The organism is Mesorhizobium sp. M0001 (genome assembly GCF_040324255.1).
Lineage (GTDB): Bacteria > Pseudomonadota > Alphaproteobacteria > Rhizobiales > Rhizobiaceae > Mesorhizobium.
Map to the genome: position 1 here is coordinate 1 of NZ_JAMYVS010000013.1, position 115,343 is coordinate 115,343.

The following is a 115,343-nucleotide window of genomic DNA, read 5'->3' on the forward strand; positions in this document are numbered from 1 at the left end:
ATGTCCTAATCATGCGCTTGCGCCGAAAGCTGGAGGCTGATGCGGCCAACCCTCGCCTGGTCAAAACATCCCGTGGCGCAGGGTACTTCTTCAACGCTGACGTAGATGTTAGCTACGGAGGCACGTTGGCCGCGTGAAAGTGAGCTATGCTGGAGATTGGGGTGACGAGGCTGATCAAGCCTTCCAACAGTACCAGCCTGATCAATTACGGCGAGAGCTACCGGTCCGGAGATCGCATCAGCCCCTCTGTCGTCAAGAGAGCTGTTCTGCTTGACCCCAGCCATGGGAGCTCAACGCCCCGCGTCGGAGCGCTCCCTGCTTCTGAAGGAAGCCATTAGGTCCGCTCGGGCTTGATCGGAGGCTTGGCTGATGGACGTCGTGGTTGCTTCGCTCAGTTGCCGCCCCATGGCGCGGCTTTGCGGATTATCAATCCTCTGCCTCTTCGCCGGTCTCAACAGCGCTGTGTAATGTTCATTGTTTATGATGACGCCCCCGCTGTTCACGAGGTTGCTCCTGTCAAGTGTACTCGTCAGTCCGTCCTGGGCCTCACGCTTGTTGCCCAAGTGCCGTTCAAACGGCGCTGGCGCGACTTGTTGAGCTCGAGAGATGGGTCCCTGCTCTCCTGCGTGGCCATGAGCTTGTGCCGCGGTCTGCGCAGCGGCGTCCCCAATGGCACGAGCCTCCATGCCGACTGCGTCTTCCGGACGAGCAGCAAGGGCAATTTCGCGCCCGAGTGCGAACTTCCGGACATGAGTTAGTGCACTGATGTCAGCGGTTTTCATATAGCGCTTGGCATCTTCATCCAGCGACCGCTCGTGAAGCCGATCCGCAATCCCCGGCTTTTTGTTTTCAACCAGGCATTGACTGAAACGTCTAAGAGCAGACCCATAGACCTCAACGGTACGGGGTTTCGGCCCCGTCGGCGCTGCCTCGTACGCTTTGATGAGAGCCGCTGTGTACTCTCTGATGAGCACGGCGTCGGCAGGGTGGGGATTCAGGGCAGGGCGGCCCACCACTGGCGCTCCGCCCGCCCACGTCTTGAGACGACCCAGTGACCCAGCCACGGCCGAGGGGCCGCCACCCCAGATCTCGTACTCCTTGCGATCCCGATCCAGCGACGAATCGTGAAGCCGATCCGCAATCCCCGGCTTGTTATTTTCAACGAGCCAATGACCAAAGCCGAAAAGAATATCTACATGGCGCTTGACCGTGATCTCCCCGACCTTACCGGCATAGAGTGCTGACCTCAGCCCTTCGACAAGGGTCGCATCGTTGGAATAAAGAGGACCCTTGTCGGGACCGGAGACCACTTTTGGGCGATCTGGCTGCACCGCCGCCGGCACAGAACGAGCATGGTCACGCAACTCGGACGGTGCGGGGGGATTCAGATCAACCACTGACGAATCCGGCGCATGATGATGGCGCGCCGTTGAGTGACCCGGCTGCAGCACCGAGGCACCCAGCATCGACCCACTGCCTCCGGCGTACGGCGCCGCGGCGTGTTCTTGTCCGCTCCCTTGCATCATGGGCTGCGCCTCCCATGGCAATGCACCCACTTGATGGGTGGGGGCCTGCATCAGCACGCGAGCGCCTGAATTGCCGATCTCGCTCAGCTGCGGCTCAGTGGAAACGTCCTGCAGACGACTGTTCGGGGTCCTTTGCCTCTTCGCTGGTCTCAACTCCGCTGTATCATGCTCACGGTTGATGAGGACCTCCTCGCTTGGTAGCTGGTTGCTCCTGTCCTGTGCAGCGATCCGCTCGTCCGGCGCGCGCTGGTCGCCGTCGCGCCAGCTCAGGGGACGAAAGGACCCTGCGGGATCCGAGGCTTGGTGATGGGGCCCAGTTGGCACGAAAGACGATGCCAGAACAGCGTCGTCTTCATTAGCTTTCCCAGGGGGGAGATACTCTGGCCAACTGTATTCCTCCTGCGGCCCGCTGCGCTGCGCAGCGGCGTCCCCCTTGCTCTCAAGACTTTGAAATTTAAATGGGTCCCCGGGAGCAACGTCTGGCGCTGACTGGCCGAGCCGCTTGATCTGCTGGTGAAACGTCCCAACGGGGCTTTCCTTAACCGCGTCTCGGGCCTGTCGGTCCATGAGTTCAAAGTTCGTAAGATTATTTGCCGTTCCGAATGTATTGTCACCCCTGAGGCGGGTTTGTAGTGCCTGCCGATTGACGACGAGGTTGTTGAGGTTCAGGTTATCTGGCTGCGATTGCAATCGCCCAACCAGCGCCCGCGTGCCGTCCACCACGTAGACTCCGCAATCCACCACGTTGCTCTGCTGGGCGATGCGGGATACGCCCACGCGGGTCTCCAGGCTGGCGCCCAGATTTTCTGCGAGCTCTTTTGCAAGCGTGTCATTGCATCCGTTGTAGGAGTCATAATGATAGGCAACCGGCCGTTCCCGGTCGCTGCGATCAACGAACAGCAGCGACCAATGGGTGCCGCGCTCCGCAAGAGTCTTACCGCCATCGCTCACTGGCACGAACAGGAAGTCGGCTGTGTCGTTACCGTTCTGATTATGGACGATGCGCTGGAATGCGCTTAGCTTGTCGCTCTCGGAGCCCAAGCGCAGATGATAATTGGCTACGAGGGGATCCACGAACCGCGTCCGGGCGGCGAGATCTGGATTGTTCCCCTGCAACTCCTGCTCCAGGAGTTGGTAATCCCTCTGGATATGTTCGTCGCCTAGCCATTCCAATGCGCCGAGCACCCGCCCGTCTTTAGCTTCCCCAGGGAGCTTCTCTGGCCGACCCAATGCCTCCTGCGTCCCGCTGCGCTGCGCAGCGGCGTCCCCAATGGCACGAGCCTCCATGCCGACTGCGTCTTCCGGACGAGCAGCAAGGGCAATTTCGCGCCCGGGTGCGAACTTCCGGAGATGAGCTAGTGCACTGATCCTCCGGTTACCACCGGAGTTCACATAGCGCTTGGCATCTTCATCCAGCGACCCCTCGTGAAGCCGATCCGCAATCCCCGGCTTTCTGTTTTCATGCAGGTATTCACTGAAACGTATAAGAGTAGATCCATAGACCTGAATGGTACCGCGATTCGGCCCGGTCGCAGGCGCTTCTTTGTACTCTTTGATGAGAGCCGCTGTGTAATCTCTGATGAGCGCGGCGTCGGCAGGGTAGGGATTCCGGACAGGGCGGTCGACCACTGGCGCTCCGCCCGCCAACGTCTTGAGACGACCCAGTGCTCTAGCCACGATCGAGGGGCCACCCCTGCTCTCGTACTCCGAGGGGCCACCCCTGCTCTCGTACTCCTTGCGATCCTGATCCAGCGACGATTCGTCAAGCCGAGCAGCAAATCCCGGCCTGTTATTGTCAAAGAGCCAACGACCAAAGCCGAGAAGAGAATTTACATGGCGCTTGACCGTGCTCTCCTTGACCTTACCCGCGTAAGCTGACCTCAGCCCTTCGACAACGGTCGCATCGTTGGAATAGAGGGGACCCTTGTCGGGACCGGAGACCACTTTTGGAGGATCTGGCTGCACCGCCGCCGGCACAGAACGAGCATGGTCACGCAACTCGGACGGTGCGGGGGGATTCAGATCAACCACTGACGAATCCGGCGCATGATGATGGCGCGCCGTTGAGTGACCCGGCTGCAGCACCGAGGCACCCAGCATCGACCCACTGCCTCCGGCATACGGCGCCGCGGCGTGTTCTTGTCCGCTCCCTTGCATCATGGGCTGCGCTTCCCATGGCAATGCACCCACTTGATGGGTGGGGGCCTGCATCAGCACGCGAGCGCCTGAATTGCCGATCTCGCTCAGCTGCGGCTCAGTGGCAACGTCCTGCAGACGACTGTTCAGGGGCCTTTGCCTCTTCGCTGGTCTCAACTCCGCTGTATCATGCTCACGGTTGATGAGGACCTCCTCGCTTGATAGCTGGTTGCTCCTGTCCTGTGCAGCGATCCGCTCGTCCGGCGCGCGCTGGTCGCCGTCGCGCCAGCTCAGGGGACGAAAGGACCCTGCGGGATCCGAGGCTTGGTGATGGGGCCCAGTTGGCACGAAAGACGATGCCAGAACAGCGTCGTCTTCATTAGCTTTCCCAGGGAGCTCGCGCCCGAGTTCGGACTTCCGGAGATGAGCTAGTGCACTGATCCCACCGGAGTTGTTATAGCGCTTGGCATCTTCATCCAGCGACCCCTCGTGAAGCCGAGCCGCAATCCCCGGCTTTTTGTTTTCAACGAGGTATTCACTGAAACGTCTAGGAGCAGATCCATAGGTCTGAATGGTACCGGGATTCGGCCCGGTCGGCGCTGCCTTGTACTCTTTGATGGGAGCCGCTGTGTAATCTCTGATGAGCGCGGCGTCGGCAGGGTCGGGATTATTCAGGACAGCGGCGCGGTCCAGCACTGGCGCTCCGCCCGCCCACGTCTTGAGATGACCCACTGCTCTAGCCACGTCCGAGGAGCCACTCTTGCTCTCGTACTCCTTGAGATCCGGATCCAGCGACTCCTCGTGAAGCCGAGCAGCAAATCCCGGCCTGTTATTATCAAAGAGCCAACGACCAAAGCCGAGAAGAGAATTTACATGGCGCTTGACCGTGCTCTCCAATGCTGACCTCAGCCCTTCGACAATGGTCGCATCGTTGGAATAGAGAGGACCCTTGTCGCGACCGGAGACCCCTATTGGAGGATCTGGCTGCACCGCCGCCGGCACAGAACGAGCAGGGTCACGCAACTCGGACGGTGCGGGGGGATTCAGATCAGCCACTGACGAATCCGGCGCATCATGATGGCGCGCCGTTGAGTGACCCGGCTGCAGCACCGAGGCACCCAGCATCGACCCACTGCCTCCGGCGTAGGGCGCCGCGGCGTGTTCTTGTCCGCTCCCTTGCATGAGTTGCGCCTCCCATGGCGATGGTAGAAGGTCCGCGTGCGGAATCGAGTCGAAATATCCCGACAAATCAGCGTCGACCATCTGCTTTTGCGACCGAGCCAGCGTTTCGGCCACCGCGGCCTCGCCAACCGCGGAGGGCGTCTCCTCAGCCCCGGCGAACGCTGGCCCGGCAGGCGCCGCCGGCACAGAACGAGCATGGTCACGCAACTCGAACGGTGCGGGGGGATTCAGATCAACCACTGACGAATCGCGCGCCGTTGAGTGACCCGGCTGCAGCACCGAGGCACCCAGCATCGACCCACTGCCTCCGGCGTAGGGCGCCGCGGCGTGTTCTTGTCCGCTCCCTTGCGTCATGAGTTGCGCCTCCCATGGCGATCGTAGAAGGTCCGCGTGCGGAATCGAGTCGAAATATCCCGACAAATCAGCGTCGACCTTCTGCTTTTGCAACCGAGCCCACCTTTCGGCCAACGCGGCCTCGCCAACCGCGGAGGGCGTCTCCCCAGCCCTGGCGAACGCTGGCCCGGCAGGCGCCGCCGGCACAGAACGAGCAGGGTCACGCAACTCGGACGGTGAGGGGGGATTCAGATCAACCACTGACGAATCCGGCGCATGATGATGGCGCGCCGTTGAGTGATCCGGCTGCAGCACCGAGGCACCCAGCATCGACCCACTGCCTCCGGCGTAGGGCGCCGCGGCGTGTTCTTGTCCGCTCCCTTGCACCATGAGTTGCGCCTCCCATGGCGATGTATCCACTTGAGGGCCGGGATCATGCACTGGTTCGTCCATTTGCTTTTGCAACCGAGCCCACCTTTCGGCCACCGCGGCCTCGCCAACCGCGGAGGGCGTCTCCTCAGCCCTGGCGAACGCTGGCCCGGCAGGCGCCGCCGGCACAGAACGAGCATGGTCACGCAACTCGAACGGTGCGAGGGGATTCAGATCAACCACTGACGAATCCGGCGCATCATGATGGCGCGCCCTTGAGTGACCCGGCTGCAGCACCGAGGCACCCAGCATCGACCCACTGCCTCCGGTATGCGGTGCCAGGTGCTCGTCCCCCAGCATCATGGGCTGCGCCTCCCATGGCAATGCACCCACTTGATGGGTGGGGGCCTGCATCAGCACGCGAGCGCCTGAATTGCCGATCTCGCTCAGCTGCTTAGCTTTCCCAGGGAGCTTCTCTGGCCGACCCAATGCCTTCTGCGGCCCGCTGTGCTGCGCAGCGGCGTCCCCAATGGCACGAGCCTCCATGCCGACTGCGTCTTCCGGACGAGCAGCAAGGGCAATTTCGCGCCCGAGTGCGGCGTACGGCGGGAACTTCCGGAGATGAGCTAGTGCACTGATCCACCGGTTACCACTGGAGTCCAAATAACGCCTGGCATCTTCATCCAGCGACCCCTCGTAAAGCCGAGCCGCAATCCCCGGCCTGCTGTTTTCATGCAGGTATTGACTGAAACGTCTAAGAGTAGCCGCATAGTCCTGAGTGGTTTTGGGATTCGGCCCGGTCGCAGGCTCTGCCTCGTACTTTTTGATGAGAGCCGCTTTGTAATCTCTGATGAGCTCGGCGTCGACAGGGTCGGGATTCAGGGCAGCGCGGCCCACCATTGGCGCTCCGCCCGCCGACTCTTTGAGACGACCCAGTGCTCTAGCCACGTTCGAGGAGCCACTCTCGCGCTGGTACTCCTTGAGATCCTGATCCAGCAACGGATCGTCAAGCCGAGCAGCAAATCCCGGCTTGTTATTATCAAAGAGCCAACGACCAAAGCCGAGAAGAGAATTTACATGGTCCGTGACCGTGCGCTCCCCGACCTTACCGGCATAGAGTGCTGACCGCAGCCCTTCGACAACGGTCGCATCGTTGGAATAAAGAGGACGCTTGTCGCGACCGGAGACCACTACTGGAGGATCTGGCTGCACCGCCGCCGGCATAGAACGAGCATGGTCACGCAACTCGAACGGTGCGGGGGGATTCAGATCAACCACTGACGAATCCGGCGCATGATGATGGCGTGTTTCCCCGGGAACAACGTCCCGTACGAACACCGAGTCTGGGTTGCCTTGGTCCGGCGCGACTGGAGCCAGGGCTCTGTCGTGCAACGCTCGCGCTGACTGGCCGAGCCGCTTGATCCGCTGGTGAAACGTCCCAACGGGGCTTTCCTTAACCGCGTCTCGCGCCTGTCGGTCCATGAGTTCAAAGTTCGTGAGATAATTTGCCGTTCCAGATGTATCGTCACCCATGAGTCGGGTTTGTAGTGCCTGCCGATTGACGACGAGGTTGTTGAGGTTCAGGTCTGGCAGGTCTGGCAGGTCTGGCTGCCATCTTTGCAATCGCCCAACCAGCGCCCGCGTGCCGTCCACCACGTAGACTCCGCAATCCCACTCGTTGCTCTGCTGGGCGATGCGGGGTAAGTCCACGCGGGTCTCCAGGCTGGCGCCCAGCCTTTCTGCGAGGTGTTTTGCAAGCTTGTCATGCCATCCGCTGACGGAGTCATAATGATAGGCAACCGGCCGTTCCCGGTCGCTGCGATCAACGAACAGCAGCGACCAATGTTTGCCGCGCTCCGCAAGAGTCTTACCGCCATCGCTCACTGGCACGAACAGGAAGTCGGCTGTGTCGTTACCGTTCTGATTATGGACGATGCGCTGGAATGCGCTTAGCTTGTCGCTCTCGGAGCCCAAGCGCAGATGATAATTGGCTACGAGGGGATCCACGAACCGCGTCCGGGCGGCGAGTTCTGGATTGTTCCCCTGCAACTCCTGCTCCAGGAGCTGGTAATCCCTGTGGATATGTTCGTCGCCTAGCAATTGCAATGCGCCGAGCACCCGCCCGCTGGGGTCGCCGAAAACACCAAAAAACCCTTCGACCGCGGGGGACATCCCCTCAGGAAAGAGCTCTGGCGAGGCGGAATTCCCCGCCCGCAAGCTGGGCGGAGCGAATTCCGGTGGCCTCAGTGGCACCTCCTCGCTTGGTACCAGGTTGCTCCTGTCCTGTGCAGCGATCCGCTCGTCCGGCGCGCGCTGGTCGCCGTCGCGCCAGATCAGGGGACGAAAGGACTCTGCGGGATCCGAGGCTTGGTGATGGTGCCCAGTTGGTACGAAAGACGATGGCAGAACAGCGGCGTCTTCATTAGCTTCCCCAGGGAGCTTCTCTGGCCGACCCAATGCCTTCTGCGGCCCGCTGTGCTGCGCAGCGGCGTCCCCAATGGCACGAGCCACCATGCCGACTGCGTCTTCCGGACGAGCAGCAAGGGCAATTTCGCGCCCGAGTGCGGCGGACGGCAGGAACTTCCGGAGTTGAGCTAGTGCAATGATCCTCCGGTCACCACTGGAGTCCTTATAGCGCTTGGCATCTTCATCCAGCGACTCCTCGTGAAGCCGAGCCGCAATCCCCGGCTTGTTGTTTTCAACCAGGTATTCACTGAAACGTCTAAGAGTAGCTCCATAGTCGTGAATGGTTTGGCGATTCGGCCCGGTCGCAGGCGCTCCCTTGTACTCTTTGATGAGAGCCGCTTTGTACTCTTTGATGAGCACGGCGTCGGCAGGGTCGGGATTCAGGACAGCGCGGCCCACCATTGGCACTCCGCCCGCCGACTCTCTGAGACGACGCAGTGCCACAGCCACAGTCGAGGAGCCACCACTGCTCTCGTACTCCTTGAGATCTTCATCCAGCGACTCCTCGTGAAGCCGAGCAGCAAATCCCGGCTTGTTATTTTTAAAGAGCCAACGACCAAAGCCGTAAAGAGAATTTACATGGCGCTTGACCGTTTCCTCCTTGGCCTTACCCGCGTAGAGTGACCTCAGCCGTTCGACAACGGTCGCATCGTTGGAATAAAGAGGACGCTTGCAGCCGCGACCGTCGGAGACCACTACTGGAGGATCTGGCTGCACCGCCGCCGGCACGGGGGAACGAGCATGGTCACGCAACTCGAACGGTGCGGAAGGATTCAGATCACCCACTGACGAATCCGGCGCATGATGATGGCGCGCCGTTGAGTGACCCGGCTGCAGCACCGAGGCACCTAGCATCGACCCACTGCCTCCGGCGTACGGCGCCGCGGCGTGTTCTTGTCCGCTCCCTTGCATCATGGGCTGCGCTTCCCATGGGGCCGCGCCTTTGATGAGGCTCAGGTCTCCCTGAGACGGATGAGGATGGAACGGGTCTGGCAGAGCCGGAACGCCGGGGGCGGGAATTTGGGCAGCGGCTTGGCGCGCCTCGCCCGAGCGCTGCTCAAAGCCCTCTTGCCCGGCCTGTGCCGCTTGCTCTTGAGATGCCGGGGGCTGCACCTGCCGCCAACCTGTTACATTGGATAGGTCAAATTTGTGCCGGTTCACGCTAGCCTCACGTCCACAGATCAGCTGAGCAACCTACTCGGGCATACTTACGAGAAGCTGACGAGGTCCGCGGTCCCGGAGCGGGTAGGCCTAATTTTCTGCGCGCCGATTGCGCTAGCGCGACGTAGCCCGGCCTTTTGCCAGCTCGGCAGCTACGGCTCGCAAAGAGCGTCGTAAGGCTTGCGGAGCCGCCCCTCAGCTCCCGTCGAGGAGCAATCCACAATTCACATATTTGGAGATGGCTCGCTGGTTTACCGGTCTGCGAGCCCTGCAAGCCCATGCTTCAGATGCCGCCCGTGCAGAGGTATTTCATTTCGAGGTAGTCCTCGAGGCAATGGCGGGAACCCTGCGTCAGCGGGAGCGTCAGCTACATAGTCGATAACACGCGCTTTTTACCTCGGTCTCGGCTCGCAACGATGGATTGCTAACGGCGAACTCATGCTGGTCGGCAAGGCGATACTGGCTGGAGCATCAACTCGGCCGACGAGAGTGGCCACACCATCCTAGACAGGATCGGCCGATATGCCCGGCATCGCCGCTCTGCAAAAAGCACAGCGGGCATCCAGACGTTGCCGGGTTGACTATGGGTGTCCGAACCGCGAAAAGAGGCCGCTCTTTATGAGTGGCGTGCGCTGGCAGTCTAACCCCAAGCCCCCCGCCCGGGCTGCCGGCGCGCTTCTAGGAACATCGAGGTAGATGACGAGACTCCGAACTACATTTCCAAAGCTATCGGTGGATTCACATTTCAAGCCAAATCGATTTCCCACAGCCAGGCGCGAACGTTCGACTGGACCATTCAGAATTCACATCAAGGTGCACCGCTATTGCGTCCCGAACAGGTTCGGCTGCTCGATGACGACTACGAGATTGTTCTTATCAAAGGTCTGCCACCATTAAAATTGAGGAAGGTGCGTTATTTCTCGGATCGCATTCTGAAACGCATCTTTGAAAGCCAGACAGGCGCCCTCCCGGAGCCGGCGCCCTTGACGGGAGCAGAGGAGGCGCTCTCCGCAGAATCTCAACTCGATGACCCGCTGTGTGAATTGGCGCAGGACTTTGACGATACAGTTTGATGTGAGGCTAGTATGAACCGGCGAAATAGTAATCCATCCCGTTTAACAGCTTTGTCGCAGGTGCAGGACGCCGGCTTGGAAGACGGGCAAGCGGTCCAGGCCCGGCGAGTGGGCTTTGAGCAGCACGTGTCCGAGGCGCTCCGGCCACTGTTCGATGGTCGAGCTGACGAGCCGCCTACCGGTCCAGAGGAGCTTCTGCGACTGGAAAAAGGGTTTCGCGAGGTGCTTCAGCGAGGGCAGGATCATCAAGCCGCCTCGTCTTTTTTCAGCGATCCAAGGATGCCCGCTGGACGGGATGACCCCAAGGGAAGCGTGTCGGACGCTTTCGCAGCAGCCGGCTCTAGGCACGCCGGAGTTGAGGCCGCCGCCCCGCCAGTGTTAGCTGCCAGCCAACAGCAGATCCGGCCCTCGCCAGTTGCGTTTGACCGACCGGTATCATCCTCGGCTGCTGCAGGCGTGCGCTTGTATGCCCCTTCGATGATCTCTCGGAAGACCAGTTCCGAAAACTGCGATCAGTTGCCCGCCTTGTGCTGCCGCCTCGCCGTCGAGGTCGAAACGCCAGCGAATCAATGGAAGGTCAGCGGGCCATGGGGGCAGAGTGCAACGGCGTCTACACCGCCTATTTGAGGGGAGAGGTACACTTGGCTTTCCTGTTCCAGCAGCATCCGGCCGCACACCGACGCGATGGGGAGCTAGAATTCAAATCGGACCTTCGCAAGGCACGCACCGCGGATCAAACGCCGTTCGTTTGGGAAAAATGGCTCAGTACCGACAAAGCTTCTGTAATGGCCCTAGTGGCCTCGGTCGCGCTCTTGGTCGCGATACAGTGGCAAGACCCCCAGATCAACGAGGCGGTCCTAAGCGAACTGCGGACGATTCAGATCAACTACGCATTGCTCCAGCGAGACGTCGCCCGCGCAGACATGGTATTGGACTTCCGTTCCGTTGCTTCTACCGGGCAAGCATTAAAAAGGAACCTTCAAAACTACCAACGCCTTGTTGGGATCTCGCCCAATGAGAGCTCCGGGGTGCACTCCAGGTTGGTTGCACAGCTCAAAAATTCCCTCGAAAACACAGAAGCTGCCATCTCGGCCTCGGCCGCGCAAAATGAGCTTCTGCAAAGCTCTCTGGTACGCTTTGCTCGCTCGGCTAATCGCCTTCGGGGGGGAGTGTCGAACAGGCCTGAATTTTCCAATCTGATCCTTCAATTTTCGGCCAGACCGGGATTCAGCCTCGCATTACAAATCGATCAGTCTCTCCGCCGACTTCCTCCTAGCCAGGACCAAGTCACGGAGGATGTTGCCCGCGAGGGCCGCGCTATCCTGTCCTCAATGTTGAGGTTGGACCGCGCTGTCAATCGGATCCCATCCTTCGACACGTTCGCCAAGGCTGCCGAATTGGAGCGAGAACATCTGAAAGCCTACAGCTTCGCCAGCGCGCAAGCGCAGCGTACACGACTTTTCTTTGGCTTGGTGTCCATATGCCTCTGCTTGTTTGCGACCATTCGAGCCTCCACGCTGCATGTGCGGACGAACCGGTTGGAAAGGCGGTTAGAGCTTGAAGCGGCGATGAGTGAGATCGAAGCTTGTTTCATCGACAGTCAAGCAACGAAGGCTTCGCGGCGCTTCTCCACCGAAGCAGCGCTTAGACTCATTCAATGCGTTTTCGATGCCGATCAATGCGCGCTTGCTCTGGTGGATCCGAGTATCAGCAGGAATACCGAGTACTTTGTCGCGAACAAGCGCATGCGCGTCTGGAACGCCACGCTAATCCATGAAGTCGTCTCACTTGTACACCCGGAACAGCCAGTGTTTCGCGTCGTTCCGGCGTCGGAAGTGGTTCGGACTGCCGTAGGCACTACCGGTGTTTGTCAAATTGTTGGTTGCAGGGCCTCCGATCAGCAGGCTGCGGTTTGTATCCTTGTTTTTGAAGGAGATCGCTCACCACCCTCCACAGACGACCTCCTGGTTCTGGCGAGCGCTACTGTGCGTTTAGGCAACCATCTTGAAATGCAACGTGTACACACGGAACGTAACCTTTTTGAGAGTCGATGGGAGCATGCGGAAAGGCTGACGGCTGTCGGCACAATCGCAAGCGGCGTTACACATGAATTCAATAATGTTCTAGGAGCAATAGTCGGCTACGCAGAGATGGCTAAAGGTCTTGTGCGCCGCCCCTCGAGAATTCGGGGCCACATCGGCCAAATTATCTTGGCCAGCAACCGAGCCAAGCTGATTATTGATCAAATTTTGTCACTAAGCCGAACTCGGAAGCGCGTGACGATGCCTTTCGACGTCTCGGAGAGTGTAATGGATCTCGCGCCATTGCTGCGGGTTACACTTCGTGCGGATGTTCAGTTGAACTTCAAGATCAACGAGTGGCAAACGGTGATCGAGGGCAGCCCGACCGAGATACAGCAAATCCTTATGAATCTATGCAAGAACGCGTCGGAGGCTCTCTTGAATGAGGGCCGTGTCGAGATTAGCGTTTCTCGCGCTCACGTCTGTCAAACGAAGCCCGTGGCTAAGGGCACCTTGAAACCGGGAGATTACGTTCTCCTCTCCATCAGCGACGATGGCCAAGGAATCGCAAGTTCGGTGCTTCCGCACATCTTTGAGCCCTTTTTTACCACGCGCTCTCGCGTCGGCGGGACCGGACTGGGTCTTGCTGCGGTGGACCGCCATGTGAGCGCGCTCGCAGGATGCCTTGACGTCACCTCGGCTGTTGGCCGAGGTACACGCTTCGATCTCTACTTACCGGCCTGCGCTGAGGAGCAGGTCAGAGCTGATAGCGCTTCCGGTCCATACGATGGATCACTTGGCAATGGAGAAATCATTGCAGTCGTGGAGTCCGATCCAGCAGCGTTGGAGATCTACAACGATAAGATCGCCGCGCTTGGTTATAAGCCTGTCGGCTTCGCGACCTTCGAAAGTCTTTGCGACTGGATCGAGAGCGGGAAGGCAGCCGACCTCCTTATTTTTGATCAAGCGACTTTCCTCGGGCCAGGACAGCCCGAAGCCGTACGTACCACCCTGATGACGGTGCCCATCATCGTCGTTGGTGGAAGCGACCCCATGCCGATCACATCTGGTAATCAGACCTTCGTCCTTTGGCTAGCCAAACCGGTCTCGTCCAGGACGATGGAGCATGCAATCCGTAGGATGATAATGGCATGACGCGCTCAGGCTACCGAGCTACCGAGGCAATCGGAGGCGGAGCCGGCTGGGATCCAGCAAATACAAGAGCGTCGGACGATCTCTGCGCACCCGGCTCATGGCGAGTTCCCCTCGAACACTGTCGTCGGCTTCCGCCCAAGGAAGGGCTCCCCGACCACAGCAAACCTGCCGCCGTGCTCGTGACCGTCAAGGACAAGTCGCCGCGCGATGGGGTCTGCGGGCCTCCATCCTTGACAAGTCACTGCGCGCTGGCGGCGACAGGCGACGGGTAATATAGGGTCGGGACGAGGAGATGGTCGCCAATCGGTCATGCAAGATGGTTGACGAAAAGCAAAGCTTGACAATCATCGCCCCATTCACGCCAGACTTCTCCTGTGCGCTTATCACTCGGCTACGGCTCCTCGCCTGCCCCGACAAGGCTATCGCCGCCCGGCCGGGCAAGCGATGTCCCAGGTTCCGACGTGTTCCTTTCATGCTTGATGGACCTAGGCCCCGGCAGGGCGGGAGCATGAGGCTGGGTTCTCGGTCGCGGATCTGGGAGGCAAGCACGGGGTAAGCGAAGGCTCGACCCACCATTGGGGAGGCCGGCTTCGGCACGGAGGTGCGGCCTCGGCGTTGAGAGGCATCGGATCGGGTGTAGCAGGACTTTCGAACTAACTGCCGACAACACACTGGATAGGCTGTTCTCGTCGTTCGGTCCAGTTCACCTCGCCTATGTCGAGATTTTACGGCGCTTCACTAACCGGGCACCGCACGATGGCAACTCGTTCTCTCCGGCAAAAGATACTCCCTGTGTTAGCTTCCGTGTTGTGTGCTTGCCCTCACCTGCGGGATACGTAAGGCCATCTCTAAAAGCATCGAATGCGGCAGCGACAGCGCGAACTCCAAAGCGATGCTCCCGCCGTACGCGGACAAAACCGTTTTCGAAGTCCACTATTCCGTCCTTGGCCAGCATCGCCAAACGCTCATCTGAACCGCGAAGACGGATCGGATCAGATCCGTGGGCGACACAGATTGCCGGCACGTCAGCCTCGAAATCGCACATTAATCGCTCGATGATTGCGGCTCGCAGGCGGTCGTCGTCTGTGAGGCGATGGCCCTTCGATATCGCCAGTCGGCCAGCTGCGATGTGCCGGATGTAGAAATCCCGTGTAACTTCGTTTTGAACGTACCCCTGGCCGATGCGGCCGATAGCCGACGCGCCGAAACCGATCAGGGTTCTGCAGGTATCGGCAGAGTAGCCCAACGAGTTACGTCGCAAGCGACCTGTTTCCTGTGCCAGCGCGAGCTCGTCGTGCGGCAAGGCGAAATGGTCGAGCCCGATCTCTCGGTAGCCGGCGGCAACCAGCGTCACGGCGACAGCCGCATGCTGTTCAGCGCGGGCAGCGCTGTGGGGAAGAAATTCCGCCTCGATGAGGCGCTGGTTCTTTATTTGGGATGGGATATGCGAGTAGCCGAACAAGGCAAGCCGGTCGGGGCGCATGGCGACCGCTGCCCTCGCCGTCTCGACGCACGACTCCACCGTTTGACGCGGCAGGCCGTAGATGAGGTCGAAGTTGATCCGGTTTACTCCATGCCGTCGCAGCATTTCCACGGCAGCCGACGTCTGGGCCTCGCTCTGGATTCGGTTGATCGCTTTTTGAACAATGTGATCGAAGCTCTGTACGCCCAGGCTCGCGCGGTTCACGCCGGCCGCTCCCAAGCCTTCCGCCATCTCGGGCGTGAGCGTGCGTGGATCGATCTCGATGGCGACCGTAGCTGTTTTCGAGATGGCGAAGCGGCATCGCAGGAACTCCATCAGAGCGAGGAACTCGGCTGGTCCGATGAGAGACGGCGTTCCGCCGCCGAAATGTATGTCGCTCACGGGCAGCGTCTTCGGCACTCGCTCGCAAACCAGACGGATCTCGTCACGCAGCGCCGCCAGATAGTTGAGGATGGGCGCATCATGGCGGGTGATGGTGGTTGGGAAGCCGCAATACCAGCAGGCTGATCGGCAGAACGGAACGTGCAGATAGAGTGACACCGGATCCTCAGCCGGCAGGTTCCTGAGCCATGCCTCATAAGCCTCGGCGCCGACCGCCCCGGAGAACTCCGACACAGCCGGATAGATAGTGTACCAAGGCAGCCGGGCCTCTCGAAATTTCGTGGTCTGCAAAGGCACAATCCCATACTGATAACAACCAACCCTACCCACCGCGCCCGTCTGGGTCCTTGCGCTATGTCAGTCCGTTCCGTTTGGGCTCGAATCTAGATCTTTTTAGCAATGGGCGCCGTTCAGTCTTAGGCTGGACAGCGATGGTCTGAGCACCTGGTCACCGACTGATGATGGTGATCCGTCAGACCCTCACGCGCCCCTTTTGTTCGACTATCCCATCCCTTCCCTTCACCTGCGCCTCGGAGATTCTACTGAGCGCAGCTGCCGCAATGGGCGAGACATACGGGCTTGGGACCAGATTTTGCTCGCCAGATAGTGCCGGCCCCCTTAGTGAACTCTGCCATGTCGATGAGCTCGTTGTTTGAATTGCTGGCAAGATGCATTAGCTGTGGCGCGCCGCTTTCAGGACGAGAACCTGCTCGGCGCGACAGTCCTGTCCGCCGCAATGCCAAGGCAGGCGCCCTACTGGCTTTGATGCAAAGCTGCAGCGCGTGGTTGTCGACCATCATCTCGCCAAAATGACGGCGTCGTGCCGAGCGGTCCCGCCGCATGATGCCTCAACGTCGGGCTCACCACAAACAATGCTCTCCCCATGAACGAAACTGTCGCGAAGCGAACAGTCGAACCGTAGCCGAAACGTTTTCCGTTCGTGCTTGGGTGGATCCGCAAGGCAAAAACAAGGAAGTGCGAACCAAGGTCCGCCCGCACAATTGAGCTTCAAGCCGCAGCTGGTCGTCAGGCTGGCACGTCATTTGCGGTCGAATGCAGGACCGTTTGTGACGCCTACCTCTACCAGCTGAGTTGACTGTGATGATTGTACAAAACTTTGCAAACCTCCATTTCGGCGATAATTACGTTATCGGCAGCTAAAAGCAATATTTTACGACAATGACCAGAGTACATTCTAGTCCTTCCTTCAGGGCTTAGCTGACGGCCCAGCACAACTGCGCGCGATTCAAATTTGTTCACAGAATCACTCGTGTCCATCACTTTATTAATAAAGCGGAGATCGACAATGACCATTAGGAGCCTCCTCCTCGGCTCAACTGCGGCACTGATTGCCGTTTCCAACGCTCGCGCCGTCACCACCGCCGCCGAGCCTGACCCGACTGAGAACGTCAAGATCTGCAACGTCTACGGCTCGGGCTACGTCTACATTTCAGGCACCGAGACCTGCCTGCGAATCGGCGGCTCTGTCCGTGACAACGTCGGATTGTTTGACCACTCAAGAACCTCGGATGTGAGGACTGGTGAGCATCGGGGCGCGTGGCAAAACAACACACGCTTCACATTGAAAACCTGGACCGGCCAGGAGACCGAACGCGGGACGTTGAAGACCTACACCGAAACCCGCGTGAACTTCGGAAGCCACCAGACATCGGTTTCGGACAGTTCTCGGTCCTATGCCTTGAACGGAGGCAGCAGCCTGACTATCGCCTGGATTCAGCTTGGTGGCCTTCGAGTTGGTAAGGACCGGTCGGCTTTCGACATGTTTATTGGCTGCGCGGGTGATGTACTGAACCAGACGCCGGCTCCGTACGCCGCTTTCGATACCAATGTGGTTCAGTACTACTTGGACGCAGGGAACGGCCTTTCGGCCGTGGTTTCGCTGGAACAAGGCTCGGACGTGGTCGGCACAATCGACAGCTACGCTCCCCACATAGTAGGCGGCTTGAAATATGCACATGGCTGGGGAGCGATCACCGGCGTTGCAGCTTATGATAGCAACTACGAATCGGTGGCCGCCAAGGTCCGTGTCGACATCAATGTCACCAACGAACTGTTGCTATCCGGAATGTTCGGCTACGGTTCCCATGGCCAGCTCAACTACGGCTCGACGAATTCGGTAGACGCTCATGGTCGCGGTTTCTATAAACCTTGGGGCGGGAACTGGGCTTTCTGGGGTGGCGCCGCTTACGAGCTCACCGAGTCAGCTTCGTTCAACCTTCAGCTCTCGGGTGATCAGCTCAAGAACTATGGTGTCGCTGTGAACGTCGCCTATGCGTTTCTTCCAGATTTCACAGTTACCGCTGAACTCGACTACGGAGGCTCCGCCGTCGGAAAGGTGAAAGCTTCCGAAGTGAACTGGACCAATGCCAACAAGAAGAGCAGTGTCGGCGGTATCCTCCGTTTCGAACGTTCATTCTAATGCGATGAAGCGTTGAGCTCCGAGGTCCAGTTGATGCGCGGACATTCCCCCTACATTCCGTTGATTGTGGATGCACCGCTCGGACGGCCCTACGCGGCGACCGTCATGGAGCTCGGGTTTGACGCCGTGCTCCTGAACAGGGCGGTCCCGAGGCGGCCGATCCGGTCGGCATGGCGCGTGCGTTCGGCAAAGCGGTGGATGCCGGTCGTGAAGCTTTCAGCTCGGGAATGCTCGAACCGCGCTACCCACCGACGATCGGCAGGGCCGTCTTCTCATGAAGTCGTGGACGTGCCGGCTCGATTGACGGCTGGTGCCGCTCGGCGTGAGTCTGGTGCAGCTCCGGATAAAGGATATGGACGAGAAAGGACTGCAGACGGAAATCCGCCGCGCGAACGACGCCTGCGCGGTCCATGGTTGCCAAGTGAGTCAACGACAAATAGCGCACGGCAATCGAGGAAGGCTGCGACTTCGTCCATCTTGGTCAAAAGGATTTGGCTGCCGCCGATGCCTGACGATGAAATACGTCCGATTGAAGCTCGGCCAGTCGATCCACGATCACACCGAACTGGAGCCAGTGGCCGAACCGGAGTATGTGGCGCTCGGCCCAGTGTATCCAACAGCCTCAAGAAGATGAATGGGCGTCGCAAGGACTCGAGCGGATCAGCGAGTGGAAGCACCAGGTCGCGCCGATCCCATTGGTCTGCATCGGCGGCCTCAACCTGACCGTTTCGAAGGCGTTTTTCGAGGCTGGCGCGCGGAAAGCGCAGCCGTGGTCACCGACTTTGCGCTGAACGACGCCCCAGAAGCGCGCACGCGAGAATGGATCGAAAGACAGAGCAATGGCGCTGAGGCGAGAACCGCATGTGCTCGTTGCTGTCGGGTCAGACTCCAGCGGTGGGGGCTGTTACCCGCGAGATCGAGACGATCGCTTCCAGTGGCGTGCGCACCTGCCTTGCTGTCAGCGCGCTGACGGTGCAAACCCATGAACACGCCGGGAAATCCAAGTTACGCAACCCGTCTGGTGCCGGATCAGATGCGCGCTACGCTTCAGCCTAACAGAGTGGCCGCTACCAAGATCGGCATGCTCGCAACGGCTGAGATCGATCGTCGCTGCGGTTGCCGCTGTGCTGCGCGAATATCCGCGCATACCGACAATCCAGATCCGGTGCTGGCTTCCACGTCAGGCCGAGTGGTTCTTGAAGCAAGCGCCATCCCGCATCATGAAGTAGCATCTGATGCCGCTTTGCCGTGTCGACACCCAATGGCATTGAACTGGCGCTTCTTGCCGGCTCAGTGCTACCGGTGAATGAGGCCGGCGCGCTTCAACAAGGACCCCAAGCCACCCCGTCTGCTGGACTCCTCCCAATTCGAAACACAGATGGTTCCTATCCAGACAATTGATTTTATCAATCTGCGGCAATACCGCATAGCGGCGCCGGCGGAATGATCACCGGTAGCAAGACGAGCTGCTTTCAGTGGCCTGCAGGACGCGCACCGCGACCGAGGTACAAGCCAGCCCGTCTGCGGCCATGTTCGGATCGGCCGCATCGGTGCGCCGAATGAGATTTACGGCGGAACGTTCTATTCGTGCAGCCGTGACGGCAGTCATCTCACTCGCGCCATCCTGCCGATGGATGGCCGGCAGTCGGTGCAGCATGGGCTGACACTGTTCACGGAATGAAGCCGCTCGCGCTTCGGACGGTTGAAATGGAGGACATTAGCGTGGAACCGATCAGTCTCGACGAACTTCTGGCCAGCGTCGGCAAGGAAGTCGGCGTGTCGCCGTGGCGGGTGGTCTCGCAGCGGATGATCGACCAGTTCGCCGAGGCCACCGATGACCACCAGTTCATCCACTGCGATCCGGAGCGCGCCAAGCGCGAGACGCCGTTCGGCGGCACCATCGCACATGGCTTCCTGTCGCTTTCGCTTTTGTCGGCGATGACTTTCGAGACCATGCGGCCGCTCGAAAACTGCAAGATGGGTGTCAACTATGGCTTCGAATCGCTGCGCTTCCTGGCGCCGGTGAAAACCGGATCTCGCATCCGCACCCGTTTCGTACTGGCCGACGTCAAGGTCAGGCCGTCGGGCTGGGTGCAGACGGCGCTGGGCGTGACGATTGAGATCGAGGGCTCGAAAAAGCCGGCGCTGACCGCGCGCTGGTTGACGCTGACGCTGATCAAACGCCAGCCGGAGGCGGCCTGAATTGCTCAACGAGCGTCAGCAGAGACGATCTTCACGTGCCGGGGGCGATGTAGGCGACCAGTGCGCACCGATCGGCAACGCGCCCGCGGGGGTCGGCTAGATAGAGTGGCAGGAATGCCTGATCGGTGCGGTCTCGGAGGGGCTCGATGTATTGGAAGCGCGTCGCCTTTCGGCGCCGCCTTCCTTCTTCACGAAGGTCCATGGAGGATTGCCGACCACGGGGTCGAAAGATCGGCTTGTGATCGGAGTGGGCAGATCCTCCCCGACTGAACCTGCCTCAAATAGGGTGTTATCGATCAACCGGGCCCAACTTGACGTCGCGGTGTCGCTGATGGACCCGCGCCTGGTCGAGTTGGTCCGCCTGCTCGCCCGCCGTGCCGCGCCGTGGCGTTCGAGGAGCAAACGAAGGAACGCCGCACCCGCGCTCCTGGATGTCACAGGAGAGTGCATTGTAAAGGTTGCGATCTAAGCCCGCTATTCATCCGACAATCTGCGCGACGCTTCCATCGCCGACCAGCCTCCGCGTCTGCCCTCGTCATGCCGAGAACCAGGGCTGGCAGGTTGTCGAGGAATGCACCGATCACCTGATGTCCGGCGTCTCTCCTCCGTCCCGATAACCCAGGGACTGATCTCGGATGCGACCCGCGGCCGTTCCGTATGTCCTGGCCGAAGCTATGGACCGCCTCTCGCGCGATCAGAAGGATACCGCCGGCCTTTTCAAGCGCATGGCTGAAGTGGTTCTGTCACGGCAAGGACCTCACCAAGCCACCGAAGAAATCGGGAGCGACGTGAGCCGGAGACAAAAGCCATGCGCAGCGAGAGCCTCTGATATTCGCGCATCCGCGCGACACGTGTCCTGGTCAAGACTATTTCGGGCGTTCGCTTCGTAGATCGGCTACCGCGATAAGCGAGTAATAGCTTCAAACCGACAAGCTCTTTCAGCTGATAATGGATCTCGGCGCGAAATCCGCCGCGTCCCTGCTGAAATAGGACGTGGTCAGCGTCATAGCTCCGTGACACGCTCATGCTGAGCCACCCCGTACAGCGCGCGGACGACACCAACGTCGACGGGGTTGTCTGGCGCGTAACGCTTGCACTCGACAATATACAGGAACGACCCGAAGCTGTCCGCCTTAGCCAGATAGAATCCTTGCCGCCATCCCGGGTTTGCGGCGTGATCGTGAACTTGTAGCCCTCTCGTTGGAACAACTCGGCCGCCAACTCGTCGAACTCACGCGGCGGCAGTGCATGGACCAGATCCGGCTCCTGACCCACCGCTCTAAGCAATGCCTCGCTCACCAGGCGGACGTCCAAGATAATGGTCTTTTCTTCGTGGCTGCCCCGCGATAGCGGCCGTCCATGAGGTTACGTGCGCGCGCTCGCTCGATCACGTGGCCGACGCGAATTGCTTTCCAACTGCCTGTTCCAGGACCGGTTGCGCAGCTTTCATGTCTTGAAACATCACCGCGAGGGCTGCGCCGAGGGTTTCCATATCCTGCTTTTTCTGCATCAGCTGGACGTGCTTCTTCACCTCATTTATCGAGGTCTGGAGCTTTTTCACGGGAAGTTCTTGCTCCGGCGGGAGGTTGACCGTGAACGCGCCGAGACCGCTATAGAGACGGACCAGGCTTGCCGAAATCTCTTTGCGTTTTGCCGGGTCGACGGCGCCGCTCGTCCCTACCTCTTCGGTGAACGCGCTCAGCAATTCCTCGAACTTCTTGTTCTCTGCGACGAGGCCCTGAAACTCCTGGACCTTCATCTCTTCGATCCGGTTTACGCGAGCCTCGTAAAGCGACCAATAAACGCCTGCACCGCCAGCGGCGCCGGCTGTAAGCGACGCCACTACGGTCCCAAGAATGTGCGCGCGAGCAAATTCTGTGATCGCCTTCAGCACTGTCTGCGCTCCTCAAAGCGGCACACAAACGTTACCGCGCCCCATTATATACATATTCGTGGCCGAATTTTTAATTTTCAGCCGAGGGGACTTCTTTCTTTATCGTTACGTCCGTCTTAAGGCCAACGGTATCTTTGGTAGCCTCGCGCTTCGGGCAGACCTCGTTCTCCCACAGATGAATGTTGGCGTACATCTCCATGGTCTGGCGTATATCCGTTTCGAGCTCCATGTCGCAGATTGAAGTCACGGCATTGGCAGAGTTCAACACTTTCGTGTAAGCCGCCTCTTGCGCCGTCACGCCCGATCCTGACAAGGCCAGCATCGCCGACACGTACCCGGCCATGGCAGCCTTCTTCATAGGGCGCCCGAAGTATCCCGGCGAGTGTATTTCGACATTTACGCCACCAAAATAGGTTTTATCATAGTACTTGTCGATGGCTTCGTGAAATCCCATCGCAAGAAACAATTCAAGTTCGCCCTTCTTCAGAGCAAGGTATTGAGATGCGAAGAAATTGGTGAGATCTACAGCCTTATTTAGATCGTTTAGATCGATATCATCTTTTGTGACGCGAATGAGATTGCCGGACGACTCTTTCCACACATAGTCGCCGTACGCGTGGGTATATATCTCTCGCCGGTCGTCTTCTCGCGTGACCTGGATGATGGCTTGTCGATTCTGCATGAGCCGGATCAGCCGCCGGTTAAACTGCTGTTTGGACAGATTCACCGGCAGCCACTTCACCTTGCGGGCAGGGATGGTCTCATCGGGATAGCGGTGGCTTGTGACCGTGAAATCCGGGTCGAAATCATTCATCACCTCGCCGAAAAAGACGGTCGAGCCATACCCCTTTCCCGGGACGATGACCAAATCCCCAGCTTTCGCCTCTGTGTAGAGATCGTGAACTTCGTGCACAAATCTGGGTGCGTCGACCGTGACTGTAGTTACTGCGTAATCGTCTGCATTTCGGCTCGGTTTGTCGTCCGGATTTGATCCGCGCCGCCTCCAGATCCCGATCCGTCTCGCCATCCGAAGCTTGTTACGGAGGCTCGTGTCGTTCAGGTCGGGCGCTGTGGGGAACGAAATGCCAGGAAGGTCGAGAAACACCGATTCCGAAGCTTGAAAGTCGCCGTAGAACCGCTTTCCTTCACCGGGATGCAGCACGAAAATACGATGATTATCCGGCAGAATGCGAATTGCCGGATCCACAATTATTGACATTTCACCCCCGCGAATCGGTCGCCAAGCACATCTAGCCTAGAACTTTGGGCTTGTCAGTTCACTGCCCAAATCTTCCACCGGTTTGAAACATTAGACAAGCTCTAGTGCTCGCGCCAAAATCTACTATTCTAGTAGTCGCCGGAACCGCGCGAACTCGGGCACCTGCACCAGCCGCTTCGGATCCCACCGGGGCTAACGTCAACGGACTTCCAACAAGCATCTCAAATCTGAGCGCGGAGCCTTGCTCGAGCGCCGCGATGCGATGTGGAAGCGACGTTCTGGTGCACCCGAATGCCAAATCCCAAAAACCGGTGATCGATTTGAGCTACATCTAAACGCCATACGGTTCGCAGCTTGACAAAGAGACCTGGTGGAGCTCGTGCACAGCATCCACGAGACGATCGATGCGCTGGCTGACGTGCGCCGCGCCGACGGCGCGCTGCCGAACGAAAAGGTCACGGTCGACGGCCTCTCCCCGACCGTCCTGGCGCTGCTGGGCGGCGACGGTCCGACTGGTCCCACAGGGCCGACCGGCCCGGAGGACGGCCTGGACCGTCGCCGCTTTCCTTGGCCGGTTGCCGGAGCAGATCCTGCCGCCGCCGTGGATCGTGTTCGCCACTTTGTTGGAAGGCATCCAGGACGGCGCGCTGCTTTCCAGCACGGTGTTGAGCCTTGAGCGCGTTTCGGAGGGATTTCCTGCCGGTGCACTCGTAGGCCTCGTCTTCGGCAAACGGCGGTTGGCTTGTCGAAGACCCTTCGCGAATTCGTCGATCCGCTGTTCCTCGCCCTCAGTCAGGTCCCAACCCTCGGCTGGATGCCGATTGTCATTCTCATCGTCGGCATCGACGAGGGTCTGAAGATCATCGTCATCGGCTGGTCGGCCTTCATTCTGGTCGTACTGAACACGTCCCAAGGCGTGCGCGACGTTCCAGCAGCTTATGTGGAGCTTGGCCGTGTCCTTTCGTTCAGCCGCTGGTCGAAACTCACGATGATCGTGCTGCCTTCCGCCGTGCCGTCGATCTTTACCGGGCTGCGAGAAGGCCTTGCCAACGGCTGGCAGACCCTGGTTGCGGTGGAACTCATCGCATCGTTCGAAGGGCTCGGATACCTGATGGCCTAGACATTGGCGTAGTCTGAATAGGCCTGCTGAAACTGGATGTACCAGCCGAGGCCATAGTCTGGCGCCGAGCATCTCGGCGACGACCAACACAGCGAAGGAATAATAGAGACCCATGAACAGGCCGACGAATACGTGCGGCAGCGATTCTGGGATGGCGATCTTGAGGACAAGGAAACGAATATCGGCTCCAAGTGTGCGCGCCACGTCGTAATACGCTCTGTTGACCGGAGGGACGCCGGATGCCGTCAGGATCGCCACCGAATGCCGGCCGAGAGCGCAACGATAAAGATCGAGGCGTCAAAATTTGTCGGGAAGAAATAGAAGGCGGCGTGAATCCAGGCCGTTGCCGGCACCGGGCCGATCAACTTCAAGATCGGCATGCCCCAATAGTTGAAGCGCGCCGACCAGCCGAGAGCGACGCCCAGCGCGAAGCCGACAGGAATGCCCGAGAAGAAGCCGAGCGACCCAAAGCCGCAGAGTATAGAGGATGCAGACAAGCAGCCTCGGTCCGTCAACGACATAGACATTCAGAAGGCCGTGCGGCGGTGAGAAGAAGGGCTTCGGCAGCCAGCCGAATTTCGCGGTCGTGAATTCCCAGATAGGAACCAGAGACCGAGCGCCAGGAACGACGGTCCGTAATACACGAGCGTGCGGCCGACCCGCCCGAGCAGCCGACCGAGAAGGCAAGCACGGCGAAGATCGCCGCGCCAACAGCGGTCAGGATGGCGAAGAGATCAGCGGTGCCCCATGGCCCCACATCCGGCAGCGCGACCGTGATGACGGCCGTTGCCGCCCATGCAGCGGCCGCGTACAGGCCAAACTTCCAAACTCCGCCGAAGGTCGCCGACCGAGCTTCAACCCCGCCGGAATCGAGGGCCTGTATTGCATCGCTCATAAGAGGGCCTCAGGCGAGCAGTTGACCGTGATCCGCTCGGCGAAGGCCTTCGGATCGGTGGTCGCGTCAAGGACCTTGACGAGCCTCAAATCCTCCGAAGCCCGCTGGATCTGGGCGACCAGTTCCGGCCCGATCGGGTGGTTGTGCGTGACCAATCCGCCGATGATCGCCTCGAGGTCTTCCAGGCTCAGGCCCGCCTGGTTCAGCGCTTCCAGATACCATTTCGCCACCTCACCGGGATGGCTTGCGACATATTCGTGTATCTCGATATTTGCCTCGGCCAGACCGGCGGAGCGCGTCGCGGTTGGCCTCCAAGGACAGGCCGTTGGCGCCGAGCACGCAGCACGTCGCTCTCTCATAGATGCCAGTCTGGGTATCGGCGATCTTGGTGAAGTTGAACTTCTTCTCGATCGAATAGGCCCAGGGATCAAGATGCGCCGCCAGATCGGCCTCGCCACGATCGACCGTCTCGCCGACGAGATCGAACGGCACCGGCTTCCACGTCACGTCGGTCACGGGATCGATCCCGTTCTTGGCGAGCGTCACCTGGAAAGCGACCTGCGGCCGCGCGCCGATGCCATAGGTGGCAATCGTCTTGCCCCTCACGCCGGCGATATCTTTGATACCGGAAGCGCTGGAAGCAAGCAGGCGCTGGCAATCGTCATGCGACCCGACGACGAGCTTCACGTCGAAGCCCTGCTCCAGCGGCTTCAACCAGTCGCCGATCAGGCCGGCGCCGGCGTCGGCCTTGCCGGAGGCGAGCGCCTGGATAAACGTCTGTCCGCTCGCGCCCTGACAGAACAACGCGACGTCGAGATTGTGCCTTGCATAAAAACCCTTGGCGAGGCCCAAGCCGAGCGGCGAATGGCAGGCCGTGACTTCCGTCCAGGCGAGCCGGACCTTGGCGCATTCTGGCGATCGCATAACGGACCGTGCGGCTGCCGACTATACTAACCGCCGCAGCGGCCCGCCGGCGATGCCGACCGATTTCAAGATCGTGCGTCGCGAGACGCCCTTGCCGCCAACTTTCGAATTCGCCTTGTCCGTGCTCACAATTGAACCCATTAAACAATCTAATTGGGTTGCGAAAGCTACGCGCCCTTACGAACAGAGCGCGAAGTGTCTCCAGTTCCACCGAATCACCGACCGACCGTCTTTATTCTAACGTTGTGACACTTCAAACTATTTTACAGAACCTTTACGACCGGAAACCGCTGACAATGGTACGTTCGCCACGACGTCAGAGGTTCGTTGCGGCCAAAACTGATGCCCGTTTACGCTCAGATCGCCGCACAGCATGCAGCCTCGGGGTCACAAGAGCCAGTGGCAAGACGAGCGCTTATCCTGTTTGAAGGCCATGCGATGGATGCCGGGCTGTTGTACGTCCAAGCGGCCCATCGTCTTGGCCTTCATCCAATTGTCGTATCGGCTGAGTCAACGCAGTGCAATTGTCTCGCGCCTGAAGGAATTGAGACATAGCCACTGCTCGCCCTGACCACGCATCAACTGTAATACTCTTTGATTAAAACATCACAAAGGGCGGATGGGCATGCAAGCAGCGGATTATAACATAATAAAGTACTTCTACAGCCGCACTCACGACTGCTATGACGGGACATATAGAGTGATATTCATCGGACGATGGTCTGGTCCGGCGCAGAGGGTCAATCAACTGGCAGGATGATTTCACGTTAGCCGATTTTGTTTCTGCAACGATGGTGATCGTCTGGCGTTAGGACTGCGAAGTTTTGCTCCGCAGCCCCGGAACCCGGTCCCTCAACCAGTTCAGAACAACCCTATTTTAGTTGCCGGCTCCTCGGAAGTTTGAAGAGAAAGCGGTTGCCGCTGACCTCGACACTTCGGCGATGCGGAGGGCCTAGACTTAAGAGTGGACGACGAGTGAGACGTTCTCAGCCAGAAAACTTGCGCTTGAGCGAAGGAGGAAATATATGCAGCATATACTGGAGCGCTTTGCCGCCAAGATAAAGCAAGCCGACATTGGTCAGCAGTCTTCAGGAACGTCATGTATCGAACAAACGTTTGAACCTGACATTTATGGCGAGATAGCTCCGCGTCTTCCAGAAGACGACGTCTATGAGGACGTCTATCGGTTTATCGGCCACCCTGATGCAATGTTTCCAGACGGGGGCAGTTTAACGGAAAAGATCACCAAATGGCAAAAACCGGAGGATCGCCTGCTCTTGAGCGACCTGCGGGACACCGACCATAATGCACGGATAACGGCGGAGGACATTCCAAAGGTTCTGGACGAATTTGGAGATTCCCTAAAGGTACTCTCACTTGACTGTTTCGATACGTTGCTATGGCGCAAGACAGCGACACCTAGAGACGTTTTTGCCGTGCTAGCCGATACTCCAATCGCGCGAAGGCTAGGGGTTACTCCTCACCAACGAATTAGTGCTGCTGCGCGTGCCCGTCGAGCGAAGCCTTTAGAGAACGGATCCAGGGAAATCGACATCTGTGACATTTATCGGTCTTTTACGTCGCTCTCCAGTGAAGAACAGGAGCTACTGGCCGAGTTAGAAATTCGGACCGAAATGAGTGTTTGCTTTGCATTCTCACCGTACGTGGAACTGATCAGGCTGGCGCACGCCCGTGGTATCAAAATTATCGTCGTGAGCGATACGTATTTGCGCGAAGGCGAGTTAAGGCGTCTTTTGGCTCGGCATTTGCCTGCGGACGTTATGCAGTCAATCAGCAAGCTGTACTGCTCAGTCGATTATGGGACCTCCAAGAGCGATGCTCTTTTTCCCATTGTGATCAAAGAGTGTGGGGTGGCGGCATCGCAACTACTTCACATCGGAGACAATGATGTAGCCGATGCGCAAGCGCCTCGGAAATTGGGCGTACGTGCGCTGCATTTTCTGCCGTTTGATCGTGAGGTTACAGATTTCTTGCGCCTCCAGTACGCAGCATCCTCGTTGATTGTACTCGAACAGGCAGCACCTGAAGCAGTTATTCAGCCATGCTGGAGTCCGTTTCGCCCAGTTTTTTCTGTAGCAAATCTGCGTCCGTACACGCCTGAGACATTGATAGGGTACATGTCGTTTGGGCCGGCGCTATACGCCTATGCCCGCTTTCTGATGGACGAGGTAGAGGCACTACAACGACAAGGTAAGCGAGTAAAAGTCTTTTTTCTATTGCGTGATGCCTATCTTCTTTCAGCGGTGTGTGAAGCCTATGCGCGCAAGCCCGTGGGCAAGCTGGTACGTATCCGAAAATTCCATGCTATCGCCGCCTCTTTCAAAACTCGCGCTGATATCGATTATTACATCAGCGGGATTGAGCCCGAATTCGACACCCTTCATGCCCTCGCAAAGCAGCTTTTGCTTCCGCCTGAAGTGATGGAATTGTTAATACGGGTCGCTCATCAATCTGACGATCCCAAAACGGCTTTTCATCAGTTGTTGCACGACGACGATGTCGTGGAGTTGATCCTCAAAAATTCCTTTTCTTTACGTGCCCGCTTGATGCGCTATTTGTCGAAGGAATTGGAACTGGAAGAAGGCGATACCATTATATTGGCGGACACGGGCTATAACGGCAGAACGCAGGAGCATTTGTCTCGCACGTTCAAGCGCGAATTGAATATCGAAATACTCGGCCGCTATGTGTTTGCTTCCGACGAACCTTATCGTGCGGCTAACAGCAAAGCCCTTATTGCATCGCAATGGGCTAATTACACCTTATTCGAGCAATGCTGTACTGTAAAGGAAGGAGCGGTAGTGGACTATGATTTTGCCGGAAAGCCAGTTCTGAAGGAAATTAAGCTTAGTAACAAGCAGTATGAGAAGGTCGCCAACGTTCAAGCTGAATGCTTGCGGTTCATCGATGATGCGAGGACGTTTTTTACGAGGTCTGGTATGACACATGAGTACTCTATTTTGCAGCGGGCCGCCCACGCAGCGCTTTTCCGTAATGCCTACATGCCTATTGAAGCTGAGCTGGAATATTTCAAGGACTTCCAGCACGACAAGTTTATGGGGCCAGATCGCAAGAAGACGATCTATCATTTAGAAAGTGCCTGGAAGAATGTGAGGCGCCTGCCCTCGCCCTATCGGCTGGGCGCATATGAAACGCGCGGCTTGGGGCTTGACTTCACATTCAGCGGTTTGGTGCAAAGAAGATTTCAACTTGAGCTAGGTCCAGAAGATATGAATGTGCGCATTTCACCTCTGAGAGTCTCGATCGGTAGTATACATGAGTCCAATGTCTTCTTGCTCCGGGCACGCCACCTGCATGACGGATATTTCTCCATTATGCTGCCATATGTAAGCGGCACGCGTGTGAAAATGCTCTTAGGGGAGCACTACGAATGGTTGCAGATCGCGGATATCCAACTATTTAATAGTGCAGGATGCGTGTGTAGGAATTTGTCAATTTCTCTCGATCTGGAAGAAATGAACCGAGAGGGGGAGATTTACCAGTGCCTGTCACAAACGAGTGTCGCGTCAATACATCCCATTCATTTGCAGCAGGTCAAAACGCCTCATTACTATCATGTGTTCTTTCGCCCATTGGTTTCGAGGGCATCCGATCTGCCGCGGAGGCCAGGCGCCTCGCAATAAAAAGCGGAAAATTCATGCCGCCTTCGCATCGCTTACCTGCAGCACGCCAGCGTTCAAGAGGAAGGTTCCGGCCTTATGGCCGTGGGTGGCGCGCAGCTGATGGACCTCCCGCAGGGTCGGCCAGAAGGTGGAACACGGCAGCCGGCCGTGAGGCCTGCGGCGGGGCAGTCAACGTGACAGTGCGTCTCTCCCTGATTGGCGCTCTATAGAGGCCCATGGCGCGCTCAACCGGGCGAGGTGGCAGAGGGAGCAAACTCATCAAGCAGGGTAGAGAATCGGGGTTTGCGGTTTTACCGGATCGCGGCCATGTCGAGCAGGCTTTGCCGACGATGAAGCGCTGCCTGAGGGAATAGGTCGAGAGACGATCGGGGGCGGCAGGACGAGAAACACCGTAAGACCTTATGTCCTTTTCTGGTTGCCGGCCGTGAGGTGGTTCGCCCTACACTGGCAGTGTTGAAACGAGGATTGCTCGTCGAGCCTATCCTCATGCCCAGTGCCGGGTCGCCGCAATCCAGGGTGAGCGTGACCCTATTGGGCAGCGCCCGCCCTCACACGCGCCCGCAGCGATCGCGTCGTCTCCTGGACAGGCTTGACGCGCGCCTCACCCTGGATCGACAGCGCTAGCCCCAGCAGATGCCGCCGATCCCGAAGCGGCCTCGATAACCGGAACAAGGCCGTCGGTTCGTCCACCTGCGTCACCGGTCGCTTCTGGGTAAGCGGGTAGCTGATGCCGTTCAGCGATGGTAGGTTCAAGGCATAAGCACCTCGATATCGCTGTTTGGCCAGCCATTGGCGATACGCTCGCGGGTCTGGGTGAGCCAGGCGTGCGGATAGACCTGGTTCATCTTGGCGGTGGTCAGCAGCGTGGCTTTCTGGGCCTCTCAGCGCCGCAGCGCAGTACCCATCCGGTAAAGCTTTCGATTGCCCACATCGTCGGCACGGAGGCGTCACGGATGCGGGACAAGACCAGCAGCAGCGAAGCCGCTTGGCAGGAGAGCTTCGCGCGGCGCCCTTCCCGACAAGCGTCTGGTCCGCCGGCTGCAGCCGGTTGCTGGATCAGCTGTCAGCAGCGCCGGGCAAGCCGATCCCGGCAGCCTGTGGCGACTGGGCAGCGGCGTCGGCGGCCTAGCGCTTCTTTGACAACCCACGTGTGACCGAACACAGCGTTCTCGCCGGCCATTTCGCCGCTACGGCGGCGCGCGTTGCGCCAAGCGAAGGTCCGATCCTTATTCTGCAGGACACGACCGAATTTATCTACAGCCGCGCGCAGCCTAGTAAAATCGGCTTCACCAAGACCGTCAACGCCGGGCGCCACAAGGCTGGGGAGCCCACTGTGCGGGGTGCTGATGCATTCGAGCGTGGCCGTCACCCTCACCGGCACACCCCTCGGTCTGACAGCAGTGAAGTTCTGGACCCGAACGAAATTCAAGGGAACGCTCGCGCTCAAGCGGCAGATCAATCCCGCGCGCGTGCCGACCGAGACGAAGGAGAGCTACCGCTGGCTGGAGAACTTGCGGCAGTCCATCGCACTCGTGGGCGCGCTCGAGCGCTGTGTGCATGTGGGTGACCGGGAGAGCGACATCTACGAGCTCTATTGCACGGCGCAAGACCTTGGTACGAGCTTCATCGTGCGGGTGCAGACGAACAGGCTGGCCGAGCGGCCTGCCGATGCTGCCCCACACGATCCTGCTCATCGCGTCTTTGCCCAACTTGCGGCGACGTCATCGCATTACGGTCGATCAGAACGAGACGACCCGGCTGCAGGTGAAGTTCGCCGCTATCGACAAATTACCGCCGGCAGGTTCTGACCTACATCCATGCCCCCGAAGCGAATCCGCCGGCCAATCGCTCGCCAATCGACTGGAAGCTGGGAACCACTTGCCGGTCGAAGATCTCTCCGTGGCGGTCGAGAAGCTCGGCTGGTAAGCCCTGCGCTGCAAGGCGGACGTTTTCCACAAGCAATGAAGTCCGGCTGCCGTGCCGAGGAGGCGAGGCTCGAAACCGCCTTGAGGCTGGCGAAGTTACTCGCTCTCATCGCGGTGGTCAGCTGGTGAATATTCTTCGTCACTATGTCGGCGCGCCAAGCCAGACGCCGGGCCCGACACGTTCTCACCTGCGCCGAGATCACTGCGTTAGACCAGATCAACGCGTCCCGAACGCGACCGCGCCTCCAACGGCCCACGCTCGCCGCCTACCTGCTGCAAATCGCCATGCGTGGAGGCTATCTCGCCGGCAAACATAATCCGCCTCCCGGCAACATGTCGCCCGGCGCGGCATGACCCTCTTGCACGACATCGCCTTCGGCATCTCCATTGAATCAAGCCGACGATGTGGGTAATCGAAAGCCGGTGAAGGCCTCGCCGGAGGCGTACGCAGCGCAATCCAGTTGCGCAACAGGTTCGCATTCACGCCGTACGCCAGCGCAAGCCCGCGACCGAAACCCCGGGGCTCAAGACACGCTTTGATCAGACGGGCCTCACGACCGGGTCAGACTGACGATTGCCGTCCTCAGCACCGTGATGACCGCAACCTTTCCACTGCCAGGTTCGTCCATCTCTTGCATTGATAATGGACACATCTCTGCGATCCTGCTCACAAAGGCCTAGGTGCAGAAATTGAACGCTTACCGACATTTCTGTCGGGTTTGTCGAGTCCGCCCGACCGGTTGCAAAGCCTTTTCATGTCCGGTCTCGGGAAAATAGCTGAACAGCAAGGAAACCTCTTGCTTCAGCTCGTGTCACCCTAATGGGCACAAATTTTGAATGTACTTCGTTGCCGAACCGGTACCGCCTGCCGCCATTCACACGGCAGGCGTTCGAAAGCATTAGATGATCTAGATCTGCGTCTAATTAAAAGGATCGCGTTATGCCGAATAAAAAGAAGAAATCCTATTCCCTATTGAAAGATGATGCTGTATGCGCAAGAATAATCAATGCACGCAACACGAAAATCGTCGATACAGGCAGCAACAGAGGACATGGCGTCTTCTCTGCTCGTCAATTCTTGCCCGGCGAGGTCGTTATGATTGGTCTAATCGACCGTTTGGAAGAAGTTAGGACGATATACACAATTCAAATGGATTGGAATGTTCATGCTCTGTTTGAGGAGCCAGCTATCCGCTCGAACCATTCTTGTAATCCCAATCTAGCGATCGCGCCTAACCGATTCGGAGCCTATGACTTTATCGCTATTCAGGAAATCTCTCGTGACGTCGAACTGACCTGGGATTATGCTACCTCAGAGAGCGAGAGTATCGCGGTACCAGTCTGTCTTTGTTCAGCGGCAAATTGCCGAAAATCCGCCGGAGGCTTCTTCACGTTGCCTCCTGATCATCCGATGCTCTCTGCAGGATTCTACGCTCCCTATCTCCAACGGAACTCTGGACGGTTTCCGAGGGGGATAGGAATGTTTGCAAAGTTGGTTGGCTCCTAGCACACCTCCGCTGAAGTTGCGACTCGTTGGGTTCTGGCGGCGCGCATTTGGTGACACACTTTGGGTGATTCGCAGCCTGAGGAGCACGCTATGTCGCGCCATTCTGCCCCGCTCACGCTCAGCGCCAAGGCTCAGCTCGCTGGACCGCTTGATCCGCCATTCGACACTCCAGCAACTGGCGCTTTGGGCGCGGGCGATCGTGCTGTCAGCCGATGGCGTCGGCGTTTGTGACGGCGCGGTTCCGATTAGCCACAGGAGCGCGAGCGATCTGGCGCGCGAGGCGGTACGACGCGGCAGTCACATTCATCTCGCCTCGGTCTATGGGGCGCTTTTAAAAGAGAATCTGACCTCAAGCCGCATCTGGTTCGCCCCTGGATCACGGCCAATCGCGATCCGGACTTTGAAGCCAGATGCATCGATGTGTGCAGCGTCTATCGCCGCGCATCGCAGCCCAAAAGACGACGAAAACGGTGTCGGCCGACGAGGATGACCGGCATCCAGGCGCTCGAACGGATCGCCCTTTCCTTGCCGATCAAGCCGGGCAAGGTCGAGCGATGCGAGTTCTAATATGTCCGCCACGGCACGCAAACGCTCATCGCCCACTTCGACGTTGTCACCGGCATGGTCGGCGGCTCTATCGTAAACACGCGCACCGAACCGGACTTCGTCAGCTTCCTCGATGGCCTGTTGCGCACGGGAGCCCCGGCCATGCGCTGGCGCATCATTCGCGACAATCTCGATGGCACCGTCAAGTCAACTGACGGCTGATGAGATGTGCGTACATGGGCTATGTCAGAAGTTGCTCGTGATCCGCTCTTTCTGTCGTCGCCACCGCTTTCCCGCCGAGATCATTGCGCACGCGGGATGGCTCTACTTTCGCGTTCCGCTCAGCCTGCGCATGGTTGAGGACGAGCCGGCGGCCCGCGGCATCGTCACGCATCAGACCATTCGAAGCTGGGCGGAGAAATTCGGACGGCGTTTCGCCCGGGAGATCAAGCGACGGTCAGCCGGCTGCCTGGGCGACAAATGGCATCTCGACGAATGTGTCGTGGCTATCAGTGGCAAGAAGCAGTGGCTCTGGCGTGCCGTCGATCAGGACGGCTTCGTTCTCGAAGTTCTGGTGCAATGCCGCCGAAATGCCAAGGCGGCAAAGCGTCTGATGCGCAAGTTGCTGAAGGCTCAAGGGCAGACACCACGGTCATGATCACCGACAAGCTCCGGTCCTATGATGGCGCCAGGCGCGACCTCATGCCCGGTGTCGAACACCGGTCGCACAAAGGCCTCAATAATCGAGCGGAAAATTCACACCAGCCGACCCGACGAAGGGAAAGGACCATGAAACCCTTCAAGTCGGCACGCCAGCTTCAGCGGTTCGTTTCCATCCGTGATCCGATGGCCGACCTGTTCCACTTTCCCCACAATACGCTGTCTCATCGGCTCAATATCGAGACCTGCGTAATGCCGCCATGCAAATCTGGAACAAATTGGGTGTGTCGCCCCGGCGCGACAGCCGTCCCAGCCAGCTATCGCTGCATCAATCCGCTGATAACTTACAGCGCTGAATAATCTCAAAGCTTCTTTATTGCGCGCGGGATGCCCTCCGCGAGCTGCCTCAAGACACTCCACCAGATGGGTCGAACCCGATTCATAAGTGCCTGGCCATCATACAAGCTGGGCTAGGCTTACGTATTGACCGCCATCGTGTTCTTTGCTGTCAGCCGTGTCAGCCAGTCTGGGTCCATTTCGGGGACAGAAGACAAGAGCAATCCCGTGTACGGATGATGCGGTGGCCGGAACATCTCGTCCTTGGGGCTTTTCTCAACGACCTTGCCTTCCTTCATGACCACTACCTCATCGGCGATCGCACGAACGGTCGCGAGGTCGTGGGTGATGAACATGTAGGTGAGGTCGCGTTCGCGCTGCAGTCGCACCAGGAGCTTCAGCACGCTCTCGGCGACAAGCTGGTCGAGCGAACTCGTCACCTCGTCGCAAATCACGAGCTGCGGGTCGGCGGCGAGTGCGCGAGCAATGCCGACGCGCTGCTTCTGGCCGCCCGACAGTTCCGACGGCAGACGGTCGATGTAGATGTCCGGATCGAGCTCCATGTCCTGCAAAAGCTGGCGCGTGCGCGCCTCCAACGCCTTGCCTTTTAGCCCGAGATAGAAACTAATCGGCCGTCCAACGATCTCACGCAACCGCTGGCGAGGATTGAGCGCGGTGTCGGCCATCTGGTAGATCATCTGCACCTGCCTGAGATCGGCCTTTGTACGCTCGCGGTAGCTGGGCGGCAGCGTCTTTCCGGCGAGCTCGACGCAGCCGGCCTTCGCCGGGAGCAGCCCCATGAGAACTTTGGCGAGCGTGGATTTCCCCGACCCGGATTCGCCGACAACTGCGACCGTTCGCCCCCTTGGCAGCACGAATGATACATCAGACAGCACTTGTACCGCTCCATAGGCGGCGTCCACGGATTCAATTCTGACCAGCGGCGGCGGCGGTTCCGCGTCGGGCCGCAAAGGCGCACGGAAGCTGCGCACCGCCCAAAGTGACTTGGTGTAGTCGTCCTGAGGGCTTGACAGCATAGTGCGCGTCGGCGCCTCCTCGACGGTTTCACCGTTGCGCAGCACCATGATCCTGTCGGCCATCTGTGCCACCACTGCAAGGTCGTGGCTAACATAAATGGCGGACGTGCCAAGCGATTGCACCGCGTCGCGGATCGCTGAGAGGACTTCAATCTGGGTGGTGACGTCGAGCGCCGTCGTCGGTTCGTCGAAGATGATCAGATCGGGTCGACAAGCCATTGCCATGGCCGTCATTGCCCTCTGCAACTGGCCGCCGGAAAGCTGGTGTGGGTAGCGGAAACCAATCTCGGCGGGATTTGGTAACTGAAGTTTCTGATAGAGCTCGATCGCATCGGCTTCAGCTTCAGCACGGGTCATCAGGCCCCGCAGGACAGGAAACTCGACATGCTGGTCTATCAGGCGGAATGCCGGGTTGAAGCTCGCGGCCGCTGACTGGGCAACATAGGCGATCCGCGATGAGCGCAGCCCGCGTCGCACCTTGCGCGGCGCGCCGATCAACTCGATGCCGTCGAACAGCACACTGCCGGCGGTAAATCGGCAGCCGTCGCGCACAAAGCCCATGGCGGCAAGCCCGATCGTGGATTTGCCCGCGCCCGACTCTCCGATCAGGCCGAATACCTCGCCGCGCTTCACCGTAAGGTCGACGTCCTTGACAATGGGCTTCCAGGCCTCATCAGCCTTGCCTTCGATGCGCAGGCCGCGGATCGTCAGAAGAGGATTGTTGGACGGATCCGGTCTCAACATTGCTCAGTCCTTTATCCCACTGACCTCGTGAAGAACCCAGTCGACTACGAAATTGACGGCGACCGCGAGCAGCGCGATTGCCGCGGCCGGCAGCAGCGGCGTGATGTCGCCGAAGGTGATCAGCGTCGCGTTTTCCCGCACCATCGAACCCCAGTCGGCTAGCGGCGGCTTGATGCCAAGGCCGAGGAAGGAGAGCGCAGCGATGGTCAGGAACACGAAGCAGAAGCGCATGCCAAATTCCGCCACCAGTGGCGCTGCAGCATTCGGCAATATCTCGCGGCGCATGATCCACAACAGCCCCTCGCCGCGCACCCGCGCTGCCTCGACGAAATCCATCGCAACGATGCCGAGCGCAACCGCCCGCGCCAGCCGGAACACGCGCGTGGAATCGGGGATTGCGATGACGGCGATCAGCGTGCCGATTCCGGTGCCGAAGATCGTCAGCAGCAACAGGATGAAGATCAGACCCGGCACGGCCATGATGATGTCGACAAGGCGCGACAGCACCTGGTCGACCAGGCCTCCCACCGTCGCCGCGAGGAGGCCAGCGACTGTCCCGATCACGAAAGCTAGCGCCGTCGCGAATAAGGCAATGGCGAGCGTATTGCGGGCACCAAAGATGAGCCGGGTCAGCATGTCGCGACCGAGATTATCGGTGCCAAGCCAATGCTCGGCCGACCATTGCAGGTATTGACCGCCGACAACCTCGCGTTCGCTGTAGGGCGCGAGCAGCGGCGCAAAGACAGCGACCAGTATGTAGATCGAGATGACAGCCACGCCGAACAGCGCCGTCGGCGGCATTCCTTTCACGGTGCGGATCAAAGACGCCATCGCGACCTCACTTCCCGTGCATAAGGCGAGGGTTGGACAAGATCGACACGATGTCGGCGAACAGGTTGAGCAAGATGTAGGTGACCGAGATGATCAGGCAAATGGCCTGCACCACCGGCACGTCGCGCTTCGACACTGAATCCACCAATAGCCGGCCGAAGCCGGGATAGACAAAAACGACCTCAACGATGACCACGCCGGTGATAAGATAGGCGAGATTCAGCACGACGACGTTGACGATTGGCGCCAGCGCATTGCGTAGCGCATGCACCATGACGACGCGCATCTGTGACGCGCCTTTAAGCCGGGCCATTTCGATGTAGGGTAGGCTGAACAGGTTGATGAGCGCAGCGCGCGTCATGCGCATGATATGCGCCGTGATCGCGAGCGTCAGCGCCAGCGCAGGCAGGAAGGAGCGGTAGACCCGTTCGGCGAAATCCGTGCTCGGCGTGATGTTGGAGATCGACGGGAAAAGCCCCAGCTTCACTGACAGGAACAGGATCAGGATATAGGCAACGAAGAATTCGGGAAACGAGATCGCGGTTAGCGTCAAGACGCTGGCCGCCCTGTCGAACAGGGAGTTGCGCAGAAGCGCCGCGAGGATGCCGAGTATCAGAGCCAGCGGAACGGCTATGGTGCCTGCGAACGCGGCCAGGAACAGCGTATTGCCAAGCCGCCCAGTGATCAGTTGCGAGACAGGCAGCCTGTTGGCGATCGACGTGCCGAAATCGCCGTGGGCAATGTCCTGCAGCCAGTGGGCATAGCGGGTCATGGGCGGCTGGTCGAGGCCGAGTTGGTGGCGGAGCGCGGCCACCGTCTCGGGCGTCGCCGACTGGCCGAGGATTTCCTGCGCGGCGTCGCCAGGCAGCAATTCCACAGACCAGAAGATCAAGATCGAGACGATCAGAAGTGTGACGAAGCCGAGCGCCAACCGGTGCAGGACGAGCCTAGCTATTTGCATCATAATCCTTTTGGCCCCATGAACGTCGCCTGGGCACGCACCACGGCCATGCCATCGCGCAGACATTCCAGGTCGAGTTCCACAGTCTGGCCCTCCTCACGCTCGCCGAAACCGCGAACCCGGCCAACATACGTCAGCACATCCCCCGGCCAGACGGTAGCCAGGAAGCGGGCGCGCATGGCTCTCACATTCTCCGGTCCCAGCCAGTGGGCGGCGTAGGCGCCCAGCACGCCGGCATGGTGCATACCGACGGAAATAAAATCCGGCAACCCCTCCTCTGCCTGTGCCGCGAACGTATCGTGGTGAGCTGGTGAGTCTTCTCCGGACGCACATTGATAGCGGATCATCTCGGTCATCGTCAGGCCCGAAACCGTAACTTCGCCGGGGCCGTCGCCAATTCCGAGAGTCGTCTTCACGGCGCGAACTTCATCGAGTTCGAGCCGGGATTCCCCCCGCCTGAGCCATGGGCGCTCGCGCACCGTTTTAGCGGGGGCGAACCCGGGACGGCGGTCCGGTCTAATGGAAGTTGGCATCCAGCGCGCCACCAAGCGCCCGTCTGTCGCATCGCGGAAGTCGGTCTTCATGACGAAGAATTCGAGCCTGCCGGATCGGCCCTCCTTGAAGAAATGATCGGCGACCTCGGTCGAGGCGATCAGGCTGTCGCCGGCGTGCGGCGGCGGACCAAAAAACTCGAAAGACTGCTCGCCGTCAGTCGTCCCGTACGCATCGATCCCGGCAAGGGCCGATCCGGCCGGCGGTCGCTCGAGAATGTAGCCCCAGTGATAGCCAGCCATGACCAGGAAGGTCGGGGGCACGACAGCGTCGCGTGCCTCCATCCAGGCGGGATGCGAGGAATAGAGGCTGCGTGCGAATTGCCTTATGGCACCGCGCTCGATCGGCACCTCAAAATCCGGGCCGCGCACGCCGATGATGCCTTCGTTGCTCATGCCGTTACCCTCCTCTCGATCAGAGCGTCGACGGCGACCGCCTCGCCATCGCGCGTAACGATTACCGGATTGATGTCCAGCGATACTAATTCACGCCGGTTTTCTACCGCATAGGCAGCGACTGCCTCGGCAATGTCGGCCAGCCGGCTCTTGGCTTGTTCAGTTAAGTTTTTGGTCGTTCTCAGGCCACCGATGGCCGCCTCTATCATGGCGCGCGTCGACGGCAAAAGCAGAGCCGTCGAATCCTTCATATGCTCGACATCGACGCCGCCGGCGCCGATCACTAGCGCATGACCGTAGATACGGCTTGCCTTGATCCCTACGATGATCTCGGCGGCGGCGCCCGAAACCATTTTCTCCACAAGGAAGCCGTCCGGCTTGATTCCCGCGGCGCAAAGGGCCTGTTCCATCCGGTCGAGGGCGCTAGCTAGGGCCGCCCCGTCCGCAAGGCCGACGGCTACGGCGCCTATCCTGTTCTTGTGCAGCAGCAGAGGTGATACCGCCTTCAGCACCACTGGGAAACCGATCGCGGCGGCGGCGGATGTCACCTCGCCTCGCGCCACCATGCGCCGGTCGGGGAAAGGCACGCCGGCCGCTTCCATCGCCGCCTTGGAGCCCCATTCGTCGATAATCTGCGACCCGCCGTCGGCTGCGACCGCCTCGGGAAGTCCAATATCGCCATCAGTAGCCGCCGCGACGCGCTGGCTGTGCCGGACCACCGCCGCGATCGCCGCGACGCCGTCCTCCACCCCGTGCAGTGCAGCGATGCCGTTCTCCCGGCAGATTCGATGGGCATTTTCGGAGATGTAGTCCGGCATGGTGGTGACCAGCGCCGAGGCAATGCCGGTGTCCCTCGCTGCACGCACCCATGCCTTGAGGCTCGGCGATTCGAGTCCGTCCCCACTGTCGGAGTTCATCACGCCGATGTCGTAGCCGCCCGCCAGCATGGTGCGGAAGCACTCGTAGAGCGCCGGCTCGTTTTCCAGCGAAAGCCCGACCATGCCGGTGTAGGCGGCATTGTGGTCAAGCGGATTGGAGACATGGGCGAAGTCGGGCAGTTGCTCGCGTAGCGAGGCCGCGGTCGCCGCCGAGGGCGCGGGCAGCGCCAATCCAGCATCCGCCGCCGCGTCGGCGAACAACGCGCGGGACGCTCCACTCGCCGTCAGCACCGTCATGCGGTTGCCTGGCAGGCGGCCGCGCCAAACGTTCATCGCCTTCAGCGTCTCCTGAAGCTGCGGCAGCGTGTGGACCCGGGTGAAGCCGAGCCGGTCGCATAAGGCGTCGAACAGATGGTCGTCGCCAGCCATCGAGCCGGTATGGGTGAGCGCCATCTCCGCGCCAAGCGCGCTGCGCCCGCTCTTCAGCACGACCACCGGCACGCCGCGCGCCCTGGTGACCTTGGCGGCTTCTGATAGCGCCGCCACGTCGCCAGGCCCTTCCAGGAAGATGCCAATGGTTGTGATGCGCGGATCCTCGCCCAGTACCGCCAGCCAATCGGCGACATCCAGCAGGGCCTGATTGCCGGTCGACGCCACGACGGCGGCCCGCACTTGGCGCCGGTCTCGCACGAACGCATAGGCGATGCCGCCGGACTGCGAGATGAAGGCGGCGCCGCTCTCGACCGCGTAGGGCTCATGGTCGTTCATGGGCCACAGCGCCACCCGGTCGAGGCGGTTGAGCAGGCCGTTGGAATTGGGGCCGACAATCGCCAAGTCACCGGCGGCGGCGACAAGCCGACTCTGCAGCGACTTGCCGTTCTCCCCCGTCTCGCCGAAGCCGGCGGCAAAGCACACCGCACCGCCGGTGTCCCGACGCGCCAACGCCGCAACGGCTTCGATCGTGAGATGTCTGTTGACGTTCAGGAAGGCGGCATCCGGCGCTTCCGGCAGGTCGTCGATAGTCGGCACGCATGCAATTCCACCGATCTCGGCATGCGACGGATTAACGATATCGATCCTACCCTCGAAGCCGGCGCGCCGTAAAATCTGGACCGATGGCGCAAGCGCGCGCCCGCCGATAAGGGCGACGGACCGCGGCTTCAGAAGACGGCGAAGGTTGAGCCGTCGTTTCTCGTTCATGAATAATACTCCATTCACGGCAAATACCTGCCGCCCGCTCTCGAGCTGCGGCCAGTTGGGTGACAGATTTTTTTGTCGAAGATCAGGTGTGAGGGCCAGTCCCAATCTGGCTGGCCTCACTATTCGTCACGCGAACCACCAGCGCTCGCCGCACTTCAATCCGTCGAGTTCGGATACGGAACTCAGGCTTGGGCCGTGCGCTACCTCTGCACGGCGGACCAACACATAGTTGGCATACATTGGTATGATGACACCGCCGTCGTCGGACACTAGCCTCTGCATCTCGCCGTACATTTCTTTGCGCTTCGCATCATCCAGCTCGCTGCGCGCTTCCATCAGCAGCTTGTTGAAGTGCGGGTTTTTCCAGTGCGTATCGTTCCACGGCGCTTCGGCGGCGTAGACTTGGCTGAACATCCAGTCCTCGGTGGGGCGGCCCTGCCAGAAACACATGACGAAGGGTTTTTTTGTCCAGACATTCGACCAGTAGCCGTCGTTCGGCTCTCGGACGACGTTGACGTTGATGCCGGCCTTCGAAGCCTGCTCGCTGAACAGCACAGCGGTGTCCAGCGCACCCTGGAACGCCGCGTCTGCGGCATGCAAATCCACCTTAAGGCCGTCGGCCCCCGCCTTCTTCAGATGAAATTTGGCCTTGTCGGGATCATAAGCTCGGGCCGGTAGGTCGGTGTTGAAGTAGCGGTTAGCCGGGGCGATCGGCTGATCGTTGGCGACTTTGCCATGCCCATTCAGGATCTTCTGGACCATCTCCTCGCGGTCGATCGCATATTTGAGCGCTAACCGCACATCGACATTGTTAAAGGGCGCGGTGTCGGTGAACATTGGCATGGTGAACTGCTGGGTGCCGGTCACCTCGTCCACAACAACGTCCGAGCGTGCCTTAAGCCGACCCACTGTCGCTATATCGGCGTTACTGATGACGTCAACCTCACCAGTAAGCACGGCGTTCATACGGGCCGCCACGTCGTCGATCCCAATGATCTCGACTTCGTCGAACCAGGCGGCGTTCGGCTTCCAATAGCCGTCGCGGCGTTTCAGCAGAAGCCGGTTGCCGACGTCATATTCGGCCAACGTATAGCCCCCGGTGCCGATATGGGCGCTCCAGTCGACCTTCCCATTGTCGGCTGGGCCGACGACAAGATGATAGTCACTCAACAGATAGCCGAAGTCGGCGTTGCCGCTGCTGAGCTCGATGACGACCGTGTTCGAGCCGTCGCTCTTGATATTAGCGATGCCGTCGACGATTGGCTTGGCCGACGACTTCGAGTCCGCTCCACGATGGTGATTGATCGAGGCCACCACGTCATCGGCCGTCAGGGTCTTGCCGTTGGAAAAGGTCACACCGGAGCGCAGCTTGAAGGTCCATGTCTTGGCGTCAGGCGCGGCCTCGTAGCTTTCGGCCAATTCCGGCTTGAGCACGCCATCAGAGCCGATCTCGACCAGATTGTTATAGATGCAGCCGAAGCCGCCAAGGCCCATGATGACGCTGACCCCCCAAGTGGCGGGGTCCCAGCTTTCCGAAGCATTGGTCCCGTTGGCGCCGATCCTCAGCCGCCCTCCGGTCTTCGGTTCAGCGCGAGCAACGCCGCCGACAAACGGCAACAGCGCAGCACCGGCGCCCAGCGCTGCCGCCATCCGCCCGAACTGGCGCCGTGAGATCGCGGCTTGGAAATTTTGAGTCATGGTCTTGTCCTCCCTTGGAACTGCCCAAGAAAAGCACATCTCACATATCTCGACTAATATGAAGTTAGATGTATGATATCAACATATGATATAGGTTGGCGATGCTCGGATTCCGTGAAATTGAGGCCTTTCGGGCCGTTATGACGAGCGGTTCAATCTCGGCCGCCGCCCGGATGCTCAATACCTCCCAGCCCAACGTCACGCGGCTAATCGCCGTGTTGCAACGCCGCGTTTCCTACCCGCTTTTCATCCGTCATGGCCGCGGCGTTTCGCCGACGCCGGAGGCCGAAATGCTGTTCGCAGAGGTCGACCGCTCGTTCAATGGCTTAACGGAAATCGAACGCGCCGCGCAGGAGATCGGTGAATACAAAGGCACCCAGATCACACTCGGAACCGTGCCGGCTGCCGTTTCGCAGGTGATACCGAAAGCGGTCAGCGCGTGGCAGAAAGCGTTTGGCGACATTTCGATCACTGTGGAATTGCGCGGCACGCAGCGCATCTTTCATTGGGTCCGCACTCGCCGTTTCGACCTCGGCCTGGTGAGCCCGCTCAGTGACATGCGCGACATCAATGTCGTGGCGCGGTGGCGATTGCCCTATGTCGCGCTGGGGGGCCCCCACCACACAGGCCTCGGCGACACCGGCAAGGTGTTCGACATCGCCAACAGCGGCGACACACCGCTAATCGTGCCCGGCATGGGATACATGCTTGCCTTATGCGAGGACACGCTGCTCGCCCGTTTGATTCAGGAGAAAAGCAGCGTCGACGGTCACATTTCTCTCACGGCGGCCCATCTGGCGATGGCGGGACTGGGCATCGCGCTGGTCGATCCCTTTACCGCTCACTATTTCGAGGACGCTTTTGATGCGGAGGTCAGGCCGTTGAAGAATGCTCCGTTCTTCGATCTGATGTTAATCGCGCCCCCCGAGCAAGCGCGCTCGCGTGCTTCGGTGCGTCTTGGTGAGATGCTTGTTTCCGCGATTGAGGACGTCATCAGCTCGTGCCCTTGGAATTCGGTAAGCAACCGGCAAACCGCATAAAGCAACTGACCTGCGGGGACCGAAGAACAAACATGACGTAATCTCGGGAGCGGGGGCCACCTCAGACGTGGCGGCGATGTTCGAACCTCTAGCCGGCTGGCTATCCCGATAGGATGAAGAACGGGCTCCGATTCGGGCCCAGGCATCGAACGGAGGACAGCCATGGAGCGGTATATCGGTCTCGACGGTGCGCCATGGCGGCGCCGGAGGTGAACATGGAATAGCCACCTCTCAAGCTTGCTGATTTTCGACCGGCGGCTGCAATGCCGCCCCGCCTGCAGGAGCGCGGGCGGAAGGGGGCCGAGAAGCTTGACCGGGCGTCGCCGGCTTGGTGTCAGAAGCAGATCGGCCTGAACTGTACCGGGTGCAGACCATCGACCGCAGGCCGGGCTACCACAGTGTCTATGGCGAGATAACGAAGCGAGCGCCGGAAGCGTCGGATTCAACCGTTGACGCCTCCAAATCGTGCTGTTGGCATGGGAGGTAAGAAGCGATCAGTCGCGGTCGGCTGGTCCCCTGCGGGGCGCGTCAAAAGCGCCCAAGACGGACGGGGGAGCGCTCATGGCCCTGTCTTCCGCATCGCCTGGGGTAAAGCTCACCGCCTACGGGCATCAAGGTCGGAAATCGGAACACGGGAACTTGGACTGTCTGCCCAGTATGGCACTGGGCTAGCCGCGACGGCCGGAGATAGACGGCACCAAGGGCGGAGCTTCCGTAGTAGTCGGAGCGCGGGAAAGCCGTGCACAGGGCGAAGCTTCTCACGACGAATTACAGGGGAGCATGAGGAACTGTGGGGCAGTCACGCTGCGGCAAAACGGGCACTTTCTGTGGCGCGGTTCCGGCCCGTTCAGAGAACCTCCGCCACCAACCGCCCCACAGTTCCTCATGCTCTCCAAGTGGCGACAGGTCATGGTCTGCTCGTAGCTTGAGATACTCGAATTGGTCGTAACCGGCAGGGTCGCTTGCCTGGCCTCGGCAAGCACAAGCTCCGCCGGCGCCCCCGCCGACAGCGCTCGGCCGAGGTGGGGAGGATTTTGGGGAGCTTGGGCGCCGCTAACCTCTGTTCGGCCGAGAGCCTGACATTGGGCGACGACATTGCTAGGCCGTCGGCTTGACGCACCGTCGGATTGCGACGATCTCGATTGGATGTCGAGATCGCGGACGAGCCGGCGAACGACGTGCAGTTGCTGGAAATGCTTCTCGCCGAAGAAGGCGAGATCGGCACGCGTCTGCAGAAAGAGCTTGACGACGACGGTTGCCACGCGTCGAAATGGCCGGGACAGAACGCGCCGCACAGGCCATCGCTCACCCCACCCGCCGACACCATGGTGGCGAACCCTTCCGGATAGACGTCCGCTGCATTTGGCGCGTAGAGCAGATGAGCGCCGAGCGGCGCGAGCTTGGCGGCATTGTCATGCTCAGTGCGCGGGTAGGCCGCGCGATCGGCCGCGCGGCCTTGGCGAGTGTGGCACGCATCAAGCTCAGATGGCCTTCATGCAAGGCACCCATAGTCGGCACGACAGCGACCTTCAGGCCATTCTGACGCCATCCGGCCACAGCTATGCGCAACTCGGCGACGGTTCGTGCGATCGGGATGCTCATGCGCCTTCTCCACGATTGACCGTCCTTCGCGCATCGCCGAACAGATGCTCGGCCGCTGGAAAGCGGTCAGTTCACTTAAACTGCAGGAGGGACCACGATGTTGGCACAGTCTTCCGTCCCCGCTTCGATCGAGCCGCCGCCATGATCATTTCCTCAACCGGCCCTCCTCGACATGGCCTGTCGTCGAGGCGCTAGATCGGCTGCAGGCTTAAGAAGCACGACATCCAGATGGAACGCCTGCGATCCGATGTCGGAGTTACGACGTTCTGTCCGGCACGCGACACATGCCAGACGGGATAGCCAAGACAAATCAGCACTGGACGTTTGGCACGCGTCTTGAACGCATCGCCTGGTCAATGATCAGCGCTATGGCTCGCTCCGTCAAATCTTCGTAACGACAGTGCTAGCCGATAATATTCGTTCCGTGTGGCGGTGGTGCAAAAAAGGGTGATTTCACAATGAGCGTTCCAAATTTGACGAAACTGGCCAATGCGCTCGGAACTGACAAGGGCGATGAGGTTTACCACGCCCATGGCTACACCAGCTTTTACTCGTTTCTGTTCGAGGAATTTCGGCGCGAACCTTTCACGATGGTCGAGATTGGACTGCAGCGCGGCTGTGCCGATCCCGAAGAACTGTTCACTCGCAAGGTCGAAGACATACCGTCGATCAAGATGTGGTTGGAGTTCTTTCCCAAAGCTAACATCATCGGCTGCGACATTTCAGATTTCAGTGCCTTCAAGATAGACCGCTTTCGTTTCGAGCGGCTGGACATGGGCGATCCGGCAGCCCTGGAACGCCTTGCGGGCTCACTGCCGCCCGTAAGGATCATCATCGACGATGCCTCGCACGCCGCTTACCATCAGCAACTTGCTCTAGCAAAGCTTTTTCCTATCGTCGAGCCTGGCGGCTTTTACATCATCGAGGATCTGCATGTCACGAACCTAACTGCCGCAAGATTGCCGTCTTGTAACCCAACCGCTGCGGTAGTCGAGAGGTTCAAGCACACGCGCGGGCTCGACATTGCCTTCCTGTCCCCGATCGAGCGCAGAAACCTCGAGACGTCGATCCGAAAGATGTTCATCCATCGCAACGACAAAGGCGGCGTCAGCTGCTGGGCCATGAAAATGGTCGGGTTTGAAAAGTTTTAGAGCGCCAATCACGCAGCTTCTGCTGGCTAGAGGTGATCATGAGGTATTGGTGGAAGCTTCAATCTTTGCATCAATCGATACGGCGTCAGTCCGCGGCGGGAGGCTGTACCGCATCGGGGCTCACCGCGAGCTTGCATAGTTGTGGCGGTTTTTGCGATATTCAACGTCCTTCACCTCGTCGCCAATAGCGCGGACTTGTACCAATGCTCCGCTTGAATTCGCGGCTAAAGTGATAGGCGTCAAAAAAACCGCATTGATCGGCGACGTCGCTAACGGTCAGATCGGTCTCAAGGAGCATCTTTTGCGCCATCATAATGCGCTCCTTGGAAAGCCACCGCCGGGGACTTATCTGCAGATGCTTTTGGAACAGCCGTCGAGTTTGAGCAGGACTGAGCCCAGATACCGCGGATAATTCTTCCGCACGCCAGGATCGTTGCGGTTCCTTGCGCATCCTGCCGACGATGTCGGCCAAGGCGGCAGGAAGCCTGGTTTTACCGAAAGTTGTCCGTGGCATTGCGATGCTGTGAACCAGCTCCCCAACGAAGCGGTTAAGTGCGAGGTCGATATCGTCCCGTCGAGCACGCAGTGCTTCAAACAGTGACCCGAACCAAGATTCGATTTCCTCCAGTGAAGCTAGAGTAACGCTCGTCGGTCCCGAACCAAAGACCTTCTTGCGAATCGCGGTGCAACTTGGTCCGTCGAGCCTTATAAACAGCACGGTCCAAGGATCGGTCCTATCCGGCCAATGGGCGTGGGGGAGTTCATTTGCAATCCAGACCAATTGATTGCGTTCGACATTCAATGTCCTACCCTCCGTCAGGACAAAGCCGCGACCTGATAGACAGACCATGACATCTTGACCCGGATAAGCGTCACGCTGAATAAAATGATCGACCGACGTAACGGCTTTGCCGGCTCGTACCACGGTGTAAGCGTGTTGAGTCCAGCCATCCTCCGGGACGTAGTAGTGACTCTCCGGAAACAGAGTGCGCTGCGGTATATTTGTCATGCGCGTCTGATACATGTCGGCGCGACATTTGTCCATTTCCAGCGCTATCTGGCCAGCTTATGGTGCTTTCGTGAATTGACGGCGGGCCTTCGGGTCGCTCCGGAGTATGCGCGTTTTGTACGCGTAGGTGATCCTAGGCACTGGGAGGAGAGAAATGAAGGTACTTTATGTCCGCTGTCCCCGACGCCTCATTCGGCATGGATCCATAAATCGAAACGGCTTCGAGGCGGCTGCCCGTTAGCTACAGAGGGAGGGATCTATGACTAAACCTAAAATCACGGTCGTCGGCAGTTTCGCTGTCGGCCTGACCATTCGGACTCCCGAAATCCCTGTTTTCGGCGTCACCCTGTTTGGCAGCAGCTTCGACATGGGGCCGGGCGGCAAGGGTTCTAACCAGGCCGTCGCTACTGCGCGTCTGGGAGCTGACTCTGCACTGGTGGCAATGATTGGGCAGGACAAGTTCGGCGAGATCGCTACCGACCTCTACAAATTCGAAGGCGTCCGAAGCGCTCATGTGCGGCAAGTGGCAGATAGCCCGACCGGAGTTGGTTTCATCATTCTCAACGAGAAAGGCGAAAACTTCGTCATCATTGACCACGGCGCCACAAGCCTCATGGACGCCACTTTCGTAGATGATGCCGAGAGCTGCATCCAGGACAGCGACGTTGTGATGGCGGTGCTAGAGGCGCCTGTATCCGCGGCAATGCGCGCGATGGTACTAGGCCGTAAACACGGCAAGATTACCATCCTGAACCCCGCGCCCGCGACGCCGCTCCCGGATGAGATATTCCAGTACGTGGATTATCTCACCCCTAATGAAAGCGAACTGAGGATCCTTCTCGGGCTCAAAGCCGACGATCCTCGCCCCTCTCGCGAACTGGTCGATATTCTTCGATCGCGCGGCGCGCGAAATGTGGTCGTCACGCTTGGTGAAAAGGGAGCTCTAATCGTGACGGATTCGATCGATGTGCAAATTCCCGCAGCCAAGATCGATGTCGTCGATACTACAGGCGCCGGCGACGCGTTCAACTCCGGCTTTGCTGTGGGACTAGCCGAGGGGCGTGGCGTCGTAGAGGCAGCACAGCTCGGCATCGCCTGTGGCGCTCTGGTGTGCACCAAGCTTGGGGTAATTCCAGGGATGGCAAGACGAGATGCAGTCGATGAGATGTACCGTTCACTGAACTTCTCCCAGAGCGCGCTGAACATGTGCCAGCGTAGCTAGGCCGGGAAAGCCCGGTGTCTGGTCCAGATCCGATGATGCGGTGGGCGGTGCTCCTGTTATGAGCGATGCAAAGCCATCGAATATACCCACCGCTTGAACTAGCTACCATGCCTCCCAAGGCCTCCTCGGTCGCGCACGTGTTGTGCGGCCGAGGTCAAGATCGCCCAAACGGCTCCGTGAGTTCACGGGAAGGAAAACCCAGCATGCAACGTATATTCGACTGGAGTGCCAAAGAGGCCGAACGTACGGTCACCGTTGCGGATCTCCGAGCCGCCCGGTCGCTTGGCAAACGGTACACGCAGGTCACTGCTAACACGGAAGAGGAAGCCGCGGCAGCCGAAGAGGCGGGCATAGAGATGGTTGTCGCTCGCGCCCGCAACGTCGAAACGGTTAGAAGAGGATCGCGCAGGATCTTCACAACGGCTGCCCTTGGGTTTGCCGAGGCAGTGACGCCCGACGAAATTCTGCGATCCGCGTTCAAGGCACTCACCGATGGAGCGGACGCCGTGATAACTGCCAGGGGGCTGTCCACGGTGTGCGCTCTGGCTGCGGAAGACATCCCGGTGATGGGTCACCTCGGACTGGTACCAAGAAAATCCACATGGGTGGGAAAGCTCCGCGCAGTCGGAAAAACCACGGACGAAGCCGTCCAGCTGTATCAGCGATTCCGGCGACTTGAGGATGCTGGCGCCTTCGCAGTCGAATGCGAAGTTATTCCTGCCAAAGTGATGTCAGAGATACGGCGACGTACCGGTCTTGTGACCGTGTCACTTGGTTCTGGTCCCGATGCCGACGCGCTCTTCCTTTTTACGGAAGACATATGTGGTGAGGCCGAGCGCCTGCCTCGACACGCCAAAGCCTACGGCAATCTGCATGAACTGAAGAAGCGTGTGCAGGAAGAGCGCGTCCGCGCGCTGCGGGCGTTTCGTGATGACGTCTGTATGAGGGCATTTCCCGGTGACCGGGAAATGTCGAAGATCAGCGACATGGAATTCGAAGCTTTCGTCTCTGCGCTCGATGCAAAAGGCCTGAGAGCTCACCGGCCCGTAACATCGAGAGCTCTGATTGCTCCCTACGGTCAAACCCGGCGCAAGTGACCGGTTCAGAATGCCGATTTACTGGAGAAAGGAAATGGACGACACCCTTTACGGAAAGCGCGATAAGCGCGGGAACTGGACGCCGAATAAGAAGCTACAACGCTCGCCTATCTTCGTTTGGCCAGCTCAGCCGTTGAAGTTCCTGCGTTGGTTTCTGGGATACCCCGGTTACCTCTGGCCTTGGAATGCCGGCTATTTCGCAGCTTCATTGATCGTATGGCTTTATCTTACTCCTTCGCTCGAGACCATGCGGGAGTTTCATGCGCAATGGATATCGCTGATCCTTGCCCGAAACGCTGCTTTGACGGTTGCTCTCTATGGAGGCTTTCACCTCATCTTCTATGTCATGCGGCGCCAGCAGACGAAGTTCAAGTATAATGCGAAGTGGCCCGACATCGATAACCCGACCTTCTTGTTCGGCAATCAGAACGCGGAGAACATCTTCTGGACGATGTGCAGTGCGGTTCCAATTTGGACAGCGGTCGAGGCCGCCACATGGTGGCTTTATGCCAACGGGTATCTCCCGTATGTCGCTTTCGCCAAGCACCCTGTCTACTTCGTAGCACTGCTCATCCTCGTGCCCGCCTGGCGCGAACTGCACTTCTACCTAATTCACCGCCTAATACATGTGGGCCCTTTATACCACTGGGTTCACAAACTTCACCACAATAATGTCAACCCGGGGCCGTGGTCGGGTCTTTCCATGCATCCCGTCGAGCACTTCCTGTACTTCACGGGCGTCGTGATACATTTCGTCGTACCCTCACATCCGCTTCATTCGATGTTCCAACTCATGCATGCAGGACTCTCTCCCGCCAAGTCGCATGTGGGATTCGACAAGATGGTCGTGGATGGAGACCACATGATCGATACCGACAACTACTATCACTATCTCCACCACAAGTATTTCGAAGTGAACTACGGAGAGAAGCGCATCCCGCTCGATGAATGGTTCGGCACCTTCCACGACGGCTCGCCAGAGTCCGACGAGGTGATGGCCAGGCGGATCAAGGCGAAGAAATACACCCGCGGTGGCTCCGCCTGATCAAGACACATCGCAATTTCCAGCGATCCAACATCAAAATCTCGGCCCTGTGACGGGGCCGACCTCTAGCAATGTCGGCGAGTATTCGAACCGACCCATGTTCAAGGAGCTCTTATGACAAGTGGAGAAAACTGGGTAGTCGCGTGCACCGTCGACGCACTCCAACCCGAGGAAGCCCTGAGGGTCGATGTCGGCTCCCGAACGTTTGTTGTCGTGCGGTCGCCCGACGGCAAGTTCTTCGCAATGGATGGCCACTGCTCGCACGAAAAGGTGCATCTCGCCGGTGGTATAGTCGACGGTAACATCATCGAGTGTCCCAAACATTTCGGCACCTTCGATTATCGATCTGGAGAGTCACGCGCCCTGCCGGCCTGTATCGACCTCAAAAGCTATCAAGTGAAGGTTGAAGCCGACTCCGTTTACATCAGGATGTGACCGAAAAGTCGATCGCGACCGGCGCAGCCAGAGGTTATTTCGCCTTTTTTATCGCGGCAACACACGCGAACTGGTCAGGAGGGACAAATGGAAAGCGAACGAGCCATGGTCGTCGTTGGCGCCGGCGAGGCTGGAGCAGCCGCGGTCACCGCTTTGCGCGAAGGTGGCTGGACTGGACCGTTGATCCTGATTGGCTCGGAAGATTCTTTGCCATATGAGCGGCCTCCCCTTTCCAAGGCGTTTCTGGTGGAAGAACCGCCGCCGGGCCCACGGCACATACTGACATCCGATCGTCTGAGGGAGCTCCGCGTAACGACGTTCTTCGGTCGATCGGCCTTATCGATCGACCGCTCGCGTCAAACGGTGAAAATCTCGGATGGACCGAACGTTCCTTACGAACGGCTCCTTCTTGCGACTGGAGCCGCTCCCCGTACACTCCCACCGAGGTACGGCAGCGCGCAGAATGTTCTCACCCTTCGGACACACGACGACGCAGTTCGCTTGAGGGCGGCCATTGGACCAGGCTCTAAAATCGTTGTCATTGGCGGGGGCTTTATCGGACTGGAGGTCGCCGCGAGTGCGGTCTCTCGCGGGGCATCGTGTGTCGTGCTTGAGGCCGGACCGCGTCTGTTGACCAGGGCGGTGCCTGAAGTCTTGGCCCGCTTGATTCAGGGTAGGCACGAGGAAGCTGGCGTTCAGATCGTTACAGCTGCGTCCATCACCAGGATAGAAAGGCGCGCCGAGCAGACGCTGATCATTCTTGACGACGCGAGAGTTTTTTACGCCAACAAAGTCGTCGTTGGGATCGGCGCCGTGCCCAACGTGAAGCTAGCAGAGGCAGCCGGTCTGTCCGTCGACAACGGCATAGTTGTTGATGAGACACTAGCGACCAGCGATCCCAACATTTTTGCTGCCGGGGACTGCTGCTCGTTTCCACACCCCCTTTATGAAAGGCGGCTGCGACTGGAGGCGTGGCAGAACGCCCGACGTCAGGGGATGACTGCGGCTGCCAACATGCTGGGGGCACACCAAATTTACGACGTCATTCCGTGGTTTTGGTCGGATCAATATGAAGAGACGCTTCAGATCGCGGGCATTTGCCCTGATCACTCTGCCGTGCACCGAGATCTTGGTCCAAAGGGCACGGTCCTATTCTACCTGGACCACGACAGCAAACTTGTTGCGGCGTGTGGCTTCGGTTCACTTGGCGTCATCGCAAAGGAGATCCGCTTCTCCGAGACCTTGATCGCGAGGCGCCTCAAGCTTTCGCCTGCAGCACTGGCCGACCCCACGATGAGTCTCAAGTCACTGCTTGTCAGCTAACCCGAAGCGCGGCGTCGGCATCCTCAACAACGAACTTCATATCGGCCGCCTCGTCTGGAACCGGCTCCGCTATCGAAAGACCCGGATACGGGAAAGCGCGCGTCGCGTCTCAATCCTGAGTCCGAGTGGATGATGCAGGAAGTGCCGGAGATGCGCATCTCGATCAGGACGTCTGGGACAATGTGAAGGCACGCCAGCAGACGCTCGCCTATGAGACGTCTGAGCCCGGTGAGAATGCGCTGAACAAGCGACGGCGTCCGAAGCACCTGTTTGCCGGCCTTGTGAAGTGTGGCTGCTGTGGCGGCGGCTACATGATGATCTCGAAGGATCTGCTGGGCTGCGCAACGTCACGGAATAAGGGCACCTGCGATAACCGGCTGAATATCCGGCGGGACGCGCTGGAAGCCTCGGTGCTCAGCGGCTTACGGACCAATCTGATGGAGCGCGAGCTATTCAAGGAATTCTGCGAGGAATTCACTCGTGAGGTGAATCGGCTGCGGATTGAGCGTAGCTCGGACGTCATCAGCCAGCGCAAAGAGTTGGAACGCGTCCGCCGAGACTTGGAGCGAGCGATTCAAGCCATACTGGATGGTGTGCCCGGGGCTCAGCTCAAGGACAAGATTGGCGACCTCGAAGCCCGCAAGGCGGAACTGACCGAGTTGCTGGCCAATGTCGACGAGCCGCCGCCGCTTCTGCATCTGAACCTGGCGGAGATATACCGCCAGCGTATTTCGACACTCTATGAGAGCCTACAGAGCGCGGACAGCAAGGCCGAGGCAGCGGAGGTTTTCCGGACGTTGGTCGATCAGGTCACCCTCGTGCCCGCCGAAGATGAGCTGGCGATCGTGCTTCGCGGCGACCTTGCCGCGATCCTGCGGGTTCGCGGCGAACAAGAAAAACCCCGACGTCCTTTCGGAGGCCGGGGTTTTGGGTGCCTTGCTTTCGCAAGAATCGTTGGTTGCGGGGACTGGATTTGAACCTGTGATCGTCAGGTCAGGAGACTACCACTACTTGGTCGGGAAGAAGATCGGATTGAAAGGGAACCTTCCTTCATCTTTGCATCACGGTCAGTCTGCTCGAGATTGATCGCTGCAAACCGGGAGCAGGCCAGCTCGACAACCGTTGCAACAGATCCTTCAAGGAAATTCATAGACTCTTAGCAACTCCGGCTCGCTGTGAATGGTAGGCTTATTGCAACGTCTGAGATCAGTGGTCAAACCTTGGCGCCGCTTATCCTCCGACTCGCCGAACTGCTTGCAATTTCGGCTAAAGGCAATGGCAAGAAGAGCGCCCATTAGTTTGTTCGACACAGCGATTTCGGCGGTCGGTCACGGCCACCGAGATTTGTCTGGTCGTTGGACAACCTTCGAAAGCTGCAACTTCTGTGGAGAACGGGAAATGAGAAATTCGGTAGAACTTGGGCCTGACCCATGATGGCACTGGTCAGTCGCCTGCGCACGGCAGCCCATTCTGATCGCCTTCGAATCCTGGGCCTTTGTGCGCATGCGGACCTAACTGTCTGCGAGCTAGCGGAGATTCTGGGCGTGTGTCGAGAGCGGGTTGCGCGACACGTCCGGCTACTCGCCAGAGCCGACTTGCTTTGCTGCAACGAACAGCCTCCGTGGCGCTCGTACCATCTCAAAGCAGAATCCAACGACGGCGGGCTGGTTCGATTACTGGTCGATCTCCTGCCCCATCGCGACGGCTATAATAAACAGGACCTGCAAAGGCTTGAAGCGGTACGAAACACGCGGCCGAAGGGGACCGCATGCCTGATAGTGAAGTAGGTCAATCCAATTGGAGTGCGAAGCTACCATGGACAACTCCGCCGACGGCGCGATCGCGCAGCCCGACACCTATGGGCGGTCTTCCTTGGCCGCGGTTGATTGCCGCGTTCACGAGCTGCTTCTGAGACAGGAGCAGCAGGAGCGGACGACCCTCAAGCTCATCGCCTCAGAGAACTTTGCGTCCTCGGCCGTGCTGGAAGCGAACGGCTCGATTTTCACGAACAAGTACGCCGAGGGGTACCCCGGTGCGCGCTACTACGCTGGAAACGAGATCGTTGATGAGCTTGAGAAGCTAGCCATTGAGCGCTTGAAAACACTATTTGGCAGCGAGCATGCCAACGTCCAGCCTTATTCCGGCTCGCCGGCCAACCAGGCTGTCTATCGTGCGCTTTTGAGTCCCGGTGACAAAGTCATGGGCTTGCCCCTTCCGGAAGGGGGCCATCTGACTCATGGTTGGGCCATCAATTTTTCCGGTACTGACTATCAACGCGTCCCCTATGGGTTGGATGAAACGACACAGCAGATTGACTATGACCGCTTGCGCGAGACAGCCAAGCGGGAACGGCCGCGGCTCATCTGGGTCGGCGGAACTGCTTACCCGCGTGTCTTTGACTACGCGGCAATGGCAGAAATCGCCCTGGAAGCGAACTCCTATCTCGTAGCCGACATTGCGCACATCAGCGGCCTGATTGCCGCGGGAGCGCACCCGAATCCCGTGGGCCATTGCGACGTGGTCAGCAGCACGTCCCATAAGTCGATCCGCGGTCCCCGCGGTGGCTTCATTTTGTCAAGGAACGAAGATCGCTATCAGGCCCTGTATCATACAAAGAGCAAATACAATCTCGCCAGACGAATAGACCGGGCGGTCTTCCCTCACCTGCAAGGCGGGCCTCACATGAATGCCATCGCTGCGCTAGCGGTTGCCTTGCACGAAGCCGCGAACCCGTCCTTCCGAAGCTACGGCCAACAGACGGTTAAGAATGCCAAGGCTCTGGCAGTTGCACTGCTTGAGCGAGGTTATGACCTGGTTACCGGGGGGACGGACAATCACATGCTGATCCTTGATCTTCGCAATCGGCCACTATCGGGCAAGGCCTATGCCGAGCGACTAGCAAAGGCAGGAATCATCACAAACTTTAACATGGTTCCTGGCGACCCGCGGGATCCGGCGGTCACAAGCGGAATTCGCCTGGGGGCGCCAGCAGTGACGTCAATGGGCATGCGCGATGTGGAAATGGAGCAAATTGCTGGCTTCATTGACTCCGTCCTCCAGCGGCCAGACGACGAAAATCTCCATGCCTGTGTGCGAAGAGACGTTGCCGACTTGTGCGCTGCGTTCGAGGTCCCGGGCATCTCCGACAAGTAAGGTGGGCCAAGCAAAATGCCCATACCACATCCAACATCCGAAGCGAGGTATTCATGGCTAGGCAGTTCGTGTTCTCTTCCGAATCGGTTGGCGCGGGGCACCCGGATAAGTTGGCTGACAACATCTCGGATGCCATCCTCGATGCCATCCTCCGCACAGATCCCAAGGCGCGCGTCGCCTGTGAAGCGTTGGTAAAATCAGGGATAGTCGTTCTGGCTGGCGAGATTACCAGCGATGCCCAGGTGGATTATAGCCAAGTTGCGCGTGATACGATTCTCGACATTGGATACGACGACGAGGCCGTCGGCTTTGACGGCCGGCGTTGCTCCGTCGTTCATGCCCTCACCGAGCAGTCGCCCGACATCAGCCAAGGCGTTGACGAGGGAAGAGGGCAAGACCTCCAGCAGGGAGCGGGAGATCAGGGCCTCATGTTCGGCTACGCATGCCGAGAAACCGATACCCTGATGCCTTTGCCGATCCAGCTCGCTCATCGCTTGACGAAACGGCAGGCGTATGTCCGGAAGGCACAACAGCTTGGCTGGTTGCGTCCTGACATGAAATCCCAAGTCTCAGTGCGCTATGAGGGGTTGCGCCCGGTCGCCCTGGATACCATCGTCGTGTCGACGCAACATGACGAGCAGGTCTCGCAAGAGACTGTCCGCGAGGGCGTCATTGAGGAAATCATAAAGCCTGTCCTGCCGACCCACCTGGAGACGGAAAGCATCAGAATTCTGGTCAACCCGACGGGGCGGTTCGTAGTCGGCGGGCCGCGCGGCGACTGCGGTCTCACTGGACGCAAGATCATCGTCGACTCCTATGGCGGGATGGGTCGTCATGGCGGCGGCGCCTTCTCGGGCAAGGACCCGTCCAAGGTTGACCGCTCAGCTGCCTATGCGGCCCGCTATGTCGCAAAGAACATCGTCGCTAGCGGACTCGCAGACGTGTGCGAGGTGCAGCTTGCTTACGCAATCGGCGTGGCCAGTCCGGTTTCCGTCATGGTCAACACGTTCGGGACAGCCAGGGTTGAGGAGAGCAGGATCGAGCGCCTCATTCCAGAGTTGTTCGATCTCAGACCGAAAGGCATTATCAAGATGCTTGATCTCTTACGCCCTATATACCGCAATACAGCGACCTATGGCCATTTCGGCCGTGAAGAGCCTGATTTCACCTGGGAGAAGACAGACAGGGCAGACGAATTGCGTCGCGAGGCAGGACTCGCCGCCCCGTGAGACCGGCGAACGGATTGGAAAAGCCCATTCCCACCGGGCAGACCCACGCCTGGCAGGCGTGGCGAGAAGCGGCTCGGGTTTTTTGGCGGAGACATTGATGCCCGATTATGACGTGCTTTGCATCGGCAATGCCATTGTCGACATCATCGCCCAGTGCGACGAGGAATTCCTCGAAACCAACGGCATCATCAAGGGTGCGATGAACCTCATCGACACCAGGCGCGCCGAGCTGCTCTACAGCCGCATGGGCCCGGCGATCGAGGCCTCCGGCGGCAGCGCGGGCAATACGGCGGCCGGCGTCGCCAGCTTCGGCGGCCGCGCCGCCTTCTTCGGCAAGGTGTCGAACGACCCGCTCGGCGAAATCTACGCCCACGACATCCATGCCCAGGGCGTTGCCTTCGACACCAGGCCGCTCGAGGGACAGCCGCCGACGGCGCGCTCGATGATCTTCGTCACCCCCGACGGCGAGCGTTCGATGAACACCTATCTCGGCGCCTGCGTCGAACTCGGCCCGGAAGACGTCGAGGCCGACAAGGCATCCGGCGCCAAGGTTACCTATTTCGAGGGCTATCTGTGGGATCCGCCGCGCGCCAAGGAGGCGATCCGGCAGACGGCGAAGCTGGCGCATGCCGCCGGGCGCGAAGTGTCGATGACGTTGTCGGATTCGTTCTGCGTCGACCGCTACCGGGACGAGTTCCTCGAGCTGATGCGCTCGGGCACTGTCGACATCGTCTTTGCCAACAGCCACGAGATCAAGTCGCTCTACCAGACAAAATCCTTCGACGAGGCGCTGGCTCAGATCCGCAAGGACTGCAAGATTGCCGCCGTCACCCGTTCCGAAAAAGGCTCGGTGATCGTGCGCGGCGACGAGACCGTGGTCATCGAGGCGACCGCCATCAAGGAGTTGGTCGACACCACCGGCGCCGGCGACCTCTACGCCGCCGGTTTCCTGCATGGCTACACGCAGGGCCGCAACCTCAAGACCTGCGGCGACCTTGGCTCGCTGGCGGCCGGCCTGGTGATCCAGCAGATCGGCCCAAGGCCAAGGCAGAATTTGCGCCGCGAGGCGGAAGGGGCTGGGTTTCTGTAGATGCGCCGGCAACTAACCAGCCGCCCTACTGACGCGATCATCGCGGTGGCGGAACTGTGTCAAAGCTCGCTGGGATCTTGTGCATTCTAACGACGTTGTCACGCACTTGAAGTCTCGTCCGAAATCCTTCATGGGCGACCTGCGAGGGATGTCGCAGCCCGACAGAAATCCATTAGTTGGACAATGGTGGCAGCTGAATATTTCACAATGTTAGACAAGCGTAAAAGCGCGATCGCATAACTACATAAACATTTCGTTATGCGTCATTGACAAGAGAGCGGATTGTTGTGATTGTCTGCGTGTCGTGGTTCTTCGCGTGCGGCACTGCCGCAGCGAAGCTAAGGGGGAAGCCGGTGCGATGCCGGCGCTGCCCCCGCAACTGTTAGCGGCGAGTCAACCCACTCATGTCACTGAGGCGAATACCCTCGGGAAGACGGGTAGAGGCTATGACCCCGCGAGCCAGGAGACCTGCCACGGCGAATTACGTCCACGGGCGGGGTGTCTCGGTGGCCGCTGCAACCCGGCGTTGGTGCCGGCCTGCTAGCGCCTTCCTTGTCACCGACGCCCCCAACCATCGGGGTATGACATGACTGTCTCTCAGCAAATTCCTGTAGCAACGCTCGGCGTGCCGCGCTTCGGTCGTCGGCGAGAACTGAAATTCGCCCTCGAAAGCTACTGGTCCGGAACATCGTCCGCTGGCGACCTTCTTGCGACGTCGAAGGCGCTCCGTGCCGCTAGCTGGGAAGAGCAGCGCGATCGCGGCGTGTCGAAAATCCCGTCGAACGACTTCTCGCTTTACGACCATGTGCTCGACACCGCAGCCATGGTCGGGGCCGTTCCATCCCGTTACGGCTGGAATAGCGGCGAGGTCCCACTTGACATCTACTTCGCAATGGCGCGCGGCAACCAGGGTCAGAAGGAGGATTGTGGACACGCTGGTTACCAGGAGGAGGCTCATGGACCTGGTGTAACCGCGATGGAAATGACCAAGTGGTTTGACACCAACTACCACTACATTGTGCCGGAACTCGATGATGATCAGACGTTCGCCCTCTCGTCATCGAAGCCGGTCGATTACTTCCTCGAGGCTAAAGCTCTCGGCATTCACACACGCCCAGTCATCCTTGGACCCATCACCTTCCTCAAGCTGGCGAAATCGCCTGCCGAGGGGTTCGGTCCCATCGCGCTCCTACCGCGGCTGCTGCCGGTTTACGAGCAGCTTCTGGAGAGGCTGAAGCTGTCGGGAGCCGACTGGGTGCAGATCGATGAGCCAGCGCTTGTCCTCGATCTGAACCCAAACGAACGAGCTGCGTTCGAATTCGCCTATGGCCAGCTGTCGAAAGCCGCGCCCGAGCTGAAGATCATGCTGGCTACGTATTTCGGGTCGCTGGGAGACAATCTCGAAACCGCGATTTCTCTGCCCCTGGCCGGCCTGCATATTGATCTCGTGCGCGCTCCCGAGCAGCTGGAAACGGTGGCTCGGCTCGCTCCGAAGGATCTGGTGCTCTCGCTTGGCTTGATCGATGGCCGCAACGTCTGGCGTGCGAACCTGCCCGCCATTCTCGACCGCATCAAACCGATCGTCGCCGGCTGGCCCTTGGACCGCGTCGAGATCGCGCCTTCTTGCTCGATGCTGCATGTGCCGATTGATCTGCGCATGGAGACGGAACTCGACGCGGACATCAGGTCGTGGCTCGCCTTCGCGGCCCAGAAGACCGACGAGCTGGTCTTGCTGGCCCGGGCCCTGTCCCAAGGCAGGGATGCGGTGGCAGGCTCGTTGAAAGCGTCTGCCGAGGCTGCCGCCACGCGCGTGACATCCACGAGGATCCATGACCCGCTTGTTCAGGGGCGGATCGCTAGCATTGAGGACAGCGCGAAGCGACGAGAGAGCGCTTTTGGCGAGCGCTCCAGAGTCCAGGCCGGCTCACTCGGGCTGCCGCCGTTCCCGACGACGACCATCGGGTCCTTCCCGCAGACGCCGCAGGTACGCAAGGCGCGGGCCGCTCATGCGAAGGGCCAGCTGAGCTATGTCGACTATGAGACGTTCCTGAAGAAGGAGATCGAGGCTGCAATTCGCTGGCAGGAAGAGATCGGGCTGGACGTGCTGGTGCATGGTGAGTTCGAGCGAAACGACATGGTACAGCATTTCGGCGAGCAGTTGTCCGGCTTCGCGCTCACCCAGCATGCCTGGGTACAAAGCTATGGGTCGCGCTACGTGCGTCCCCCCATCATTTTCGGCGACGTATCGAGGCGCAATCCGATGACAGTGCGCTGGTGGCAATTCGCCCAGTCGCTTACGGAAAAGCCCGTGAAGGGAATGCTCACAGGCCCAGTCACCATTCTCAACTGGTCTTTTGTTCGCGACGACGTACCCCGCTCCGAAGCCTGCCGCCAGATCGCGCTCGCCATCCGCGACGAAGTGACGGATCTCGAAAGATCCGGCGCAAGGATGGTCCAGATCGATGAGGCCGCGTTTCGCGAAGGATTGCCACTGCGCCAATCTGACTGGAAAGTCTATCTCGACTGGGCTGTCGAATGTTTCCGGATCGCTTCAACGGGTGTAAAGGACGCGACTCAAATTCATACCCACATGTGCTATTCGGAGTTCAACGAGATCATTCACGCGATCGCTGGAATGGATGCGGATGTCATTTCGATTGAGACGTCGCGCTCGAAGATGGAACTGTTGGACGTCTTCACGAGCTCCAAATATCCGAACGAAATCGGTCCTGGCGTCTATGATATTCACTCACCACGCGTCCCGGAAGTCGGCGAGATTTCGGGCTTAGTCATGCTTGCCCGCGAGCGACTGTCCGACGGCCAACTGTGGATAAACCCGGACTGTGGCCTCAAAACACGCAAATGGGAGGAGGTCCGCCCTGCCCTCATTAACATGGTCGCTGCAGCACGCGCGCTCCGGCAGAAAGTGCAGGCGTGAGGCTTCTCTTCCTCACCGTGTGGGGAGTTGCCGGCTGGCGGATGTCGGCCGGGAATATGCCAAACCGATCACACTCTTGGAAATGAGCCACTCGGCGCAAATGTGCATTTTCCCTACGGCACGTGTCTTAATCCCGCAGAAATATAAATGTGGGACTACGCTATAATATCGGTTCCTTGGGGACATACAGGCCCCGCGCCTCGAACAAATCGGACACGCGTCGTTTCTCAAAGTAGACTGCTTGGCGCGTTCGCTCAGGCAGCGACAATATATGGTGCTGCGTCTGTCCGCCCCCAGTTGATCGCGCAGACTACGGGCGAGGTGGCAGGGTCCGGGTATCGCTAGCGTCCCGCCAATTCGGAGATGGACGTCGCAATTCGTGTCGCCAAGTAAAAATCGCCAATCATTTTCGATTGCGAGTCCGCAGCCAGTTGGCGCTTATTTTCCTGAGATCTGCGTTACAGGCCGGGGCGTTGTCGCCGTTTCTGAGGGTAAGATGGGATAGGCGACGTCAGGTGCCTCTCCGGTCAGCGAGTTGAGGAAGGCAACAAGCAGGTCAACTTCTTCGTCCGCCAGTACTACGCCGAGCTGGGTGGTCCCCATAATGGCGACGGCCTGTTTCAGATCCCAAACCTTGCCCGTATGAAAGTATGGCGCGGTGAGTGCAACGTTGCGCAGCGGCGCCACGCGGAAGACATAGGAATCGTCGGCTGCATTGGTGACCTCAAATCGGCCCTTGTCTTTGTCCGGCAGGACTTCGGCGCTGGGCCGTTCCACGAGGCCGAATGGGTAATAGGCTTGCCCACCAACGTTGATGCCGGCATGGCAGGACGAGCAGCCTTTGTCCATGAAAAGCACCAGGCCCTGTTTCTGTTCGGAAGTCATGGCAACCTCATCACCATTCAGGAAGCTGTCGAACGGGGCAGGTGTGACCAGTGTCGCCTCGAAGGCTTCGATCGCCTTGGCGAAGTTGTCGAAGGTGACCCGATCGGCTTCAGCCGGAAAAGCTGCATCGAACCACTCGACATATTGCGGCATGGACTTGAGAGTGGCGATGAGTTGGCCCGGTGTATTGGCCATTTCGATCCCGGCTTGGACCGGTCCCTTCGCCTGAGCCTTCAGGTCTTCGGCACGACCATCCCAGAACTGGGCGATGTTGAAGACAGCGTTCAGTACAGTCGGCGCGTTGCGCTGTCCCTTCTGCCAACCATGGCCAATCGAGGTTTCGCGATTGTCGTCGCCGCCGGTGGCCAGGTTGTGGCATGAATTGCACGACAAGACGCCTGACGCCGAGACGCGAGGATCGAAGAACAGTGCCTTGCCGAGAGCGATCTTTTCCGGGGTGATCGGGTTGTTGGCGACTGTCGGCGTGGTGGATGGCAAAGCCGTGAAGGTGGCCAATGCCGTATCTCTGAGGTCGGTGGGGATCGAATCCGCAGCAAAGGCGGTGGGTGCCAGCAAGGTGACAGCCATCGTACTGAATAGGATTTTCATAATTGGTCTTCCTGCGTCGTCCACGCAGCCATTATGCGATCTGCGGCTCATGAACGCCCTGAGCTAGATCAGCTTGAGGGAGAGGACGGGGTCTCACACCTGTTTTCGCAGCTGAGCTGGGACCCTCTTGGAAGGATCGCTCTTCTCGATTGGACTTCAGGGAGGAGGGGTATCCCTGGTCGGCAACCGGTTGTATGCATCAAAGCACGCCCTGAGGGCGGCTTCGTAGATTCGGTCACTGCGATCTTCCAGCCAAGGTTGAGAAAGTCGACAGCATCCGCAAGACTGGCAATCTCTTGCACGATGTGCGCTGCACGCCTTGCGAAAAGTGAGCTTCTGAAACGTCAGGGTTCATTCGTTCCTCCTGACCTGCTGATTACGCAATCGGCCTTGTCGACACCCGCCGACTGCACATTGCGATGTCACCAGCGATGGCGGTTTCAACACCTAAGCAGCGACGGTCTATACGACAGTATGGATCTCGTATCGGAATAGGCGTTCCGCCTTGGTGGACCGTCACACCGGCATATAGCTCCGCTTCTACGAACATCCCATCACGCCAGGAAAGACATGGCCAACACGCGCAGTATCGCCAATCTAGCCCTTTGTGTCGACTGCGCCGCGCTTGAGCAGGTCCACCCGCTGTAACTGCCTCACCTTGATCCACAGATCCTAGGCGCCGACCACGTTGTCGTCATCATTTGACGGGCGGGGGGCATTGGCCCATAAGCGAGCCAACGCAAACTGTGCGGTTGCCAATGCGTACTGAAGTGAATTGCAATGATCTTCGGTTTGCGAAACACGCACTTCCGACGCAGCTTGCGTTGACAGAGGCGGTTTTAGGCGCAATAGCACTTCCGCTGGCCTATTTAGTGGAGTTCCATTGTGGTTCGGCCAAGGGCGCGGGGCGCCGGACCGGCCACTTGTAAACCTAATCAAAGAGAGAGAGACCCTGCATGGAAGAAATCTTACCGCGCATCGCCACTGGTGCCGGCATCGGCCCGGCTCTCGCAGAGAAGGCCGTTGGGTTAATGCTGGGTTTCCTGCGGAGCCACGCGGCCGACGGTCCCGGCGCGCGCATGATCGAGGCCATTCCGGGAGCTTCGGAATTAGTAGCGAAGTATCATGGCGACGACCCAGAGGGTGGCGGCCTTATGGGGCTCGGGCAGCAATTGATGGGTGAGGGTCTCAGCATGGCAAAGATCGCCGCCCTCGCCAACGAGACGATCGCCTGCGCCAAGGAACATGCCGGCGACGAACTCGTGGACGAGGTCCTCAATTCCGTTCCTGGCCTTCCCCAGTTCGTCTGATCAGCGGCAGCCGGGGGCGCATGACCTTGTGCGCCCGTGCCGGCCCGTCTGCGCAGCAGGCATTCTCCGCCGAGCGCTCCGCACCGATCTCGCCAGACCACCAACCGCCGGGCACGCGAAGCGAGCGTTGGATTAATTCATTCGTCTGTTGCAAAATCAACTTCAGGCGATTCGATGTGTATAATTTCTGGCGGTAAGGGTTTATCCTGAACGCTTTCGATGAAGCCCGCGAGATAAGCAAACGTATTGTATTTCTCGAGGACTAGCCGCTTCGCCTCTCTTATTGCGCCGCGACGTTCCTTCCAGAGGTCTGAGTTGATGATTTCTTGAATTTTTTGGGTTACGTTCTTGTCCTCTGGGTCAATCAGAACCATAGAGTCCGAAGGGAAGAACCTCGTGATTGCTGGGCTGCCGTAATAGATCGGCATTGTTTCAGCAACGAAGCAGTCCATAAGCTTCTCTGTAAAATAGTAGTCAGCACGAGTATTCTCGAACGCTATACTGTAACGGTAAGGTGCGAGTGCGTTCCATTTATCTCCAATCAGCCGAAAACCTCGGCCGAACAGGTCAAAATCGAGCTCCTTTCTCAGCCGTTCCAGAAACGCCAGCCGATATCGATGTCCTTTTAGCAGGGCGATGTTACTGGTAATCCATGAGAGCCGAAGCGGTTTATCCACCACTTCGCTGACCAGAAGTTGGTCATATGTCTTGTTTACAGACCAAGACCGAGTGATAGGCGGAGACAAAACGAATCGGCGCGCTGCATTCTGCCGAGCAGCCAGCTCTTCGTCAGACGTCAGGACGATAGTATTCTTCCCCTGCCCTTCATGAAATGCACGATGAGCTTTCGTCGGCGGTTCGCCGATTGCAAAGATTGTCCTGTTTGGGCTCGCCTCGATATCAACAGGGAGCCCAAAAAGAGAAGCAGAGTTAAAGACAATATGCCAATCGGGCACGAAGGATGTAGTGCGTACAAAAGCGACGTTGTTCCAGATTCCACTGCCCTTTGGAGTGAGATGGTGGATTGCATCATCCAAAACGCCCCAAGAATCTAGACATGTAGCAACAATGGGCGCCGGGCGTTCCGTCAACAATTTGGCCGACAAAGCAGTTCCACTCCCTTCAGTCGTGAAGGTACTCAATCGCCATTCAGGATTGCGGTAACATCGGGCAGCATAAACCTTCCGGGACCTGCTGTCGAGGCAATTGTCGCTTTGCACTTGACCAGGTTCTTCCTCGCTTCGTGTGGTGATCAGGCCGGCTGAGTGGCAGCATGCGTGCCTAAGGAGTTCGCAGCCGGCGCTGCCTAATGGTACGTTTGATCGTCTTCAGGCGGTTGATCAGCCCTTCCGCCTCGGCCGCTCTCCACGGCAGTTCAATGGCATCGCGAACGGAGTCAAGGTCACCGCGTAGGACCAGACCGAAACGCGTGTTGGCGATGAGCCGGGTGACGCCAAGTCGATCGAAGTGCCGAGCTTGCCCAACTCACAGGCCCCGCAAAATGCCGCGGAAGGGCATGGCAAGCCTGCGCATAGTGGCAAACTCATGTCATCCCTGCTTCAGGACGTCGACCTTTCTGGCCTGGTTGATCGTCAGCACATCACGAGGCTTCATGCAGAGGGCCTGGGCGACTACCGGCGAGATCACACGGCCGGTCGCGGCATTCTGTATGAGGACGCGTCGCTGGCTGGTTGATGCATATCATTGATGCAGGCGGCTCACTGTCCTTGCCCGGCTTCTCGGCGCGGCGCCAACTTGCGAGAAGCCGCTCCAGATTCGAGAAGCTGCCGGTCGCCGCGCTGTTTGATATCCTGGAACAGGTGTCATCCGCAGCCATTGCCGCCTCTCCAGGACCGGCTAAGAAACGCCTCGAAATACATTGATGTCCTAGGTTTATCAGCGGCGGTTCCCAGCCCCTTTGCAAGAGCGGCTCACCGGCGATGAACTTACATCACTTTGGCCATTGCCAATGAACGTTTGTTCCATCGTCCCTGACGCCCACCATCAAGCGACCACTATCGCTCGATTTCACAGTCCAAAGAAGCAAAGCGAGACAAAAACAGCGCGCTTAGCCTCGAGGCTACTAGCGACTTCGGCGCTAAGTTAGAGCGGCACGCGCCACGCACCTCGGCAGGGTCGCCAACAACGAGTGGCTCAGCGGTCACGCCGCGAAATATGGCGCATCGATGTCGCTTCTGGACGAGCATTGGCAATAACGCAGTCAGAGACATTGTTGCTTTCAGCGGCAACCGGCCCTATGAAGCGACGCTTCGCTGACTATGTTTCACCCCTGGAGAGTTTCATGACAGAAGAAGCCGGAAAAAACGTCGACACCCTCATTGAGCTTGCCGCCGACGTCGTGTCGGCCTACGTGTCCAACAATCCGATCCCGGTGGGGGATCTCCCTGCCCTCATCGGCCAAGTGCATGCGGCTCTGAGAGCGACGGCCGGAGGTATCTCTGCACAAGAGCCGGTTGCCCTTACGCCTGCAGTCCCGATCAGGAAGTCGGTGACACCGGACTACATCATCTCCCTTGAAGACGGGAAGAAATTCAAATCTTTAAAGCGCCATCTGTCGACCCACTATGGGCTGACGCCGGGTGAATATCGGGCCAAATGGGGCCTGCCGGTGGATTATCCCATGGTGGCGCCGAACTACGCCGCGAAGCGTTCGTCATTGGCCAAAACGATGGGGCTCGGCCGCAAACAGAAAGCGCCGAAAGAGCCGGAAGCGCCGGTGCCGACGAAGCGAACTCGCAAGAAGGTCGCGGCTTGATTTCGGTCGTTCTGGAGCGTTGCATCCATCGGCTTAATCTGCGCGTCATATAAAAAGGCGGGGACAACCCCGCCTTCCTTTTAAACAACTTGTTTCATGAGGAATTCGCGACGCCTGCAGCAATCTGTTGGCCTCAGTTTTTGCTCGGTCCCATCGAGCGGCCGTGAGGACCTACGTGCCTACTCTTGCCAAGACGCAGGAGATCAACCAGCTTTGCTGAGGCTGCCAGCGGAGGACTTGCCAGTGCGGCGATCCTGCTCGATCTCATAGTTGATCTTCTGGCCGTCAGCGAGGGTCGAGAGGCCCGCGCGTTCGACAGCGGAAATGTGGACGAAAACATCCGGACCGCCATTGTCGGGCTGGATAAATCCAAACCCCTTGGTGCTGTTGAACCACTTTACCGTTCCAGTCGTCATATACTTGTTCCTTCTTCTACAATGCACGTGGGCGGCCATTAGGCCTGTCCGAGTCATAGCCGAGAGTTGGGCGCAGCAAAAAGCGAAAAATTGTTAAGCCCCGATCAGCTGGCGCACTCCATTGTGGGCGTAGCCGCCAGCAAGCACTGTCCTACACTACCGCTCGAGCGTGGCCGGAAGCGCCCAATTTCTTCCAACGCTCCTCAGCGCCACGTCGATGGCTCGTGTTTGGAGGCCCGGGACGTAAGGCCGACCGCTGCTCGTGCCGCCAGGTCAAAAGGCCGGGTAGTTCACGGAGCTGCCTTCGTGCATAACACCTTGGGAGCGCCTTAAGGAGTTTCGAGTTGGATTGTTTCAAGAGGGTCGAGGGGTTGATCGATGCGACCAGCGTGGAAGCGATCGATAGCGCGCGCGTTTTGCTGGACCAGTTCAAGGGCAAGTCAGAAACAATCGCCCAAGCGATTGACGACTTCCTGCTTGATTTCATGACCTTGCTGTTTGTGGTAGAAGCCACCCGCGAGCAGTTCCACAATCCGGCGAGGCGGTTAGCGCGCATCAGATTGAGCAAGGTCAGGCTGTTACTCACGCGATGCTCTTGACCTAAGCGACCACTCCGCCAGGCATGCATTTGAAGCCGAGCGCACCAGGCGGGCATGAAATACGCGACCGCTAAATTCTGCTGTTTGGTTCCCAGGGACGACGGCAAGCGCGGACAGCTTCCGTGCTGCTTTCCTGCAGCGGCAAATGTGCTGCATGCCCCCATCCAAGGCGAGCTCGACGTTTGTTTCTTACGTTGACCAAAGTCCCGCGAAAACACTCCCCTTCCCGCAGCAACTCATCACGTTCAACGGCCTCGCGGCAGGCCATCACGCCAAAAGAGAGCAACGGCATCGTTTTTCCCGCCCAGTCCTACGACCTCGTTTTCCAGCGCCTCGCGAATGTCGCCACCCGCCGTTTTTTTTCAGGTCCGTCTTCGCGCGCGAGCTGGGTCCGCGCCCACTTAGCTACGCTGCTCACGCCCTACCCTTCAGCACCGCCCGGTCTGACTGTCGAGGACATCGGTCCGCTGGAGCGACAACATTTCAATTCTGACCGTCGGTGCAGCGGCCTTCGAAGCGCATCCTGTCCCCCTTCCCCAGCAGCGCGCCCAATCGTCTTCCAATTAAGAAGATATTCTCAGCCGTGCTCGCGTCGCCTTCAGCCCTGTTCGATGGCCCACAATGTCGGATGCACAACATGTCAGACTGACTTGTCCACATGCCTCGAATGTTTTCTGATCTGGCACGGTGCATGCGTGGTCGTCCGCAAGGCGTCGCGGATCAAGGAAAATCCCTCCAATGACCATCCCCCCAAGAACACCGCCGCCGGGTCTCCTGGGCTCATCCCAAGATGAGGCTCGAGTGAGCGTTGGCCGCATGATTCATCTGGCTCGGCCTGCCCGCCGATCCTCCCACGGGGATCGAAGACGCAGCCCGTTCAGGAAAATGAGGAACAAATCACTGCCTCGAAACTTGCCTTTCCAACCGGAGCCATCGATCGCCCCCTGGCTGCGCAAGGCATTCACTGCCACCGCCCTGGCCCTGGCGCAAGTATGTTCGAAGGCGTGCGCCCATATGATTTCTCCCGCCGCCATGGCTTCCTTGATCAGCGGAACGGCCGAGGCGCCGGCACCTGGGGTCGTGAACTGAATGCCGTTGTCGGTAAGCACTGTGTGGATCTTGTAAGGGACAGCATCAAGAAGATGGCGCAGGAAATCGGCGGAGACCGCTGTCGTTGCCTTCTCGTGCAGCTCGACGAAAGCGAACTTCGAGGTCCGATCTATGGCCACGAACATATGCAGCTTGCCCTGCTCGGTTCGGACCTCGGCGACGTCGATATGGAAGTAGCCGATTGGATAGGCCTTGAACTTCTTCCTTGCCGGCTTGTCGCCCTCGACATCCGGCAACCTGCCTATCCCGTGACGCTGCAGGCAGCGATGCAAGGATGACCGCGACAGATGCGGGATCATCGGTTGGAGAGCATAGAGGCAATCGTCCAGTGGCAGCAGCGTATAACGCCGAAAGGCGACGATGACCGCCTCTTCCTCAGTCGATAGCACTGTCGACTTCGGATCTCTGGGGCCAGTCGGAAGATCGGCGGCCGACGTCCGGTTCCTCCACTTCCTAACCGTCTTCTGATTGATGCCGTAGCGCTTCGCCAGCGCCCTCAGGCTCTCTTGACTATGCTGTATCGCTCGACGGATCGCCTCTGTCGTCGTGGCGCTCCCATGAAGAACCTGGCCCATAGCGCATCCTTTGATTCGGACGAAAAGTATGCGCCATCAAAGCCTGGGATCAAACAACTAGTAGAACGGTCTTGTAGCGAATTCAGATATTCTCCCTCCCACTTGTGTACCGTGGTCTGCTAGCTGTATGGCCGAGGCCCTATAAGGAACCTTTACGTCCGGAATACACACCCCACCGACTATATACACCTGCTGCGTTGAGGAGGAATCCGGTATTGCCCCTGTGCCCGCCGATGATCCGTCACCTGCGATCCCCTGACCTGTTTGGACCCATCGATCGCCTGCCTGCACTTGGCACGCGGATGGGCGAGCGGACACTTGAGGTTCTCAACCCGTCGACCGGCGAAGTGCTGGCAGAGCTACCCGATATGGGTGTCGAGGAGACATGCGCTGCGATCGACAAGGCCTATGTCGCGCAGCCTGGATGGGCAGGGTTTACCGCACGTGAGCGCAGCGACGTTCTATGGCGATGGCATCAGTTGATCATCGACCACGCCGACGATCTCGCTGCAATTCTCACTGCGGAGATGGGCAAGCCGCTTGCGGAAGCCAAATCGGAGATATCGCATGCTGCGGCGTATCTGCAATGGTATGCCGAGGAGGCAAATCGGGTCTATGGCGAGACGATCTCCGCACCATCGGCCGACCGCCGAATGTTGGTGATCAAGCAGCCCATCGGGGTCGTCGGCACGATAACGCCATGGAATTTCCCGGCCTCGATGGTGGCGCGCAAAATGTCCCCAGCCTTGGCGGCGGGCTGCACGATCGTCCTCAAGCCCGCTGAACAGACGCCGCTCGTGACTGGAGCAATGTTCGCCCTCGCCCATCAGGCAGGCTTTCCCGAAGGCGTCGTCAACCTGATCTACGCATCCGAAGCTGACGCGGTCGGCCGCGAACTTTGCACAAATCCCAAGGTCCGCAAGATCAGCTTCACCGGGTCTACTGAGATCGGGCGCCTACTCATGCGCCAGTGCTCGGCCCAGATCAAAAAAGTCAGCCTAGAGCTCGGCGGCAATGCACCTTTCATCGTCTTCGATGACGCCGACATCGATGCCGCGGTTGACGGTGCGATCCAGGCGAAGTACCGCAATGCCGGCCAGACCTGCGTTTCAGCGAACCGCCTTTACGTCCAGTCGGGCGTTCACGACGAGTTCGTCGAGAAATTCGTTGAACGGGCTCGCCAACTTCAAGTTGGTGACGGTTTTGCGCGCGGAGTGGACATAGGACCCCTCATCGACAAGAAGGCTTTGGCCAAGATTGAATCCCATATTGCCGATGCCGTAGCTAAAGGCGGCGCGATTCGATGCGGGGGCAAACGCATCGGCACGAATGGCACGTTTTTCCAACCAACGGTCCTGACCGGTGTCACCAGCGAGATGACCGTCGCGCGCGAAGAGACATTCGGGCCGCTCGCACCGATTATTCGCTTCAAAGATGCGGATCAGGTCGTGCGTGATGCCAATGAAACGATCTACGGCCTCGCGGCCTATTTTTATGCCTCCAACCTGAAGCGTGTTTGGCGTGTCGCCGAGTCCTTGGAATACGGAATGGTGGGGGTAAATACCGGCCGGATGTCTTCGGAAGCGGCGCCGTTCGGTGGGATAAAACAGTCCGGCATCGGGCGGGAGGGATCCCGCCATGGGCTCGAGGATTACCTCGAAATGAAATATCTCTGCATGGGCGGCATCTGAAGCATCGGCTTGCACAGGCGGGGTACCTAGCGAGCGATTTCCAAACATGTGAATTGTAGAATCGCTCCTCAATTAGGGCGGTCCCTACCCGAGCAAACACGCAATCCCGAGGAGTACCCTAATAATTTAGGGATCTATCTCTCCCGCGACAAGCGTCTGCATTTCGGCGAAGACCTCGTGAATGTTAAGGAGGATACGCTTGCGATTTGGCGGCCCTAGCCGAATAAGTTCAGACGAAGGGCTGTGCGTTGCGCGGGTCTGATTGGAAGCTTGTGCACCATGCCAGATCCTGAACGCTGGTTGTGAGCAATATCCGGTTTCGGACCCGAATTTGAACCTGCTACATTCCGATTGTCAGTAGCTCAGTTGTTCTTCGGCTGAATGCCGCGTCGGTACAGTCTCGGACAGAATAGAAGATAGCATCACGCAGGCATTCGCATTCACATTGGTTTCGGCGCACGTTCCAGGGCGCCAGGTTGACCAAGCGAGTCGAATCGCATGACAGCCTTGACCGGCTGGAGGACGGAATGCCGATGCCGCAGAGGTTGGTCAGCGCAGTCGAGCCCACACGGCATTGCGGCACGAACAGCAAGGGCTGGGAAGCGATCGGCCGAGCGGTCCTCGAAGGCGCGGGCCAGGGTTGTCGACGACGCGCTGGTTCAGGTCCGCTAATCTGGTCTCTACTGGTGCACCTTTGGGCTCATAGTGCTTCCTCCTCATCGAGATGAGGATTGCCGGACTTGGCGTAGAACACCAACACGGGTCTGAGATCAAAGCGCGTCCCGGGTGCAAGGCGCTGGACGGACCGGGGCCATGTTTCGGTTGAGACGCCATCGATGCCTCGCGCCAGCGTTCTGGCGAACCGGGGCATTAACGGAGCGAGTGTCGGTGCCAGGATCGCAGCGGCCGTCGTCTGAAGGGCTAGCGAAGTCCGATTGCGGGCGGGATAGAAACGTCGCGCCGCCGCAAAGTCTTGCGCCCCACGGTAGATCACGCAATCGCGCACGAATTCGCAGACCTGAGTGGCCGCGCGCCGGACCGAGAAGCCTTCGTCCGAATATGCCCGCTCCATCGCAGCGCGATAGATCTCTATGCGAGCAAAGAAGGCGCGGTCGACCGGGCTCCAGTCGCCTGCATCGGGTACACGGCCGGCAAAATCGTGCTTGATTTCCTGGTTCAACGCCTCAAGCCAGTTCAGCCAGATGCTTTGGAACACCTCGTTCTCGGTGCGGCGCAGCGCGTCCAGCGTGAAATCCGTCCGCTCCCCTTCCGGGCGTGTCAGGCCCAAATGGAGGCGCACGACGTCGACTGTCTTTGGGCTCAGAACGTCCTTGCCCCAGACCGCATGGCGGCAGCTGGTTGAGAACTTCTTGCCGTCGAGCAGGTAGAACTCGTTGACGTGATAGCGAATGCGTGGGGTCCAGTGGGAGAAGACCTCGGCGTAAAGAGCGGGGTAGAGCAGCGCGTGGTAGAACGAATTGTCGAAGCCGAAGAAATGGACAATCTGCCAGTCGTTGCCGGGCATCTCCGCCTTCCAGTCGCGACCCATCGAGCGGCCGAGCGCCTGGATGTTGTACAGAAAACCGAATGCCATCTCCGGCCACACCCAGATCACTTGCCCCGGGAACCCCTCGGCCGGCAGGCCCCAGTCCGAGGGGTGGGTAATGGGTAATGAAAATTCGCCGCGTTGGCGTAGGCGCGCGAAGAGATCCAAGATGCGTAGCGGGACGCCTGATGCCCTTAGATGCCGGTCGATATTGTCGTAGCAGCGTTCCAGGACAAGTTCCGGACGGCGGAGGGAGCCGACCAGCGGCGCTTCGGCAGACTGCCGTGACCGCGCTGCACCCAGGTCGTGGCAAAGGTTTGGGGCGCCGCATTCCTCGCAGATGTTGCCGGCGGCGGAGCCGCCGCAATCGGGGCAGAGGCCTCTAACATCCGGCTCATAAAGATAGTGGCCTGTCACAGCATCGAAAAGCGCAGGGCTCTGGCGCAGATCTACCGCCGTGCTGGTCAGAAGAGTTCGGAAACACGCGGCTTGAAATTCGCGGTAACCGTCATCGCCCATTGTGGCTTGGAAGCTGTGGACGTCACAATCGAGAAGTGCAAGCGTGGCGCGAATCTCGTCGGAGTAGTAGCGCGCCACGTTTGCAGGCGTGCATTGATCGGTAGCGGCGCGTGTCGCGACGTAGCTCTGGTAATCGTCGCTTCCGGTCAGGTGATACGCCTCGACTCCTTTCATGCGCAGGAAACGGGTATGGACGTCGGCGCCGAAATAGGGGCCAGAAAGATGCCCCAGATGCAGATCGCCATTTGGCGTTGGCGGCGCGGAGAAGACGAAGGTCGGCCCGCGTGGAGCCGTGGTCTTTGCAGCGGCATCAAGGGCGGCCTCGCCGTCTCGCCAGTAGACATCGACGAAATCCAGGTCTTTGTTCCCGTCGTTGCGCAGCACATGCGCTTCAAAAGGATGGAACAGAACGACGTCGCCGGCCTCGACCGAGATTTCCCCAAGGTCGGTGGTGACCTTGCCCGCACCGGACAGGACCACGAAGGCCTCGATTTCGTCGTGCCGGTGGGGCTCGGATGTGACCCCGGGTCCAACCTTTCCGAACGAAAACCCCGTGCGAGCGCTGCCCGTTCCAAGCGTGGCCGCGTCGATACCGAACGCTCGCGACAGCTCCGTTCGAGAAAACGTGTATTTGCGCATGACAACGAACCTAAGGTGTTGAAGAGTGGGCCGGACCTTCGGCTGCAACGAACAGCCTCAAGTGCACTTCATGGAGAGAAACGGCAGTCCGACCCGTTGGCGGCCCGGCCAGGATAGTGCAGCTCTGCGCCGGCAGGCGGGCGACCAAGGGGGGCGCTAGTCGGGCTGTAGGCACACAGAAGACCGCCTGCGACCACCTCCACAATCCACGTGGCCGAAGCGTCCGATGCTCCGCGAGACCGCAAATCAGACCGCCATACCGTCCGCGCATTTTTTGAGCGGTCGATCAGTTTAGTGTGCATGCCTCCGCCTAGCTGCGTGAGCTCAATCGCGATAGAAGATCCCATTTGGGGGCTTGAGATTGTCGAGATCGGCCACTTTGCCCTCGGGCGGGTTAAGGGCGCGCTTAAGCACGTTATATTCAGCGCGGGTCGGCCCACCGGTTGAGGCACGCTGGAACACCAAGTAGAGTGTCCGCCGAGAACGATTGCTTTTGTTCGGTCGTGAGTAGTGCGGTGCGTAATCGTCGAAGATGAAGATGTCGCCAGCCTTCCATACTACGGGTTCCCAGGAGAACGTTTCGGCTACTTGAGGATAGATCACCCCACCGGCATCCATGGGAAAGACCCCCTTTTTGTGGTTGCCGGGGCTGAAGAAAAGCCCGCCGTTTTCCGGGTCGGAATCGTCGATGGCTATGGCAACCACCGCATGGACCATCCGGTCGGGGAGTTTGTGTGGAATATGATAAATGTCCTGATGCGGGAGATAGCCGCCGCTGTCTGGGTAGTGGAAAATCAGCAACTCCTTGAGCCTGCGCGAATCTTCGCCAAGCAAATCCTCGACCGCTGACTTTATGCGCTGATCTTCTAAGAGCAAACGGCGCAATGGATCATGGAAATCGAGAAAATTCTCGATCTTGGAGATGATCTTTCGATTGTCCGTCGTCTTCTCGAACCACATGAGCCATTTATCATCGCTGACATCCCAGCGTGACATATCTTCGACAAAATTAGAGATATCTTCCTGAGCCGCTGGCGCAAAGAAGCTTTCGAGCCTGACGTATCCGTCTTTCTGCCACTTGTCTCTTTGTGTATCAGTCAACATGCGAAAAGCCTCCTGTTGGAAAGACAGATTGGTCGGACCCCAATTAGGGCAGTCGGGCGCTGGCAAGTTGCGGTCCACGGAGACGGTCCCACGCATGTGGGACGGCGATGCTAAGTGCGTTCCGCTCCGACGGATTTTGTCCGCAGAAGCTCGGCGCGAGACTGCCTATGTCAGGCTCAGCCGGGTCCAGGGCTTCGGTAAACTGGGCCGGATCAATCGGTTCACCCGGTCTAGCCGCTACAAGCATCGCTAAAGGCCGGCACCATCCGCTGACCGCCGACCCAGCCATGGCCGCCAAGACCACGGCGCTCTTTCGTGTGAGCGACCTGGTACGGTCGTGACAACCGTAGCCGAAATGCACGCCCCCAGAATAATGCGATGCGCCGCTTGGTCCAAGAACTTGTTCCGTCACGATGATTTCGGAGAAGCCTCCGGCCTTCGCCGCAGCGGACGCGGACGTCATTCCCAGGATCCCACCGCCGATGATCAGAAGTTTACGAGTCATATCCCGCTGCCCATTTCTTCGGCTACGGGGGCGGGCCAGCTCTCGATCGAGGTATGGCTGATGAAGCCAGGATGCTCGGGGTTCGCGCATGGCGCGCGCCCAAGAAGGCTATCGAGGATGCGGCGCGCGCGCCAGGCCAGCAGGCTTAGGTTCGGATCGGCCAGGCCGCGCTGCCCGAGGCTCGCGTTTTGTACGAAGATGCGTCTGTCACGCGGTCCGTCCCAGCTCACCGAAAAGTCCTCGCAAATAGCTAATTCATTGTCGATATGCTCCAGCCGGTGCGCGATGGGTTCCAAGAAGTCTGGCATCGCGTTCTCGTAACCGGTGGCCAGGATGACGATGTCAGCCGTGACTTCTTCGACCTCGACCATGCCGTGCTGCAGGGTCAGCCTGTGACCCGCGCCGGCGTTGATGCAGTGCGAGACGGTGCAGCCCGGCCGCAGTGTGATGTCGGATCGGTTTGGCTCGAAAAATGAGTGGCGGTAGAGCGCCTGATAGATCGCGCGCAACGTGCTTTCTGAAATGCCGTCCGAGGCAAGCACGAAACGCCGCAGGAGCAGCTTACGCTGCGACTCGCTCATGGCCGCGAAACGATCCGAAAAGCAGGGCATGAACAACTCGTTTGTGAACGGGCTGTTGTCCAGAGGCAGATAGTTTTCGCGCTGCGAGACCCAAGTGATCGAGGCAGGCCGCCGTTCTTTCGGCAGGCCGATAAGATGCAACATCACCTCGGCTCCCGATTGTCCTCCGCCGACCACGCAGACATGCTTTCTCCGCACCTCAGGGTGGATGTGCAGTAAAACAGATGAGTGGAACAGGTTGCGTCCAGTCCAGCCCTGGAACTGAGGCGGAATTTGCGCCTGCTTGCCAATGCCGACCACGACGTCTCTGGCGCCGAGAACCGCCTTATCCGTCCGCACCCGAAACTCGCCGTCAAAGCGGATTTCGCGCACTGTCTCACCGCCACGCACAAGTGGGTTCCTGTGGAAGACCCAGTTCAGGTATTGTTCGAACTCCACTCTGAGCACGGCTTCGAACTGTGCGTTCAGGAAGTGATACAGACGCCCGTTCTCGTGCAGGAAGTTTACGAAAGTGTAGGCTGATCTCGGATTCACTAGAGTGACCAGGTCCTTGAAGTGGCTGACCTGGAGCTCCGAGGAATCGAATGCACTGCCTGGATGCCAGCGGAAGTCGACCTGCCGATCCAGGAACACCGCCCCTTTCCCAACTTGCTCGTGTAGCTGACACGCAAGGCTCAAATTGGACGGGCCAGCACCGATCCCAACGCAAGATAACTCCACTGCTTCCTCCTATAGAGTCTTCCCACTAGGCGGCTTGTTCGCGGCGAATACCGGCCGCAGCCACTGGGCCCCCCTCGCGGACGTTCGGAGCACCGGTCCCGACCGGGTTTGCGAGCATTTGTCCAGCGCGTTCGCGTCGTCCAATGTAGACCGGAGCATTCCAGCGCGGTGAAATCGAGGGGTCATGCCGGCGACGTGGGGCAACGACGTATGTCTTTCCGTTCGTCTCGATGCCCGCGTCGCCGTCACGCGAGACGCTTTGCAGGCCCATTAAGGTGTTTGAAGCCGGCCCAATCGCCGGCCCGACCATGACGCGCAGGCCTTTCGGCGGCTTGATGGCAGGCGAGAGCGCAGTGTTCACTACGGCGACGGCATTTTCGGTGCGCATGATCATGGACGATGTCTCGCTGATGCGTTCGCAGGGTCCCATGCATGGGCCGTGCCAGAGAAGGAAACTTTATTAAACAACAGGTTGGCGGATTTGCGATCCTGTCCGACATCCGACATTGAGGGGGACTCTTCAGGGCGGCGCCCGATTTGCACTTCGGTGTCGCCTTTCTCCGAATAGCTAATCGGGCACCCTCTGCATCAGAATACTTCTCCTATGGGGACCAGCGCAGTCTTTATGAACGGACAGTGCAGAACCCTGCGTCTCTGTCGGACAGATCACGATATGCCGTGTCCATCGAGCTCAGCAGTTGCAACAGCTGCCAGATCGTTAGCCCTATCGTCCCGTTGCACTGGCTGGATCCCGACATCCTTGGAGGCCGCGATCATGAAGAGCGATGCAATCTCATGTCCGCCGCGAGGCCTCTCTCATGCGGAAGCAATTCTCTATGTTGGTGTCGGATCGATGCTCTTGACGGGACGCTTGCGGATGGGCGCATGCCCAGACCTAAGCGCATCAATGAGTGCGCGATATGGGACCGACACCCGGAAGAATTGCGTATGACCACTCTGCCGGTTCCAAAAGCACGTGCGCCATTCGGTCCCAGGCGGAGGGATAGGGCCGCAAAGCAGTCTTTTGCGCGCCGGCCGGTGGGCCAAGATGGAGCCATTGTAACTCAGTTATTGATCATCGCCGCCGCGGATTTCTCAGGCTGTGCGTCCGAAGCTCGGCCAGTCTCGCGGTGAGCTTCACTGCTTATTCCGCAGTGCCCACCGAGTTCGCACAGGAGTTCTTATCAGGCGGTCATGGCTGCACTCCTTGTCGGATCTTCGACGATGTCGGACATAAGACATAGCGCCATCAGGGGGATCACATTGTTATGAAACGATTTACTCATTTGGCACGACTCCTGCGATGCTCTCAGCAAAACGCGTTGCGGCAAGGACTGAGGAGAAATCATGCCATGATCAAGCTCACCGAACATGCGGTCGCAGCGGCAAAAAAACAAAGCTCTCCCGAGCCGAAGGAGAACCTTGAAATTGTTTTCCAGTCGAATGCCCCAGACGAGGATTCCTATCTTTGGCTCGAAGATCTGGAACGAGAACGGACACTTGCCTGGGCCGCCAGCCAGCCGGTTAGAACGATGGGGCACTTCGGTGGAACACAGTCGATCGCGAGGCGACGCCCTGATAGCGATCTCCGACTGTCCCGACAAGGTTCCCGTGTTCATGCGTCGCTGTCAGTACCTCTACAGTTCTGGCAAGACGGCCGGAAATCCGCGCGCACCGTGGGCCGGCACCACCATTGCCGCTACGCCGATCCTGCTCGCCACCACGAAGCGGGCCGAACGCGCCCACCCGGGCCAGGCGCGAAAGACGGCCGCGAAGCTGCAGGCCTTTGGTTATCCCGCTTACTTCTAAGTGAGTACAGCTCGATGATTGCGAGCACGGCGCAAATAGAGTGTGCGCGGTCCCACGCACACTGCGCATGAGCGCTCCGCCACAACTCGAGCAAGACTTGTCGTAGTTCAGTGCATCATTTCTGAAGAGCAAGGAGACGATATCATGGCGAGAAACAAAATCCGCATCGCGCGGGGAGTAACAGCGGCCGTTGTCCTCATCGTGATGGGACAGCAGGCCGTCGCGGCGGACCTTGCGCAAGCGGCTAGCGTCCCGAAGGCAGGAGCCTCGGTCACGGAAGCGCCAAGCCCTTGGCAGATCCGGCTGCGTGCGTTGGGGGTCATCACTGAGGATTGGGGTTACGTCAATGCGGTGCCCGGCTCTGGTCTTTCATATTCGGACACAGTGACGCCGGAACTCGATATCTCCTATTTCTTCACGGACAACATCGCTGCCGAGCTCATTCTCGGCACCACCTATGCAAACATCAACGGTCAAGGAACGATCGGAGGGCTTGGCGATATCGGCAAGGTTTGGCTGCTGCCGCCTACGCTCACATTGCAGTATCATTTTGCCGATCTCGGCGCTTTCAAGCCCTATGTTGGCGCCGGCGTGAACTACACGATTTTCTATAACCAGGATGCCGGCAGCGCCAACACTCTCAAGGTTAAGAACACGTTCGGCACAGCGCTGCAGGTCGGGTTCGACTACATGGTGGATCAGCACTGGGGCGTCAACTTCGACGTGAAGAAGCTTTTCCTGAAGCCAGACTTCGACGTCACGGTGGACGGCGCGAAGCTGACGGGCAAGGCCGAGCTCGATCCCTGGTTAATAGGCGCGGGTGTCACCTACCGGTTCTGATAGCGAAAGGCGAAGAAGGCTTGTTGAAGACCTGGACCACGAAGTAAGCGCCCCCTTGGGCAGCCGACCTGAAATGAAGGGCGCATCGTGCGAGCTTAGGCCGCGACGCTTAGGAAAGGTGGGATTGGAGGGCGTGTCTTCACATCTAGAGTAGTGCAGCAACATTGAACGGCAGCACCAACAAGCTCGATCCGATTGGCTTCGGCTCGCCGGCTGATGGTGAAGATCGGCTCAGCACTGATCGGCGATGCAGAAAACGGAGAGATGCACGGTCCTTGGCTTGAGACGCTGATAGAGGATGTCGTCCGATTTTCCGCACTCGGGCAGCAGATGATCATCGTCACCTCTGGTGCCGCCGCGGTCGGCTCAAGTCACTTCAACCATCTGGACAGATCTCTGCCAGTTGAGGAGAAACAAACGGCGGCCGCTATCCGTCAGGTTCAGCTCAGGCGTGCCTATGAACAGAGTTTTGACCCCGCGCGCGCCCGTTCCGCCCATTTGAGGCACGTTGGCTGCACTTGGTTGCGTGCCGATCTCTCGCGGCTTCGCTCTGAAGCCCATCCGCTCAGGTGAAGACGCTATGATCGTGGATTTGAGGCGTCCGGTTGTCAAAGTGTGGTGACTGCGCCGGATAGGGCTGCGATCGTGTCGGAAAGGTCCAGCCGATTACCATCAGCATGAAATTCCGACGAGTTTAAGCTCATTTTTGTCAAGCGATTGTGCTCAAACAATGAGAGAAATTATCTATATGTCTGCTTACCGCTTCGCAAATGTGACATAAATTCTATCTGATGACCAAGTATGATAGTCGCGTTAAGGTGTTATATCATTTCTTATTATGGGCTCGATTGCTTTAACGCTCAAGATCATTTACTACTCTATCGAACGTCGCTAATTATTTTATTCGGAATTGTCGTGCAACCGTTCGTTTGCCTCGAAGGAAGTTAAATGTCTGCTGTAGGCGGTGTAAGCAGCGTCCGCGCCGATCGTTCTCGCAACGTCGATCGCATTGGATTCATCGGTACCGGCATGATGGGCCGGCCGATGACCGCCAAGCTCCTGCAAGCCGGCTACTCGGTGAATGTCTACGACATCGATCCCGCGGCTGCGACAGACGTGCTGAAAAAGGGCGCCCGGTGGCATAATGCACCGCGCGACGCGGCCCGCGACTGCGGCATTGTCATTACCTGCCTGCCGCTGCCACGCGACGTCTTCGACAATATGGTGGGCGAGCGGGGCGCTTTGGCCGGAATGCCCCCGGAGAGCATTTGGATCGACACGTCCACCACCGACTACCACAACACGCTCGAGATCGCCCGCCTGGCGGCAGCAATTGGCGTGGATTCGCTAGAAGCGCCCGTAAGCAACCTGTCCCACATGGGGGTCGATTTTGCCAATGTCAGCTTTTTCGTCGGCGGGTCATCGGAGGCCTATGTGCGTTGCGAGGCGGTGTTGCAAACCATGGGAGCCGTCTCCTTCCATGTCGGAGACATCGGTCAAGGCCAATCAGTTAAATTACTGACGAATCTACTTTTCTACACTGCAGCCGTTGCGAGCGGCGACGCGCTCTGCCGAAGCGTGCGGGCCGGGGTTCCAGCGCAGCAGGCGTGGCGGAATTTTGCCGGTTCTTCGGCGAACTCCGTTGCAATCGAGCAATTCGCCCCGTTTCTCCTGGATGGCAGCTACGACCGCTCCTGCACCCTGGAGATCACGGTGAAGGATATGGGCTTGACCGTCCAGCTGGCCAACCAACTGCGCGTGGGACTGCCGCTCGGACGGGCGGTCGAAAAGCGTTTTAGCTTGGCGGGACGGAAGTTCGACCGATACGACAGCCACCTGAGGGTCATCGAACTGGCGGAGGTGGTCTTCGGCGTTCGACTGCAAGTGCCGGGTTATCGCGCGCCATCCAAGTACGGTGCCAACCCCGCGCATCCGCCAGACCAAGAATTCCTGACCGATCCCGTCGGACGGATCAAACCCAAGCTTGAGCATGTGTTTCCGCTCGACGACATCCCGCTCAGTGGCATCCAGATACGGTTGCTCAAGTCTCTGGTCGGTGAGCTCACCCACATCAATCGGCTGATTCTTGACGAGGCGTTTGATCTTGGGCGCGGAATGGGCCTGAGCGATGCCCTGATACACGAGGTTATCACCTGGAGCGTAGGCGCTTCCGCTTGGTCGGACAGCCAAAATGGGCAGTACGACAAGAAACATCTTGTATATCCAGCCGCGGCGCTTGCGAAGCCGACGACTAGACCGAATCTCATCTGTCCCTGTACGGAGGAACCTGTCATGAACACCCGCGATCAGCAGACGACACTGGAGCAAGCTGCGCGAAAACGCATCAAGGATTCCCATGACCTCGACGGCGACGTCGATCGCTTGACCCACTTCTATCGCGGATGGGCCAGTTCCTACGAGTTGGATGTTGGCCAGGACCGGTACTGCGGGCCGATGATCGTGGCGGAATTGGCGGGCACGGTTCAGACGGCCTATTTGGCCAATGAGCGAGCAGCCATCGCAATCCTGGACGCTGGCTGCGGAACGGGCCTCGTCGGCGTGGAACTGGAACGCCTTGGCTTCCGGTTGATCGATGGGATCGACCTCTCCGAGGCGATGGCCGAACAAGCCCGGCAAACGGGCGTCTACCGCGATGTCCAAGGCGATGTCGACCTTAACGTGCCGCTGCCCGAATACTCCAGTGCGACCTACGATATTACGGTCTGCTGCGGTGTCTTCACGCTCGGTCACATCCGACCGGACGCACTGCGCGAACTTGCTCGCGTCACGCGCCCCAACGGATTCGTCATCGTAAGCACCCGCAAGAGCTATGCGGAGGCCACATCCTTTGAAGATGAGGTGCGGCGTCTGCAGGATGCGGGCGTGCTTGTGACAGCACACTGTCTAAACGACGGCAGATACATCGCGGAGGAGGACGCACACTATTGGGTTTTCAAAGTGACCGACAAAGCTAACGCACCAACGGAGGAGCAGCTATGACCACACTACCGCAAATCTCACTGGCAAAACTGGCAGCTGATGCAACCCGACACGAAGAGCGCGAGCGCCTACGCCTGGCCTGCGAGGAGTACGGGTTCTTCTACCTTGAGCACGGAATCCCAAAGAAACAGATCGCAGAAGCGATCCAGGCTTCCCGGCGTTTCTTCACGTTGCCACAGTCGACAAAGGAACGTTACGGTCACGCCACCCAAGACGTATACCCTGCTACCGCCCGTGGGTACAGTCCGTTGTACGGCGAGGTGCTACATCCCGAGGCTGGCCCCGATCCGAAGGAAATGTTCGACCTAGGAATCGAGAAGGAAGGCGACCGGCGTCCATTTGCTGGTTGCACACGCCTTCCGGATGACGCGGTGGCTCCTGGTTTCGCTCGAAACCTGCTTGCTTTGCAGGCTACTGTGGTCGACGAGGTTGTGCCACAGCTTGGAATGGCACTGGCCGACCTGCTCGAATTGGAAGAGAGCTGGTTCCGACGTCATTTCAGCCCGCCGACGGTCCTGCAACGCGTGATCCGGTATCCATCTAGTGGCGGCACGGCCGGAAAGCATACCGACAATGGGTTCTTCACGCTGCTGCTGCAGGAGGAACTTCCCACGCGCTCCTTGCAGGTGTGGTTCGGGGAGCGCTGGGTGCCGGCGCCGAGCTTGCCCGACACTCTCGTGGTCAATCTGGGCGACATGCTTCAGGCTTTGAGCGATAACCGATTCAAGAGCACACCCCATCAGGTCGTGCATACCGGTCCGACTGACCGAATTTCCCTGCCCTTCTTTATCTATCCCGACATCGACGCTTGCCTGACTTCCAGGCAAGGAAAGCAGACCTTCAGTGTGGCGGAAGTGATGCTGCGCAACTTTGAGTCAATCTGGGAAACCCGGGATGGAGCCGGACGGGCGCGAGAGTTGCAATAGGTCGTTCGGTTTTGCCGAACTTTGCACCGCTCAAGTTCGGCAGGTACCCCGGCGTGGAACTATCTCGTTGTCCACGCCCATAGGCGCATCACCGTTCGGGATCATGGAGCGCTACGTATGTCGCAAACGTCGCGAAGCTCACACGTATGCGCAGCCGGCCAGTGGAAGATGGGCGACGCGCCGAAGGATTCATCGAAACTATGATCAAAGCGATCGCGGCTTTGGGGATCGAAATCACCCAAAGAGGTGCGCGACATTCAGAACGCTAAGGGAATGGTGAACGCCCAAAGAGCCAGTAGTGTGGCACAAGCGATGAGCGAAGCCGCGGCCGCCAAATCCGATAAGCCTTGCGCAGAAGCCGCGGGTTCTGGACTGCCCAATGCTAGTCTAGCCTAAGTTTTATGAGTTGCTGCGGAACAACCGATTTATAACATCTTGGATGATCCTCGCGCAGGGCGCCGTAAGCTGTGACCTGAGGGTTCATGAACTCAACTGCTCGAGCGGTCTGCAGCCACGGCGCTGGCCATCTTCTCGGCAACAGCGAGGTCCGTTCGGTTGAGAATGGCCGCAGATCGACTTAACCGTGTCGCAGACTGCTTGGTGCTTCACCGAAGTGATCACGAAAACATTTTGAAAAATGCGATGATGAGACAAACCCGCAAGCGATTGCCACCTGCAGCACGGACATATCGGTCAATTCGAGTAGTTGGCGCGCCCGCGCCATTCTGAGCAAAAGATAGTATCGCATCGGCGTCGCCTTGAGATGGTGAAGACAGAGGCGCTGGATTTGCCGGCAAGAAAGGCCCAGCTCTTGAGAAATAGCGCGAATCGTCAACGGCTCATCTACAGAATTTTCCATCATGCGGATGATGCGGATCAGCTTTTCGCTCGCGCCGCTAAAGCGAAGCCCAAGGGGAGCAGATTGACAGCTTTCCCCCTCGCGCCATCGATCGGCTGTGAGGAATCGGCAGACTGATCGCGCCACATCGGAACCACATCGGTGTTCTACTGAGCTGATCGCGAGATCAAATGCCGCAAATTCACCGGCGCAGGTGACGATTCCGTTCTGCTCGACGAATAGGGCGTCGGTCAGCTTGAGACCTTCGAATGACTCCGAGAAGGCTGCCATCGTGTCCCAGTGGATGGTACAGCGCGTGTCTGACAACAGACCGGCGGCAGCAAAGACCCATGCGCCGGTGCCGAGTCCGTAAAGCCTCACATTGCGACGCGCACAGAAGCGTAAAAGTGACAACAGTGGTGCTGAGGGATAATGTTCGATTCCCGCGCCCGCGCAAACCACGATGCCATCGGGCAAACGCTCCGATTTCAGAAGCTTGGCTTCCTTAAGACTTGCATCCACGCACACTCGGATTCCACTGGCACATATAACAGGGCTGCCGTCGTCGCTTATCAACCTCCATCGAAACCGCTCGCGTCCGGACAATCTGTTCGCATACCGCAATGGATCGATGAACGACGACATACACAGTTGTGAAAATCCCGGAACAAGGACTATCGAGAACTCCGTGACTCCATCAGCCAATGGCATGAAGGCCGTGGAATCTAAGTTTCCGCGACCCAATCTCCGCTCGCCAACAAGTCGGTTGTTTATTACGTTCATTCTGTCACCGCTTGACCAGAGGACGCCGTCTTATCCTCTAGCGAGAGGAACGACCGCTATCCTTTCCCGCTTCAGCCGCCTGCGAGCGCCTTTTCCAACTCCGGCAGGATGAGGAAGAGATCGCCGACCAGGCCGTAGTCGGCAACCTGGAAGATCGGCGCCTCCTCGTCCTTGTTGATGGCAACGATGACCTTCGAATCCTTCATGCCGGCAAGGTGCTGGATGGCGCCGGAGATGCCGACCGCGATGTAGAGATCGGGAGCGACGACCTTGCCGGTCTGGCCGACCTGCCAGTCGTTGGGCGCATAGCCGGCATCGACCGCGGCGCGCGAAGCACCAACCGCCGCGCCCAACTTATCGGCAACCGGCAGGATGACCTCCTGGAACTTCTCCGAGGAGCCCAGCGCACGGCCACCCGAAATGATGATCCTGGCCGAGGTCAGTTCCGGACGATCAGTTCCGGAAAGCTTGTTCTCGATAAAGGACGATACACCGGGGTCGGCTGCCGCCGAGATAATCTCGACAGCAGCCGCATTGCCTTGGGAGGCGACGGGAAATGAAGCAGTGCGCACGGTGATGACCTTCTTGGCGTCGCTCGACTGCACCGTCTGGATGGCGTTGCCGGCATAGATCGGCCGCTTGAACGTGTCTGGTGAAACCACTTCGATGATCTCGGAGACTTGCGCGACATCGAGCAGGGCCGCCACGCGCGGCGCGACATTCTTGCCCGAAGAGGTCGCCGGTGCGATTATGGTGTCGTAGGGGCCGGCCAGCGAGACAACGAGTGCCGCGGTCGGCTCGGCGAGGCGCTCGGCCAGTTCGTCGGCCTCGGCCAGCAGCACCTTGCTCACGCCCTCGAGCTTGGCAGCGGCGTCGGCCGCGCCCTTGGCGCCTTTGCCGGCGACCAGCACATGCACGTCCGAACCGATCTGCAGCGCCGCCGAGAGCGCCTTCGCGGTCTGGTCGGAAAGGCTGGCGTTGTCGTTTTCTGCGATGAGGAGAATGGTCATTTTATCTGTTCCTTCCAGTCTCAGAGCACGCCGGCTTCGTTCTTGAGCTTGTCGACCAGTTCGGCGACACTGTTGACCTTCACGCCTGCCTTGCGGCCGCTGGGCTCCTCGGTCTTGAGCACCTTCAGGCGCGGCCTGACGTCGGCGCCGTAATCGGCCGGGCTCTTTTCGTCGAGCGGCTTCTTCTTGGCCTTCATGATGTTGGGCAGCGAGGCATAGCGCGGCTGGTTGAGGCGAAGATCGGCGGTGATGATCGCCGGCATCTTCAGTTCCACCGTCTGCAGGCCGCCGTCGACTTCGCGCGTCACCTTGGCCTTGTCGCCGTCGATCACGACCTTGGAGGCGAAAGTGCCCTGTGCCCAGCCGAGCAGGGCGGCCAGCATCTGGCCGGTCTGGTTCGAGTCATCATCGATCGCCTGCTTGCCGAGGATCACGAGACCGGGCTGTTCGGCGTCAACGACGCCCTTCAGCACCTTGGCGACGCCGAGCGGCTCGGTCTGCTCGTCGGTCTTGACCAGGATGGCGCGGTCGGCGCCCATGGCGAGCGCGGTGCGGAGCGTTTCCTGCGCCTGCTGCGGGCCGACCGAAACGACGATGATCTCTTCGGCCTTGCCGGCTTCCTTCAGCCGGAGCGCCTCTTCCACCGCGATCTCGTCGAACGGGTTCATCGCCATCTTGACGTTGGCGAGTTCCACCGCCGAACCATCAGCCTTCACACGAACCTTGACGTTCGCATCCACAACCCGCTTCACGGGCACAAGCACTTTCATCGGATTTTCCTTTATTCACCCAGACGGCGCGGCGGCTGTGCGTGCGTACTGCATGAGGTTGAAGTCGGGTTTCAGGAGCAGTTCCCGCGGAAGCTCGACACGAGCTCCGAAGAGCCGGCGCGCTACCATGTGCGTTCTTGCATCATTCATCGTGTCAACGGCCACGGCCAAGCCATCGCGAAAGTACCAAAACGCTGAACAGCCCGGTTCCGCCGACACTGCGAGGATGTCATCGTAATCAAGCGCCAGACCAGCTGTTTGCAACTTGGTGTCGTATTGGTCGCTCCAAAACCATGGGACGGGCTCGTATGCCACCGGTCTTCCCAAAATGGCATTAGCGACGACACTGCCCTGCTCGATGGCGTTTTGTACCGATTCCAGGCGGATTGACCGGCTGCCAAAAGGAAAAGCGGCACAATCACCAGCCGCATAGATGTTGGGGTCGGAGGTCTGACCGAATTTGCCAACAACGATGCCATTTTCGACTATCAGGCCGGCTTGCGCGGCGAGCTCAACATTCGCCATGCCACCAATCGCAACCAGCACCAAATCGGCAGGGAGCATCCTCCCGCTTTGCAAAGATACGCTCGAGACTTTGCCGCTGTCGCCGGAAAATCCTTTCAGCTGCTCATTGGTTAGGATGGTCGCACCGTGGCGCACATGAAGTTCTTCGATCGCTTGAGCTGTTGGAGCGCCTGCGACGCGCTTGAGGACCCGGTCAGCCATTTCGACAATGGTGACCGCATTGCCCATTCGAACAGCAACCGAAGCAACTTCCAGCCCCACGTAACCGCCGCCAACGACGACGATGCGCTTTGCGCTTGCTAACGCGCTCCGAAGGCGATCGGCATCCGCGATGCTCCTCAGGGTCAGGATCCCGTCCAGGCCGTGCGTCGTCTCTTCTGGAAGGGCCCGCGCCCGTGATCCTGTGGCTAAAACGAGCTTGCTATAAGAATAACTTCTGCCGTCAAATGTCCTAACAGTTCGGGTGTTGCGATCGACGGTGCTAACGGAACTTCCTCGCTCGACCATAATTCCGGCCTTAGCGTAGAACTCCTGAGGACGAAATTCCAATCGCTCCGCTGTTGTCTCGCCCTTCAGGTAGGCCTTGGACAGCGGAGGCCTTTGGTAAGGCAGCCATGGCTCATCACCAAGCATGGTAACGGCGCCGTCGTAGCCGGAGTCGCGTAACTTTACGGCACACGAGAGCGCAGCCTGCCCGGTGCCGACAATGACAACATTGTCCTGCATATGTTCCTCAGGGGGTGCTTTTGCCCTATGCTGCCACTAGTCTAGTCGCAGCGTGATCGATTGCTTCTTTCGTCCAGGCCAGATCACTGTCGGTCAGGGCAAGGGATGGGTAGATCTTACCCGGAGACTTGAAGATCCCCTTCTCACGCAGGGCGGTATTAAATGTACCGGCCGCCGCGGAATTGCCTTTTGCGACGTCTTGATAAGATTTCACGGTTTGCTCGGTGAAGACCACGTCAAACAGCACTGGATCGCCGACGATCTGGTACGCGATACCGGTTTGGTCGAGCGCGTTGCTAAGCATTCCCATGACCGTTACGCCATATCCGCGAAGTCGGTCGTAGTTACTGGGTCGACGCAGGATCTCCAAGGTTTTGAGTCCGGCCACAGCGGCAAGAGGATTACCGCTTAGCGTCCCGATCTGAAGGGTGAACCCGTCCTTCCCAACAGCTGCTTTGTCGAAGTGGGCCATGATCTCCGTCTTCCCCGCAACCGATGCAAGCGGAAGGCCGCCTCCGATGATCTTGCCCAAGGTGCATAAATCGGGCACCACGCCGTATCGCTCCTGAGCGCCGCCGTAGGCCAGGCGGAATCCGGTGACAACTTCGTCGAAGATTAGAACAATGCCTCGCTTCGACGATTCCTCGCGCAATGTCTCCAGAAAACCTGGCGCCGGTGGGATCAAGCGCTGGAGCGGCTCTACGATGATTCCGGCGATCTTCGAGCCATGCTCAGCCAGGAATTGACGCACGAATTCTACGTCATTGAATGGCGCGACGAAGACGCCGTCACGGACTTGCTCGGGAATCCCGGCCGAGTCTGGAACGCCGTTGGGATAATTCTCAATTCGGTCCGGAAAAACACTGATCAGCGCTTCAGACGACATCCCGTGATAGCCGCCCTCAAACTTCAGTATTTTATCGCGACCAGTATGCGCTCGTGCGAGACGCATAGCGTACATATCCGCCTCGCCGCCTGTCGAAACATATCGAAGCTGTTCTGCACACGGCACCGCCTCGCAGATGACTTCCGCAAGTTCGATCGCATGCCTGTTACTGGCGAAAAAGGTGAGACCCCGTGTCGTTTGCTCGCGAATGGCCTCAATGACCTCGGCATTGTCATGACCTAGGATCATAGGTCCCGAGCCTATCAAAAAGTCGATATACTCCTTGCCATTCTCGTCCCAGACATGAGCGCCATGGCCTTCTCGTATGACGATGGAAGGATCAAAATTTCCAAATCCACCGCCGGGTAAGACCGCCTTCGCCCGGCTCACCCAGTCGCTTTGTTTGGCGCTAGCATTCACGACGGTGTCAAGCATGTGCTGCAACCTTCTTGGTCGGGCTTGAGCTTTCAGCATCAACCCGTGGATGTTCATTGTTGGGATCGAAGACGGCGTCGCCGAGAACTGTCGCCGCTCGAGGCTCGCCGAGCACCATGACCTGCAAATTCGTTCCGACCTGCGCAGCTTCGGGAGCGACATAGGCGAACGCGAGGATTTTCCCGGCAGTCGGGGAATAGGCAATGGAGCTGACGGACCCGACCTGCCGATCACCCAGCAAGACAGCTTCGCCGCCATTTCCGTCGGACACGCCGTCGGCTTCGATCGCAAGATAAGCGCAAATCCAACTCGGTCCTCTCTCCATTGCTTCCAACGTAGCCTGCCTTCCAGCAAATTGAGGCTTGTCCAACTTAACGAAACGCATGACGTCGGCCTCTGGAAGCGTCACTTCATTGGTCAATTCCCCTGCTCCCTTGAACATCTTTTCCAAGCGCATGACGTTCATTGCGAATGAGCCGTAGTCGACTAAGCCGAAGGCGCTGCCGGTGGCATGCAGGGCGTCGTAGATAGCCGGCAGGCTTTCTCTAGAGGTATGGAATTCCCAGCCCAGCTCGCCCGCATAGGACATGCGAAACGCCCAAACCTTCTGCCCGGCGACTTCGATTTCTTTAGCCGTCAGCCAGGGAAAAGCCGCGTTTGTAAGAGCAGCCTCGGTATTCGGTCCCAGAATGTCGCGTGACCGTGGCCCGTTAAGCGCAAGCGCGCCCCACCTGTCCGAGAGATTAGTGATGGTCAGGGACTCGGTCGCCGTACGCGCAAACGTCAGGTGGTCCAGGAGTCGCTGTTCGAAGAAGGCAGCGCAGGTGAAGTAGAAGCTGTCATCCGCCAAGCGAACGATGGTCGTTTCCAGCTCGATGCGCCCTCTATCGTTGAGCAAATGCGTAAGAGCAATTCGGCCGGTTTTCGATGGGAGGCGGTTCGGTATCAGTCGATCAACGAACCCGGCAGCATCCGGGCCCGACACCTGAACCTTCGAGAAGGCCGAGATATCCATCAGGCCGGCACACTCGCGCACCGCGCTGATTTCCTTCTGAACGAGCGGAAACCAGGCGGGTCGCCGAAACGAGTAATAGTCCTTCTGCTCAAGACCGTCCTTCGCGAACCAGCGGGGGCGTTCCCAACCATAGACCTCTTCGAACACAGCGCCGCGCTTCTGCAGGCGGTCGTAAAGTGCGCTTGGCTTGACCGGCCGCCCATCATGACGGTTGAGGTGCGGGAAGGGTATTTCATGGCGCAGAAGGTAATCTTCTTTTGCCTTGATGACCTGATAGTCTTGATCGGCAAACTTGCCAAAACGCCGGGGGTCGTAGTCGCGCATGTTGATGTCGGCGGCGCCGTGAACCATCCAACGGGCCAGTTCGCGCGTCAGCCCAGGCCCCCAACCGATACCAATCTGACAGCCGCAATTGAGCCAAAAGTTCTTAAGCCCAGGCGCTGGGCCGATGAGTGGGTTCCCGTCCGGGGGGTGTGAAATGGCGCCATGCACAGCCCGCTTGATGCCGAGCTGAGAAAGCACGGGCATCCGACCCATCGCATTTTCGAGCCAGGGCATAATGCGATCGTAATTGGGCTCGAACAACTCATGCTCGGCTTCCCACGGACAACCTTCGATCCAAACGGCATTGGGATTCGCCTTCTCGTAGATGCCGATCAAACCGGACTTCTGCTCCATCCGGACGTAGCCGGATACCAAACGATCATCCCGAACGACGGGAAGCTCCTTTTCTAGCATCATGAATTCCGGAACAGTGTCCGTTATCAGGTAATGGTGGGTCATGGAGGTGGTGGGGACATCGAGCCCAACCCATTTTCCAACCTGGCGCGCGTAAGTGCCGCCCGCGTTAACGACATGCTCGCAAACGATCTCGCCCTGTTCCGTAAAGACGCGCCATTCGCCATTGGGCTCTGGCTTTACGTGCATGACCCGACATTGCCGTACGATCTTGGCCCCGAGCTGACGTGCACCCTGCGCAAGTGCGAAGGTGGCGCCGGAAGGGTCAACATGGCCGTCATCCGGCGTGTACAGTGCCGCCTGTACCCCTTCGAGATCGTAAAAGGGATGAAGCTCTCTGATGCGCTCCAGATCTACCAATTCCATGGTGAAGCCCAGCGCCTTTCCGACGCTCAGGGTCTGACGGAGCCAGTCGAGTTCATCATCCGTGTAAGCCAGCCGCAAAGAGCCACAGCCGTGCCAGGTTACGGATTGTCCGGTCTCCTTTTCGAGCACCTTGGAATAGAGATCGATATTGTAGCCGACGCATTTTCCGAGCGAAAAACTCGACGTCGAATGCGTGATCTGCCCAGCGGCATGCCACGTCGATCCCGACGTTAACTCGGCCTTCTCCAACAAAACGATGTCGGTCCAGCCTTCATGCGCGAGGTGATAGACGAGGCCGCATCCCATGATGCCCCCGCCTATGATTACTACCCGCGCGTGAGATATGGTCATTGTCGTCTCTCCAAGAAAACTGCCTGTAGACAGGGCTACCGAACAAGTGTACGATTGTCAAGGATGAAACACATGACTGTACCAAAGGGAAAAACAGCCACAACGGTTCTCGACGATCTGACGAGCCGCCTATCTACATTCACTCCCGAGTTGCAAAAGGCAGCTGCCCACGTGCTCGAGAATTCGAACATGATCAGCATCACGTCGATCAGAAGCATGGCGCAAGGCGCAGACGTAAAGCCCAACACGCTGGTGCGAATGGCGCGCGCGCTTGGTTTTGAGGGCTACGAGGATTTTCGAAAACCCTTTCGCGAGCAAGTGATGCGCGGACGTGAGGACTTTCCCGACCGGGCCCGCTGGCTGCAGTCGCTATCCAAAGGCGGGAAACTAGCCAGCCTCTATAGCCAGATGGCATCGACGTCGATCGAAAATATCGAAGGTCTGTTTTCGGGAACAAGCGCATCCGAGATCAAGAAACTGGCGGATTCCATTGTAAAAGCGCGCACCACCTACGTCTTGGGCTTGGGTTTTGCGAGTTCGGTTGCGCGAAATTTCGCCTATCTGGCAAGCATGGCAGTGGACAGCGTCGTTGCGATTCCACGCGAGGGATCCCTTCCTGTGGACGGGTTGGTCCGCGCCGAGAAGGGCGATCTCTTGATAGCGATGACGTTCAAGCCGTACCGGCGCGAGGTTGTCGAGGCCGTAGAGTTGTCTCGCGCCTATGGCATCAAGGTCGTTGGCATCTCCGACAGTCCCGCGTCCCCTATCCTGGCCCGCGCCGACCAACGTTTCGTCCTCCCGACCGACACACCACAGTTTTTCCCGTCGACCGTTGCCTTGACGGCGCTTTTTGAAACGATCGTTGCTTTCGTGGTGGCTGAAGCGGCGGCCGATGCAGTCAATAATATCGAGCGGTTTCATAAGCGCCGCTACGAGCTTGGTGTCTATTGGAAAGAGGAACCACGATGAACGTTTCGTCCGAGCCGCCGAAACCCCTGCGATCGCTGGAAGCGCGCTACTATACCGATCCTACCATCTTCGCCAAGGAAGAAGACGGACTCCTGAGCCGGACGTGGCAATTCGCAGGCCACTCCTCTTTGGTGGAGAAACCTGGCGACTACTTCACCTTTGAGCTCGCAGGGCAGAGCCTGTTTTGCATTCGCGACAGAGATAGCCAGGTCCGCGCTTTTTACAATGTATGCCAGCATCGCGCGCACGAATTGGTAAGGGGAAGCGGGAACGCTCGGCTGCTGGTATGCCCCTACCACGCTTGGACCTATGAACTCACGGGCAAGCTGCGAGGCGGTCCCAACGTCAACGCCGTCCCGGGGTTCGATCGCAACGACATCTGTCTGACGAGCGTGAAAGTCGAACTGTTTTGCGGATTTGTTTTTGTCAATCTCGACCCGGACGCCAAACCGATGGACGAATGGTTCCCAAAGGTTCGGCAGGAGCTGACGGAATTTGTCCCTCACATCGACCAGCTGAAGCCTCTGGAATGGGTTGAGATTCCTGAAAGCTGCAACTGGAAGGTATCGATCGAGAACTACTCCGAATGCTACCACTGTGCTCTGAACCACAAGACCTTTGCTACCGGGGTTATAAAGCCCGAAACATATGACATCCAGCCTCAGGGCTATTGTCTGCGTCATACTACCGAATGCCAGAATCTCGACCGAATGAGTTATCCCATTGACCTCAACGCCAATGCGCGCGCTGGAGAATATTCGTCCTGGTTTCTTTGGCCGACATTTTCCTTTCAGGTTTATCCCGGCAATATTCTCAACACCTACAACTGGCGTATCAAGAATGTCGACGAAGTCGTCGTCTGGCGTGGTTGGTATACGATCGACGGAGCCGATTCCGACATCATCCGAAAATTGGCGATCCAAGACAGGGCAACAACCGTCGAAGAGGATATCCATATCGTCGAGGCCGTCCAGCGTGGCTTGCACAGTCGCGGATACAGGCCGGGTCCGCTCGTTATCGATCCGAACTGCGGTGTGAACTCCGAGCACTCGGTACGAATGTTGCAGCAGTGGATGCGTGAAGGTGTCGATGTCTGAGATCAAGGCCTATTGGCAGAACTATATAGATGGCGAGTGGGTCGACGGCGGTGCGGGCAATCTCACCGTGGATGATCCTGCAACTGGAGATGCGCTTGCGCAGCAGGCCCTGGCGAGCGCGCAGGACGTTGATCGCGCCGTGAAGGCCGCCAAGGCCTGTCATGAGTCCGGCGCGTTGACAGAAATGCGCCCCGTCAAGCGGGGGCGAATGGTGCGAGCGATGGGTACCTATCTGCTCGATCATATCGATGAGATTGCCTATGTCCTATGCCGCGAAGCGGGCAAACCGCTTTGGGAGGCCCGCATCGAGGTCGAAGGGGCGGCTCGATATTTCGAGTACTACGGCAATCAGTGCGAAACGATCGAAGGTCGTTCCATACCTCTCGGAGACGGCTACTACGATTTCACGGTCTATGAACCGTTCGGCGTATCCGCGCATGTCGTCCCCTGGAACTATCCACTTGAGATGACCGCACGCTCGTTGTCGGCGGCTCTGACAGCAGGCAACGCGTGCGTCGTAAAGACGCCTGAACTCGACCCTCTGACCAATTCGTTCATCGCAAGCGCCGCCGAGTACGCGGGGCTGCCGCGGGGGGCGGTGAACATTCTCTGCGGCTTGGGCCGCGAGGCGGGCGGGACCCTCGTCAGCCACCCCGACGTAAATCAGATCGTCTTCACCGGCTCGGTTCCGACAGGGGTCAGTATCGCATCGGCCGCTGCAAAAAATGTCGTTCCATGTGTGCTTGAATTGGGCGGTAAGTCCGCCGCGATCGCTTGGCCGGACGCGAACCTGGACCACCTCGTGTCGAATGTTCGTTGGGGGATTTTCTTCAACGCGGGCCAGGTGTGTTCGGCTATGTCTCGGCTGATCGTGCATGAGGACGTGCACGACGAAGTTGTTGAGCGGGTTGCGGACATGGCGCGCTCCATTTCAGCAGGTCCTGGCGTGGATAGGCCAGAATTCGGTCCCAACATGGGTGCCATGATTTCGGACTCGCAGCGAAATCGAGCTGAATCCATGTGCCAGCAAGCCGAGCGGCAGGGAGGGCGTGCGGTTGTCGGTGGCAGGCGCCTCAACCGTCCAGGATTTTTCTTGGAGCCGACTGTCTTCGACAACGTAACACCGGATATGACGATCGCACGAGAGGAAGTCTTTGGGCCAGTTCTCTCGGTTTTGAAGTTCGGCAGTGACGATGAGGCGGTGCGCCTGGCGAACGGCACCGATTATGGCTTGGTCTCCGGTATCTTCACGGCAGATGTCGATCGCGCGATGAAGACCGCCCGGCGCTTAAGAGCCGGACAGGTGTTCGTCAATGAGTGGTACGCCGGCGGCGTCGAGACACCCTTTGGCGGCTACGGCAAATCGGGCTACGGCCGCGAAAAGGGCCGAGAGGCGCTTTGGAACTACCTGCAAACCAAAAACATCGCGATTGCCATTCGCTGAAGGAGAACTCCGTTGCAACAGGATTTGTTTGACGTCGGCCTTGCCAAGCGCAAGGCGACGTTAGGAGCGAAGTACGTCGAAGCCAATCTCGCTGCGGCCGATGATTTCACCCGGCCCTTTCAAGAGGCGATGACAGCATGGTGTTGGGGTTTTGGTTGGGGAGATGAGACGATTGACCCGAAAACGCGCTCGCTGATGAATCTCGCCATGATCGGCGCTTTGGGCAAAATGCATGAATGGGAAACGCATTGCCGCGGCGCCATTACCAATGGCGTCTCAACGGACGAAATCCGCGCTGTTGTCCACGTTGTCGGCATCTATTGCGGCGTTCCCCAAGCGCTCGAGTGCTTTCGCGTTGCCCGCAAAGTGCTGCAGGAGCAAGGGTTGCTATGAAGATCACCGGTATAACTGTTTGGCAGGTAGACCTGCCTCTCTCGAAACCATATTGGCTATCGGGAGGACGACTTCGCTTTGACAAGCTCGACAGCACGTTCGTCCGGATCGACACCGATGAGGGCATCTCGGGGTGGGGTGAAGGATGCCCCTGGGGCAATACCTATCTACCCGCCCATGGGCCCGGTATTCGCGCTGGAATTGGAACGCTGGCGCCCTCTCTATTGGGGCAGGATCCTTGCGCTCTCGACGCCATTAATCGAACGATGGACGTTGCCTTGCCTGGCCACCTCTACGTCAAATCGGCACTCGACATGGCGTGCTGGGACATACTGGGGCGCGTTTCTGGAATGCCTCTTTGGCGGTTGCTTGGAGGCGACAAAGCCGACCCGGTTGCCGTCAACTCGTCTATTTCCACCGGATCGAACGACGAGATGATCGCGCTTATCCGTCAGGCCTACGAGCATGGATATCGGACGCATTCGGCGAAGGTTGGTGGCAGTGATCCTGTCGTTGACATCTCGAGAATCGAGGCAATCGAAGCGGCTTTGCGCCCCGACGAAACTGTCACCTATGACGTGAATCGCGCCTGGGTTCCTGCCGTCGCGGTTCAAGTGTTGAATAATGTCGCCTTGCGTGGATGGGTCGAGCAGCCTTGCGAAACCCTTGCGCAATGCGCCCAAGTGGCAAGCCGGGTGAAACAGCCTATTATGCTCGATGAGTGTCTGCATACCTTCCAGGATCATCTTGATGCGTGGAAGGTCGGTGGGTGCGAGGGCGTCAAGGTGAAGCCCAATCGGGTTGGCGGGCTGACCAAGGCAAGGCAAATTCGCGACTTCGGCGTGTCTGTCGGCTGGCAGATGCATTTGGAGGATCTTGGGGGATCTGCTCTAGCCGACACGGCAGCCATACACCTTGCGTCCTCCACCCCGCGCGAAAACAGACTCGCGAGCTGGCTTTGTCATCACCACCTGGCCGTCGATCCTGTTCCAGGTCAAGGGGCGCGGAACGTCAAAGGCTATGCCACGCCCCCCTCGGCGCCAGGCTTGGGAGTGAGCCCCGACGCCGACCGGCTTGGGACACCAGTGTCGACGTTCCATTAATTCGGGAAATCCGCATGAGCTCACAATCCGTAATGCGTGCCGTTGTACTTACTGGCCACGGCGGCCTGGATAAACTCGACTATCGTGAAGATTGGCCAATTCCGGTGCCGGCCGATGGGCAGGTTCTGATCAGAGTCGGTGCCTGTGGTTTGAACAATACGGACATCAACACTCGCACGGCCTGGTATTCCAAATCGGTGACAGATGGAATTACCCCATCGACCGGCAGCGATGGCTTTGCCGAAGCTCGATCGGAGGAAGGAAGCTGGGGGGGTGCGCCGGTTCGGTTCCCTTTGATCCAGGGCGCTGATGTCGCTGGCACCATCGTCGGTGTCGGTGAGGGGGTGGATGCCGCACGAATTGGTGAGCGGGTTATAGTGGATCCCTGGTTGCTTGGCACCGGTGATTGGATGGACCTTGCCAATGCGATCTATTTCGGATCGGAGTGCGACGGCGGCTTTGCCGAATATACGGTCATACGCTCCGGCAATGCGCTGCCTATCGACACCGACCTTTCCGATGCCGAGCTTGCAACATTCCCCTGCGCGTACACGACGGCCGAGAACCTTGTGGCGCGAACGGACCTTCGTCCCGGTGAGACAGTGGTGATCGCGGGAGCTTCGGGGGGTGTCGGGTCGGCGGCGGTGCAACTGTGTCGGCTGCGCGGAGCGCGTGTCGTTGCTATAGCGAGCCCGTCGAAGGTGTCCAGCCTTAGAGAACTGGGCGCATATGCGATCCTCGATCGAAACACACCTGCCCTGTCAGACGCAATCCGGTCAGCGGTAGGCGGCCAGGTCGATGTCGCGATTGACGTCGTCGGAGGCAAGATTTTCAGTCATCTCATTGAGGCTTTACGCCAGGGGGGACGGTATTCCAGCTCCGGCGCCATTTCAGGGCCTACCGTCGAGTTCGATTTGCGACAGCTCATCTACAAGGATCTGCAGCTCACTGGCGCAACCATTGTGCCACCTGGCACTGCTAGGCGACTAGTAGGCCTCATCGAGCAGGGACTGCTGAAGCCACTTCTGGCAGCGCAGTACCCTCTGCGAGAGCTCCCCCAAGCACAGCAGGCGTTTATGAATAAACAGCACGTCGGGAACATCGTGGTCACCACGCACTAGGCGCGAGTCTCCAACGGGGGCTATCGGCCCCTGTAGCTTAAGCCGCCGCCTGAAGCCTGTTAGGCTAGGCTGACCGCTCTGGCTAGCGCTGCACGGTTCTCTCGGATCGAGTCCAACCATTCCGGGTCCATCTGTGGAACCGAGGTTAGCAGGAGCTGCGTGTAAGGATGATGTGGAGGGGCGAAGAACTCATCCTTCGGGCCTTGCTCAACGATGCGCCCTTGATTCATCACAACGACTTCGTCTGCGATAGCTCTAACGGTCTGCAAGTCATGCGTGATGAACAGATATGAAACTCCGAGATTCTTTTGCAGGTCCATCAGCAGCCTAAGGATGCCCTGCGCCACCGATCGATCGAGGGCCGATGTTACCTCGTCACAAATGATCAGATCGGGCTTCGCGGCTAAGGCCCGCGCGATGCACAAGCGCTGTTTCTGGCCACCTGAGAGCTCTTCGGGAAAGCGATCCAGAAAATTGGGATCGAGCTCGATCTGCTCAAGCAGCTCAATGATGCCTGCTGTGCGAACGCGCCCCGTGAGCCCGTGGTAGAAGGTCAGGGGCCGTCCAAGTACCTCCCGCACGCGGTGGCGCGGATTCAACGATGTGTCGGGCATTTGATGAACAAGCTGAATGCGTCGGCGCAAGTCCAGGCTGCGGCGTTTGAGCGAGGAATCAATCACTCTGCCTTCGAATAAAAGGGTACCTTTGCTGCACGGCAGCAGGCCGGTAACGACGCGCGCGAGTGTTGATTTCCCCGAGCCTGACTCACCCACCACTGCTACCGTAGTGCCCTCCCCTACGGAGAGGCTGACGTCATGGAGTACCTTGATCGAGCCGTAGGCGGCCTCCACGGAGGAGACGGTTAGGATCTTTCGACTTGCGGTCGTTGTTTCGCTTTTTGGAGCATCACGCCTCAGGAGCTGGCGCGTATAGCCGGCCAAAGGCCGCTCTAAGATCTGCCGGGTGTTGCCTTCTTCGACCAGTTCGCCGTGGCGGAGCACCATGATGCGATCGGCGAGCTGGGCGACAACCGCCAGATCATGGGTGATATAGATAGCCGCGGTGTGGAAATCGCGGACAACATCCTTGATCGCTGCCAGCACCTCGATTTGAGTGGTCACATCAAGGGCGGTCGTGGGCTCGTCGAAGACGATGATATCCGGCTTGCAAGCCAACGCCATCGCCACCATCGCCCGTTGCAACTGGCCACCGGAGACCTGGTGCGGGAAGCGCTCGCCGAAGGACTCCGGATTGGGCAGATGCAGCTTTCGATAAAGTTCGACCGCCTCAGCGCGCGCGGACGAAGCATCGCGAACACCGTGAACGACGGCAACTTCGGTATATTGATCGACAAGCCTGTGCGCTGGATTGAAGGCAGCTGCCGCCGACTGAGCGACGTAGGCGATCCTCACGCCTCGCACCCGGCGCAATTCTGCCTCGGAAAGCTCGCTTAAATCTTCGCCGGCGAACAGAATGGTCCCATCCGTGATCCGGCAACCAGGTTTAACATACCCGAGCGCTGCAAGCCCTATCGTCGACTTGCCGGCGCCGGATTCGCCGATAAGACCAAGGATCTCACCGCGTCGCAGCGTGAGATCAATCCCTTTGACGATCTCGGCCCAACCGGCTTTGCTTTTGCCTCGGATTCGAAGGCCTTTCACATCCAGTATGACGTTGCCTTTGGTGCTGCGGACGCTATCAAGTTTCGTCATCTAAACCGCTCGATTCGTGCAGAAACCAATCCACTAGAAAATTTACTCCGACCGTCAGAAGGGCAATGGCGGCGGCGGGCAACAGTGGGGTGATATCACCGTAGGTGATAAGAATTGCGTTGTCCCTCACCATGGAGCCCCAGTCTGCTGTGGGTGGCTGCAGGCCGATGCCCAAAAACGAAATGGAGCTGATCAGGAGAAAAACGAAGCAAAAACGCAAACCGAACTCCGCCACGAGCGGAGGCAAAATGTTCGGCAACACCTCACGCGAGAGTATCCAGATCAGCCCCTCCCCCCGCAGGCGCGCTACCTCCACATAATCCATCACCGCGATGTTCATTCCAGCCGCGCGCGACAGGCGAAAGACGCGCGTCGCGTCGAGCACGGCAATAATCGAAACCAACGAAGTGACCGACGCGCCGAAAATCGTAAGCAGCAGCAAGGCGAAAATCAGCTGCGGGACTGCCATCAGGATGTCTACCAGTCGCGCCAGGGCTTGGTCGACCCAACCGCCGACGACAGCCGCGACAAGCCCGGCGCTGCCACCAATAAGAAAGGCAAGCGATGTCGTCAAAAACGCGATGCCGACGGTGTTTCGTGCACCGTATATTAATCGCGACAGCGTGTCCCGACCAAGGTTGTCGGTACCCAATAGATGCTGGGCAGTCCACGGATCAAACTGTGATCCAACCACCTGGCCTTCCCCGTATGGGGCAATCACGGACGCAAATAGCGCAACCACGACGTAGATGACCACGATGACAAGACCGAACCATGCGCTTAGAGGCGCCACACGAAGGCCTTCGAGCAAAGCCCTAAAGCGGCCGGGATCCTGGTGATGAGGCCGGCCGGCCGGGGCTATGTTCGGCAGCGGGGAAAGATCAGCGGGAGTACTCATTTGGGGTACATAAGCCTCGGATTGGTTGCAATCGCCAACACGTCGGCGAACATGTTCAGCAAAACGTAAGTGGCTGCAAATATAAGGCTGCAGGCTTGAACGACCGTAACATCGCGGCGCTGAACGGAGTCGATCATCAGCTGCCCGAGCCCCGGATAGACGAAGACAACTTCGACCACGACAACGCCTACAATGAGGTAGGCCAGATCGATCACGACGACGTTGATAATCGGCGCCAGGGCATTGGGCAGCGCATGCCACACGACGACCCGCCGCTGGCCAATGCCCTTCAGCTTTGCCATCTCTATAAACGGGCTGCCCAGAACGCTAATAATTGCCGCCCGTGTCATGCGCATCATATGGGCGGTGACGACCAGAGTGAGCGTCAATGCCGGTAACGTCACCAAGTAGAGGGAATGCGTAAAACTGTCGCTGTCTCTCATCGTCGACAGGCTGGGAAACCAGCCTGCCTGGACGGAGAAGAACATGATCAGGATGTAGGCGACGAAGAACTCGGGAAATGAAATCCAGGTGAGTGTAATTGCGTTCGTCAAGCGGTCGAAGACCGACCCGCGATAAAGCGCAGTGAGCAACCCCAAGAGCAACGACACCGGCACAGAGAAGCAGGCCGCAACGCCGGCTAGGAACAAGGTATTGCCCAGTCGCTCACCTATCAACTGTGAGACGGCACGCCCGTTTGCCAGGGAGTGTCCGAGATCTCCGGTGAGCAATCCGCCGAGCCAGTGCACATATCTGATGTGAAGGGGCAGATCGAGCCCCAGCTCGTGTCGAAAGGCCGCGACCGTTTCAGGGAGGGCGGACTGGCCCAGTATTTCGGTCGCCACATCTCCGGGAAGCAGGGACACCCCGAGGAAGATAAAAAGCGACACCACCCATAGGACAAAAATCCCCAGGGCGAGTCGCTTGATGATCAGCTTTGAAATGTTTCCCAACGGTCCCTCCGCGAACAGTCATGGCACAAATGTTTTTGTATGGACAGCCTAATAAAACAATCGTACCTTCGTCAACCGACGGACGGTCGGACAGAACAAATAAGTCGGGAAGGACCTCCGTGGCATCCTCGTCAAAGCGCTGCTGTTCTTCGCCCCATAACAGCGGCGAAACTGAGTGGGGTAAAATGGGAGAATTTCCATGAATGGTCACCTGTCATGGCGTCCAACCCGGCGAACCTTGCTCGTCGCCGGCGCCGCGGCGATTGCAGGCGCCAGCTTGCGCGGCGGCCCGGCTTTGGCCTCGACACCCAGGCGAGGGGGAACTTTACGCATAGGCTACTCCCAAGGCGCAACGGTCGACAGCCTTGATCCCATGTCTTACTTTTCCGATCCCCACTATGCCTGTGGGTGGCTTTTCGGAAACAATCTAGTAGAGCTCGCGCCGGACAGGAGCCCAGTTCCGGAGTTAGCTGAGAGCTGGGAGGCCAGCAAAGACGCCAAGACCTGGAGGTTCAAGCTGCGCAAGGGCGTGGAGTTCACGAACGGCAAGAAGCTGACTTCAGCCGATGTGATTTACTCCCTGAAAAGGCATACCGCAGCTGACTCCAAGTCGGCGGCAAAGGGCCTGCTTGAGGATTTTGCGGACATTCGCGCCGACGGGGACAACGTCGTTGTCATTGAACACAAAACCGGTGACGTTGACGTCCCTGTTATCCTTGGCGATTTCCACCTTCAGATCGTACCCGAGGGCTTCAAAGACTGGATCACCTTTGTTGGGACGGGACCCTATATCCTCGATAAATTCCAGCCGGGTGTAACGCTTAGTGCCCATCGCAATCCGAACTACTGGAAAGCCGATCGCGCCTGGTTCGATGGCGTGGAATTCACTTATATCAATGACGCTACAGCTCGGGCCAATGCCCTAACGACAGGCGCTGTCGACGCGGTTGATCGGATCGAGCCGAAGATCGTTCAGTTGGTAAAGCGAAACCAGCAACTAAAAATCGTGGAGACGGTGGGCGGCACCTACGTCGGTAGCGCCATGGACGTCAGCAACAAGCCCTATTCGGACAACAATGTCCGGGAGGCAATTAAATACGCAATTGACCGCGAAAGGCTGGTTGCCAGCGTCTTCTCGGGGTTTGCGGAAGTCGGCAATGACCAGCCGATCGCGAGCAACGACCCGTTTTTCAATAAGTCGTTGCCGCATCGCAAATACGATCCGGACAAGGCGAAGTGGCATTTGAAGCAGGCCGGGCTCTCGTCGCTCAATGTGGAACTTAGTGCTGCGGACGCCGCCTTTGGGGGCGCCGTCGATTCTGCCGTTCTGATGGCCGAGCAAGCGCGAGCCGCCGGAATCAATCTCGCCGTCAAGCGAGAACCAGACGATGGATATTGGTCCAACATCTGGATGAAGCGGACGTACTTCACGACCTATTGGGGTACACGGCCCACGCCCGGAATGATGTTCTCGCTTGCTTTCAAATGCGACGCTCCCTGGAATGAAACGCGGTGGTGTAACGACCGGTTCAGCCAAATGCTGCAAAGCGCCCGCACGGAGCTCGACGTGGACAAACGTCGTTCGATGTATCAGGAAATGCAGGCGATCTGCAGCCAGGACGGCGGCAATTGCATCTTCGCGTTCCCTGCTACTTTAGACGGCTACAGCACGAAGGTCGATGGCGTCGGGCCTGATCTCGTTCGCTCAATGGCGGGCGCGCGTTTGGCCGAGCGCGCTTGGTTCACGGAGTAGAAAAGCCAGCATGAGATCACCCCGCGGGTGACACGCCTTTCCACCGCACCCTCCCCCGGGTGCACTGTGTATTTACCACGGGATTGAACCTTAGACATGGGCGAGGACCAGCAATGAAAATAACGAGGCTCGTGGTCTGGGAGGTTGCCCTGACCAGCCATGTTGCTTATCACATGGCCGGCGGAAAAACCTGCGATACCGTGACATCGGTATTGGTTCGCGTTGATACCGATGAAGACATCTCGGGGTGGGGCGAGGTTTGCCCGATCCCCCACTATCTACCCGCGTATGCAGAGGGTGTCCGCCCAGCGCTCGAATATATGGCGCCAGTTATTATTGGGGCCGACCCTGTCGGACCCGAAGCCTTGATGACCAAGCTCGACGCATGGCTGCAGGGGCACGTTTACGCGAAATCCGCACTAGACTTAGCGCTTTGGGACATTACAGGCAAAGCTGCAAAATTGCCTCTCTACGCCCTTATCGGGGGACGGCAGGCGCTGCGAATGCCGCTGTATCATTCAATTACCTGTACTGCACCGGACGAAATGGCGCGCATCGCACGCGAAGCATTCGCTGAAGGGATGCGGCAGTTCCAGGTCAAGCTGGGTACGGACAACAATTGGGAATCCGACGTAGCGCGGCTTCGGCAAGTGCGCGAGGCGGTTGGCCCTGGTCCTCTCGTCTACGGAGACTGGAATTGCGGTGCGACCCGGTTAGACGCGACCCGCGTCGGCAAAGCCGTTGCATCACTCGACATCATGCTGGAACAGCCTTGCGCGACCTTGGAAGAGTGCGCTGCAGTCCGGGCTGCCACAGGCCTTCCCATGAAAATCGATGAAAACGGCTATGACAGTGGCTCGTTGCTCCAGGCCTACAATCTCGGCTGTATGGATGCCGTCGCGTTGAAGCTCTCCAAATCTGGCGGACTTAGCGCACTTCGGCGTCTTCGCGATCTATGCTTGCACCTTGGTGCCAAGATGTGCATCGAGGATACGTGGGGATCCGACGTCACCACTGGCGCCTTGCTTCACTTGGCCGCCGCCACACCCGTAAGCCGGCTTTTGAACACGTGCGACCTGTCAGGGTATGTTGCGCCACGCCTGGACGCCGGCGCACCCGCGCGCATTGGCGGCGAGATTTCGCCGCCCGACGGACCAGGGATAGGCGTCAATCCTGACCCTGACGTCCTTGGTCAATCGAGGGTAGTTATTGACTAAGCAGCAAAAGACTAATTTCGGTCGACGTGGATTTCGCGGCATTTGCAGTCGCTTGGATCCAAGGGCCTTCGACGGCCATGGTCCAGGGCAAGCTGATGATCGACAAACGGAAAAACGGGCGCTGGAGCCTGGTTTGGTCAGCACCCCCCTTCACAACCGGTCGGCGGGTTCAGGGTTCCTGCCGTTGAAGCATGATGTGGATGCGCCGATAGCCGAACCGGCGTCGTTCGCCTGCAGCCACCGTCTTCATCGCAGCGGAGACGGCATCAACGCTTAGCGACATTGAGCAATCGACGAAAGCCTAACCATGGCACTTGTAGCTCGCAGCCGTGGGCCACAAGTGTACCACTTGGCATCGGGCCTCATGTTTTTGCAGCGACATCCTTCACGATGGCATTGTCCAGCATCGGCTGGGGCGAGCAGCTTCTTCAGCTTGGCGTTCTCCTTTCATCAGCCTTCCGCTGCGCAACGGAACATCCATGCCACCGACGTGGCCATGCATTTATGGAAGTCCCTTCCGATATCCCAAGGTTGCGGCATACATCGGCGGGTCTTGATTCCCGCTCCTGCTCCTAAGATCGCGACGTGCACCGTGAACACTTCATTCGTCCCGTCTCCTTGTGCTCTGACCCCTGAAAACTGGATCACTCGAAAGTGAAGTTTTCCGCCGTAACATCCCTTGGCTGGGAGGAGCGGAAGGGATCGAAGTTCTCGGACGCGCAGAAGGCGTTCATTCTGAAGCAGAGATCGGACGGAGTCCCCGTCGCGGAGATCTGTCGTCGGGCGGGGGGTCAGCCAGGCGACGTACTTCGACTGGAAAATGAAATACGACGGACTGCTGCCGACCGAGATGAAGGGGCTGAAGCAGCTTGAGGACGAGAACGGCAAGCTCAGGAAGCTGGTGGCCGATCTTTCCTTGGACAAGGAGATTGCAGGCCGTCATTCGGGAAAACTGTGAGGCCTCGCAAACGCGAGCTGGTGGCGGACACGTGTGATGAGTGGAACGAGTCGATCCGGCGGGCAAGCCGGTTCTGGAGTTCGACGTCGACCTGTCACTACAAGTCCCGCCGCCGCGATCAGGCCGGCATCGAAGCTCGGATCAAGGACATCTGCCTCGCCCGGTCGGAGAACGGCCACGTGACCTCCACCGCGCCGAAGTTCACCCTCGCCCATTCAGCGATCCTCTTCTTGTCCCTATGGTCTGCGGCGAGCGCGCATCATGACTCGTCATCGGTTTGGGTTCCAACTGGAGAAAGCGGTCTTTGCTGCAGCAGCAGCGCGCTTTCGCGCTCCAGTGGAAAATGGCATCTGAAGCTGTGCTCCGTATTCTCCGGGTTTGTTGAGGGTTCGGGGAAGACGCGGCTGCAGATATCCTGCGCGTAGCGACAGCGGGTGTGGAACTCGCAGCCGAATGGCCGCCTCATCATGCTCGGGACCTCGCCCTTAAGCTCGATCCTGTTCAGCACACCATCCGGGTCAGGCTCAGGATTGGCCGCAAGCAGCGCCTGCATGTAGGGTTGACGTGCGTGATCAAAGATATGCTCAGTCGAGCCGACCTTAATGAAGCGGCCTAGATACATGATCGCCATGCGATCGGTCATATGGCGCACGACATTGAGATTGTGTGAGATGATCAGGATCGCCATGCCGAGTTCGTCCTGAAGCCGTGCGAGTAGGTTTAACACCTCGCCCTGCACCGAGACGTCGAGGCCTGCAGTCGGCTCATCGGCGATGACCAAATCGGGTTCGAACGCAAGGCTCGCGCATTCCCACACGCCTGGCCTGACCGCCGGAAAGCTGATGGGGATAGCGACGAACAAGATCAACCGGCAGGCCGGCCATACTTAGTAGGCGCGCCGCTTCGGCTCCGGCATCGCGGTTCTTTAATCGATGGTGCGAAAAGGCTCTGTCAGGAGCGATCCAACCATCAGCCTGGGCGAGAGTGATCCGACGGGGTCCTTGGAACACCATCGCATGCGCCGCCAGGAGGGCTTCCGTTCAGCCCCGCTGAGTTCCTCGATTTCCTGCCCGCCGAAGCTGACGCTGCCGCTCGCGCTCGCGGCCCGCTGCAAGCCCACCATCGTGCGCGCGATGGTAGATTTGCCTGAGCCGCTTTCACCGACAAGGGCAAGTGTCTCGCCCTTGTCGGACTTCAAAGAACACACCGCATACAGCGTCGATGAAAGGGGCTTTCGTCGCGGTCGCGAGCGCCTTCAGCGGACCCATAGTGCGGAAGCTGACGCGCAGGATGGCGCTGTCGGTGATCGAACGCGCTTTTTCCCAAGCCCATGCAGCGCGTGTCTACGGCGTGTCGGCCAAGATCGTGGCGCGCTGGGTCGAGCGCTACAAGGCCGAAGGGCGGGCAGGCATGATCGACCGTTCCTCGCGGCCCGCCCATATGCCACAGGCCACCGCTGCGTCGATCGCCGAGCGCATCGTTGCGTAGCGGCGGCAACGCTGGACCGGCAAGCACATCGCTCATGAGGTCGGCGTATCGCCCGCCACCGTCAGCCGCGTCCTCAAGCGTGCCGGACTGTGCGCTCGGCCTTGCCATGGTTGATTGCAGGCTCCATTTCCTTCCGCGCTTGGGATCTTTGTTGGCCATGAGGCCGGCTATCGCGACGCCAAACCTGGCGTAGTAGGCGACCCCGCCTTGAGAGGGGCGATGGCGCACGCTTAATCCAGAAGGCGCTACGCGAATCGGCGTATGCCATCGCCTATCCGACTTCAGGTCACCGCGCCGCAGAGTTGCCGGTCCGGGCTGCATGGCTGTATCAGTCGCCTCGCTCTAGCCTTGGACAACCTGTTGAAGCTAGATAGATAGATACCAGGAGCTGGTACGATGTGCGATTGGGATGTGCCGATCAGGTTCTCTCAGCGACCGACCACGGACGGACGCGCTGCACACATTTCTATCGGGGTTTCGAAAACACTGGCGCCCCTGTCGCAACAGTTCCTTCAATTAAATTTGCAGAATCTTTGCGACTGCAAGTCTTTGACAATGGTAGGTTCACCACAAGGACCGGCGTCAGGCATGGCTGAAATATCTTATGCTGATGAGCCCTCGGACCGTTTCACAGCCCGGCCTCGTTGGAGTCACCAGCCAATGGCACGAAGAGCGCTTATCCTGCTTGAAGGTTCTAGGAACAATGGTCCGCTTACGTGAAAGCGGCCCTCCATCACGGTCTTTATCCGATTACCTGTCGGCTGATCCAGCTCAGTACGTTATCTTGCGGCGGAAGGGTTTGAGGCAGTCCGTGTTGATATAAACAATCTCGCTGATCCGCGAATGTTCTCGGCTACGTGAGACCTATGACATCGCCGGAATTACGAGCGACTGGGACACGCTCTGTGCGACAGTTGGCAAACTCTCCCGGTTTTTCAGTCTGCCGGGACCGGACCCCACATCCATCGAACGATGTTGCGACAAATTCAGTCAACGTCAGCTTCTCGCGAAGCCGGCGTTCCAGTACCCGCTTATCGCTTGGTAGCGGATGCTTCGGACGTTGAAAGTGCTGCCGCCGAGATCGGCCTGCCGGTGATTGTTAAGCCAGTGGAAGGGAGCGTTAGCATCGGCGTCCGATTGTGTCGCAACTTTGACGAAGTGACCGAACATACGACCTCTCTGTTGGGCAGGAGTGATTTATTACCATCCTCGCCCCGGGTGTTAGTCGCAGAATTTGCACAAGGCCCCTACTATACTGCTGAAACAATGGGAAATGACGTTCTTGGGATGAGTACCGGTGAATTTGGCCCTCTACCGCATTTCGCATACCGTCAGTTCACCTTTCCCGCCCCGCTGACCGCTCACGAACAGGAGCGTATCGCGGACGTTTCGCTTAGCTGCTTGCGAGCTCTTGGCCTTGGCTGGGGGCCAGCGAATATTGAATTCTGGTGGACAACGTCTGGCTCAGTTGTCATTGAAGTCAATCCGCGTCTTGCTGGTGGGGGCACTCCTCAACTGGTTCAGCTAAGCTTACGGAGTCGATCTCGTCACCGAACACATCCACTTGGTTACAGGCGACGGTCGCGCTCGTCGAGGCTGCGTTCATCGGCGTTGTTGCAGCGCGTCCTTTCAGCCAAGCGTCCATTCTGATGGCAGGCTGCGCATGATGATTTTTTGAGGAGCATGCGATGCTAAATGCCCTACCAATCGCCCGCAGACTGGGAGTGCGTTGAGGTAACATTGCACGTCACCAAATTCCACGACCGGCTCATCCCAGCCTGTATGAAGGCCACGCGGATCTTGGCGGAGGCCAAGACCCGCGCATTTCAGTATGGCCTCTTTTCTGGTCCACAGCTCCAAGAACTTTCGCACAGTCAGCTCGCTCGGAATGTCTTCAAAAGCCCTTGCCTCTTGGTCGGTCATAACTTGGCAAGCCAACTGCCGGCAATTTGCCAGGGGGCGCCAAACCTCAATATCTATCCCAACGAAGCCTAAGGTTGATACGGCGACGGCCGACCAATCGTGACTATGAGCTTGGCTCACTTCAATATCGTGCGCCGGCAATCGGGGCTTGCCGAAGCGCGAAATGGTCATCTGGAGATCTCCCAGCGGAATACGCAAGTGCGCAGAAAGGATGATCCGAAAAGCGCACTTTGCCTGAAGATACGAAAGGCGCATATTCATGTGACGAATTTTCTCAGCCCGTTCCCGCTCAGTTGGGCTCAGAATTTCGCGCATATGCAACGTAGGGATCGTCAGCTGAGAATGCCGGAAAACCCAAACGTCGATGGTGCCCGTCTGCCTATTCGAATGCATGCATCAAAGCTGCTCCACAACCCGCTGTTGCCTGATCAGCACAAAACGGCTTTCTCGCTGTGGCCGTTCAGACCCTTCAGCTGCTTTAGGTGGCTCGGTTGCTGTCACTAGGAGACGCTTCTACATTGCCTATGGCTCGCGATGTGTAAAGATATATGAAGCCATTTTAACAATTGTGAAACAACATTATAGCTTTCGATCTTTCTCCTTAATAGAATTGACATACAAGCTCAACATAAATTCCAATTACGAGTTGGTATGTATTTCTTGATACAATAGGTTCACATAAATGGAATGATAATTCGCTAAAAATTCAGACCATCCCAAGAGAAGACGGGGTAGCGTTCTCCGCACAAATATGTGGCTGGAGAAAGCAATGGATCATGTTACCCGTCCGCTGTCGCATAGCCAGATGGGCCTTTGGATACACCATCAAAAACGACCGACCGGTAGCGAATACAATCTGCCAGTCGAGTTGCGCATAAAGGCGCCGTTCGACATTGATGCCTTGCGGCGCGCGCTCCAATCTTTGATTGACCGCCATCAAATGCTGCGGACGACCTTTCACCAGGAAGGCGAGCGGATCCATCAGCGTATTCATGAGACTGCCCTTCTGAGCTTTCATGTCGTTCGGCTACAAGATCTTGAAGAGGCGGACTTCCGTCACTCCATCGCAGCGGAAGCTCGCTCGCCTTTCGATCTGGAACATGGGCCATTGTTTCGCGCACACCTGTTCATGCGCAGTGCCACGGACGAGATTCTCCTCCTCAATTTCCATCACATCATTTCCGACGCCTACAGCATTCGCACCTTCCTGCACGAGTTCGGCAGGCTCTACCAGGCGTTTTGTGGCAAAACGGAAATACCGGTTCTGACCACGATGACCCCGTACGAGGACTTCGTAGCCTGGCAGGAGCGACTCCTTGCCGGCGACGACGGAGAGCGTATGTGGGCGTACTGGCGCAGCCAATTTGTCGATCATGAGCCCGACCTGGCCCTTCCGACCGACAAACCACGAACTGCGCCCGCGACGCACACTGGGTCAGTTTTCTCCCTGGACATCGACAAGCCCGTGGTCGCGCGCTTGGAACGACTGGCGCACCAGGAAAAAGTGACGCTGTCCACCGTCCTCCTTGCTGCCTATTATGTCCTGCTGCATCGTTATTGCGACCAGGACGACATCACCCTTTACGTGCCTCGCCTTGGCCGTCCGGCAGGAAGTTTTTCGGGCACCTTCGGCTACTTTGTGACCCTGGCGGCCCTGCGGCAAGATCTTTCCGGAAATCCCATTTTCCTCGACCATTTGCAGCGGGTGCGACATCTGATGCGCAGCGCGCGCAGCCACGAATATTTTCCTCTTCCACTGCTGCTGGAGAAGCTCAAGCTCCCCCCTACACCTGATCGCAATCCGCTCGCGCAAGCAGCTTTCAACTTCACTCCGGAGGCGGTGAGTTCTCTTGGCTTCACGCCATGCGACGTCGACCTCTCCGGCTTGCCTGCGCAAATCCAATTTTGTGAGACCGATACCTGGATCGATCTTGATTTTCGAATCCTGGCACGCAAGGAAAGTGTCCGCCTTGAGGTCGTGTATAAAGCGGATTTGTGGGATGCTAGCACTATAGAGCGGCTTGCGAAGCACTATCATTTTTTGCTTGAGGCGATCGCAGATAAGCCAGCGCGACGGATAGGCGACTATAGTCTTCTGAGGCCAGGGGAGGAGCACCAGCTCCTGCATGATTTTAACGACACAGCCGCATGTTTTTCGTCCGACACTTGCCTGCACAACCTGATCGAAGCGCAGGCTGCCGCTTACCCGGACAATATCGCTGTCAGCTGCCCATGGGAGGCACTCAGCTATGCCGTACTTGAGCAAAGGGCAAACAAGCTTTCCCGTCATCTGATTTCAAAAGGAGTCCGTCTTGGAGACGTGGTCGGCATTCTCGTTGAGCGTTCGTGCGACCTCATTGTCGGGTTTCTCGCTGTCCTGAAGGCCGGGGCCGTCTATCTTCCTCTCGATCCGCGACTGCCACCCCAGCGTCTACGCTTCATGTTGCGGGATGCTGGTGCCACTGCCCTCATCAGCAAGTCGGAGCTCAGAGAACAGACGTTTGGGGATGCCCTATCCGGGCGAAGCATTGAAGGTGCGAATGAATGCGCAGTGGTTCTCCTCGACGAAGACCACACCGAAATTGCTCGGCATGAAGTCACGCCTCCGCACTGCCCCGCCGGCTCCCTCGACTTGGCTTATGTGATCTATACGTCCGGCTCCACAGGTCAGCCGAAAGGCGTGATGATCGAACATCGCAGCGCCTGCAACATGGCGGAGGACCTAAGACGCACTTATCAGTCGGGCCCGGATAGCCGAGTATTGCAGTTCGCTTCCTGCGGATTTGATGCATCGCTATTCGATTTTATGCTGGCTTTGTCCTCGGGTGGTCGATTGTGCCTTGCGCCCCCATCAGCATCGCTGCCCGGAGCAGAGCTGGTCGAGTTCATGCGCCGTGAGCGCATCACCGTTGCCGGTCTTACACCGACAGCTTGGACATCCTTGCCGTCGACTGATCTTTCTGATCTCATCGTGATCAAGTCGGGTGGAGAGCCCTTACCGTCGAGCCTCATTGATCGTTGGGGCGAAAACCGCCGCATCTTCAATTCCTATGGGCCGACTGAAACGACCGTCTATTGCGTAAGAACTGAGGTGAGTGCCGACGGGCGAAAGCCGCCTATCGGGCGCCCCGCCATCAATAGCAAGGCATACATCCTTGATCGCTATGGCAATCCGGCACCGCTTGGGGCAATCGGCGAGCTCTATATCGGGGGCGTCGGCCTAGCTCGCGGTTACATCAGTAACGATGATCTCACGCGCGAGCTTTTTCGGCCAAACCCGTTCGATAATGATCCGCAATCCAGGCTCTACAGAACTGGTGATCTGGCCCGGTATCGGTCAGATGGCACGATTGAGTTCCTGGGCCGAAAGGACGGACAGGTCAAAATCCGCGGCATGCGGGTTGAACTTGCCGAAATCGAGCAGTGTCTGATGAAGCACGAAAACGTCAAAGCATGCTGCGTCACGCTGACAGATCGTCTCGGCGAAAATGCGAGCCTGACAGCTTATGTGGTGAGGCGACCGGAAAGTTCGGAGGATGTCGATGAACTTCAGACTTTCCTGCGCGGCGCGTTGCCTGGCTACATGGTGCCCTCGCAGTTCGTGTTCCTCCCGCAGCTACCAACCAATCGTAGCGGCAAGATCGATCGACGCGCGCTTCCCGAGCCGAGAAACGCCCCGAAATTAAAGGCAGCAACTTTGCCGACCGGTGGGTTTCAGGCGGAACTGGCTGAGATATGGAAGGACGTGCTGAACCTGGATTCCGTCGGTGGTGAAGACAGTTTCTTTGATGTTGGCGGACATTCCCTGGCTGTTGTCCAAGTTCAGGCGCGTATCCAAGATCGTCTGGGCATTGATTGCAAGATTCTGGATCTTTTCGAGCACCCCACAATAAGAACGCTCGCTGCGCATTTGGCCGCAACTCAAGCTGCTCCTCACTCCGCTGGAGGTTTAAAGACCACAATTGGTTCGGCCGGAAGCGGCAACGAACCCAAACAGGACCGCGATGCTGTTGCAATCATAGGTATGGCGGGCAGGTTCCCGGGAGCGGAAAACGTCGACCAATTCTGGAACAATCTGGTCGATGCCATTGAGTCCATCACAGACTTGGATGAACAGACATTGCGAGACGCTGACGTTGCTCCTGACACGTTTGGCAAGCCTAATTATGTGAGGCGCGAAGCCGTTATCAGCGGCGTTGATCTGTTTGACGCAGCGTTCTTCGGCATCTCGCCTAAGGAAGCAGCGTGGATGGACCCGCAACAGCGGATCCTGCTGGAAACGGCGTATCAGGCGCTCGACCATGCGGGATACGGATCGCGCGAGCCATCCGAGGCCAAAGTCGGTGTTTTTGCTGGCGTAGGGGCGAACCACTATCTCGCTGAGCGGGAAGCAGGCAGGGACCTGCTGGATTCAGAGAAATTGCAGATCCGCATTCTTAATGGCCACGATTTCACGGCGACGCGCATTGCCTACAAGCTCAATTTGACCGGCCCCTGCGTGTCAGTTCAGACGGCCTGTTCCACTTCGCTGGTTGCTGTCCACCTCGCTTGCCAGAGCCTTCGCAGCAATGAGTGCGATATGGCGCTGGCAGGCGGTGCATCGATTTCCCTGCCGCATGGAAAAGGCTATCTCCATCAACAAGGCCATATCTTGTCCCCTGACGGCCACTGCCGTGCGTTCGATGCGAAAGCACAAGGAACGGTGAGAGGCAGCGGAGCAGCGACGGTTGTTCTCAAGCGGCTGAGCGATGCCCGTAGAGACGGCGACTATGTCTGGGCAGTCATAAAGGGAACCGCCATCAACAATGATGGCGCGGCCAAGGTAGGGTTCACCGCCCCCAGTGCTGAAGGACAGGCAGCGGTAATCCAAGCTGCCCTCTCCGATGCTGAGGCCTCTGCGGACACCATTGGTTACGTGGAGGCGCATGGTACGGGAACTTACCTTGGCGACCCCATCGAAATCTCTGGCCTGACCAAGGCTTTCCGTTCCCACACAGCGAGGAAACAATTCTGCGCAATAGGTTCGGTCAAAACAAATATCGGCCATCTCGACGCAGCAGCGGGTGTAACGGGAATGATCAAGCTCGCCACGATGCTGAACAAGGGCGTCATTCCCTCCAGCCTGCATTTTGATAAGCCCAACCCAAATATCGACTTCAAAGAGAGCCCGGTGTTCGTAGCCAAGACCTGCACCGCTTGGCCTAAGAGCGGCGGGCCAAGGCGCGGTGCGGTCAGCTCATATGGCATCGGTGGCACGAATGCGCACGCGATTCTCGAGGAGACTCCGCCGCGAACCCATCAACAAGGCGGCCGCAGGCTGCACGTGTTTCCAGTATCGGGGGCGAGCAGGTCGGCACTGACCGAAGTGCTTCGGCAACTGGCCGGCTTTATGCGCCGAAGCGAGGTTCAGCACAGCGCAGCAAATGTCGCATACACCCTGCAGAAGGGGCGAGCCGCTCTCAGATATCGCACAAGTATCGTCGGATCCGGTCTGGTGGAACTAGCCGACCAATTCGATCAGGCGGCACTGCATGCGGGCGCATCGGGGGAAGCGTCAAGCAGTGAACCCCGCATCGTTTTCATGTTCTCCGGCCAGGGCGGGCAGCAGATTGGAATGGGTCGGGAGCTCTATGAAGAAGAGCCGGTATTCCGCAACGCCATCGACGAATGCGCAAACTGGCTTAATGAGCTCGCACATATTGATTTCCGCCCCCTGCTCTACTGCGAAGGCAAATCTGATGGCGAGCTTGAGCCTCAGCTGGAAGCCGTCATACAGCCTGTCATCTTTGCTACGCAATATGCAATGACGAAGCTCTTCCTGTCGTGGGGCATTTTCCCTGCAGCTGTGATCGGCCACAGCATCGGCGAATATGCAGCCGCTCATTTTGCGGGCATCATCTCGTTACGTGATGCCATTCGACTGACGCTGATAAGAGGACAGTTAACGTCGCGTGTGCCTGCCGGCGGCATCGTTGCAGTCAGCCTGTCGCCGGAAGAGCTCCAGCCCTATTGGAACGAACGCCTTTCATTGGCGGCCATAAACGGTCCACGTCTGTGCGTCGTTTCGGGGGCCGCATCCGAGATCGAAGAGTTTCATGAGCGATTGCAGGCGAAATCTATCGCGAGCAAACGGATACGTGGAAGTCATGCCGTGCATTCATCCCTGCTCGATCCAATCCTGCCGGAGTTTAGGATTCATACCGAACAAGTCGAGCTGCACGCACCGGAAGTACCGTTCATGTCAACTGTGCTCGGTGACTGGCTTGAGGCGGACGTGCGGCTCGATGGCAGCTATTGGGTCCGCAACCTGCGAGAGACGGTGCAATTCCATCAGACCTTCGATCGGCTAGTGCAATCGGGCCACGAATTGTTCATTGAGATGGGGCCTGGCGCAGCCCTGACGGGACATTCCAAGCGGTCCAAGTCAAAGATCAACCTGCGCAGCCCCATCGCCTTTGCGGC

The 115,343-nt window shown here is 58.7% G+C and carries 81 protein-coding genes, 13 pseudogenes and 1 riboswitch (1 of these 95 running past the window's edge); of the genes and pseudogenes, 51 read left to right on the plus strand and 43 right to left on the minus strand.

Annotated features, from left to right (window positions below; all coding sequences use genetic code 11):
• On the plus strand, positions 1-137 hold a 137-nt coding region (locus NKK50_RS26315; protein ID WP_352544138.1), incomplete at its 5' end, for a winged helix-turn-helix domain-containing protein.
• 153 nt (positions 138-290) lie between these two features.
• On the opposite strand, the gene NKK50_RS26320 is transcribed toward NKK50_RS26315, so the two are convergent.
• Positions 291-9,173, minus strand: a complete 8,883-nt coding sequence (locus NKK50_RS26320) for a Ulp1 family isopeptidase (protein WP_352544062.1) — start codon at positions 9,171-9,173, stop codon at positions 291-293.
• 695 nt (positions 9,174-9,868) lie between these two features.
• On the opposite strand from NKK50_RS26320, the pseudogene NKK50_RS26325 reads away from it, so the two are divergent.
• Positions 9,869-10,246, plus strand: a pseudogene (locus tag NKK50_RS26325) (type IV secretory system conjugative DNA transfer family protein); the annotation flags it as partial.
• A 42-nt stretch (positions 10,247-10,288) separates the two neighbouring features.
• Here the strand turns inward: NKK50_RS26325 and NKK50_RS26330 are convergent.
• The gene (locus NKK50_RS26330) at positions 10,289-10,492 is read right to left on the minus strand and encodes a hypothetical protein (protein ID WP_023671823.1); all 204 of its coding nucleotides are present in this window, start codon (positions 10,490-10,492) and stop codon (positions 10,289-10,291) included.
• 395 nt (positions 10,493-10,887) lie between these two features.
• Between NKK50_RS26330 and NKK50_RS26335 the strand changes: the two genes are divergently transcribed.
• The gene (locus NKK50_RS26335) at positions 10,888-13,422 is read left to right on the plus strand and encodes a two-component system VirA-like sensor kinase (RefSeq protein WP_352544063.1); all 2,535 of its coding nucleotides are present in this window, start codon (positions 10,888-10,890) and stop codon (positions 13,420-13,422) included.
• 712 nt (positions 13,423-14,134) lie between these two features.
• Here NKK50_RS26335 and hemN read toward each other — a convergent pair.
• Together hemN and NKK50_RS26345 are read right to left on the minus strand one after the other, a co-directional pair.
• The gene (hemN, locus tag NKK50_RS26340; RefSeq protein WP_352544064.1) at positions 14,135-15,577 is read right to left on the minus strand and encodes an oxygen-independent coproporphyrinogen III oxidase; all 1,443 of its coding nucleotides are present in this window, start codon (positions 15,575-15,577) and stop codon (positions 14,135-14,137) included.
• Between the two features lie 789 nt (positions 15,578-16,366).
• Complete coding sequence (locus tag NKK50_RS26345; RefSeq protein WP_352544065.1) at positions 16,367-16,600, minus strand: hypothetical protein; 234 nt, start codon at positions 16,598-16,600, stop codon at positions 16,367-16,369.
• Between NKK50_RS26345 and NKK50_RS26350 the strand changes: the two genes are divergently transcribed.
• From NKK50_RS26350 to NKK50_RS26365, 3 genes and pseudogenes are all read left to right on the plus strand, one after another.
• Positions 16,593-17,726: a porin gene (locus tag NKK50_RS26350; RefSeq protein WP_352544066.1), complete on the plus strand. Its 1,134-nt coding sequence runs from the start codon at positions 16,593-16,595 to the stop codon at positions 17,724-17,726. The genes NKK50_RS26345 and NKK50_RS26350 overlap by 8 nt on opposite strands.
• An 18-nt stretch (positions 17,727-17,744) precedes the next feature.
• Positions 17,745-18,004, plus strand: a pseudogene (locus tag NKK50_RS26355) (thiazole synthase); the annotation flags it as partial.
• A gap of 1,429 nt (positions 18,005-19,433) precedes the next feature.
• Positions 19,434-19,928 (plus strand): MaoC family dehydratase, encoded by a 495-nt coding sequence (locus NKK50_RS26365; protein ID WP_352544067.1) that lies wholly within the window; start codon positions 19,434-19,436, stop codon positions 19,926-19,928.
• A 1,003-nt stretch (positions 19,929-20,931) separates the two neighbouring features.
• On the opposite strand, the pseudogene NKK50_RS26370 reads toward NKK50_RS26365, so the two are convergent.
• From NKK50_RS26370 to NKK50_RS26380, 3 genes and pseudogenes are all read right to left on the minus strand, one after another.
• Positions 20,932-21,227 (minus strand): annotated as a pseudogene (locus NKK50_RS26370) (restriction endonuclease).
• 88 nt (positions 21,228-21,315) lie between these two features.
• Entirely contained in the window at positions 21,316-21,822 is a 507-nt protein-coding gene (locus NKK50_RS26375; protein WP_352544068.1) for a hypothetical protein, read from the minus strand.
• A gap of 70 nt (positions 21,823-21,892) precedes the next feature.
• The gene (locus NKK50_RS26380; protein WP_352544069.1) at positions 21,893-23,041 is read right to left on the minus strand and encodes a hypothetical protein; all 1,149 of its coding nucleotides are present in this window, start codon (positions 23,039-23,041) and stop codon (positions 21,893-21,895) included.
• Positions 23,042-23,411: 370 nt separating this feature from the next.
• On the opposite strand from NKK50_RS26380, the gene NKK50_RS26385 reads away from it, so the two are divergent.
• A complete protein-coding gene (locus NKK50_RS26385; RefSeq protein ID WP_352544070.1) occupies positions 23,412-23,717 on the plus strand; it encodes a hypothetical protein in 306 nt (101 codons plus the stop codon).
• 66 nt (positions 23,718-23,783) lie between these two features.
• Positions 23,784-24,161 carry an ABC transporter permease gene (locus NKK50_RS26390; RefSeq protein WP_352544071.1) on the plus strand — a complete coding sequence of 126 codons (378 nt, stop codon included), beginning with the start codon at positions 23,784-23,786 and terminating at the stop codon, positions 24,159-24,161.
• Between the two features lie 120 nt (positions 24,162-24,281).
• Here the strand turns inward: NKK50_RS26390 and NKK50_RS26395 are convergent.
• The 5 genes and pseudogenes from NKK50_RS26395 to NKK50_RS26415 all read right to left on the minus strand — a co-directional run.
• A pseudogene (locus NKK50_RS26395) lies at positions 24,282-24,419 on the minus strand (ABC transporter permease); the annotation flags it as partial.
• Entirely contained in the window at positions 24,407-24,658 is a 252-nt protein-coding gene (locus NKK50_RS26400) for an ABC transporter permease family protein (RefSeq protein ID WP_352544072.1), read from the minus strand. The gene NKK50_RS26400 and the pseudogene NKK50_RS26395, both read right to left, overlap by 13 nt.
• 14 nt (positions 24,659-24,672) lie before the next feature.
• Positions 24,673-25,056: a hypothetical protein gene (locus NKK50_RS26405; RefSeq protein ID WP_352544073.1), complete on the minus strand. Its 384-nt coding sequence runs from the start codon at positions 25,054-25,056 to the stop codon at positions 24,673-24,675.
• Positions 25,053-25,286, minus strand: a complete 234-nt coding sequence (locus NKK50_RS26410) for a hypothetical protein (protein ID WP_352544074.1) — start codon at positions 25,284-25,286, stop codon at positions 25,053-25,055. The genes NKK50_RS26405 and NKK50_RS26410 overlap by 4 nt, the downstream gene beginning before the upstream one ends.
• Before the next feature lies 1 nt (position 25,287).
• Positions 25,288-25,980 (minus strand): ABC transporter substrate-binding protein, encoded by a 693-nt coding sequence (locus tag NKK50_RS26415; protein WP_352544075.1) that lies wholly within the window; start codon positions 25,978-25,980, stop codon positions 25,288-25,290.
• A 1,025-nt stretch (positions 25,981-27,005) separates the two neighbouring features.
• Between NKK50_RS26415 and NKK50_RS26420 the strand changes: the two genes are divergently transcribed.
• A complete protein-coding gene (locus tag NKK50_RS26420) occupies positions 27,006-29,645 on the plus strand; it encodes a hypothetical protein (protein ID WP_352544076.1) in 2,640 nt (879 codons plus the stop codon).
• Between the two features lie 749 nt (positions 29,646-30,394).
• Here the strand turns inward: NKK50_RS26420 and NKK50_RS26425 are convergent.
• A pseudogene (locus tag NKK50_RS26425) lies at positions 30,395-30,514 on the minus strand (transposase domain-containing protein); the annotation flags it as partial.
• Between the two features lie 477 nt (positions 30,515-30,991).
• Between NKK50_RS26425 and NKK50_RS26430 the strand changes: the two are divergent.
• The 5 genes and pseudogenes from NKK50_RS26430 (at position 30,992) to NKK50_RS26450 (ending at position 34,639) form a co-directional block, all read left to right on the plus strand.
• On the plus strand, positions 30,992-31,453 hold the full coding sequence (locus NKK50_RS26430; RefSeq protein ID WP_352544077.1) for a hypothetical protein: 462 nt from the start codon (positions 30,992-30,994) through the stop codon (positions 31,451-31,453).
• Between the two features lie 1,057 nt (positions 31,454-32,510).
• Entirely contained in the window at positions 32,511-33,077 is a 567-nt protein-coding gene (locus NKK50_RS26435; RefSeq protein ID WP_352544078.1) for an SET domain-containing protein-lysine N-methyltransferase, read from the plus strand.
• 148 nt (positions 33,078-33,225) lie between these two features.
• On the plus strand, positions 33,226-33,567 hold the full coding sequence (locus NKK50_RS26440; RefSeq protein WP_352544079.1) for a hypothetical protein: 342 nt from the start codon (positions 33,226-33,228) through the stop codon (positions 33,565-33,567).
• A gap of 131 nt (positions 33,568-33,698) precedes the next feature.
• Positions 33,699-33,845 (plus strand): hypothetical protein, encoded by a 147-nt coding sequence (locus NKK50_RS26445; RefSeq protein ID WP_352544080.1) that lies wholly within the window; start codon positions 33,699-33,701, stop codon positions 33,843-33,845.
• A gap of 21 nt (positions 33,846-33,866) precedes the next feature.
• Positions 33,867-34,639: pseudogene (locus tag NKK50_RS26450) on the plus strand (IS6 family transposase).
• Positions 34,640-34,759: 120 nt separating this feature from the next.
• Here the strand turns inward: NKK50_RS26450 and NKK50_RS26455 are convergent.
• The 6 genes from NKK50_RS26455 to NKK50_RS26480 form a co-directional block, all read right to left on the minus strand.
• Positions 34,760-36,400 carry an ABC transporter ATP-binding protein gene (locus NKK50_RS26455; RefSeq protein ID WP_352544081.1) on the minus strand — a complete coding sequence of 547 codons (1,641 nt, stop codon included), beginning with the start codon at positions 36,398-36,400 and terminating at the stop codon, positions 34,760-34,762.
• 3 nt (positions 36,401-36,403) lie between these two features.
• A complete protein-coding gene (locus NKK50_RS26460) occupies positions 36,404-37,231 on the minus strand; it encodes an ABC transporter permease (RefSeq protein WP_352544082.1) in 828 nt (275 codons plus the stop codon).
• Between the two features lie 7 nt (positions 37,232-37,238).
• Positions 37,239-38,195, minus strand: coding sequence for an ABC transporter permease (locus NKK50_RS26465; protein ID WP_352544083.1), 957 nt, complete (start codon positions 38,193-38,195; stop codon positions 37,239-37,241).
• On the minus strand, positions 38,192-39,139 hold the full coding sequence (locus tag NKK50_RS26470; RefSeq protein WP_352544084.1) for a MaoC family dehydratase: 948 nt from the start codon (positions 39,137-39,139) through the stop codon (positions 38,192-38,194). Before NKK50_RS26470 ends, NKK50_RS26465 begins: the two co-directional genes overlap by 4 nt.
• A complete protein-coding gene (locus NKK50_RS26475) occupies positions 39,136-41,217 on the minus strand; it encodes an acetate--CoA ligase family protein (RefSeq protein WP_352544085.1) in 2,082 nt (693 codons plus the stop codon). Before NKK50_RS26475 ends, NKK50_RS26470 begins: the two co-directional genes overlap by 4 nt.
• A gap of 126 nt (positions 41,218-41,343) precedes the next feature.
• Positions 41,344-42,867 carry an ABC transporter substrate-binding protein gene (locus tag NKK50_RS26480; RefSeq protein ID WP_352544086.1) on the minus strand — a complete coding sequence of 508 codons (1,524 nt, stop codon included), beginning with the start codon at positions 42,865-42,867 and terminating at the stop codon, positions 41,344-41,346.
• Between the two features lie 149 nt (positions 42,868-43,016).
• On the opposite strand from NKK50_RS26480, the gene NKK50_RS26485 reads away from it, so the two are divergent.
• A complete protein-coding gene (locus NKK50_RS26485) occupies positions 43,017-43,955 on the plus strand; it encodes a LysR family transcriptional regulator (protein ID WP_352544139.1) in 939 nt (312 codons plus the stop codon).
• Positions 43,956-44,862: 907 nt separating this feature from the next.
• Here the strand turns inward: NKK50_RS26485 and NKK50_RS26490 are convergent.
• Positions 44,863-45,051: a hypothetical protein gene (locus tag NKK50_RS26490; protein ID WP_352544140.1), complete on the minus strand. Its 189-nt coding sequence runs from the start codon at positions 45,049-45,051 to the stop codon at positions 44,863-44,865.
• Between the two features lie 103 nt (positions 45,052-45,154).
• A pseudogene (locus NKK50_RS26495) lies at positions 45,155-45,557 on the minus strand (pantoate--beta-alanine ligase); the annotation flags it as partial.
• A 458-nt stretch (positions 45,558-46,015) separates the two neighbouring features.
• On the opposite strand from NKK50_RS26495, the gene NKK50_RS26500 reads away from it, so the two are divergent.
• On the plus strand, positions 46,016-46,708 hold the full coding sequence (locus tag NKK50_RS26500; RefSeq protein WP_352544087.1) for a hypothetical protein: 693 nt from the start codon (positions 46,016-46,018) through the stop codon (positions 46,706-46,708).
• Between the two features lie 160 nt (positions 46,709-46,868).
• On the opposite strand, the gene NKK50_RS26505 is transcribed toward NKK50_RS26500, so the two are convergent.
• Positions 46,869-47,732 (minus strand): AraC family transcriptional regulator, encoded by an 864-nt coding sequence (locus NKK50_RS26505; protein ID WP_352544088.1) that lies wholly within the window; start codon positions 47,730-47,732, stop codon positions 46,869-46,871.
• A 244-nt stretch (positions 47,733-47,976) separates the two neighbouring features.
• Here NKK50_RS26505 and NKK50_RS26510 point away from each other — a divergent pair, with 244 nt between their 5' ends.
• The 10 genes from NKK50_RS26510 to metE all read left to right on the plus strand — a co-directional run bounded on the left by NKK50_RS26510 (position 47,977) and on the right by metE (position 61,249).
• A complete protein-coding gene (locus NKK50_RS26510; RefSeq protein WP_352544089.1) occupies positions 47,977-48,939 on the plus strand; it encodes a ribokinase in 963 nt (320 codons plus the stop codon).
• Positions 48,940-49,142: 203 nt separating this feature from the next.
• Positions 49,143-50,036 carry a 3-methyl-2-oxobutanoate hydroxymethyltransferase gene (locus NKK50_RS26515; protein WP_352544090.1) on the plus strand — a complete coding sequence of 298 codons (894 nt, stop codon included), beginning with the start codon at positions 49,143-49,145 and terminating at the stop codon, positions 50,034-50,036.
• A gap of 34 nt (positions 50,037-50,070) precedes the next feature.
• Positions 50,071-51,081 carry a sterol desaturase family protein gene (locus NKK50_RS26520; protein WP_352544091.1) on the plus strand — a complete coding sequence of 337 codons (1,011 nt, stop codon included), beginning with the start codon at positions 50,071-50,073 and terminating at the stop codon, positions 51,079-51,081.
• Positions 51,082-51,195: 114 nt separating this feature from the next.
• Positions 51,196-51,516: a Rieske 2Fe-2S domain-containing protein gene (locus tag NKK50_RS26525; RefSeq protein WP_352544092.1), complete on the plus strand. Its 321-nt coding sequence runs from the start codon at positions 51,196-51,198 to the stop codon at positions 51,514-51,516.
• 87 nt (positions 51,517-51,603) lie between these two features.
• Positions 51,604-52,839: an NAD(P)/FAD-dependent oxidoreductase gene (locus NKK50_RS26530; protein WP_352544093.1), complete on the plus strand. Its 1,236-nt coding sequence runs from the start codon at positions 51,604-51,606 to the stop codon at positions 52,837-52,839.
• A gap of 125 nt (positions 52,840-52,964) precedes the next feature.
• Positions 52,965-53,816 carry a recombinase zinc beta ribbon domain-containing protein gene (locus tag NKK50_RS26535; protein WP_352544094.1) on the plus strand — a complete coding sequence of 284 codons (852 nt, stop codon included), beginning with the start codon at positions 52,965-52,967 and terminating at the stop codon, positions 53,814-53,816.
• An 838-nt stretch (positions 53,817-54,654) separates the two neighbouring features.
• On the plus strand, positions 54,655-55,992 hold the full coding sequence (glyA, locus tag NKK50_RS26545; protein WP_352544095.1) for a serine hydroxymethyltransferase: 1,338 nt from the start codon (positions 54,655-54,657) through the stop codon (positions 55,990-55,992).
• Positions 55,993-56,045: 53 nt separating this feature from the next.
• On the plus strand, positions 56,046-57,221 hold the full coding sequence (gene metK / locus NKK50_RS26550) for a methionine adenosyltransferase (RefSeq protein WP_352544096.1): 1,176 nt from the start codon (positions 56,046-56,048) through the stop codon (positions 57,219-57,221).
• A 97-nt stretch (positions 57,222-57,318) separates the two neighbouring features.
• Positions 57,319-58,311: an adenosine kinase gene (locus tag NKK50_RS26555; protein WP_352544097.1), complete on the plus strand. Its 993-nt coding sequence runs from the start codon at positions 57,319-57,321 to the stop codon at positions 58,309-58,311.
• A 288-nt stretch (positions 58,312-58,599) separates the two neighbouring features.
• Positions 58,600-58,801: riboswitch (cobalamin riboswitch) on the plus strand.
• Between the two features lie 96 nt (positions 58,802-58,897).
• Positions 58,898-61,249 carry a 5-methyltetrahydropteroyltriglutamate--homocysteine S-methyltransferase gene (gene metE / locus NKK50_RS26560; RefSeq protein ID WP_352544098.1) on the plus strand — a complete coding sequence of 784 codons (2,352 nt, stop codon included), beginning with the start codon at positions 58,898-58,900 and terminating at the stop codon, positions 61,247-61,249.
• 438 nt (positions 61,250-61,687) lie between these two features.
• Here metE and NKK50_RS26565 read toward each other — a convergent pair whose 3' ends face one another.
• Positions 61,688-62,743, minus strand: a complete 1,056-nt coding sequence (locus NKK50_RS26565; protein ID WP_352544099.1) for a cytochrome-c peroxidase — start codon at positions 62,741-62,743, stop codon at positions 61,688-61,690.
• Between the two features lie 956 nt (positions 62,744-63,699).
• Here NKK50_RS26565 and NKK50_RS26570 point away from each other — a divergent pair.
• Positions 63,700-64,053 (plus strand): hypothetical protein, encoded by a 354-nt coding sequence (locus NKK50_RS26570; RefSeq protein ID WP_023690586.1) that lies wholly within the window; start codon positions 63,700-63,702, stop codon positions 64,051-64,053.
• 137 nt (positions 64,054-64,190) lie between these two features.
• Here NKK50_RS26570 and NKK50_RS26575 read toward each other — a convergent pair whose 3' ends face one another.
• A complete protein-coding gene (locus NKK50_RS26575) occupies positions 64,191-65,195 on the minus strand; it encodes a glycosyltransferase family 10 domain-containing protein (RefSeq protein WP_196815046.1) in 1,005 nt (334 codons plus the stop codon).
• Positions 65,196-65,747: 552 nt separating this feature from the next.
• Between NKK50_RS26575 and NKK50_RS26580 the strand changes: the two genes are divergently transcribed.
• Positions 65,748-65,936, plus strand: a complete 189-nt coding sequence (locus NKK50_RS26580; protein WP_352544100.1) for a hypothetical protein — start codon at positions 65,748-65,750, stop codon at positions 65,934-65,936.
• Between the two features lie 419 nt (positions 65,937-66,355).
• Positions 66,356-66,829, plus strand: a complete 474-nt coding sequence (locus NKK50_RS26585; protein ID WP_352544101.1) for a Ros/MucR family transcriptional regulator — start codon at positions 66,356-66,358, stop codon at positions 66,827-66,829.
• Positions 66,830-67,032: 203 nt separating this feature from the next.
• Here the strand turns inward: NKK50_RS26585 and NKK50_RS26590 are convergent, their stop codons facing one another.
• Complete coding sequence (locus NKK50_RS26590; RefSeq protein WP_023671852.1) at positions 67,033-67,245, minus strand: cold-shock protein; 213 nt, start codon at positions 67,243-67,245, stop codon at positions 67,033-67,035.
• Positions 67,246-67,589: 344 nt separating this feature from the next.
• On the opposite strand from NKK50_RS26590, the gene NKK50_RS26595 reads away from it, so the two are divergent.
• Positions 67,590-67,844, plus strand: a complete 255-nt coding sequence (locus tag NKK50_RS26595) for a hypothetical protein (protein ID WP_023671853.1) — start codon at positions 67,590-67,592, stop codon at positions 67,842-67,844.
• Positions 67,845-68,839: 995 nt separating this feature from the next.
• Here the strand turns inward: NKK50_RS26595 and NKK50_RS26600 are convergent.
• Positions 68,840-69,529 (minus strand): annotated as a pseudogene (locus NKK50_RS26600) (DDE-type integrase/transposase/recombinase); the annotation flags it as partial.
• A 233-nt stretch (positions 69,530-69,762) separates the two neighbouring features.
• Here NKK50_RS26600 and NKK50_RS26605 point away from each other — a divergent pair.
• Entirely contained in the window at positions 69,763-71,220 is a 1,458-nt protein-coding gene (locus tag NKK50_RS26605; RefSeq protein ID WP_352544102.1) for an NAD-dependent succinate-semialdehyde dehydrogenase, read from the plus strand.
• Positions 71,221-71,920: 700 nt separating this feature from the next.
• On the opposite strand, the gene NKK50_RS26610 is transcribed toward NKK50_RS26605, so the two are convergent.
• The 5 genes from NKK50_RS26610 to NKK50_RS26630 form a co-directional block, all read right to left on the minus strand.
• A complete protein-coding gene (locus tag NKK50_RS26610) occupies positions 71,921-73,924 on the minus strand; it encodes a class I tRNA ligase family protein (protein WP_352544103.1) in 2,004 nt (667 codons plus the stop codon).
• 324 nt (positions 73,925-74,248) lie between these two features.
• The gene (locus NKK50_RS26615) at positions 74,249-75,028 is read right to left on the minus strand and encodes a phytanoyl-CoA dioxygenase family protein (RefSeq protein ID WP_352544104.1); all 780 of its coding nucleotides are present in this window, start codon (positions 75,026-75,028) and stop codon (positions 74,249-74,251) included.
• Positions 75,029-75,529: 501 nt separating this feature from the next.
• Positions 75,530-76,834, minus strand: coding sequence for a lysine N(6)-hydroxylase/L-ornithine N(5)-oxygenase family protein (locus tag NKK50_RS26620; protein ID WP_352544105.1), 1,305 nt, complete (start codon positions 76,832-76,834; stop codon positions 75,530-75,532).
• Between the two features lie 25 nt (positions 76,835-76,859).
• Positions 76,860-77,228, minus strand: a complete 369-nt coding sequence (locus NKK50_RS26625) for a hypothetical protein (RefSeq protein ID WP_352544106.1) — start codon at positions 77,226-77,228, stop codon at positions 76,860-76,862.
• Between the two features lie 790 nt (positions 77,229-78,018).
• Positions 78,019-78,453: a hypothetical protein gene (locus NKK50_RS26630; protein WP_352544107.1), complete on the minus strand. Its 435-nt coding sequence runs from the start codon at positions 78,451-78,453 to the stop codon at positions 78,019-78,021.
• Between NKK50_RS26630 and NKK50_RS26635 the strand changes: the two genes are divergently transcribed.
• The 6 genes from NKK50_RS26635 (at position 78,452) to NKK50_RS26660 (ending at position 83,613) form a co-directional block, all read left to right on the plus strand.
• On the plus strand, positions 78,452-78,643 hold the full coding sequence (locus tag NKK50_RS26635; RefSeq protein ID WP_352544108.1) for a hypothetical protein: 192 nt from the start codon (positions 78,452-78,454) through the stop codon (positions 78,641-78,643). The two genes, NKK50_RS26630 and NKK50_RS26635, sit on opposite strands and share 2 nt — an antisense overlap.
• A gap of 144 nt (positions 78,644-78,787) precedes the next feature.
• Positions 78,788-79,483, plus strand: a complete 696-nt coding sequence (locus tag NKK50_RS26640) for an OmpW/AlkL family protein (RefSeq protein WP_023816337.1) — start codon at positions 78,788-78,790, stop codon at positions 79,481-79,483.
• A gap of 216 nt (positions 79,484-79,699) precedes the next feature.
• The gene (locus NKK50_RS26645) at positions 79,700-80,056 is read left to right on the plus strand and encodes an amino acid kinase family protein (RefSeq protein ID WP_352544109.1); all 357 of its coding nucleotides are present in this window, start codon (positions 79,700-79,702) and stop codon (positions 80,054-80,056) included.
• Positions 80,057-80,431: 375 nt separating this feature from the next.
• On the plus strand, positions 80,432-82,483 hold the full coding sequence (locus NKK50_RS26650) for an NAD(P)-binding domain-containing protein (protein WP_352544110.1): 2,052 nt from the start codon (positions 80,432-80,434) through the stop codon (positions 82,481-82,483).
• Complete coding sequence (locus tag NKK50_RS26655) at positions 82,480-83,409, plus strand: 2-oxoglutarate and iron-dependent oxygenase domain-containing protein (protein WP_352544111.1); 930 nt, start codon at positions 82,480-82,482, stop codon at positions 83,407-83,409. The genes NKK50_RS26650 and NKK50_RS26655 overlap by 4 nt, the downstream gene beginning before the upstream one ends.
• Before the next feature lie 21 nt (positions 83,410-83,430).
• Positions 83,431-83,613 (plus strand): FMN-binding negative transcriptional regulator, encoded by a 183-nt coding sequence (locus tag NKK50_RS26660; protein ID WP_352544112.1) that lies wholly within the window; start codon positions 83,431-83,433, stop codon positions 83,611-83,613.
• Between the two features lie 373 nt (positions 83,614-83,986).
• On the opposite strand, the gene NKK50_RS26665 is transcribed toward NKK50_RS26660, so the two are convergent.
• From NKK50_RS26665 to NKK50_RS26690, 6 genes are all read right to left on the minus strand, one after another.
• Entirely contained in the window at positions 83,987-85,030 is a 1,044-nt protein-coding gene (locus NKK50_RS26665) for a GlxA family transcriptional regulator (RefSeq protein WP_352544113.1), read from the minus strand.
• A 71-nt stretch (positions 85,031-85,101) separates the two neighbouring features.
• Positions 85,102-86,040, minus strand: a complete 939-nt coding sequence (locus NKK50_RS26670) for an electron transfer flavoprotein subunit alpha/FixB family protein (protein ID WP_352544114.1) — start codon at positions 86,038-86,040, stop codon at positions 85,102-85,104.
• Positions 86,041-86,060: 20 nt separating this feature from the next.
• A complete protein-coding gene (locus NKK50_RS26675) occupies positions 86,061-86,810 on the minus strand; it encodes an electron transfer flavoprotein subunit beta/FixA family protein (protein WP_352544115.1) in 750 nt (249 codons plus the stop codon).
• Between the two features lie 15 nt (positions 86,811-86,825).
• Positions 86,826-88,061 carry an NAD(P)/FAD-dependent oxidoreductase gene (locus tag NKK50_RS26680; protein ID WP_352544116.1) on the minus strand — a complete coding sequence of 412 codons (1,236 nt, stop codon included), beginning with the start codon at positions 88,059-88,061 and terminating at the stop codon, positions 86,826-86,828.
• A gap of 25 nt (positions 88,062-88,086) precedes the next feature.
• Positions 88,087-89,382, minus strand: coding sequence for an aspartate aminotransferase family protein (locus NKK50_RS26685; protein WP_352544117.1), 1,296 nt, complete (start codon positions 89,380-89,382; stop codon positions 88,087-88,089).
• Positions 89,375-91,852, minus strand: coding sequence for an FAD-dependent oxidoreductase (locus NKK50_RS26690; RefSeq protein WP_352544118.1), 2,478 nt, complete (start codon positions 91,850-91,852; stop codon positions 89,375-89,377). Before NKK50_RS26690 ends, NKK50_RS26685 begins: the two co-directional genes overlap by 8 nt.
• Before the next feature lie 72 nt (positions 91,853-91,924).
• On the opposite strand from NKK50_RS26690, the gene NKK50_RS26695 reads away from it, so the two are divergent.
• The 6 genes from NKK50_RS26695 to NKK50_RS26720 are packed head-to-tail and all read left to right on the plus strand — an operon-like array spanning position 91,925 to position 97,979.
• Entirely contained in the window at positions 91,925-92,821 is an 897-nt protein-coding gene (locus tag NKK50_RS26695) for a MurR/RpiR family transcriptional regulator (protein ID WP_352544119.1), read from the plus strand.
• Complete coding sequence (locus NKK50_RS26700; protein ID WP_352544120.1) at positions 92,818-93,918, plus strand: aromatic ring-hydroxylating oxygenase subunit alpha; 1,101 nt, start codon at positions 92,818-92,820, stop codon at positions 93,916-93,918. The genes NKK50_RS26695 and NKK50_RS26700 overlap by 4 nt, the downstream gene beginning before the upstream one ends.
• A complete protein-coding gene (locus tag NKK50_RS26705) occupies positions 93,911-95,362 on the plus strand; it encodes an aldehyde dehydrogenase family protein (RefSeq protein WP_352544121.1) in 1,452 nt (483 codons plus the stop codon). Before NKK50_RS26700 ends, NKK50_RS26705 begins: the two co-directional genes overlap by 8 nt.
• 12 nt (positions 95,363-95,374) lie before the next feature.
• On the plus strand, positions 95,375-95,755 hold the full coding sequence (locus NKK50_RS26710) for a carboxymuconolactone decarboxylase family protein (protein ID WP_352544122.1): 381 nt from the start codon (positions 95,375-95,377) through the stop codon (positions 95,753-95,755).
• On the plus strand, positions 95,752-96,858 hold the full coding sequence (locus NKK50_RS26715; RefSeq protein WP_352544123.1) for a mandelate racemase/muconate lactonizing enzyme family protein: 1,107 nt from the start codon (positions 95,752-95,754) through the stop codon (positions 96,856-96,858). Before NKK50_RS26710 ends, NKK50_RS26715 begins: the two co-directional genes overlap by 4 nt.
• Positions 96,859-96,872: 14 nt before the next feature.
• Positions 96,873-97,979 carry an alcohol dehydrogenase family protein gene (locus NKK50_RS26720; RefSeq protein WP_352544124.1) on the plus strand — a complete coding sequence of 369 codons (1,107 nt, stop codon included), beginning with the start codon at positions 96,873-96,875 and terminating at the stop codon, positions 97,977-97,979.
• Positions 97,980-98,038: 59 nt separating this feature from the next.
• On the opposite strand, the gene NKK50_RS26725 is transcribed toward NKK50_RS26720, so the two are convergent.
• From NKK50_RS26725 to NKK50_RS26735, 3 genes are read right to left on the minus strand one after another with little or no spacing between them, the layout of a single operon-like run.
• Positions 98,039-99,691 carry an ABC transporter ATP-binding protein gene (locus NKK50_RS26725; RefSeq protein ID WP_352544125.1) on the minus strand — a complete coding sequence of 551 codons (1,653 nt, stop codon included), beginning with the start codon at positions 99,689-99,691 and terminating at the stop codon, positions 98,039-98,041.
• Entirely contained in the window at positions 99,678-100,589 is a 912-nt protein-coding gene (locus NKK50_RS26730; RefSeq protein WP_352544126.1) for an ABC transporter permease, read from the minus strand. The genes NKK50_RS26725 and NKK50_RS26730 overlap by 14 nt, the downstream gene beginning before the upstream one ends.
• A complete protein-coding gene (locus tag NKK50_RS26735) occupies positions 100,586-101,542 on the minus strand; it encodes an ABC transporter permease (protein WP_352544127.1) in 957 nt (318 codons plus the stop codon). The genes NKK50_RS26730 and NKK50_RS26735 overlap by 4 nt, the downstream gene beginning before the upstream one ends.
• Before the next feature lie 199 nt (positions 101,543-101,741).
• On the opposite strand from NKK50_RS26735, the gene NKK50_RS26740 reads away from it, so the two are divergent.
• The 3 genes and pseudogenes from NKK50_RS26740 to NKK50_RS26750 form a co-directional block, all read left to right on the plus strand.
• Entirely contained in the window at positions 101,742-103,295 is a 1,554-nt protein-coding gene (locus tag NKK50_RS26740; RefSeq protein WP_352544128.1) for an ABC transporter substrate-binding protein, read from the plus strand.
• A gap of 113 nt (positions 103,296-103,408) precedes the next feature.
• On the plus strand, positions 103,409-104,512 hold the full coding sequence (locus NKK50_RS26745; protein WP_352544129.1) for a mandelate racemase/muconate lactonizing enzyme family protein: 1,104 nt from the start codon (positions 103,409-103,411) through the stop codon (positions 104,510-104,512).
• A 654-nt stretch (positions 104,513-105,166) separates the two neighbouring features.
• Positions 105,167-105,649 (plus strand): annotated as a pseudogene (locus NKK50_RS26750) (transposase); the annotation flags it as partial.
• An 80-nt stretch (positions 105,650-105,729) separates the two neighbouring features.
• Here NKK50_RS26750 and NKK50_RS26755 read toward each other — a convergent pair.
• A complete protein-coding gene (locus NKK50_RS26755; RefSeq protein WP_352544130.1) occupies positions 105,730-106,338 on the minus strand; it encodes an oligopeptide/dipeptide ABC transporter ATP-binding protein in 609 nt (202 codons plus the stop codon).
• A gap of 57 nt (positions 106,339-106,395) precedes the next feature.
• Complete coding sequence (locus NKK50_RS26760) at positions 106,396-106,668, minus strand: ATP-binding cassette domain-containing protein (RefSeq protein WP_352544131.1); 273 nt, start codon at positions 106,666-106,668, stop codon at positions 106,396-106,398.
• A gap of 92 nt (positions 106,669-106,760) precedes the next feature.
• Between NKK50_RS26760 and NKK50_RS26765 the strand changes: the two are divergent.
• Positions 106,761-107,048: pseudogene (locus NKK50_RS26765) on the plus strand (helix-turn-helix domain-containing protein); the annotation flags it as partial.
• A gap of 570 nt (positions 107,049-107,618) precedes the next feature.
• A pseudogene (locus tag NKK50_RS26775) lies at positions 107,619-108,537 on the plus strand (ATP-grasp domain-containing protein); the annotation flags it as partial.
• A 50-nt stretch (positions 108,538-108,587) separates the two neighbouring features.
• Here NKK50_RS26775 and NKK50_RS26780 read toward each other — a convergent pair.
• Entirely contained in the window at positions 108,588-109,274 is a 687-nt protein-coding gene (locus NKK50_RS26780; RefSeq protein WP_352544132.1) for a 4'-phosphopantetheinyl transferase family protein, read from the minus strand.
• A 376-nt stretch (positions 109,275-109,650) separates the two neighbouring features.
• Here NKK50_RS26780 and NKK50_RS31400 point away from each other — a divergent pair.
• The 3 genes and pseudogenes from NKK50_RS31400 to NKK50_RS31410 form a co-directional block, all read left to right on the plus strand.
• Positions 109,651-112,782, plus strand: a pseudogene (locus NKK50_RS31400) (non-ribosomal peptide synthetase); the annotation flags it as partial.
• Between the two features lie 9 nt (positions 112,783-112,791).
• A pseudogene (locus NKK50_RS31405) lies at positions 112,792-113,622 on the plus strand (beta-ketoacyl synthase N-terminal-like domain-containing protein); the annotation flags it as partial.
• A gap of 42 nt (positions 113,623-113,664) precedes the next feature.
• On the plus strand, positions 113,665-115,343 hold the 5' portion of the coding sequence (locus NKK50_RS31410; protein WP_502902428.1) for a type I polyketide synthase. It continues 1,378 nt past the right edge of the window; 1,679 of the gene's 3,057 nt are visible here — the first part of the coding sequence; the start codon lies at positions 113,665-113,667; the stop codon falls past the right edge of the window.

Excerpts from the sequence above, each read along its gene's own strand:
- NKK50_RS26475 (WP_352544085.1), bottom strand. The coding sequence starts at position 41,217 with ATGAACGAGAAACGACGGCTCAACCTTCGCCGTCTTCTGAAGCCGCGG.
- NKK50_RS26420 (WP_352544076.1), top strand. The coding sequence starts at position 27,006 with ATGCAGCATATACTGGAGCGCTTTGCCGCCAAGATAAAGCAAGCCGAC.
- NKK50_RS26500 (WP_352544087.1), top strand. The coding sequence starts at position 46,016 with ATGAGCGTTCCAAATTTGACGAAACTGGCCAATGCGCTCGGAACTGAC.
- NKK50_RS26555 (WP_352544097.1), top strand. The coding sequence starts at position 57,319 with ATGCCCGATTATGACGTGCTTTGCATCGGCAATGCCATTGTCGACATC.
- NKK50_RS26345 (WP_352544065.1), bottom strand. The coding sequence starts at position 16,600 with ATGGTCATTGTCGATCTCCGCTTTATTAATAAAGTGATGGACACGAGT.
- NKK50_RS26645 (WP_352544109.1), top strand. The coding sequence starts at position 79,700 with ATGGTGAAGATCGGCTCAGCACTGATCGGCGATGCAGAAAACGGAGAG.
- NKK50_RS26730 (WP_352544126.1), bottom strand. The coding sequence starts at position 100,589 with ATGAGTACTCCCGCTGATCTTTCCCCGCTGCCGAACATAGCCCCGGCC.
- glyA (WP_352544095.1), top strand. The coding sequence starts at position 54,655 with ATGGACAACTCCGCCGACGGCGCGATCGCGCAGCCCGACACCTATGGG.
- NKK50_RS26685 (WP_352544117.1), bottom strand. The coding sequence starts at position 89,382 with ATGCTTGACACCGTCGTGAATGCTAGCGCCAAACAAAGCGACTGGGTG.
- NKK50_RS26510 (WP_352544089.1), top strand. The coding sequence starts at position 47,977 with ATGACTAAACCTAAAATCACGGTCGTCGGCAGTTTCGCTGTCGGCCTG.
- NKK50_RS26680 (WP_352544116.1), bottom strand. The coding sequence starts at position 88,061 with ATGCAGGACAATGTTGTCATTGTCGGCACCGGGCAGGCTGCGCTCTCG.
- NKK50_RS26725 (WP_352544125.1), bottom strand. The coding sequence starts at position 99,691 with ATGACGAAACTTGATAGCGTCCGCAGCACCAAAGGCAACGTCATACTG.
- NKK50_RS26715 (WP_352544123.1), top strand. The coding sequence starts at position 95,752 with ATGAAGATCACCGGTATAACTGTTTGGCAGGTAGACCTGCCTCTCTCG.
- NKK50_RS26740 (WP_352544128.1), top strand. The coding sequence starts at position 101,742 with ATGAATGGTCACCTGTCATGGCGTCCAACCCGGCGAACCTTGCTCGTC.
- NKK50_RS26455 (WP_352544081.1), bottom strand. The coding sequence starts at position 36,400 with ATGTTGAGACCGGATCCGTCCAACAATCCTCTTCTGACGATCCGCGGC.
- NKK50_RS26465 (WP_352544083.1), bottom strand. The coding sequence starts at position 38,195 with ATGATGCAAATAGCTAGGCTCGTCCTGCACCGGTTGGCGCTCGGCTTC.
- NKK50_RS26640 (WP_023816337.1), top strand. The coding sequence starts at position 78,788 with ATGGCGAGAAACAAAATCCGCATCGCGCGGGGAGTAACAGCGGCCGTT.
- NKK50_RS26605 (WP_352544102.1), top strand. The coding sequence starts at position 69,763 with ATGATCCGTCACCTGCGATCCCCTGACCTGTTTGGACCCATCGATCGC.
- NKK50_RS26445 (WP_352544080.1), top strand. The coding sequence starts at position 33,699 with ATGGTCGGCGGCTCTATCGTAAACACGCGCACCGAACCGGACTTCGTC.
- metE (WP_352544098.1), top strand. The coding sequence starts at position 58,898 with ATGACTGTCTCTCAGCAAATTCCTGTAGCAACGCTCGGCGTGCCGCGC.
- NKK50_RS26745 (WP_352544129.1), top strand. The coding sequence starts at position 103,409 with ATGAAAATAACGAGGCTCGTGGTCTGGGAGGTTGCCCTGACCAGCCAT.
- NKK50_RS26590 (WP_023671852.1), bottom strand. The coding sequence starts at position 67,245 with ATGACGACTGGAACGGTAAAGTGGTTCAACAGCACCAAGGGGTTTGGA.
- NKK50_RS26610 (WP_352544103.1), bottom strand. The coding sequence starts at position 73,924 with ATGCGCAAATACACGTTTTCTCGAACGGAGCTGTCGCGAGCGTTCGGT.
- NKK50_RS26625 (WP_352544106.1), bottom strand. The coding sequence starts at position 77,228 with ATGATCATGCGCACCGAAAATGCCGTCGCCGTAGTGAACACTGCGCTC.
- NKK50_RS26350 (WP_352544066.1), top strand. The coding sequence starts at position 16,593 with ATGACCATTAGGAGCCTCCTCCTCGGCTCAACTGCGGCACTGATTGCC.
- NKK50_RS26415 (WP_352544075.1), bottom strand. The coding sequence starts at position 25,980 with ATGCGATCGCCAGAATGCGCCAAGGTCCGGCTCGCCTGGACGGAAGTC.
- NKK50_RS26665 (WP_352544113.1), bottom strand. The coding sequence starts at position 85,030 with ATGAACGTAATAAACAACCGACTTGTTGGCGAGCGGAGATTGGGTCGC.
- NKK50_RS26485 (WP_352544139.1), top strand. The coding sequence starts at position 43,017 with ATGCTCGGATTCCGTGAAATTGAGGCCTTTCGGGCCGTTATGACGAGC.
- NKK50_RS26480 (WP_352544086.1), bottom strand. The coding sequence starts at position 42,867 with ATGGCGGCAGCGCTGGGCGCCGGTGCTGCGCTGTTGCCGTTTGTCGGC.
- NKK50_RS26330 (WP_023671823.1), bottom strand. The coding sequence starts at position 10,492 with ATGATCCTGCCCTCGCTGAAGCACCTCGCGAAACCCTTTTTCCAGTCG.
- NKK50_RS26635 (WP_352544108.1), top strand. The coding sequence starts at position 78,452 with ATGCGTCGCTGTCAGTACCTCTACAGTTCTGGCAAGACGGCCGGAAAT.
- NKK50_RS26695 (WP_352544119.1), top strand. The coding sequence starts at position 91,925 with ATGACTGTACCAAAGGGAAAAACAGCCACAACGGTTCTCGACGATCTG.
- NKK50_RS26630 (WP_352544107.1), bottom strand. The coding sequence starts at position 78,453 with ATGAACACGGGAACCTTGTCGGGACAGTCGGAGATCGCTATCAGGGCG.
- NKK50_RS26515 (WP_352544090.1), top strand. The coding sequence starts at position 49,143 with ATGCAACGTATATTCGACTGGAGTGCCAAAGAGGCCGAACGTACGGTC.
- NKK50_RS26700 (WP_352544120.1), top strand. The coding sequence starts at position 92,818 with ATGAACGTTTCGTCCGAGCCGCCGAAACCCCTGCGATCGCTGGAAGCG.
- NKK50_RS26650 (WP_352544110.1), top strand. The coding sequence starts at position 80,432 with ATGTCTGCTGTAGGCGGTGTAAGCAGCGTCCGCGCCGATCGTTCTCGC.
- NKK50_RS26520 (WP_352544091.1), top strand. The coding sequence starts at position 50,071 with ATGGACGACACCCTTTACGGAAAGCGCGATAAGCGCGGGAACTGGACG.
- NKK50_RS26675 (WP_352544115.1), bottom strand. The coding sequence starts at position 86,810 with ATGAAAGTGCTTGTGCCCGTGAAGCGGGTTGTGGATGCGAACGTCAAG.
- NKK50_RS26585 (WP_352544101.1), top strand. The coding sequence starts at position 66,356 with ATGACAGAAGAAGCCGGAAAAAACGTCGACACCCTCATTGAGCTTGCC.
- NKK50_RS26525 (WP_352544092.1), top strand. The coding sequence starts at position 51,196 with ATGACAAGTGGAGAAAACTGGGTAGTCGCGTGCACCGTCGACGCACTC.
- NKK50_RS26380 (WP_352544069.1), bottom strand. The coding sequence starts at position 23,041 with ATGTCAATAATTGTGGATCCGGCAATTCGCATTCTGCCGGATAATCAT.
- NKK50_RS26505 (WP_352544088.1), bottom strand. The coding sequence starts at position 47,732 with ATGTATCAGACGCGCATGACAAATATACCGCAGCGCACTCTGTTTCCG.
- NKK50_RS26430 (WP_352544077.1), top strand. The coding sequence starts at position 30,992 with ATGCATTCGAGCGTGGCCGTCACCCTCACCGGCACACCCCTCGGTCTG.
- NKK50_RS26670 (WP_352544114.1), bottom strand. The coding sequence starts at position 86,040 with ATGACCATTCTCCTCATCGCAGAAAACGACAACGCCAGCCTTTCCGAC.
- NKK50_RS26655 (WP_352544111.1), top strand. The coding sequence starts at position 82,480 with ATGACCACACTACCGCAAATCTCACTGGCAAAACTGGCAGCTGATGCA.
- NKK50_RS26570 (WP_023690586.1), top strand. The coding sequence starts at position 63,700 with ATGGAAGAAATCTTACCGCGCATCGCCACTGGTGCCGGCATCGGCCCG.
- NKK50_RS26690 (WP_352544118.1), bottom strand. The coding sequence starts at position 91,852 with ATGACCATATCTCACGCGCGGGTAGTAATCATAGGCGGGGGCATCATG.
- NKK50_RS26530 (WP_352544093.1), top strand. The coding sequence starts at position 51,604 with ATGGAAAGCGAACGAGCCATGGTCGTCGTTGGCGCCGGCGAGGCTGGA.
- NKK50_RS26490 (WP_352544140.1), bottom strand. The coding sequence starts at position 45,051 with ATGTCGTCGCCCAATGTCAGGCTCTCGGCCGAACAGAGGTTAGCGGCG.
- NKK50_RS26470 (WP_352544084.1), bottom strand. The coding sequence starts at position 39,139 with ATGAGCAACGAAGGCATCATCGGCGTGCGCGGCCCGGATTTTGAGGTG.
- NKK50_RS26615 (WP_352544104.1), bottom strand. The coding sequence starts at position 75,028 with ATGTTGACTGATACACAAAGAGACAAGTGGCAGAAAGACGGATACGTC.
- NKK50_RS26580 (WP_352544100.1), top strand. The coding sequence starts at position 65,748 with ATGCATATCATTGATGCAGGCGGCTCACTGTCCTTGCCCGGCTTCTCG.
- NKK50_RS26565 (WP_352544099.1), bottom strand. The coding sequence starts at position 62,743 with ATGAAAATCCTATTCAGTACGATGGCTGTCACCTTGCTGGCACCCACC.
- NKK50_RS26720 (WP_352544124.1), top strand. The coding sequence starts at position 96,873 with ATGAGCTCACAATCCGTAATGCGTGCCGTTGTACTTACTGGCCACGGC.
- NKK50_RS26780 (WP_352544132.1), bottom strand. The coding sequence starts at position 109,274 with ATGCATTCGAATAGGCAGACGGGCACCATCGACGTTTGGGTTTTCCGG.
- NKK50_RS26460 (WP_352544082.1), bottom strand. The coding sequence starts at position 37,231 with ATGGCGTCTTTGATCCGCACCGTGAAAGGAATGCCGCCGACGGCGCTG.
- metK (WP_352544096.1), top strand. The coding sequence starts at position 56,046 with ATGGCTAGGCAGTTCGTGTTCTCTTCCGAATCGGTTGGCGCGGGGCAC.
- NKK50_RS26365 (WP_352544067.1), top strand. The coding sequence starts at position 19,434 with ATGGAGGACATTAGCGTGGAACCGATCAGTCTCGACGAACTTCTGGCC.
- NKK50_RS26435 (WP_352544078.1), top strand. The coding sequence starts at position 32,511 with ATGCCGAATAAAAAGAAGAAATCCTATTCCCTATTGAAAGATGATGCT.
- NKK50_RS26705 (WP_352544121.1), top strand. The coding sequence starts at position 93,911 with ATGTCTGAGATCAAGGCCTATTGGCAGAACTATATAGATGGCGAGTGG.
- NKK50_RS26405 (WP_352544073.1), bottom strand. The coding sequence starts at position 25,056 with ATGAGCGATGCAATACAGGCCCTCGATTCCGGCGGGGTTGAAGCTCGG.